Here is a 115,343-nt window from a genome sequence, read left to right as displayed (position 1 = left end):
TGTTGACAAGAAATAAAAATTACAGATTGAACAGTTCTTTAATGCCGAGGGCCAGCATTTGAACGCCGATTACAGCGAGGATCAGTCCCATCATTTTCGTTACTACCATCATGACGTTGGTACCGATAACGCGGACAATGCGCTCGCCGGCGATGAAGAGGAGATAGGTGATGTAACATATAATGGCGTATACGCCCATTACAATGGCAAGATGGGTCAGGTCTTTGGCAGCGGAATAGCTCATGGAAGTGGTAATGGCGCCCGGACCTGCCAGCAAAGGCATGGCAAGAGGGGTGATGGCCACGCTGATGCCCTGGTCGGCCTTAACAGGCTGGTCGCCCAGTTTCTGCGCCTGTGCTGTTTCTTCCTTGCTTCTGACCATCTCATATCCGATCACAAATACCAGTATACCGCCGGTAACCCGCAGTGCCGCCAGGGTAATCCCGAATACGTGGAAGATCAGTTTGCCGGCCACACTGAAAACAACGATGATGCAAAAAGCTATCAGCACCGATTTGGTGGCGATATTGCGTTTGGCTTTTTTATCCATGTAGGACGTCAGTTCCATGAAAACCGGTATAGCGGAAATCGGATTGACGATAGCCAGTAATCCCATGAAGACGGTAGTGGCAAATGCAAAGTAGTTATCGAACAGAGACATCATACCTCAATATAGGAAATTTATTAATTCGTAATTTCCCAAAGTTCAATTTCCCGGAAGAATATTTTTTTATTGCCGGATACGGGGTAGCTGCCAGTTGTAGCGCAGGCTCAACAGGCGTATGCCCACTATAACGGTAACGGATATACTCTGAATAACGCCACCGGGCAACGGGGTGAAAATACCGGCCAGCACAAAGAGGGAGCCGCCCGCAAGAGAAGCTACTGCATAGATTTCCCGGGTAAAGAGGATGGGTTGTTCGCCGGTGATCACATCGCGTAGCAGTCCGCCGAAAGCACCGGTGATAACCCCTAAGGCTACACACACAGGAATAGGCAGTCCCGCAGCAATACCTTTATTGATGCCGGTAATGGTAAACATACCGAGGCCGATGGCATCGAAGATGTTCAGCCAACGCTGAAGTATTTTCACGTAGGAGAAGAAGAGGGCCGCGATAACAGCCGCCAGAATGATGGCGGTGTTGCTGAGTTCATCGGTCATCCAGGCTACCGGCGTAGCACCAATCAGCAGATCACGGATGGTACCACCGCCGATAGCGGTGATAAAAGCCAGGGCCAGCAGCCCGATAACGTCGTAGGATTTATTGATGGCGGCCGTTGCACCCGAAACGGCAAAAGCAAAAGTGCCGGATAACTCCAGCCCCTGTATGTAGGTGAGTGGCATTCCCCTGTCTGATTTTCGCGCTAAGATAATCAGTATAGCGGAATATCCGCACTACCGGCGGAATATCAATAATCGTAATCGTATTCGCCACGCAGGGTACGCTCTATCTGGTTACGCAGGTCGTTGCTGAAGCCTTCCACTTCAATTTTGGGTTGGTGATCGAGATTGATACGGAAACGGCCTTTTTCAAGCGCCAGGAGGTCATATATGTCTTCCAGCAGGGCATACAGCAGTTTCCTGGTGTTCTCTGCTATCTGAGCCAGAAAAGTGTCTTCAAACTGAAAGAATTCGCGGTCTTTATAAGATAAGGTAACTTGTATCATAATCAAATGGTTTTTCCAGGATTTAAGATCGTTTTAACAGTGTTGATCAGTTGACTAACGAACTGATAATCATTAATTAATTATTAATATTTGCATAAAAATAGAAAAAAAGAAATAATTTTTTTCCTACGTGTTTGGTTTTTTATCCACATTTGGCAAAAAATGTTAAAAAAGGTTATATCTTCAAAAGTTGACCTTCCGACGCGCTTCCTGCTCCGCTGGCCATAATCTTGCTTTTTACTTTTAAAAATTTGGTTACCATTGTGTTTTATATATCCACAATGAAGAAAATAACACTATTGGTCGCCTTGTTGGTGGTGAGTTCTTTCACCATATTCGCACAACCAGGCAAAGGAATCAGATGGTCACGCGATGGTCGGGCCACTTTAAAGGCCGAACCGCAGGGCATTGTTGCTACGCCGTTATCAGGCGCCGAACCTACGGTCATGGTACCGGCCGGAAAGTACACCCCCGCAGGCGCGGCTAAAGCATTACCGGTCCGGGACTTCTCTTTTTCAGCAGATGAGAAAAAATTGCTGATCTACACCAATTCAAAAAAAGTATGGCGTTATGAAACCCGCGGTGACTACTGGTTGCTGGACCTGACCACCGGCAAACTTCAGCAGTTAGGCAAAGGTCATGCCGCATCTTCCCTCATGTTCGCCAAGCTGTCGCCGGACGGTACGAAGGCCGCCTATGTGAGTGAACATAACCTCTACGTGGAAGACCTGGCCACCGGCGCCATCAAAGCCCTCACCACCAACGGTACCCGCCGTTTCATCAACGGTACGTTCGACTGGGCCTATGAAGAAGAATTCGGTTGCCGCGACGGCTTCCGCTGGAGCCCCGACAGCAAAAGCATCGCGTACTGGCAGATTGATGCCACCAAAATCCGCGACTTCCTCATGATCAACAATACCGACTCTATCTATTCCTTTAACGTACCGGTAGAATATCCTGTGGCTGGCCAAAGCCCTTCTGCCTGCCGCGTAGGGGTAGTGGACATCGCTACCGCAGATACCCGCTGGATGAACGTTCCCGGTGATCAGCAACAACATTATATCCCCCGGATGGAATGGGTGCCCGGTAAAAAACAACTGATCATTCAACAGCTCAACCGCAAGCAGAACGAAAGCAAAATCATGCTCTGCGACGCTACTAACGGTAAAGTACATACGTTGTATGAGGAAAAAGACAGCGCCTGGATCGACGTGAAATCCCGCTGGGATGACGACAACATTGCCGGATGGGATTTTATCCGCCATGGCAAAGACTTCATCTGGGTAAGTGAACAGGACGGATGGCGCCACCTGTACAGCATCTCCACTGAAAGCGGCAAAGCTACGCTGCTCACACCCGGCAACTACGATGTGATCACCATCTCCAAAATAGATGAAGCCGGCAGCCAGATCTGGTTTACCGCGTCACCGGACAACGCGGTGCAGGAATACCTCTATCGCATACCACTGAGCGGTGGCAAAGCGGACCGTATCACGCCCGCCGACCAGCCGGGCTCACATGAATACAACATTTCACCTTACAGCAGCTGGGCGGTGCATTCCTTCAGCAACGCCTGCATGTATCCTGTCAGTGAAAACGTGGAGCTGCCGGCACATAAAAGCAGCGCGGAAGTGGGCCAGGCACTGAAACAGGCCGCTGCTGCCGGTAAATGCGTGGAATATTTCGAAGTGCAGACAGCTGATGGCATCAACATCGGCGGCTGGATGCGTAAGCCTAAAAACTTCGATCCTTCCAAAAAATACCCGATCGTATTTTATGTATATGGTGAGCCTGCCGGCGCTACCACCCGCGATGTAGCCGGTGCAGGCCGTAACTTCCTCTATGATGGCGATATGGCGGCCGATGGTTATATCTACGCTTCCATGGACAACAGAGGCACGCCGCTGCCTAAAGGCCGCTACTGGCGTAAAAGCATCTACCGTAAGGTGGGTGTGCTCAATGCGCGCGACCAGGCACAGGCTGCCCAGGCGCTTATGAAAAAATATGCGTACATCGACCCGGCCCGCACGGCCGTATGGGGCTGGAGCGGCGGCGGTTCCATGACGCTCAACCTCATGTTCCAGTATCCGGAGATCTACAAAACAGGTATCGCTATCGCCGCTGTCGGTAATCAGCTGACCTATGATAATATCTATCAGGAACGTTATATGGGCTTACCGGAAGAGAACCGGGAAGATTTTGTAAAAGGCTCGCCCATCTCTTACGCTAAGAACCTGCAGGGCAACCTGCTGTACATCCACGGCACCGGAGATGATAACGTGCACTATCAGAATGCGGAAATGCTGCTCAATGAACTGATCAAATACAACAAACAAATTCAGTTCATGGCCTATCCTAACCGCACACACAGTATTTCAGAAGGAGAGGGCACTTTCACGCATTTATCTACCCTGTATACGAACTACCTGCGCGCACATTGCGAACCAGGAGCAAAATAATTAGTCATTTGGCTATTTGATTATTTTCTTATTGGAGATCCGATGAACAAATCATTTGATCAAATAACCAAATAACAAAATCATCAAATAGCCAAATGTTATAACTTGCGCTTCTTAATAAATTGAATGACATGTCTAAGACTTCTGTTATCGGAATTATTGCTGCGGTGGTAGTGATTATTTGTGCATTTTTCCCGTGGGCCGCGATTGAAAGCCGGCATCTGGTATTTACGGGACTTAATACCGCAGGCTCCAGCTATGGAGAACCGGGAAAACTGAATATTTTCCTGGCCGTACTGGCAGTGATTATTTTTCTGGTGAAGAATGAGTGGGTGATGCGTATGAACCTTTTTGTGGCTGGTTTTCTGCTGGCATGGTCTTTCCGTAACATGCTGCTGTTTTCCCGCTGTGAGGCAGGGGTATGCCCACAGGCAGGTATCGCGCTCTATATTTCGGTGGCGGCGGCTGCGGTGGCATTTGTTTGTGTGTTGCTCACCCCAACGCCCAAAAGATCAACTAAATCCTGATTTCTCCCGGGGTTAAAAAATCCTGTGCAACAGCCAGGCCCCGCACCATACTCCGGCGCCCATCAGCCAATATCGGATGACAATGGGTAATGGGCGCTGGCTAGTTACTTTCGCTTTTATAAAACTGAATATGGTCAGCCCCAGAAAAACCAGCATCATACTGGTTTGCGAAGCCGCCGGAAAGTTCTCATTCGATAAATAAGGCCCTACAGACAATATTCCACCCAACAAAAAGAAGATAGCGGTAAACACAGCGCTCATGACGGCACGGGAACGGCTAAACGTGGTTTCCACTACCTGTTCCTGTTGCAGGGTTGTTTCCCACTGCACGGCATCTTTCTGCATTTCATCGGCAATTTGTGCGATGGTATGGTCATTGATGTCAAGGTGTTCCAGTTTGCGCCGCTCGTCATCGGAGAGGAGGGCACTGTCGTGCTGGGCATCGCCCTTATTGGCCTGGTAGGCGCTGTACATCACCAGCAGGCTGCCTGCTGCCAGAATACAGAGCTGGATATTGTAGAAGGTCTGTACTTCCAGTGGGAAGGTTTGCACAACCTGTGTGGCAAAAAATAGCAGGAACAAACCATCCGGAAAGCCGATCAGAAAGTCGGTTTTCCATCCGGAACTGCGGATAGCCTTGTGTGATGCTGTCATACGTTGCGGTTAGCTGAACGCTTTTTCAATGCTTTGCTGAATGATCTGCACGCATTCGGAAACCTGCGTGGCAGTCATGATCAGTGGTGGAGCAAATCGGATTTTGTCGCCATGGGTGGGTTTGGCAAGCAACCCGTTTTCTTTTAAAGTCAGGCAGAGGTCCCAGGCTGCTTCCGGATCAGTATGATTGATCACGATGGCATTGAGCAGCCCTTTGCCGCGCACGGTTTTTATGTAAGGAGATTGCAGGTCCTGCAGTCCTTTGCGCAACAGCTGTCCCATCGCAGCTGCATTTTCCGTCATTTTCTCGTCTTTCAGCACCTGCAGCGCAGTGATGGCCACTTTACAGGCCAGCGGATTGCCGCCATAGGTAGAACCGTGTTCTCCCGGTTTGATGGTCAGCATGATCTCATCATCGGCGAGTACGGCGCTTACGGGCAGCACACCTCCGGAGAGGGCCTTTCCCAGTATCAGAATATCCGGACGTACATTTTCATGGTCACAGGCCAGCATACGGCCGGTACGGGCCAGGCCGGTCTGGATTTCATCTGCAATAAACAACACGTTGGCATCCTGGCAATAGGCACGGGCTTTAGACAGGTAACCGTCGTCTGGCACCACCACACCGGCTTCACCCTGAATAGGCTCTACCAGGAAACCGGCTACGGTCTTGTCTTGCAGTGCCTGCTCCAGTGCTGCGAGGTTATTGTAAGGGATTACCTCATAACCGGTCATAAAGGGTCCGAAATTATTACGGGCCACCGGGTCGGTGCTGAAGGAAATCACGTTGAGGGTACGGCCGTGGAAATTATTGGAGCAGACCAAAATCTTAGCCTTGTTTTCCGGAATGCCTTTCACCATGTAAGCCCAGTGCCGACAGAGTTTCAGCGCTGTTTCCACCGCTTCCACACCGGTATTCATGGGCAGTACTTTATCATAACCGAAATAATCGGTGATATATTGTGCGTATTCTCCCAGCAGGTCACTGTGAAATGCCCGGGAAGTCAGTGTCAGCTTCTGCGCCTGTTCTATCAGTGACGCAATGATCCGGGGATGGCAGTGTCCCTGGTTAACAGCGGAATAGCCGGAGAGAAAATCGTAATAACGTTTACCATCCACATCCCATAAAAAAACACCTTCGCCACGCTCCAACACCACCGGCAACGGGTGATAGTTGTGTGCGCCATATTGCTCTTCCAATCCAAGAAAATGCTGCGTCCTTTCGCTTATCGTAAATGCTGGTATCATATCCCAAAAATACGGAATTATCTCGCAAAGAGTTCACGCAAAGGCGCAAAGGCGCAAAGCAGCAAAGATTTTTTAAGAAAAACAAAGAGAGCAAAGAGCGGAGACCAGATTTGGCTCCCCTGTCTTTGCTCTCTTTATTTTTCAGCTATATTTTTCTTTGTGTCTTTGCTGCTTTGCGCCTTTGCGTGATTACAACTGATCGTAGTACAGATAATATGCAACCTGATTGCAGCCGCCAATTACGCCTAATCCGCCATAGGCATTGCTGCGTATCTGAATGGCCTGTATCAGGCTGTTCAGGCCCGGATTGCGCCTGACTTTTTCATAGGTGAGCAGAAAATCATAATACTCCGGCGTCACTGATTTTACGTTCACCAGTACGCGGCCAATGGGTATTTCCCCGCCGGGCGTGGTGGCCGTCAGCGCGGTGGCATTGAGGTACAGCCGGGTATCAAGGGCTTTGACGCGTTGTGTGAAAAGGATACTGTTGTAGTTTTCATTGAGCCCGCCTACCTGATTGTTGTCTGCATTCTCATCTTGTGTGTAAACGGGAATACGCAGGTAGCTGTTGAGATACAAGGTATCCTTGAAGGAAACCAGGCCCGGTTCATTTTTTACCTGCTCATATAAAGCGCGTTTGTCCCGCACACGATAACGCGTATTTCGGTAGATGAAGATAGTATCCAGCTGTATCAGCTGTTTCAGCGCTTCCATGACAATAAACTGCCGTCCGTTGGCAGGCGGCGCCTGTACATTGAAATGGAACCGCAATACGGAACGGCCGTTCAGCGTCGTCCGCAGGGTATCCAGCAACTCCACCTTGATAGGTGGGGGAATACTTGTTTTCGCGACTACGTCTTTGGTATCAGGCACTTTTACCTGTACGATATAGCTTTTGTTGGCATCTATACGGGTATTGCCTCTGTAAAAAGCCATGTTACTGGACGTGTCTTTTACATAATGCAACTGTTCCAGCAACTGGCTGTCGGCGCTCAACAGCTGGGCTACCGCGTTTGTCACCGGCGCAAAATCGTTGTTGATGTCAGGTCCAACCGGTTTGCTTTTGCCTACCCGCATTTCGGCTTTTTTGCCTGCCACCAGCTCACTGTAAACAACGGCTCTTGGCTTGACACTGGAAGGAGGCACGGGCAATTCATGTATACATCCTGTCAATGCAGCAACGCTGAAAATGCACCATATTTGAAACAAATACTTCATCACTAAAATTTAAGCGTATAACTGATATAAGGTAAGGTCCTGAATAGGCTGTACTGGTATAGCTGCAACGGATAAATCTCCGAGTCGAGCGAGGTAACAAACTGGTCATAGCTGACAATAAAGGGATTGCTGCGCGAATACACGTTATAAACGCCGGCAGTCAGTGTATGACGGATAGACCGGGTGCTACCCAGATAGATGGTAGTGCCCAGGTCGAGGTGGTGTACCGGATTAAGGCGGAAATTATTCAGCCTGGTAATAAAAGGAAGATAGTTGAGCTGGGTATAGGCAAAAGGAGAGGCACGCCCGTCCAGTTTACCGTTGATATTACGACCCCAGTCGTAGTCCGGGAAAATTTGTGCCGGCAGGGTGAATGGCGCGCCACTGGAGAATTTCCAGGAGGCGGAGATGCTCCAGCCTGGTTTCATGCGGTATTTGAGGGCCAGCGACAGGTTGTGCCGGCGGTCTTCTTTAAAGGGATACATTTTCCCGGCATTGAACGAACGGAACTCCCGCCATGCCCAGGAAAGGGTGTAACCAAAGATGCCGGTAAGCCGGCCCATATTTTTTTCCAGCAGCAGCTCACTGCCATAGTTATATCCATTGCCACTGATAACCTTTTTCTCCCAGAGGTCGGAGTTATCGAAAATATTGAGTACCGTATTGGTGGTCACGATATCTTTCAGCAGCTTATAATACAGGTTGACATTAAACCGCCAGCTGGTGCCCCATTGTTTTTGATAAGATAAGCTATAAGAGAAGGCGTTTTCCGGTTTGATGTTTTCCGTGCTGGGCACCCACAAATCGGTGGGGAGATTGATCACCGGGGTGGTCAGCTGGTGTATGAACTGTGTCATGTGGGCGAAGGAAGCCTGCACGTACTGTTGTTTGGGGAAATCCCAGCGTATCATCAGCCTGGGTTGCAGACTGCTATAGAAAGAGCCGCTCTGGGCAAGGGCGCCGAAATGCAGGCCGGGACGAAGGGTCAGCCGGTCGTCGAACAGGCGCAGCTCATCTTCTCCATAGAGGGAGAACTCAGACATATAGTATTTAGGCGCGGGGCGTTGAATGGCATCGCCGCCGTCCAGGTTGCTGCTGTAGGCGGTAGGGGCGAAGTTGTGATAGGTGTAGCCTCCACCGAAAGACAGCTTTTGTATGTTGCTGATAGTGTATTCCGTTTCATTATGCAGGGCGACGTCCCGAACGCGGGACACCCCTTTGCCATTGATGGCGGGCTGGCCACTCAATGGTCCGAAATCGGAACGTTGTGAAAAGAGGTTATAGAACCGGCTATAGGTGGCCGTAGTATTCGTAAACACTTTAGGGGAGATCACGCGGGTCCACTTCAGCGCGGCGGTAATATTACTCCAGGCAAATTTGTAATCATCCAGCAGCGGGAAAACTGAGTTGTCTCTCGGGATGGTCATATTGTCCTGACCCTTGTAGAAGCTGAGATAGATCCTGTTTTTATTATCGATCAGCTGGTTGAGCTTAAAGTTAAGGTCATACAGCGCGTACTTGCCGTATTGATGGGTCACCTGTCCGCCGTAGGCATCCACCAGCGACCGCCGGAAAGAGAGGAACATGGCGCTTTTGTCTTTCACCAGCGGGCCTTCCAGCTCCGTGCTGAGTGACACGGGGCTGAGGGTGGCCTTGCCGTGCCATTCCTTCATGTTACCATCGCGGGTGCGGATGTCCACCACGGAGGAGAGGCGGCCGCCGTAGCGGGAAGGGAAGGCATCTTTGTACAGGGACACGTCTTTTACTGCGTCTCCGTTGAACACGGAGAAGAGGCCGAAGAGGTGACCGGTATGATAGAGGGGCACGCCATCCAACAGGTAAAGGTTCTGATCAGCGTTGCCGCCGCGTACCAGCAGGTTACTGCTGCTTTCGAGGGAGCTGCTGGCGCCGGGATAGAGTTGCAGGGATTTAAGCACGTCCTTTTCTCCCAGCAGGGCGGGGAAGTTGGACACGTACCCAATCGGCATCCTGATGAAGCCTGCCTGTAGGGTGACAGAGTCTTGTTCACCGTTGACCACCACCGTTTGCAGCGGGTTGCGTGGCTGCATGTAAACTTCCATCTGGCGGTATTCCGACAGGGGCAGCTGCAACATGTAGGTTTCATAACCCACATGGGAAAAGATAATGCTGGTGCAGCTGTCAGGGACCTGTACACTGAAGAAGCCGTAGGCGTTGCTGACGGCGCCGCGGCGTGTCACCGGGTCATAGACGGACGCACCGATGATCACTTCCTTACTGTTTTCTTCCTTGATAAATCCGCTGATCGTATAATACTGGGTCTGGGAGGATTCCCGCAGCAGGAATATTTTCCCGTTGATGGCAGCCGCTTGTATGCCGGTGCCCTGCAGGATGGTGTTGAGCACCTGTCCGGTGTTATGTTCACTGCCTGTCAGCTGCACCTTTTTGTTGAGATGCAGGAAACTGGAGCTATAGGAAATGCTGATACCGGTTTGGCGTTGGATATCCTGTATAAAGAAGAGGATAGAGCCTTCCCGGGCGGGGGGCGTGTAAGATTGTTGCAGGATAGGCGCTTCTTTGGATTGCGCACGCAACACTGCCGCGGGTGCCAGCACCAGCAAGCAGTTAAATATCCAGGTAATAAAGTAGTTTATCCGTCTACTTGCCGATGACGATCGTATCGCCTTCCTGTTTGTAGTTGAAACCAAGCAAAAGTTGTAATTCATGCAAAACCTCGTCGCAAGACTGGTCCTGGAAGCTAATCGTAGCTTTTTGCTGTGCCGCAGTAGCCTGATAGCCATCCTCAATCCTGATGACTTTGCCGTAAAAATCGGCTAATTGTGGCAATATTTCAACAAGTGATTGATCATTAAATTGCAAAATTCCGGTTTTCCATGCCATAAAGTTGGGGTTATCGTTGTTGACGGCACTCAGCTGGCCGTCTCCCCATGTGCCTTTTTGGCCACTGGTAAGGATTACAGAAGAAGTATCGTTTTCCATGCCCAATTTTACCTTACCGGTGGAAACGATCACGGTGGTATGGGCGTCGGCAGTTTTTACGGTAAAGGAGGTGCCCAGCACTTCTACCACGGACTGGTTGGGGGTTTTAACGAGGAAGGGGCGGTGTGGGTCGGTAGCTACTTCAAAGAAAGCCTCACCTTCCAGGGTGATTACCCGTTCGCTGCCTTCTGAATATTTGATCTTCGCACCGGGGCGCAGGGTGATCACAGATTTGTCAGCCAGTTGGAGGCTACGGATTTTACCGTCATTGGCGGCCAGTTCCTGTACTTTCAGGGAAGGCCGGCTGGCCATCCACCAGGCGCCTACACTAAGGGATATGAGCAGTACCGCGGCGGCGGCCAGCTTCACTACAGACATCCGAATGGTTTTTGCGGGAGCGGCGGGCCTCTGCAGGACCTGGTCTACCTTACTCCAGGCAGCAGCGGCATCGAACTGTTTGGGCCGGGAAATACCCATGCTGCGGGGAGCGTCTTGCCATATCTGGACAGTTTTTGCGTAAGCTGCCTCATTTTCAGGGGAGGCCTCCCGCCATTCCTGAAGAATAGCGTCCTCCTCAGATGTGGAAATGGATGACAGCTGTTTTGCAATTATTTCATATATGTAGGTATCCATGTTATACAGTGTGTGCTCTTACATTAAAACGTAGGAAGTGGCTCACACCCCCTAGTATTTGTTAATAAATTTTAACAAGAAAAAAATAAATACCGGTAACCCATACTGTCCCAGGTACTTACGTAATATTTTTAGTGCGCGCCCCATGTAGTTTTCCACGGTTTTGGCTGACAACCCCAGCTTGTCGGCCGTCTGTTGATGGGTCATGCCCTGGATGCGGCAACAGGTAAACACCTCCCGGCACTGTGGCGGGAGATTGGCAATGGCTTCGTAGATCAACTGCTCGTAGAACGGTTTGGCCTCCGATACCTCGCGCGCATCGGGGTCTTCACTGACATCGGCTACCCATTCAAAGCCCTTGTTGCCCGCCTCTTCAGCGGTACGCTTGCGCAATACGGAAATAGAATTATTACGTACTGCCCGATACAGATAGGCCTTGATATTCGGTATCCCGATCAGCTCCCGGTGCTTCTGCCACAACCGGATAAAGGTTTCCTGTACTACATCCTCAGCTGCCGCATCATCATTCAGAAAACTGTTCGCGTAATTACACAGTTCACTGTAAAGAGAATGGAAAAGCTCATTATATGCTTGATAAGAAGGTGATGTTATCATTTAACCTTCATAGAGTTTTAGTAATGAATTGATCCCCGCTAATGTAGGCAATTTTTTATTTTCTCCCGATAGAGGGATCTTTTAAAATCCGCGTTATAGCTTATATAACGCCTAAGCCTATATGCTGTATCGTCCATTAACTTATATGCTGTAATGTCCTTTCAGTTTTTAGTTTGTGTTTTTTTAGTTACCACCGGTTGCATATTCGTTATGCAACCGTTTTTTTTGCCTTCTCCATAATCTTACCCAATACTGGTGCAATTTTCGGCATTATTTGCAATCCGCCCGGGCGGCCTTTAACTTAGGCCCGGCCTATGAAGGGCGTATCGAATATGCAGAAACAGATCAGTTATTTTTCCGTAGCGGCCCTCGTCATGGCCCTGTTGGGCGGGCAGGCCAGCGGCCAGCAATCGCCTATTTACCGGCAGGGTTGGATAGACTTTAACAAAAATGGGAAGAAAGACGTCTTTGAAGATCCCACCCAACCGGTGGACAGCCGGGTGGCGGACCTGTTGTCACAGATGACACTCGATGAAAAAACATGCCAGATGGCCACGCTCTATGGCTACGGACGCGTGCTCAAAGATGAAATGCCCACCCCCGAATGGAAAAATAAAGTGTGGAAAGACGGTATCGCCAATATCGACGAAGAACTGAACAGCCTTCCTTTTAATAAAAAAGCGCAGACGCAGTGGTCATTCCCCTACAGCAAACACACCGGGGCCATCAACATGGTGCAGCGCTGGTTTATCGAGGAAACGCGCCTCGGCATACCGGTCGACTTTACCAACGAGGCTATCCACGGCCTTTGTCATGACAGGGCTACCCCGTTTTGTGCCCCGATAGGCATCGGCAGCACCTGGAACAAAGCATTGGTGGCGCGTGCCGGGCATATCGCCGGCCGCGAAGCCCGCCTGCTGGGATATACCAATATCTACGTGCCCATCCTGGACCCCGCCCGCGATCCCCGCTGGGGCCGCGTGGTAGAGTGCTACGGCGAAGATCCGTTCCTGATCGCCGAACTGGGCAAACAGATGGTCCTCGGCGTGCAAAGTGAAGGGGTGGCGGCCACCTTGAAACATTACGCGGTATACAGCGTCCCCAAAGGAGGCCGCGACGGCGACGCCCGCACAGATCCCCATGTGGCGCCCCGCGAAATGCATCAGCTATTCCTATATCCTTTCCGTCGCGTTATTCAGGAAGCTAAGCCCATGGGAGTGATGAGCAGTTACAATGACTGGGATGGTGAGCCGGTAACCGGCAGCTATTATTTCCTGACGGAACTACTGCGACAGCAATTTGGTTTCGATGGGTATGTGGTGTCCGACAGCGAGGCAGTAGAATACCTTTTTAGTAAACACCATGTGGCCACAGACTATAAAGATGCCGTACGACAGGCGGTGGAAGCCGGCCTGAATGTGCGTACCAATTTTACGCCACCGGAAGATTATATCCTGCCGGTGCGGGAGCTGGTGAAGGAAGGGCGCCTTTCCATGAAAACGATCGACAGCCGCGTGGCCGACGTGCTACGGGTGAAGTTCAGACTCGGGCTGTTTGATAAGCCCTATCCCGATCCCAAACTGGCAGATAAGGGCGTACATACCGCAGCAGACGAAGCTTTTGCCCTGCAGCTGAACCGCGAATCCCTGGTATTGCTCAAAAATGACAGGGAGACATTGCCGCTCGACAAACGCCAGCTCAGGAATATACTCGTGACAGGTCCACTGGCAGCGGCATCTACACATGCTATCAGCCGTTATGGCCCCTCCAACAATCCGGTGACTACCGTGCTGGATGGTATCCGTCAACAGGCAGGCAAAGCTGTCAACGTGCAGTACGCCAAAGGTTGCGATATCGTCAATCCGGGATGGCCCGGTACGGAGATCGTTCCCACACCGCTGGACAGCGCCGAGCAGGCCGGCATTGCGGAAGCAGTGGCACTGGCCCGCCAGTCGGACGTAGTTATTGCGGTAGTAGGCGAAGACGAAAAAAGAGTGGGAGAGAGCCTTTCCCGTACGGACCTTTCCCTGCCCGGTCGCCAGCTGCAACTGCTGCAGGCACTTCATGCCACCGGCAAACCGGTCATCGCAGTGCTGATCAACGGCCAGCCGCTGACCATCAACTGGGAGCAACAAAACCTGCCAGCCATCCTGGAGGCCTGGTTCCCGGGCCCACAGGGAGGTACAGCCATCGCGGAAACACTCTTCGGGGATTATAACCCCGGCGGACGTCTGTCTGTGACATTCCCTAAATCACTGGGACAGATAGAGCTGAACTTTCCCTACAAACCCGGATCGCATGCCGGCCAGCCTTCTTCCGGTAATAACGGTTTCGGACGTACGAGCGTAAACGGTCCGCTATATCCTTTTGGTTATGGCCTCAGTTATACGTCTTTTGCCTACAACAATCTGCAGGTATCTCCCGAAAAACAATCCCCGCAGGGCGATATCGTGGTGCGCATGGAGGTAACCAATACGGGCAAACGAAAAGGCGACGAAGTGGTGCAGCTGTATGTGAAAGATAAAGTGAGCAGCGTGACCACCTACGTAATGCAGCTGCGTGGCTTTGAAAGAGTGACGCTGGAGCCGGGAGAAAAGAAAATGGTGGAGTTTACCCTGCATCCCGATCACCTGGCGCTGCTGGACAAACATATGCAGTATACCGTAGAGCCGGGAGAATTTGAGGTGCTGATAGGCAGTTCCTCAGAAGATGTCCGGCTGCGCAGGAGCTTTACCATTACCCCCTGATAAATATCTTACCCTGAACGGGACTGCCACAGGCGGATTTCGTTCAGGGTTTCCTGTTAGATGATATTCCCTGGTTCCACTTAGGTCGATATATCACATAATTTATTATCTTGCCACCCCAAAAAAACTCCCTATGAGAAGATTAGCGAGTCTGTTAATCCTGTTGCCAGCAATGGCATTCTTTTCATGTAATAATAGCGGTGCCGCCAAAGAACCTGTTGCCGACAGTGTTAAAACCGTTGCTTTTGATTTTAAAGGATGGCTGAAACAGTTAAAACCTGTGGAGATGCCGTTATATAGCTATGGGCTGGAAAGCATCGATAGTACCCTTGGTCCTTTTGCGCAAAGTGGCTTCTACCATGTTTCTGCGGGTATTTTGTCCCGGCAGAAAAACTATATCGCCATTGCAGCGCAATGTATGTACAAGAAAGACGACCAGGCCTCCATCATGCTACTACTGATTTATAGCCCGGACGGCAAAGAAATTGCCCGACAGGAGATAGGCATGGAGAAGGAAGAAACCAAAAACGGAGAAAGCAACGCTGTTCATAAGTGGCCGGAGTTTATCAACGATAGCACCTTCTGGGTGAAGGAAACCTGGTATACCCGGAAAAAGGACGCCACTGATGGAGAAAGCAAAGCCCGTATAAAGCAGTTCCGTATTACGGCCCAGGGACAGGTGGAAGCAGTACCCCAGGAGACAATTCCCTTTGAAACTTATGCCAGCCGCTTTAAGTCACTGACAACACCTTTTACCGTTCAATGGAACATGGTTGGCTTGCAGCCGGTGTCTTTGCTCACCCCTTACTACGATTTCAGTGAGTTGATTTACTTCGAGAAAATTAAACTGTACCATTACGGCAGGATCAATCTCCCCAACAAAGGTGTTTATCTGCTGTATACCGCCGGACCACTGGAAAGCGGAGAGTCTGTGATGGACTCTACGGTGCAATTGGTATATTATACGCCGGATGGCAAGGAAAGCAGCAGTGTGCGACTGAATGGTTATACCGGTTCCGAAGGATACTATGAGTCATACGGTCATGCATCTATTGCTGCAGACGGTACCATCAGTGTAACGGAAGAAACCAACGATGAAGGCGTGGGTGGTGATCTGTTCTTTACTTATCGATTGGAGGACGACATGAAGTATACACCGGATGCAGGCGCAAAATTCAAGCGCCAGATGGTGGGCCGGAATTTTGTCGCTGATGATTTTACACCGGCGGGCCTGAAGGAGTTGCTGGCGGAAAGGCGGAAGAACTACGAAGGAACAGTGGACGTGGATACTGAATTTGATCAGTCTTTGTTTACCATTCATCGGGATGAAACCACTTATGTGCGGCTGCATGTGTATGATAATGGTACGGACCAGCTGGTGGAAATTTACACCGTAGGTACCGACCTGAAGGTACTCGACCGTTATGTGGCTTACAACAACCTGAAGAAAATACCTTACGAGAAAGCGTCAGCGCGTGATAATGTGTCTGTTGAAGGTGAGATAGAAAAAGATGATGTGGCGGTAAAACAAACAAAACTGGATGGTACGGCTATGATGTCACTGAAAGACAAATTAATAGTAATTACACCGGAAGGGAAGTTTGAGGTACGTAATTAACCAATAACAGCATGAAATACTATTTGTCTTTGTTAACCTTCTTGTTCCTGTTTGCCTGTGGTGCTGCTGAAAACGCGCAACAGCAAACAGGAACTGACAGCAGTGGCGCCAACACTGCTGAAATTAAATCATGGCTGGAGAAATTGCCGGTCATAAAATCTGAGAATGGCTCTCTGTATTTAGTCCGGGAGACAGCTCCCGGCCCGTTCAATGACCGGAAGTTTAAAAAGTTCTCAGCCGGAAAACTAGCTGGTAGCCGGAAGTTTATTCCTGTTTTGGTGGAGTATGAATTTGATGCTGAAGCTCAGCTACTATCTTCGCAATTGCTGGTCACGTTTACGCCTGATGGAAAAGAAATTGCCCGGCAGGAAGTGGGAGGGCTCCGTTTGACTGCTGCAGGCGGATCGGAGGATCTGCGCAGCTGGCCTGTAATGTTTAATGATACCACTATTGAGGTCAGGGAAGCGCGTTCACAGGGTAAATCTCAGGTGCGGCATTATGTGCTGACGGCTGGAGGGGACATCCGGGCCGTGCCTCCGGAGAAGGGAACATTTGAAGAATATACTACCCGTTTCCCTGCTTTGCAGCTGCCGTTTGCCGTAGGTAGCCCTGTCTTCACAAAGCTCCGGGAGGTGTCACACCTTTCTCCCTGGTTTTCCTATGAGGAAGTAATAGGATACGACAAGCTGAATGTCTATCATTATGGTAGCGTGGCAGCGACCGGAAAACCACGCTTACTACTATACGCTTATGGCCCTGCGAATGATGACGGAGCCGACCTCGACACCGCTGTGCAGGTGGTGGCCTGCAAACCTGATGGCAGCGTTACCGATCTGAAGACCCTGTATGGAAGACTTTCAGGTGAAGGAATTGAGCGACGCTGGAGAAATGCCGAAATTCAGCAGGATGGAAGTATTACTGTAGAAGAATCGAATGTGGATGATGCGGAGATGGCCTCCTGGGAATTAACCAGCACGGAAACACGACTCCTTACTTATCGTCTGGATGCCGCAGGAATGTTTCAGCCGGAAATCCGCGGTATTACTTTTGCGGTCCCGGCATATTCCCTTCCAGCGCTGAAAGCAATATTTGAGCACAACAAAGAACAACTCGCCCAAAAGGAAGGAGAACATATTACCGAGATATTATTTGGCATACAGGACCGCATGCCCTTTGGTATTGCTGTATGGGTACATTTTTACCAACATGGTCAGCAACAACTGGCGGAACTGTTTACAACAGACGACACCAGGACGGTCCTTGACCGGTACGTATTGTACAACTATCCTGAAGCTGCGGCTTATCAGGCGGTGAAGATACCGTTGGAAGCAGGAGAAGACAAGGCGCATCCCGTCACCAATTTAACAGGGCCGGTCACTATTCAGCTGGGAGCTACCAGCTTGCAGGTGACGCCGGAAGGCAAGTTCGTCAAGCTGTAAAACATATTACATATCAATTTGGCAGCGGGCCAAAGCGGGAATGATACTTGCATCGTTCCTGCTTTGGCCTGCAATTCGTATTTTCACATAAAACCATGTAGTATGTCCGGAACTTTCACAAAACTGAAGAACGCCTATCATCTGCTGAAGAGCATCGATTTTAAAATGCTCGCTAAGCTGTCGGAGAAAGTAGACCTGTCGCAGGTGATGGCCTCTGTCGCTAAAATGGATGATAACCAGCTGAATGGCCTGATGAAAATGTTGACCAGCAGAGGTAGCAAGAAAAAGCTGCCGCCGGTGGATGGTGATTTTTATGATATCAGCAGCCGGCTGAATGCGGAGGACCGGGCGCTGCAGTTGAAGGTGCGTGCCTTCATGGAGAAAGAGATTCAGCCTATCGTGAATGAATATTGGCTTAAAGCTGAATTTCCATTTGAGATTATTCCCAAGTTCAGGGAGCTCAATATTTGTGGCGTAACGTACGACGGTTATGGTTGCCCTAATCGCAGTTACCTCATGGAAGGCATCATTGCCATGGAGATGGCACGGGTGGATGCTTCTATCGCCACCTTTTTTGGTGTACAGAGCGGCCTGGCCATGGGCGCTATCTATATGCTCGGTTCGGAGTCACAGAAAGATGAATGGCTGCCGGGCATGCAGCAGCTCAATACCATCGGGGCTTTCGGGCTTACCGAACCGGAAGTGGGTTCCGGTGCGGCGGGCGGTCTCACTACCACGGCTAAACGGGAAGGGGACACCTGGATACTGAATGGCCAGAAAAAATGGATTGGCAACGCCACTTTCGCAGACGTGATCGTGATCTGGGCGCGCGATGTGGACGATAATCAGGTGAAAGGTTTCCTGCTCAGGAAAGGCACGCCGGGATTGTCGGTCGAGAAGATGCATGATAAAATGGCTTTGCGTATTGTACAGAACGGATTGGTGACGATGAAAGACTGTCGTGTGGCCGAATCCGACCGTTTACAACGGGCCAATAACTTCAGAGATACCAGCCGTGTGCTTCGCATGACACGTGCCAGCGTAGCCTGGGAAGCCGTAGGGTGCGCCCGTGGCGCTTATGAGAACGCGCTGGCGTATACCCGTACCCGTGAGCAGTTCGGAAAACCCATCGCCTCTTTTCAACTGATACAGGGCCACCTGGTGGAGATGTTGTCTAACCTTACTGCCATGCAGACCATGGTGTACCGGCTGTCGGAGATACAGGATGATGGCGGTTTGAAAGATGAGCATGCCTCTCTGGCCAAGGTGTTTTGTACGCTGCGTACCCGCGATGTGGTGCGGGGCGCCCGGGAAGTGATGGGGGGCAACGGTATCCTGCTGGAATACAACGTTGCCCGGTTTGTGGCAGACGCAGAGGCCATCTATTCTTACGAAGGCACCAAAGAAATCAATTCGCTTATTGTGGGCAGGGCCATTACCGGTTACAGCGCCTTTGTATAAAAAATCAGAATCTTTTTATAGATTTAAGGGCTTCCTTCGTATACCCGGGAAGCCCTTCACTATTTTAAAAATCCGTTATGAATTCATCGAACCGTCGAAATTTTCTGAAAAACGTATCCATGGGAAGCCTGGCTGCTATCAGTATTCCCCATATCGTGTCTGCTGCGGTGTCTGCTGACAAAAGCAAAAAAGTGACACTGAAGAAAGAAGGCGTAATCCTCTTCCAGGGCGATTCCATCACCGACGTGGGACGTAAGCGCGATGCCATGGACGCCAATAACGGCGCGGCGCTGGGTGGCGGTTATCCGCATCTCGCCGCGGCCCATCTGCTGTTGAAACGGCCGGGCGACAACCTCAAATTCTACAATAAAGGGATCAGCGGCAACAAGGTATTCCAGCTGGCCGACCGCTGGGAGGCAGACTGCCTGCAACTGAAGCCGGACGTGCTCAGCATCCTGGTGGGGGTGAATGATTTCTGGCATACCCTGAACGGTAATTACAACGGCACTTCCAAAGTGTACCGCGATGATTACGATAAGCTGTTGAACCGCACTAAACAGGCTTTGCCGGATGTGCAGCTCATCATTGGGGAGCCTTATGCAGTAAAAGGGGTGAAAGCTGTAGACGACAAATGGTATCCTACCTTTAATGAATACCGCACAGCTGCCAGGGAGCTGGCAGATAAGTACAAAGCTGTTTTTATTCCATACCAGGCCATCTATGACAAAGCTATTCAGGCGGCGCCAGCGGCCTACTGGACACCGGACGGTGTACATCCCAGCGTGGCCGGTGCTCAGCTTATGGCGGAAGCCTGGCTGCAATGCGTTAAATAAGACCTCATTCGCAGGCGGAGCAGCTCCCGTTCCGCCTGCATAAACTCCCTGTTTTTTCAATTAAGTGTTTCTACTGAAACCCCGGCAGGCCCACTATTGTAGGTTTGCATCATCATAAATAAACACTTAGTCATGAAAAAATGGTTCCCCAAAACAGGGATGGTACTCTGTACCATGGCAGGTATGCTGTTGTTTACCCAATGCAAAAAAGACAAACAGGACAACCCCAAAGATCCTTCCTTTAAAGAATTCCTCATCGGCAAAAAATGGCAAATGTCCGCCTATACCGCTAATCCGGGTATGGACGATGGTGAAGGCCATGTCATCACAGATGTCTACGCGATGCTGCCCACTTGTATCACAGACGATTTCACGGAGTATTTTGCCAACGGCACCGGCGCTGAAGATGAAGGTCCCACCAAATGTTCTGGTGGCAACCCGCAGCGGCGGACGTTTAATTGGAGCTTCAAAGATGACGGTACCCTGGAAGGCAGGGGAGATGATGATTTTATGGGCACCTACCGCGCGGAAAAAATCAGCAACACCAGTTATAAGGTAACCGGCACCGGACATTTTAAGGATGATCCGACCCAGCGCACCATCGTACTGACGTTCAAAGCGATTTAAGCTGAGAGGATAAAAAATATTTCAGTGGTGATTAGATGGCGGGATAGTCTTCTTTAGAAGGCTATCCCTTTTATTTGCGAAGAAGGTTTATTACATTTGTCTACACCCGAAATTCCCGTTATGAAACCGTTTATTATCTTCATGCTCATGCTTGCACCATCTGCCATGACACAGGCCCAACACAAAGAAACAATTCATTTATGGCCCGGCGCGGTACCTGGCGAAACAGCCGCACGCCATGCTGCTGTGCCTACTTCCGACACCAGTCGCGGCGTTGTTCGCCTGACCGATGTGACTGATCCCACATTGGAAGTATATCCTGCCAATCCTGCCCATGCTAAAAATATAGGCGTGATAATATGCCCGGGCGGCGGTTACAACATTCTGGCGATCAATCTGGAGGGATATGAGATTGCTGCATGGCTCAATCAGCTGGGCTATACCGCCTTTGTGTTACAATACCGGGTACCCAAAAAAGAGGCGGGGGCGCTGCAGGATGCCCAACGTGCTATGCGCATAGTACGCAGTCGCGCGAAAGAGTGGAAACTGGACCCTGAAAAAATAGGGATGATGGGCTTTTCAGCCGGTGCCAGTCTGACGGCCAGAACATCTACGCAGTATAACGTTAAAACCTATACGCCGGTAGATAAAGCAGATTCGCTTTCTGCCCGGCCTGCCTTTGGCATGCTGATCTATCCCGCTTATCTCGACCACGGAGAAGGGCGTAAACTGACACCGGAGCTGACGATTGATAAACGAACACCTCCCATGTTTCTTTTTGCTACTGCCGATGATACCTATGGCAACAGTGCGCTCGTGATGGCGGGGGCGCTGCGGGATGCCGGTGTTCCGGCGGAACTGCATTTTTATGCCAAAGGCGGCCATGGTTACGGTCTCCGCCCGGGCAACAGCGCCGCGGAAGTATGGCCCGCGCTGGCAGCCAAATGGATGCAGCACGTTAGTATCCCATAATCCTGTAAATCTCTTCCCGGATTATATAAAACTTCCCGCGATATAATCGGCAATTTTACAACAATTAAAACACACAGTTGTAATACTTAAAACCGGATATCGCTATGGAAAAGCACCAACACATGCATATGCACATGGACCACGATCATCATGATCGGGAGCCGGAGGCCAATGCCCACGCCGGCCACGTCCATGAACATACGGACCATCACCACGACCATTCCCGACATACACAAGATACCGGTCATGCTAATCATGCCGGCCACGGCGGGCACGCCGGGCATGATCATCATGCGATGATCCGCGATTTCCGTCAACGGTTTTATGTGGTATTGGTACTCACCATACCCGTCATGTTGTTGTCAAAAATGATCCAGCACTGGATGGGACTGAATATCAGTTTCCCCGGTGATAACTATATCTTATGTGGCCTGTCTGCCGTGATTTTCTTTTATGGCGGATGGCCTTTTCTCTCCGGCTGGTGGTCGGAGATGCGGATGCGTAACCCTGGCATGATGACGCTCATCGGCTTTGCTATCACGGTAGCTTTTGTATATAGCGTAGCGACGTTGTTTGGTTTGCAGGGCATGGATTTTTTCTGGGAGCTGGCCACCCTGATCCTGATCATGTTACTGGGACACTGGATTGAAATGAAATCTGTTGCCGGCGCTTCGCGCGAACTGGAGCTGCTGGTGCAACTCATGCCGGCGGAGGCGCACCTGGTAGAAGGCGGTAATATCCGGGAGGTGAAGACTGATAGCCTGCAACCAGGCGATATCGTGCTGATAAAACCCGGCGAAAAAGTAGCTGCTGACGGCACCGTAACAGAAGGCAACAGTTACCTGAACGAATCTATGTTGACCGGTGAATCCAAACCGGTGAAAAAAAGTACAGGCGACAGGGTTATAGCCGGATCTATCAATGGTAATCAGGCATTGCATGTGAAAGTATCCCATAACGCAGCGTCTTCCTATCTGTCGCAGGTGATCAAACTGGTCAACGACGCGCAACAGGCCAAATCCAATACGCAGCTGCTGGCGGACAAGGCTGCCCGCTGGCTGACCATCATCGCTATCGTGGCAGGTATCGCCACCTTTGCCTACTGGCGTATTGATGGACAATCCATCTCTTTTGCGATGGAACGTATGGTGACGGTAATTGTTATCTGCTGTCCCCATGCGCTGGGTCTGGCCGTACCGTTAGTGGTGGCCCGTTCTACCACCGTGGCGGCTAAAAACGGACTGCTGATCAAAAACAGAACGGCCTTCGAAAACGCCCGGAAAATTACTACGCTGGTATTCGATAAAACAGGAACACTCACCGTGGGTAAATTCCAGGTAGTGCAGCTGGAAACACTGGATAACCGCTTCAGTAAACAGGAGATACTGACACTGGCGGCCGCTGTGGAGCAACAGTCGGAGCATCCTATTGCCACCGGCATCGTAGACAAGGCACGTGCGGAAGGATTGCAGATACCTGCTGCCAGCGATATGCAGGCGATGGCGGGGAAAGGTATCAGCGCAACCGTTAATGGAAAAAAAGTGCAGGTGGTAAGCCCGGCGTATGCGAAGGAACAGTTTCCGCAGCAGGCAGCAGTGGAGCAATCTGATACCGGCACGTTGTCTTTCGTTATCGTCGATGGTCAGCCGGCAGGCTACATCGTACTGGCAGACGAAATCAGACCGGAATCATTGCCCGCTATTCAGGCCCTGAAAAAAGAACATATTGCCAGCGTGCTGCTCACCGGCGACAATAAAAAAGTAGCTGCCGCTGTAGCGCAGCAGCTCCAGCTGGATAACTATATCGCGGAAGTGCTGCCGCATCAGAAACTGGAAGCGATCAAAAAGTTGCAGGAAAGTGGCCAGTATGTGGCCATGACTGGTGACGGCATCAACGATGCACCGGCGCTGGCGCAGGCGGATATCGGCATCGCGATCGGCTCCGGTTCTGATATCGCCGCGGAAACCGCGGGCATCGTGCTGGTCAACAGCAACCCGCAGGACATCGTCAGCCTGGTCCGTTTTGGTAAAGCTACCTATCGTAAAATGATCCAGAACCTGGCCTGGGCTACCGGCTATAACGTGATCACCATGCCGCTGGCTGCGGGAGTGCTCTATCATTGGGGCATACTATTAAGCCCCGCTGCCGGTGCGGCACTGATGACAGTGAGTACCGTCATAGTAGCTATCAACGCCAGATTGCTGAAATTATAACGTTTCATTATTAGCATTTCCAGTAAATAATTCTATAAATTTGGCGGAGATGTTTCTAAAAACCTGTTAACATGGGAATATTTGATAAACTCCGGAATGAATTTATTGACATTATTGAGTGGACCGACCCGTCCGCTGACACCATTGTATGGAAGTTTCCCCGCTACCAGAATGAAATAAAAATGAACGCCAAACTGACGGTGAGAGAATCGCAGGTGGCTGTTTTTATGAACGAAGGTAAAATAGCGGATGTTTTTCAGCCCGGCATGTATACACTGACAACACAGAACATGCCTATTCTGACCACATTACAGGGATGGAAGTACGGGTTTAACAGCCCCTTTAAGGCAGATGTGTTTTTCATCAGCATGCGGCAGTTCACCAACCAGAAATGGGGTACCAAAAACCCGGTGATGCTGCGCGATGCCGAGTTTGGCCCGCTGCGCCTGCGCGCCTTTGGCAGCTATGCTTTCCGCGTGAAAGATGCAGCGCAGTTCCTGAAAGAGATCGCGGCCACCAATCCTGAATATACGGTTGACGGCATCAACGAGCAACTGCGCAACCTCGCCGTTTCCCGCGGTATGGACGCTATTGCGGAAGCTAAAATCCCGGTGCTCGACCTGGCGGCGAAATATGATGAAGTATCGCAGCTGATCACCGACAAAATACGGCCGGAGTTCAATGAACTGGGCCTCGAACTCACGAAGTTCCTGATTGAAAATATCTCTCTGCCACCTGAAGTGGAAGAAGCGCTGGACAAACGCAGCAGTATGGGTATAGTGGGCAACCTCGGCGCCTATGCACAGTTCCAGGCAGCCAACGCCATGGAAAAAGCAGCAGAAAATCCGTCTGGCGGCGGACTGGCAGCAGCTGGTCTGGGTGCCGGTATGGGCGCTGCCATGATGGGCCAGGTGGGAAATGTGTTCCAGAACAACCAGGTGAATCAACAGCCTGCGGCAGGCGGTCCGGGCGTACCTCCGCCATTGCCGGGAACAGAACCTTTCTTTGTCGCTGTTGATGGTAAACAGGCCGGTCCCTACAATATGGACCAGCTGCGTCAGCTGGCAGCTTCCGGCGGACTGCAACACCAGACGCTCGTATGGAAAACAGGAATGGCTGCCTGGGCAGCTGCATCTGCCGTACCTGAACTGGCGCCTGTATTAGCCACCATCCCGCCACCATTACCCTAAATCAATTATTAAATTACGAATGACGAATGACGAATGGTGCGCTGTTTTATGAAACGGTTATTAAGTAGCCTCTCTATAATGAAGCCCTCCATTCGTCATTCGTCATTCGTAATTCGCAATTTGTATTCCTATGTCTTTTGAGGAAAAAACCAAAGAAACGGTATCCTCGCTGAAATGCCAGAACTGCGGTGCTATACTGCATTACGCCCCCGGCACCAACAGCCTGAAATGTGAGTATTGTGGTACCGTTAATACCATTGAAGAAGAAGCGACACCACAGGGCATCCATGCCTTTGATTACGATGCTTTCATCACAGACCTGCAACGTCATACGGAAGACACCGAGCAGGCGGTCGTTGTGAAATGTACCAGTTGTGGTGCCTCTACCACCATGTTGCCCAACGTGACGGCGGATTCGTGTCCCTTCTGCGCATCACCGCTGGTAGTGCAGCAGGGAGCCACCACCGCTATTCTCCAGCCGCATTATGTATTGCCTTTTGTCGTGGACGACAAACAAGCGGGTAAGTTTTTCCAGCAATGGATGGGCAAGCTCTGGTTTGCGCCCTCGGACCTGGTGAAGAAAGTAAAAGATACTTCCTATCATCAACTGAAAGGCATCTATATACCCCACTGGAGTTATGATACAGACACCGTGACTTCGTATAGGGGGCAGCGTGGTGAATACTACTATACCACAGAAACCTATACAGAAGAAGTCAACGGCAGAACTGAAACCCGTACCCGTCAGGTACGGCATACAGCCTGGTATAATACTTCAGGAGTGGTAGACAACTCCTTCCGTGATGTACTGGTATCGGCGAGCCCTTCGCTGCCCCGTAAAATGGCGGAAATACTGGAGCCCTGGCACCTGGACCAGCTCAAAGCCTATGACGGCCGCTATCTGAGCGGCTTCCGGGCGGAGCTGTATCAGACCGATGCTGAACAGGGCCTCGCTATTGCCAAAAAGAGAATGGACCCCGTTATCCGGGATGAAATATGCGGCGATATCGGTGGGGATGAACAAATGATCGACAGCTATAACGTCAACTATAACCAACTCGGATTAAAGTACATCCTGCTGCCGGTTTGGTTGAGCGCTTACCGTTATAACAACAAGCTGTATCATTTTGTCGTCAACGCCAGTACAGGCGAAGTCACAGGAGACAGGCCTTACAGTTGGACGAAGATCGTCGGATTGATCGTTCTTATCATCGCTGTGATATATGTGCTGTATGTGTGCTTCGCACAGGCTCAATAAAAATTGTTGACTGCCGGAAAAAACTTCCGGCAGTTTTGTTTTACATACTGGGGAAAAGCCTCTACAATAAGGCGTGCCCGGCCGTTTGCCCCTAAAGATCTCCTCCTTTTTAGCTGGCTGCTATGCTACTTCTTCACTGATGTGTTTGCCTGAAATTTTTTGTCAACCCTTTTGTGGCTATACCGTTTTACACCCAATAAATGTCTATGGCTATGAAAAAGATTACATTTTTTGCTGCAGCATGGCTGGGCATCGGGATGTTGTCATTTTGCGGTAATAATACAAAGAATGGTCCCCAACATACAACGCCGGCAGATTCCGCGGAAGCCATCAATAAAACAGATAAAACAGTCGACTCCCTGTCTGCCAGTTTCGCGGTAAACGTTATGGATGATGGTATGATGGAAGTGGCACTGGGCAAACTGGCATTGGAAAAAGCGACAGACCCGCGAGTGAAAGCGTTTGCCACCATGTCGGTGAATGACAGGACCAGAATCAATGATGAGCTGAAAGCCATTGCGGAGAAGCGGAAGATTGCACTCCCGTCTGATATATCTGCAGCGGCAAAGAAATTTATTGACAAATTGAGCAGGAAAAGCGGGAAGTTTTTTGAAAAGGAATACATCGCTGAAATGGAGGACAACCACGAACGGGACGTGAAGGATTTTGACAATGCTGCCAATAACCTGGAGAGTATTAGTTTGCGGGAATGGGCCAGAAAAACGCTGCCAACAGTGATGACGCACCTGGATTCTGCCAGAGCAATTAAGGACGCGCAATAATTCGCGCAGTGGATACTATGAAGGCCTTGTACTTCAGGTGTCTTTTCATACATACGTTCACGTATAGAAAAGACACCTGTTGCCACTTTTTACATACTGGGGAAAAGCCTCTACGGCAAAGCATTCGCGGCCGCCCGACCCTGTAGGTGGTCTCTTCCGTGTAAGTCGGCGACCCTGCTGTATGAATGATACCATGCGTTTGCATGGTATTTTTTTTGACAACAAATGCTATGAAACCCATTATAAACCCAATAAAATTCTGAGATTATGAAAAAGATAAGCTTATTGGCTACGGCCGTGCTGGGAGCGTGGATGTTGTCATCGTGCAACAACAATCCCAATCCCCAAAGCGAGAAGCCGGTAGATTCTGCGCAGGATATCAATGAAACGGCAAAACCGGTAGACAATAATTCTTCTGAGTTTGCCGTAAAAGCAGCCAACGGCGGTATGATGGAGGTACAAATGGGTAAACTGGCACAGGAGAAAGCCATGAACCCAAGAGTGAAAGCTTTTGCCACCATGATGGTCAATGATCACTCCAAAGCGAATGACGAACTGAAAGAACTGGCCGGTAAAAAGAACATAGCCTTGCCTGCTGAACTTTCTACTGAAACCAAAGATCATATCGATAAACTCAGTAAGAAAAGCGGAAAGGACTTTGATAAAGATTACATGGACATGATGGTAGATGACCATGATAAAGACGTGAAAGAATTTGATCACGCTGCCAACAACCTACAGGACGCTGAATTGAAGTCATGGGCCAGCAAAACATTGCCCACACTGAGAACGCACCAGGATTCAGCGAAAGCGATTAAATCCTCCCTTAAATAAATCACTGATAACGAGAACGAATTTGAGTACCCATGGTGGCGCTCAAATTCGTTATTTGTCATGTCAGAGCAGATCGTTGTATTCCGGGTGCCGTTTCATATAGGCATGTACGTAAGGGCAGAGGGGCTTTACCTTTAAATGATTCTCCCTGGCATAATCCAGTACATACTTGGCCATTTGAGAAGCAATGCCTTTGCCTTCCAGCTCTGGCGGCACTTCCGTATGGATGTAAGCGATGCCGCCGGGAAACAGTTTGTATACAATAAAAGCGGTATGTCCGTCTACCGTTGTTTCAAACTGGTGTTTTTCGGTGTTTTGTTGAATGGTAAGTTCCATAGTTATTGATTGTCTTTGTATCCGATGGTGATGTGGGTGCCGTCGCAGTACGGCATATTGGAGGAGCTGCCACAGCGGCACATAGCTGTTACCATGTGAAAAGGCGTTTCTTCTCCGGCGGCGTTTTTTACCACGACGTTGCCGTAAATCAGCCGTGGACCGTTGGGCACTATTTCGGCCAGGCTGGTCGCGGAGATTTCTGCCGCCTCCTCTGCTTTATCATTCAGATAAAAGGTCAGTGCGCCGGAAGGACATTTTTTCACCTGCTGCACAATCCTGTCGGTAGTGCTGCCATCGGCGTTGATCCACGGTTTGGCTTGTGGGTCGAATACTTCGGGGAGGCCATGGAAGCATATTTCAGAGTGTTTGCACACTTCCGGTTTCCAGACGATGGTGACTTCGCCGTTGCTGTATTTTTTGGTAATGTCTTTCATATCAATCTTCTTTAGTATTGATAATAACGGGGTTGGTAAGCAATTTATGAATGGGGCAGGCATGGGCTATTTCCATGAGCCTTTTTCTTTGTGCTTCGTCCAGATTACCGGTGATGCGTACCAGGCATTCGATCACAGTGGTGGTCGGGTTGGGCTTGGCCGCACTGTCGAACCGGAGGTCGATATCTATTTTCTCTACGGGCCATTTTTTTCTCGCCGCGTACATCGTCAGTGTAATGGCGGTGCAGGAACCAAGGCTGCTCAGCAGCAGTTCACCGGGATTAGGTCCGGTGTCTCCACCGTTGATATCTGTTGGCTCATCTGCCAGCCAGCGGTGATCGCGGGCTGAAATAGAGACCTGATACGGTATTCCTTCGATACTTACTTTTACTTCTTCATCCATGATGTGGTACTTACGAGAAATTTTCTTTCACCCAGCCGGCGGCCAGGTCAATATCCTGTTGTGTTAAATTATGTCCTGTGTTGATATCATAGCTGCTTACGCGGAAGCCGTTGGCGGTTAGCAGCGTAGCATAGGCGGCTGTGGCCGCCGGGTCTACGGTGCCATCCGTTTTGCCGGAACTCATGAAAACGGGCTGTTGCCGGGTGGTTTCAAACGGGTCTTCGATGCCATGCAGCGGCTGCATAGGCCTGAAGAGCACAGCGCCTGCCAGTAGCTCGGGATACAGCATCAGTACGGCGCCGGCGATATTGGCGCCGTTGGAGTAACCGGCGGCTACCAGCTTCTGCAGATCGAATCCTTCTTTGGCAGAGAGTTCTTTCAGGAAGTGCACCATTTCATGCGTCCTGAAATGTACGTCTGGTTCGTCGAACACGCCCATGCCCAGCCGGCGGAAGAACCGGGGCATGCCGTGCTCCTGTACATTGCCGCGCAGACTCAGTATATGAAAGTCTTTTACCAGCTCCGGGGCTAACGGCAACATATCCTGTTCGTCGCCACCAGTGCCGTGCAGCAACAACAACGTGTAAGCGTCTTTGTTAGCTGCCGGCTGGTATATATATTTCATGGGTTTAAAATCCATCTTAATCCAGTTTTATCAGTTTCTGTTCTATCTCTGCCCGCTGCGGTTCGTACTGTGGGGGCAACATCAGATGTGTGCCCAGCTGGTCCACCGGCTCGTCCACGGTAAAGCCGGGGGTGTCTGTGGCCAGTTCAAACAATACGCCTCCGGGTTCACGGAAATACACGGAACGGAAGTATTTGCGGTCCAGCTGCTGCGTGGCATGAAGGCCCCGTGCTTCTATTTTTTCACGGAAATGTTCCTGCATGGCATCATCTTTCATCCGGAAAGCGATGTGGTGTATGCTGCCGCCAGCCACGTGTCCGCGCTGTTCGCCCTTGGCTTCTACCAGATCAATATAATTGGCGGTATCACCGGCAGGGCTTTTAAAACGGTAACGGTTGGCGTGATTTTTTTCGAGCTGATAACCAAAAGCAGATACCAGCAGGTCAGCCGTAGGCTGAATATCGTCAAGGGTCAATGTTACATGGTGGAACCCCCGCAAGGCATTATCTGCACTGATATCGGTCGTCTCCCAGGGCTCACGGTCATCGGTCTTTTCGGGAACGGTCAACTCCACTTTTAAGCCATCAGGGTCCAGGAAGGTGAGGTAGATCTCACCGAACTTCGCGGAAGGTTTGTTATAGATAATATTGGCGGCGTCCAGTCGCTTTTGCCAGAAATCGAGACTGCCTTCAGGAACGGAATAGCCTATTTCGGTGGCCATATGCGTGCCTCTGCGGCCGGTCATGATATCCTGCCAGGGAAAGAAAGTCAGGATGGTACCGGGAGTACCGGTTTTATCGCCATAATAAAAATGGTAGGTATGCGGGTCGTCAAAATTCACGGTCTTTTTTACAAACCGCAATCCCATTGTCTTCGTATAAAAATCAAAGTTCTTCTTAGCATTACCGGCAATAGCGGTAATATGATGCAGTCCTGTTATTGCTTGGTCCATACCTTTTTCATTTTGTTATTTTGACATTTGGTTATTTAGATGTTCGAGGGGCTGTTTTACCACAGTGTTTATTTAGAGTTTTTGACTGTTATACAGTCAGACTAAATATCAAAATATCTAAATAACCAAATGCCAAAATGATTATTGTTGTTTCAACAGTTGTACTTCACACTGTATTTTCACTTCATCACTCACCATCACGCCACCAGCTTCGGTTGTAGCATTCCAGGTCAGGCCAAAGTCCTTACGGTTGATTTTACCATGGATGGTGAAACCGGCTTTGGTATTACCCCACGGATCTGCTACCACACCACCGAATTCAACGTCCAGTTTGATGTTTTTGGTAACGTCGCGGATGGTCAGATCGCCATACAGCGTATAGGAACCATCGTTATCTACGCTTTCCGTTTTAGTGGCCTTGAAGGTGATGTTACGGAATTTGTTCACGTCAAAGAAGTCCGGAGAGCGCAGGTGCTCATCGCGCTGTGTATTGGCAGTAGTGATAGAGTCTACGTCTACCGTGGCGGTGGCATGAGCGGCGAGGAAATTATCCCCGTCGGTTTCCGCTTCCACATGAAAGCTGTTGAACCGTCCGGTAACATTGGTGATCATCAGGTGTCTGATCTTAAAAGTAAGTTCGCTGTGTGCGGCGTCGGAGACCCATTTTTGTTTTGCCATAGAACAAGGTGTTTTATTTTTTGATGAATATGATGATGTTGTTTGTTAATACAAATGTCAGTTAATGCACTGTGGACAAAAATGGATTAAATAAATATAACGATGCACTTTTTTACTGAATTTCTTAAGATAGGACAATAAATCAGGTTTTATTCATGGTTAGTTTATGTGTGATTTTTTTTAAATACTATAAACATTATGCATGAAAAATTGTTTAAGTGCGTTGATACTCAGGAAAATCCGGATGAAATGATATCTTATGAGACATCTCCTGTTATTAACACTCTTCCTGCCTTCGATGTTTGCCCATAGTCAGGAGAAAGGACAACAGCTGACTTTAAAAGATTGTTATGAACTGGCCCGGCAGCGCAATGCGCTGGTAAAACAGGCCGAACGTTCCCTGCAGGCGAGGGAATATTCCCTGCAGGCCGAGAACCGTGCCTGGTTCCCTAAGGTAGACCTGCTGGCCGGTTACAACTATCTCGGGAAACCGCTTGAAATCAATCTGCAACAGGTAAAAGACGGCGTGGTGAACGGATCTGCAGCACAGAGCGTCAACACGGCCAACACGGTTTTTCAGCAGATCACCGGGCAACCTTTGCCCCAAAATGTGCAAGACGTCATCTCTAATGCTACAAAAGGACTGATCAACGCTTTTTATCCCAACTATAACCCGCAACTGGCGAAACAGTCCTATTTCGTGGCCGGTATCGGGGTGAGGCAACCGATCTATCTCGGCGGAAAGATATCCGCGGCGCAAGACCTCGCCCGGTCGCAGGTAACAGCCGGACAATTCAATAAACAGGTGGTCGAGAAAGGACTATATTTTCTGATCAGCGCCCAGTACCTGCGTATTATGTATCTCAATACCATCCTGGCCCATGAAGCGGTGATCGTAGATGCTTTCCGTAAAAACAAAGACTACGCCGTGTCGCTGAAAGATAATCAGATATTGCCGCCCTATCTGCTCAACTGGGCCAGCGTATCCTATACGCAGGCAGCGAACCGGTACAGCAACCTCGAACTGGAAAAAGAAAACGCCCTGCTGGAAATGAACCAGCTGTTGGGCCGCCCCATCGACACGCTCATCGTGATCAGCGATACCCTGCGGTACACACAGGCGGCGGTCAGCGCAGGAGAGGAGAACAGCTTTTGGCGCAACAATGCGTCTTACAGATTGCTGGAAAGTAAGACAGACCTGGCCAAAGTAGCGGTGAAGGCTACACGCTCCCTGTCGCTGCCTAATTTGTTCGCCATTGGCAACGTGTCGTTATATCAGAAAGACCTGCCGGTGACGGTGCCTCCCTGGCTGATAGGCGTGGAGCTGCAATGGACTTTGTTCGACGGCTTTCAGCGTAACAAACGCACCAAAGCCAGTAAACTACTGGTAGAAGAAGCGGCCATGGCGGCGGAAAACACAAAAACCTCCCTCGAACTGCAACTGCGTATAGCCTCCAATAAAGTAAAAGCGCTGCAACACGACGTGGCGTCGCTGGACAGTGCGCGGCAACAGGCACATCTGACCACCACGCTGGTGACCGACCGCATGGAGAATCAGCTGTCCTCTGTGAAAGATGTGAATGATGCTTTGTTATTGGAAGAAGAGATGCATAAAGTATACTACACCGCCGTGCTGGGATACTATCTCGCTTTGGCTGAATACTGGAATATAATAGGCACACCGGAGTATTTCGCAACATACGTTAACAACTAAACGGTTATATACATGAGAGCCGTATTCAAAAACTACTGGGCACTGCTGATACCCATCGTGGTACTGATCATTGCGCTGATTTTTTTTCTGAAGAAGCCGGCTGCTGCCGATAATACAGTCATCGGTATGGTGGACGCCGACTATGTGGACGTGGCGGCCGAATTCCCCGGCCGGCTGGACAGCCTGCTGGTACAACAGGGCGATACGGTCAAAAAAGGACAGCTGCTGGGCGTGTTGCGGTCTACAGAAATCAATGCTATCCGTAATCAGGCATTGGCGGCTATTGAAGCCGCGCAGAGCCAGTTGCAGCTGCTGGAAAAAGGCGCCCGCCCGGAAGCCATCAAGGCGGCTGACAATCTCTATAACATCACGCAGGAACAGTATAAGCTGATGCAGAAAACCTATCAGCGCATGGAAAACCTCTTCAACGATGAAGTGATATCCGGACAGGAAAAAGACCTTGTGTATTTTAAACTACAGGCGGCCAAAAAAGAAATGGAGACGGCCAAACTGAACATGGACATGCTGAAACAGGGCACCCGCCCCGAGATGTTGCAGGCGGCTTCGGCCATCCTCAAACAGGCACAGGAAGGTTACAATCTTACCAAAGCGTTATCTGATAATACTTATATCCATGCTCCGTCAGACGGCATCATCTCTTCCATGGTCATCGAAGAAGGAGAGATCGTCTCTATCGGGTACCCGTTGATCACCCTGCAAAAGCCCAATACGTACCATGTGCGGTTCAATATCCGGCAGGACGATATGAACAAACTGCCGGTTGGTACCAAAGCCAGACTGGACGTTCCCGGCTGCAGCCCGGAAAAGTTTGAAGCGGTGGTATATAAAGTAGCGCCATCGCTCACTTTCGCTAACTGGATACCGGTAAAGGAAAAAGGTAAGTTTGAACTGCGCACCTTTACCGTAGACCTTAAACCCGTTAACCCGTCCGACGTGCAGGGATTGCGCCCCGGCATGACGGCCTCGCTGAACATGCCATGATACGTTCCATACTAAAAGTCGCTCTGAGGGAATGGAAACGCATCCTGACGTTTCCGGTGTATTACATGGCCATGCTGGTGTTGCCACCGGTATTGTGTTTGTTGTATGCCGGTATTTATAATAAACATTTTGCGGAAGACCTGCCGGTGGCCATCTGGGATGAAGCCCATTCACCACTGTCACGGCAGTTTACTTTCATGCTGGAACAAACGGAAAGCATCCACATTACACAACAGGTGCAAAGCGAAGGAGAGCTACAGGCCATGCTGCACAAGGGCATCGTGATGGGCGCTATTCACTTCCCCCGCCGCATGGATGAACAGATCAAAAGCCGGCAGCCTGTTTATATTACGATCTATACCAATGTATCTTACCTGGTCCCCGCCAAACTGCTATACAAGGACGCTGCACAGGTGCTGTTGACCGCCGCCGCAGGGGTGCAATTACAAAAGCTCATGAAAACGGGCATGCCTGCGGGAAAGGCCATGGCACTGGTAATGCCGGTACAGCTACAGTCGTTTACGTTATATAATCCGCGGTACGACTACCAGCAGTACCTGGTCCCAGGCGTTATTGCGGTGGCCATGCAGATGATGATGATCATGGTGGTGGCGCTGGCCCTGAACTACGAACACAAGACCCACTCACTGGGAGAGCTATACGAAGTGAGTAATGGCTCTGCCTCCAATGCTATTGTGGGGAAATCACTGGCCTACCTCAGTGTAGCCTGGGTGGATTATATCATGATCACGCTGGTCATCTACCCGTTGTTTGCGTCAGGGGAGCAGCTGTTCAGCTGGGGACTGTTTACCATCTTCACCTTGTTGATGCTGGCATGCATCAGTGTGGGCATGATGGTGTCTGCTATCTTCAAAGACCTGTTACTGGCGTGCGACGTGGGCATCTTTTATACTTCGCCGGCTTTTGTGTTCAGCGGTTTTACCTTCCCACGGTGGGGCATGCCCTGGTATGATCAGTATTATGCGATGATCATGCCGCTGACGCCTTTTGTGGACGCTTTTTTTAAGGTGTATTTTATGGACCTGCCGCTGCGTTATGTGCGGCTGGAAATGGCGCATATGCTGTTGTTTGCCGTAATAGGCCTGCCGGTGGCCATTATCCTTTTTCAGCGTAGCCTGCAACCCTCAACTTTGCAACATGCCTGAGCGCATACATAACATAGCACAACTGTTTCTGCGGGAAATAAAGCTGGTGGCCGGCAATCATAGCCTGCTGCTCACGTTGCTGCTGGCGCCGTTGTTCTATGTTTTCTTTTACGGTACCATCTATAGTTATAAGGTAGAGGAAAAAGTAGTGCTGGCGGTAGCTGACGATGACCGGAGCGAGATGTCGCGCATGTTTGTGGAGCAAATGAACAATATGCAGGTAGTGGCCGTGATGCGGACCTTGTCTCTGGAAGAGGCACAGGAGCGGATGTACAGGGGAGAGGCGCAGGGCTATTTTTACATCCCCAAAGGTATGCAGGCCAAAGTGCTGTCCCTGCAACAGGCCGATGTGGTCCTTGCCGTGAATGGCGCGCGTTTTCTGCCTTCCAGTGAGCTGACCGGGGCTATTACACAACTGGGGCTGACCATCGGCGCCGGTGTGCGGTTGCAATACCAGGAAAAGATGGGGCTCAATTCCACCATGGCTTTGCAGGAGGCGATGCCGGTCAATATCGACTACCGGCCGCTGTATAATCCGCAGGCCAGCTATGGCGGTTTTCTGCTGCCGGTGCTGCTGGTACTTATCCTGCAACAGACATTGCTGCTGGGACTTTCCGGCAGCATCGCGCTGGAAAGGGAGAACCTAGAAGTTGGCCGGTTGGTGAAAATGGGCGGGGGACTATCGGGTATGCTGTATGGCAAGGCTGCCTTTTATCTGTTGCTGTATCTGGCTTATGCCGCATTTTTTATGACGGTCAACTATCAGGTGTTGCATCTGCCCTTCCGGGGCAGCTACAGGGACCTGGCGGTGCTGCTGTTCCTCTTTATTTTTACGCTGATACCGATGGCCGTATGGATAGGCACGCTGTTTAAGAGTCAGCTGCTCGCGGCACAGTTGATGGCGTTCTCTACATATCCGTTTTTTCTTATATGCGGCTATGCCTGGCCTTTTGAGTCGATGCCGCCGGCGTTGCAGGGTTTGTCGTCTCTGCTGCCGCTAACGCCCTTCGTAAAGGTATATACGTCGATCGTACAGACCGGCGGCACCCTCCGGGACCATGCCGGATCGGTGGTCCATCTCGTGCTGCTGTGGGTGTTTTATCTTTTGCTCGCATTATGGGGATTAAAACGATTGAACAAAAAGCAACAACCTTTATCTTTGTAAGGTGTACGCAATTGTCGATATAGAAACAACCGGTGGCCATGCCAGTGCCAACGGTATTACCGAGATAGCCATCTACCTGTTTGATGGCCGGGAGATCACACAGCATTACCAGACCCTGGTTAATCCTGGAGTGCCCATCCCTTATTACATAGAGTCCCTGACCGGTATCACCAACAGTATGGTGGCTGAAGCTCCTCCGTTTGAAGCGGTGGCGCCGATGATATATGAGCTGTTGCACGATAAAATCTTCGTGGCGCACAACGTTAATTTTGATTATTCGTTTGTGAAGCACCACCTGGCTGCCGCCGGGCTGGACCTCCAGTGTAAGAAGCTCTGTACCGTGAGGCTGGGACGGAAGATTTTTCCCGGACTGCCTTCCTATAGTCTCGGCAACCTCTGCCGGCATCTGGAGATCCCGATCCATGGCCGGCATCGGGCAGGCGGGGATGCAGAAGCCACCACGAAACTCTTCTCCCTGCTGCTACAGCATGATACAGACAAAGCTATTGCCGGTGCGCTTAAAGCGGGCTCCAAAGAGCAGTTCCTGCCACCGAACCTACAACCGGAGGTGGTGAAATTACTGCCGGAGGTGCCGGGGGTATATTATTTTCATGATGTAAAAGGGAAAGTGGTATATGTAGGCAAGGCCAAGGACCTGAAAAAGCGTGTCAACAGCCACTTTACCGGTCACAGTGCCAGCCGTCAGCGACAGAACTTTTTACGTACCGTATATAATATCACCTATCAGGAAACGGCCACCGATCTGATGGCCTGCATCCTGGAGTCGGTAGAGATCAAGCGGCTATGGCCAGCTTTTAACGCGGCCCAGAAGCGCGTGGAGTTCCGTTATGGGTTTTATCTTTTTGAAGACCAGGAAGGTTATCTGCGCCTGGCTATCGAGAAAAAGCGCAAGTTCAGCCATCCGGTGCACGCCTTTAACCTGTTGATTGACGGGCATCGCCTCCTCAGGGCGTTGATCCGGCAGTTTGAGCTGTGCCCCAAATTGTGTTTCCTGCAAAAGAGCGGGGGCACCTGTGCCGGCAAAACAGCAGCTACCTGTCACGGCGCCTGTGAGAAAGAAGAAGCGCCGGAAGTATACAACCAACGCGTAAAAGCGGCGATTGCCTTCCTGCAGGAACAGCAGCCCTCCGTCGTGATCATGGATAAAGGGCGTAACAGTGAAGAACAAAGCTGTATCCTCATGGAGAAGGGCCGTTTCTATGGAATGGGGTATGTGCCCGTTCATCTGCAAACAACGGATGCCGAACAATTAAGGCCGCATCTGACGCAGTATCCCGAGAATGAAATCATCATCAGTTTATTGAGGCCATATGCCGGTAACGGGCAACAGTTAGCCGCTTCCCCAAAATGATGATCGAAAAAAAATTGAAATCATGCGATTCGTGGTTTACTTTTGCACGCAAATCACCGATAATTCATTTTTAATTTCATAATTCATGTTAGAATCAAATTTCAAATTCCCGGGTCAGACCGCCTTCTACAAAGGGAAAGTACGTGATGTATACACCATCGGGGACAAGCTCATGGTAATGGCAGTAAGCGATCGTATCTCTGCGTTCGATGTGGTGTTGCCCCGCCCTATTCCTTACAAGGGACAGGTACTGAACCAGGTGGCTGCCATCATGCTGGAAGCTACCAAAGATATCGTGCCTAACTGGGTGAAATCTACCCCGCTGCCTAACGTAACCATAGGTTTGAAATGCGAAACGTTCCCGGTGGAAATGGTGGTGCGCGGTAACCTTACCGGCCACGCCTGGAGAACTTACAAAACTGGTCAGCGTGTACTCTGCGGCGTTACTATGCCGGAAGGGCTGAAAGAAAATGATTTCTTCCCACAGCCTATCATTACGCCTACTACCAAAGCACACGAAGGTCATGATGAAGATATTTCCCGCGAGGAAATCATCGCTCAGGGACTGGTGAGCAAAGAAGACTACGAACAACTGGAGAAATATACCCTCGCCCTGTTTGAGAGAGGTAAAGAAATGGCAGCAGAACGCGGCCTGATCCTCGTAGATACTAAATATGAATTCGGTAAAATCGGCGATACCATCTATGTGATCGACGAAATCCACACACCGGACTCTTCCCGTTATTTCTACGCAGAAGGTTACGAAGAAAACCAGAAAGCCGGCAAACAGCAGAAACAACTGAGCAAGGAGTTTGTGCGTGAGTGGCTGATGGAAAACGGCTTCCAGGGTAAAGACGGTCAACAGGTGCCTGAAATGACCGATGCTTTCATCAACAGCGTGAGCGAGCGTTATATCGAGCTGTTTGAAAACATCACCGGCCGCAAATTCGTAAAAGAAGATGTAGCACCGGAAGCAGCAGAAGCGAAAATCGTGGAAGCACTGAAACAACTGTAATCAATTACGGATTACGAATTAAGGGGTTTCTTGTAGCCCGGTTAATTAGTAGCCGCATTATAAATTAAGGGCTTTCTTATAGCACGGTTATTTAATAGCCGCTCTGTAAGGAAGCCCTTAATTCGTAATTCATAATCCGTAATTCGTAATTGAATGCTATTTTTGTATCAAAACTTTCCGATTGAAACATCTAGCTGCGCTTAATAAATATTTCATGGCCAACAAATGGCGCCTGATCCTTGGGCTGTTATTTACGGCTATATCGATTGTCTTCAGTGTTTTTCAGCCCATCATGGTCCGGCAGATCTTTGACCTGCTGTCACATAATCTGGACGAATACCGCCTGTTAAGTGATACCAGTCTGAAGAGCGCATTCCGGTCCGACTTCTCCCGTATCCTAGCCTTTTATGGTGTAAGCATTTTGATCTTTGCGTTGTTGAGCGGCTTTTTCCTTTTCCTTCAGCGGCAAACGCTCATCGTGATGAGCCGGCATATTGAATACGACCTGAAGAACGAGATTTACCAGCACTATCAGAAGCTGGACCTCAACTTCTTTAAGATGCACCGCACCGGTGACCTGATGAGCCGCATCACGGAAGACGTTTCCCGTGTACGCATGTACGTTGGTCCCGCCATCATGTATGCATCCCGCACGTTGTTCCTGATCGTCATCATCGTTTACCTGATGCTGGAGGTAAACCCCTTGCTGACGCTGTATACTTTGTCACCACTGCCTTTTCTGGCATTGACTATTTACTATGTCAATAAAATCATTCATCGTAAAAGTGAAAGGATACAGGCTGAGTTGTCTAACATTACGTCTATCGCGCAGGAGTCTTACTCCGGTATCAGGGTGATCAAATCCTACGTGCAGGAAGACGCCAGCGGACGGCATTTTGAAAATGCAAGTGAAGCATACAAACTCAGCTCTATCAGTCTGGCTAAAACCGACGCGTTGTTTCAGCCCATCATGGCGCTGATGATCGGGCTAAGTGTGATACTTACTATTTTCATTGGTGGTTATCAGGTAATAGAGGGAAATATCACGGTGGGTAACCTTGCGGAGTTTGTTATCTATGTGAACATGCTGATGTTCCCGTTCCTGTCCATCGGCCTGGTGGCAACGATGGTGCAGCGTGCGGCAGCCTCACAGCAACGGATAAACGAATTTTTGAAAATCCAACCTGAAATAAAAGACGAGCCCACTGCGCATACAGTGCAGCTGGAAGGAGGCGTACGATTTGATGGTGTAACATTTACTTATCCTCATACCGGTATTACAGCGCTGAAAGATATCAACCTGCACATCGCACCGGGCCAGAAGGTGGCCGTCATTGGCCGCACCGGTTCAGGCAAGAGTACGCTGGCGCAACTGCTGATACGCATGTACGACCCGCAGAAAGGCCGTGTGATGCTGGATACGCATGATGTCCGTCATATGCATCTGGAGCAGCTGCGTGGCCAGATCAGCTATGTGCCGCAGGATGTGTTCCTTTTCTCCGATTCCATCGCCAACAATATCCGCTTCGGTGATCCTGCGGCCAATTTGCAGGCGGTGCAGCAGGCCGCCCGGCAGGCTTCGGTGGAGAAAGACATCCTTGGGTTTAACGAAGGATTTGATACCGAAATAGGGGAGCGGGGCGTTACGCTCAGCGGTGGGCAGAAACAACGTATATCCATTGCCAGGGCGCTGATCAAGAACCCGGATATCATGATTTTTGATGATTGTCTCTCTGCCGTAGACGCCCGTACGGAAAAGGAAATCATTGGCAACCTGTACGCCTACCTGAAAAACAAAACAGCGATCATCATTACCCATAGGATCTTCTCCCTGTTTGCGTTTGACAAGATCATCGTGTTGGATGAAGGCGCCATTGTGGAAGAAGGGACACATGAGGAATTATTATCATTGAATGGTTACTATGCTGAACTGTACGCAAGACAGCAATCCGGCGACGAAGAAAGTGTAACTGAATAACAATCACGCTCTTGTATAGTCTCTGCCACGGCCTGTTACAGCGGAGTTTTATGATTTTTCAAAATCATTTAAAAATATTTTGATATTTGTAAAACAATAGTATATTTGTTCCTTATTGTAACAGGATTTGATTCGTTAACACTTAAATCTATCAACTGTGGCGTACGAAAACACCAATCAACAGGAAAGAAACAATGATAGCATCTTTTCTAAACGATTGAAAGCGGGCAAAAGAAGAACGTACTTCTTTGATGTAAAGACCACTCGGGGAAATGATTATTTTCTGACCATCACAGAAAGTAAGAAACGTTTTAATGACAACGGCTACGACAGGCACAAAGTATTCCTGTACAAGGAGGACTTCAACAAGTTCCTGAATGCGCTGACCGAAACCATCAACTATGTTAAGACTGAGTTGATGCCCGATTTTGATTTTGATGCCTACAATCACGATTATGTGCAGGAAGACCAGGAAGAAACAGACGGCGACACTGAGGTAACCCGTACCGCAGAAGTAGCTGCCACTGTTGCTCCGATTGCGGCGTCCGCCCCGGCTTCACATAGCGCTGACGAGGTAGACAAATGGTAAATGTGATTCCCCTGAAGATTAACCAACAACTAACGCAGGAATCACCGTCGTATTAAGTTATAAAAGAATCGCCCACTGAATATTCAGTGGGCGATTCTCTTTTATGGATAGCCTTGTTTTACTTTTTCCGCCATGCTTTGAAGGCATTGATCAATCCATTCGTACTGGCGTCATGGTTAGCGATATAATCATCGTTCTGCAGCTCAGGAAGGATCTTGCCGGCCAGTTGTTTACCCAGTTCCACGCCCCACTGATCGAAGCTGTAGATATTCCAGATAACACCCTGCACAAAAATTTTGTGTTCGTAGAAAGCAATCAGCATACCAAGAGAACGTGGTGTGATCTCTTTCAGCAGGAAGGAATTGGATGGACGGTTGCCGGTAAATACTTTATAAGGCAGCACGCGTTTGATCTCTTCTTCAGGTGTATTGGCTTTCTGTAGTTCCGCCAGTACTTCCGCTTCCGTTTTGCCGTTCATCAGCGCCTCCGTTTGGGCGAAGAAGTTAGACAGCAGTTTTACGTGATGGTCGCCGATAGGATTGTGGCTGATGGCCGGTGCGATAAAGTCGCATGGAATAAGCCTTGTACCCTGATGTATCAGCTGATAGAAAGCATGTTGGCCGTTGGTGCCGGGTTCGCCCCATACAATCGGGCCGGTTTCATACTGAACTGGCTGGCCGTTACGGTCTACATGTTTACCATTGCTTTCCATATTACCTTGCTGGAAATAGGCAGCGAAGCGGTGCATGTACTGGTCGTAAGGCAGGATGGCTTCTGTAGCGGCACCGAGGAAGTTGCCATTCCACAGGCCTACCAGTGCCATGATAGCCGGTATGTTACGGTCGAGCGGTGTTTGCGTGAAGTGATTATCCGCTGCATGCGCGCCGTTGAGCAGTTCGATGAAGTGCTCATAACCGATGGTCAATGCAATAGACAAACCGATGGCGGACCACAGGGAGTAACGGCCACCTACCCAGTCCCAGAATTCAAACATGTTGTTGGCATCGATGCCAAAGGCCGTCACGGCTTTTTCGTTGGTAGATAACGCCACGAAATGTTTGGCCACGAATTTTTCGTCTTTGGCATGTTCGAGGAACCAGTTACGCGCAGTATGTGCGTTGGTCATGGTTTCCTGCGTAGTGAATGTTTTGGACGCGATCAGGAAAAGCGTTTCTTCTGGTGTTACCTGTTTGAGTGTTTCCACGATATGGGTGCCATCCACGTTGGACACGAAGTGAGGTTGTATACCTGGCTTCCAGTAAGGTTTCAGTGCTTCGGTCACCATCACCGGGCCGAGGTCGGAGCCACCGATGCCGATGTTTACGATATAACGTATAGGCTTGCCCGTATATCCTTTCCATTCACCGGAATGTACCTGCCGGCAGATGTGGTCCATTTTGTTGAGCACGCCCAGTACGTCCGGCATTACATCACGGCCATCGAGCATCACAGGTTTGCCGGAGAAGTTGCGCAGCGCGGTATGCAGTACGGCGCGGTTTTCCGTGAAGTTGATCTTTTCCGCGCCAAACATGGCTTTGATAGCGGCATTTACACCACACTCATCTGCCAGCGAAAGCAGCAGGTTGCGGGTGTCTTCCGTGATCAGGTTTTTGGAATAGTCGAACAGGGTGTCTTCCAGTTGAAGCGAAAACGTTTTGAAACGTTCCTGGTCTTCCATAAACAAGGCACGCATTTGTACCTTTTTCATTTCGTCGGCATGTTTTAGCAATGCCTGCCACGCTTTGGTGGCCACTGGACTGGTAGATGGAAACATATAATAGCTTTAGTTAATTGCGGCTCAAAAATAATATTTTACTTTTTAAGATCGGGGTTTCCTGTACAAATGCCAGGAAATAGCGATAGCGATAATGCCGATGGCCATCACACAACAATGAATCACCGGTTGTTGTTCTGTAATACCGGCTTCTCTTCTTTTAATAAGAATACCATAGAAGGCCCACACCGCTACCAGCGCGTGCAAAATGTTGTTGCGCCGGAATACCATCAGTATACTGATCAACGTGCCCAGGGCAATCATACTGATGGTCCACCACACCTGAAAGGTAACGCTGCCGGTCCATCCCGCGTACACCAGCAGGGTAGTGATATTGGCAAGTGTGGCGATGCTGATCCATCCCAGGTAAATGCTGAAAGGGACATGGATGAACAGCCGCTCCGGTACGCTGGGTGTAGTGCGGCCGATACCGAAGTTGACATGAATGATAAAAAGCGCCGCCAGTAAAATCAGCATCAAGCCAACGGTAACCGGTATCAGTTCATAATGCCAGGCAAACAGCCAGGTGGCGTTCACCACACAGCTGATGAGGAACCATTCTTTCATCGCGCCCATCACGCGGGCAAGCGCTTCCGGGCGTTTGCCGGAGAAGGCCAGCCACAATTGATAGATCACAAAACAAAGCAGGGAGAAGTAGATAACGCTCCAGATGGAAAAGGTGAAACCGGGAGGCGTAAAGATGTGGCTGTATTCACCAGATATCTCCCTGATGGATTTGCCGTTGATGGGTAGCAGCCATGCGAGCGCATTGGTGGCTATCATGAGCAGAAAAGCGAGGGTGTTGAAGATCGATTTGTTTTTATAGTGAAGGGTTTCATGGGAGGCCATCATTGTAATAAGAACTTTTTTTAATATTATTTAAAAATATTACCGATGTGGATTCCCGCTCCAGCTGCAAAAATTATGCTAAAGCTATGTTAAAGGATGGCAGTAGTGATATATAGAATTGTGATGACATTAGCAGAATTGCACATTTTTACCTACATTTGCCCGCTATGACAGCAGAGCAACTTAAAGCTATGAGGGACCGTCTTTATGTCCTGGGAGGTTTTCTTTAACGTCCCTGACCGAATAGCTAAAATAGAAAATGACAAACAACTGAGCCTGGCCCCCGGTTTCTGGGATGATAACGCCAGAGCGACCTCTATCCTGAAGGAAATCAAGGTAAACAAATATTGGGTTGACCTCTACGACAATGTGCATACTGCGATAGAAGACAGCAGCGTGCTCAATGATTTCTTTAAAGAAGGAGAGGCCACAGAAGAAGAGGTGACGCAGGCATACAGCAGTGCGTTGTCTGCTTTGGAAGACCTTGAATTCAAATCCACCCTGAACCAGCCGGAAGATGAGATGCCGGCGGTATTGACCATTAACTCCGGCGCAGGTGGCACGGAAAGCCAGGACTGGGCTGAAATGCTGCTTCGCATGTACCGCATGTATGGTGAAAAACAGGGCTGGAAAGTATCAGAGATCGATACGCAGTATGGAGATGGTGCCGGCATCAAATCCGCTACCCTGGAGTTCGATGGCGATTTCGCCTACGGTCACCTGAAAGCGGAAAGCGGTGTACATCGACTGGTACGTATTTCTCCCTTCGATTCCAATGCCCGCAGGCATACTTCTTTTGCTTCCGTATATGTGTATCCGTTAGTGAACGACACGATCGAAATCGCTGTCAATCCTGCCGACCTGGAATGGGAATTCTACCGTTCCGGTGGTAAAGGCGGACAAAACGTAAACAAGGTGGAAACTGCCGTGCGCCTGAAACACATCCCTTCCGGCATTATCATCGAATGTCAGCAGGCACGTACACAGGGTGAGAACCGCGAAAAAGCGCTCACCATGTTGAAATCACGCCTGTACGAAGAAGAACTCAGGAAACGCGAAGAGCTGAAAAACGCCGCCAACGCTAATAAACGTAAGATCGAATGGGGCTCCCAGATACGGTCTTATGTGTTCCATCCTTACAAAATGATCAAGGACCATCGTACCGACTATGAAGTGGGTAACGTAGGACCGGTAATGGACGGTGAGCTGAACGGATTTATCAAGGCTTACCTGATGATGCAGAAGGAAGAGGACAATAATTGATAATGATAGGTAAATAATTAATAGGTTTCTGCTGCAAATTTGACCGTAAATTTGCAGCGGAAACTTTTTTTGTTAATAGATACACCAACAAAATCTGAGGAAATGAATACAGGATATTTTCAATACGCAGCACCTGCTAATGAGCCCGTGTTGAGTTATGCACCCGGTTCTCCGGAAAGAGCTGCGCTGAAGAAGCAATTGGCAGCATTCAAAGCTGAAGTGGCAGATATTCCGATGTATATCGGTGGCAAAGAAGTTCGTACCGGTAACACGGTAGATCTGCGCCCGCCGCATGAAATCAAACACAAGTTGGGTCATTTTCACCAGGGCGACGCTTCCCACGTAAAAGCAGCCATCGCTGCCGCACTGGAAGCACGCGAGAAATGGGCAAACATGGATTGGGAAACACGTGCCGGTATCTTCCTGCGCGCAGCCGACCTGCTGGCTACCAAATACCGTTTCCATATCAACGCGGCCACCATGCTGGGCCAGAGTAAAAATGCCTACCAGGCTGAGATCGACAGCGCCTGCGAACTGATCGACTTCCTCCGCTACAACGTACACTTCCTGAGCGAAATATACCGTCAACAACCTGTAAGCGCCCCGCTGACCCACAACCGCGTGGAATACCGTCCGCTCGAAGGTTTCGTACTGGCTGTTACGCCTTTCAACTTCAGCGCTATCGCCGGTAACCTGCCTACTTCCGCTGCCATGTGCGGTAACGTAGTGGTATGGAAACCAGCTAACACACAGGTGTTTGCGGCCAGCGTATTCATGAAAATCATGATCGAAGCCGGTCTGCCTGAAGGCGTTATCAACCTCGTTTACGCCGGCGGCCCGCTGATCGGCGATATCTGCTTCGCTGACCCTCACTTCGCCGGCATCCACTTCACCGGCTCCACCGGCGTATTCCAGACCATGTGGAAGACAATCGGTGAAAACATCCATAAATACAAAACCTATCCGCGTATCGTAGGTGAAACCGGTGGTAAAGACTTCGTCCTGATCCACAAATCAGCCGATGTGGATACCGCTGTTACCGCACTCGCCCGCGGCGCTTTCGAATACCAGGGCCAGAAATGCTCTGCAGCCTCCCGTGCATACATACCAAACAATCTTGCTGACCAGATAAAATCCAAACTGGTTGCTGACCTGAAAACCATGAAAATGGGTACCACAGAAGATTTCAGCAACTTCATCAACGCGGTGATCGATGAACGCTCTTTTGATAAGATCGCTCAATACATCGACAACGCGAAAAATGACCCTAAGGCTAAGATCATCGCCGGCGGCAACTACAGCAAAGCCGAAGGTTATTTCATCGAGCCTACCGTCATTGAAACCACCGATCCTAACTACGTGACCATGTGCGAAGAAATCTTCGGCCCCGTATTAACGATCCATGTGTATGACGGGGAGAAATTTGAAGATATCCTGCATACGGTAGATACCACCTCCGAATACGCCCTCACCGGCGCTATCATCGCGCAGGACCGTTACGCCGTAGAACTGGCTACCAGAAAACTGGTGAACAGCGCGGGTAACTTCTACATCAACGACAAACCTACCGGTGCGGTGGTGGGCCAGCAGCCTTTTGGCGGCGCCCGTGCTTCCGGTACCAACGACAAAGCCGGCTCCATGCTGAACCTGTACCGTTGGTTGAGCGCCAGAAGCATCAAAGAAACTTTCGTTCCGGCTACCGACTACCGGTATCCGTTCCTGAAAGAAGCGTAAGAACTTCAAATGTTCATGATAAACAAAAAGGCGATGAATATTTATTCATCGCCTTTTACTTATTTTGTAAATGAAACAAACGACAAGACATGGAGACAGGAAATGAAGCCGTAAGTAGTATCACGCAACAGTATTTTGCTGAACCACATAAACAGTGGCGGGTGGCGGATCTGGAACAACGCCTGATCGCCGGTGGCTGCGCTCCGCAAGATGCAGCACAGCAGGCCAGCCTGGCGTATGATGGTTATTTCGGTCAGCAGCTGAAAAAAAAAGGCACTAAAACGCTTATATTTCTTGGACTGGCAGCGCTTTTTCTGGTAAGAATATTACTGATGGCAGATAAATTGGGTAATGTGAGCCAACTGTCCGTGTTTCTGGCCCTCACCGCCTATACACTGGTGCAGGGGCTTATCTGGTGCATACAACTGTTTCAGCTGAAAGAAGAAATTTCTTCGTTCAGGGACCTGCGTAAGCTCTGATAACACTTCCTTTCTACCTATGAAGATTTCCCTCGCATTATCTGCCTGCCTGCTACTATGGGCAGGCTGCCGACAACAGTCCGTTGTACAAACTGTAACAGACAGCGTAAAGCCACCTTCCGGGGTTGCTACAGCAACAACGGTGTCACCAACCCCGCTTTCAGCCCTTACTGCATTCATCAATGGCGGATATGATCTGCCGCCGGATATGCTCCGCGCACATTTTGCGGTAGACAGCATGTATTTAACGCCAGGGGCTGCATTTAAGGGTATCACCATGTATCTGCCGGCGAACCGTCCATATGCCTGCGTGTTGTTGCATTATGACGATGGAATGGTTTGCTCCTCTGCATGGCTGTTTACGCTGGATACAGCTACGCTAAAGAGTATCGCAGCGCTGGAGGTAGAAAGCAATTGCGATGCAGATCTGAGCAGAGACAATTATTTTATGCACTATCGCAGGGATAATGACACGCTGCTGCATACGGTGACATTGCACCATGGACCGGGAGATGATCAGCCTTTGCTGGATAGCACCATAGATCGTTATACCCTCTTGCCGGATGGACGTATCGTGCAGCGGTAGTTACATCTTCTTCAATGCTTCCAGCGACTCTGTCACGTGTTTTTCGCCGTCGCGGAGGCTATTGAATTCGTGTACCACGATACCGTTTTTATCTACCACGTAAGTCACACGGCCGGGAATCACGAATGTTTTAGGCACACCAAACAGTTTGCGCACCTCATTTTTCGGATCGCTGAGTAAAGTGAAGGGGAGATTGTGATGGGTGGCAAAGCTTCTGTGGGAAGCCACATTATCGGAACTGATACCGATCACCAATGCTCCGTATTGTTGAAAATCCTTGTAGGAATCCCGGAAAGAACAAGCTTCTTTGGTGCATACACTGGTTTCATCTTTCGGATAGAAGTAGATGACAAGGGGCTGTTTGCCCAGCACGGTACTAATGTCGAAGGTTTTCCCGTTTTGGTCCTGCAGGCTGAAGACTGGTATCTTGTCTCCAACTTTGATCTGTCCCTGTGAAGATGTACCCCAGAATTGAAGTAAAGCGGCCATAGCAATGATTAACTTGAGTGTTTTCATACCAACGGTTTGGTGCAACTAAAGTACGACAGATAGTGGGAAATTAGTGCAACTAATTTCCCACTGTTTTTTTAGAAGTGAAAGTTGATACCAAATGACACATTATTAAGTCCAAAATTCTTAAACAATCCAACGTTTGTATCGGTGCCTTTGGAGCCGCTGCCTTCCACTTTGTCCGTTTTTCTGGTCGCGGAGAAAGCGCTGCCTAGGTTGGCGGTCAGCGAAAACGAAGGAGTCAGGTGAAACAACAGGCCCGGTATAACCGACAGTGAATAGGCGGAAGTTTTTCTTTCGTTGTAGTAGTTGCCGCCGGACATATAGCTGTCGGTTTTCGCAAAGGCTGCCATGAGAAGGCCATCGGTATACACCGACAGGTACTTGCCCCATATGGGTTGTTCATAGCGTACAAACGGCCCGACTCCCCAATTGCGGCCCTTCCTTTCAGGCTCGTCAGCTGGCTTGCTGCCTTGGTTGCCGTAAAAGCCCTGGATACCGACAGCCCAACGCTCCCTGAAATAATAGCCGTACGCGGGGGAGATGTCGAAATTAGTGCTGGAAGATTTACGGGTGTTGCCGTTGCCGCTTTCACTCTCATACTTTTGGTTGTAGACATTAAAACCGGCACTGATAAAATGTTTCTTTTGTTGGGCGAACAACTGGTTACAGCTTAGGAAGGCTGCGACTGCCAGTACAGTCATCGTAGTTTTTTTCATAAAATGGCGGATGTTAAATAAAGAATTGTTGCTATTTAATCGAAATATTCCGCCCCGAAAAATGAAAGATGAGGATATTTATCCAGCTGCTTTATGATATTCATCTTTTTATGTGTGCCATTAATCCGTATTTTTGGCACCTAAAAGCGTATTGTTTTGAAGACCATACTAAACGGTAAGCAGCTGGCTATTACGATAGACAGACTTTGCCATCAGCTGATCGAGAATCATTTACAGTTTGAAAACACGGTACTGATAGGGTTGCAGCCACGCGGCATCTATCTGGGCGACAGGATTTATGAAACATTGAAGAAACTGTTACCGGGTACCGCCATCCATTACGGCAAACTGGATATTACTTTTTACAGGGACGATTATAACAAGGGCAAAACTTTACATGTGCCCAGTGAAACCAACATTAATTTCTCCATAGAAAATAAAAAGGTGGTGCTGATAGACGACGTGTTGTATACGGGCCGGACCATCCGTTCGGCGCTGGATGCTATGCTCGACTTCGGCAGGCCGGCTTCGGTGGAACTATTGGCGTTAATAGACCGCCGGTTCAGCCGTCAGCTGCCCATTCAGCCCGATTATACCGGGCGCACCATCGATGCCCTTATTTCCCAGAAAGTACGGGTATTATGGGAGCAAAGAGATGGGAAAGATGAAGTTATTCTGGTTGATTAACGCAAACCGGATTTTTCAATTCAGATTTCACCCTTTATATTTGCACATTAATGTCACTTTCTGTAAAACACTTACTCGGAATTCGCGATCTGCAGCGCCAGGATATAGAACTTATTTTTCAAACCGCCGACCAGTTTAAGGAGGTTTTACAAAGGCCGATTAAAAAAGTTCCCACGCTGCGCGATACTACCATCGTTAATTTATTTTTTGAGAACTCAACCCGTACCCGCATTTCTTTTGAACTGGCGGAAAAGAGGCTGGGCGCAGATACCATCAATTTCTCTGCTTCCGGTTCTTCCGTGTCAAAAGGAGAGACGCTGATCGATACGGTCAACAACATCCTGTCCATGAAAGTGGATGTGGTGGTGATGCGCCACTCAGCCAGCGGAGCACCGCATTTTCTGTCGCGCCACATCCAGGTGCCTATCCTGAATGCGGGCGACGGTATCAACGAACATCCCACGCAGGCGTTGCTCGACGCTTTCTCTATCCGGGAAAAACTCGGCACGGTAGAAGGGAAAAAAGTAGCCATCTGTGGTGATATCATGCACTCGCGCGTGGCGCTCTCCAATATCTACTGCCTGAAAAAGCTGGGTGCTGAAGTAACGGTAGTAGGCCCGCCTACGCTCATACCCAAACACATGGCAGCTGCCCTCGGCGTCAATGTGAGTTACAATATCCGCGAAGCCCTGCAATGGTGCGATGTGGCCAACGTACTCCGTATTCAGCTGGAAAGACAGAATACGCCGCTGTTCTCTTCACTCCGTGAATATTCGCTGGCTTATGGTGTCAACCGCCAACTGCTGGACAGCCTCAATAAGGAAATCCTGATCATGCACCCCGGACCTATCAACCGTGGCGTGGAACTGGATTCCGATGTGGCAGATTCCGGTCAGTCCATCATCCTCGACCAGGTAGAAAATGGCGTGGCCGTTAGAATGGCCGCCCTGTATCTGCTGGCAGGTAAAAAACAGGAACTGGTATAGTCAATAACTATATAGACTGAAAAAAACCGGCCGTCTCTCTTGAAAGAGACGGCCGGTTTTTTTATGCGCAGGTAACAACTAAAAGTGTTCCTGGTAGATAATTACCACGAATCAGGGCTATCAGCAGTGTTCATGTCCATCATCGTTAAAAGGAAGCATTCAGCCCGATCGTATATGATCTGAAAAACGGATAGGCGTTACCGATATAGCCACCAGCCTGTTCCGGGTCATAATAGCGGATCTTCATCTTCGTGCTCTCCCAGAGGTCCTGGCCGGAGAAGTAAAGACGCAGATTTTTAACAGGCAGGCGTTTTAGCCAGACGGGAGGAAGGTTGTAGCCCAGCTGCAGATTTTTCAGACGGATGTAGGCGCCATTCATTACCCAGTGGCTGGAAGGAACGGTGTTCTGTTCGTCGTGCAGATAGAGGCGGGGGAACAGCGCATTAGGACGGTCCGGGGTCCAGTAGTCCTGGTTGATGTCCCAGGGCTGCTGCCAGCCGTTGGTGAAAGGAATATTATAGCGGGGATCAGGCATTACCTTGCGGTCGCTGACACCCTGGAAGAAAATGGAAAACTCCAGGCCCTTCCAGGAGAAGCCTGCATCAATACCGTAGGCCAGTTGCGGATCGGTACTGCCCAGGTACACCAGGTCACGGTTGTCAATCTGATGATCTCCGTTCACGTCGCGATATTTGATATCACCGGGAGCAGTGTTGGCGTGTTGGAACGCATGCTGCTGTACTTCTGCCTTTGTCTGGAAATAACCGTCGGCGATGTAGCCAAACAGCGAGGCGTAAGGATAACCGGCGATGCCCACGTTCCAGCCAGCCTGGGGCGTTACGCCGTCATTGCGCAGCACTTTCGTCTGATTGTTGAACAGGTTGGCGTTGAGGTACCAGGTGAAAGGCCCGTGGCTGCTTCGCCAGCCGGCATTCAGTTCCCAGCCCCATGATCTCATTTCTCCGGTATTGAAGCGCAATGGCCATGCACCGGCGGTAGACGGCAGCTGTACCGGTATGCGCATATCACGATTATGTTTCACAAAATAATCGGCGGAGAGTGTGAGCCTGCCACGGAAAAGCGTAGCATCCCACCCGTAGTTGTAAGTGGAAATATTTTCCCAGCCTGACGCCTGCGGGATGGGGTTTTTGTAGACAAACGGAGAGAACGGATTGTTATAGCCAAAGGTGAAAGTACTGAGTCGTTCATCATTGTCTATACTGTTCCAGCTGTTGACATTACCCAGCCTGCCCCAGGACCAGCGAAGTTTGAATTCGTTGAAAAAATGAAAGGCACGGTAAAACCATTCCTCATTGTTAAGTCGCCATCCGGCGGAAAAAGAAGGGAAGGCCTGCCATTGTTCCATCGCCGGAAAAGCGCTGCTACGTTGCGACAGGCGGCCGCCAATTAAATTAGCTTCCAGCAGATAGCGGTTGTCATAATTATAATTGATCTTACCAAACAATGACATGAGCGTGCCGTTGGTAAACTGGGTCATGGTATACTGTGGTGCCTCGTTGAAACGATAACTGTTGATATTGTCTGGTGAAAGGTCGTAAGAGGCCGCCGTGTTTTGGTCGGTGTTATACGTTTCCTGCGTATAGCCGCCAAGTATATGAATGTTGTGTTTATTGGCTTTAGTGTCATAATCCGCCAGCAGTTGGAGATTACCGCCTTTGCCCTGTAGTTTGCTGGTTTGCAGGAGACTGTGTTCCTGCACTGTTTCTACCGGAGCGAGTTTATTCCATAATTGGATGCTGTTACGACCCAGGTTATCACGCAGGGTGTGTTGCTGCGGACTGTAGACGAGTCGAAGAGAAAGGCCTTTGGCCAAAAGACTGTCGGCCCTCAATGTAAAGACGGCATCGATATAATTATTTTTTTCCTCCCGCACACCGCCGTCATGCAACAATGCATAGATGGGGGCGCCACCAAAGGCGTAATGTTGTGTGCCCGGCACAAAAACAGGCACGTTGCCGGGTCCTCTGTAAAGTCCTGCCAGCAAGCCTTGCGGGCCTTCCGTAGGCTGGGAGGGAGAGAACGTGTTGGTTTGTGCGTACGACAGTCGTGTTTCGAGACTGATATGTTTACTGAAACGATTGTTGATATTAAAGCGGGCATTTACCCGATTGGTCCTGTCAGGTCCTTCCACAAACAACCCTTGCCGGCCGAAGTAGCCGAAGGAGGCAGAGAACTGGTTGAGGGAATCCCCTCCTTTGACAGAGAGGTTGTAGTTCTGTACACTGGATTTTCTTTTAGAAAGCAGCGACAGCTGATCAAAATTATAATAGTAACGATAGTATCCCGGATTCGTATAGTCGTCTGCGTAATAGTTGCCTTTTTCCATCAGCGCTATTTCTCCCGGTTGCCATGGAGCAACGCCACCGGCGTTGACGGTGGCTTCATTTTCCATGCGTGCCTGTTGGGCGGAAGACAGCCGGTGCGGTATGCGGATGGGGGTTTCGAAACCTGCCAGTGTATTAAAGTCGATGGCCAGTTTGCCGGGTTTGCCGGTGCGGGTGGTGACCAGCACTACGCCGCCGGCGCCGCGGGCGCCATAGATGGAGGCGGCGGAAGCATCTTTAAGAATAGAAACGGATTCGATGTCGTCCGGATTGAGTACGGCGAGGGAGCCGGGCACGCCGTCTACGATAACAGGCGTGTTGTTGTTGCCGGAGTTGACGCCGCGCACCTGGATATTAAAGCCTTCCTTGCCGGGCTGTCCGTTGCTGCGCGTTACCACGAGGCCGGTGGCCGTGCCTTGGAGGGCGGCCATCACGTTGGGCACTGGTCTGCTTTTGAGCCGGGCGCCGTCTATCTGTGCAATAGCGCCGGTGATGTTAGCGCGTTTCTGCAGGCCGTATCCGAGAACCACCAGCTCGTTCAGTTTCTTCAGGTCGGGTTGGAGCGTGACGGAAATATTGTGTCGGTCGCGGACCGCAATTTCTTTGGTTTCGAAGCCTATCAGCGACACCGTGAGCACGGCCTGGCCGGAGGCGAGCTCCAGTTTGAAGGAGCCATTTTCACTGGTGGCGGTGCCATTGGAGGTGCCTTGTTCCCGCAGGGATACACCGCTGAGAGGTTCCAGTCCGTCCGTAACGGTACCGGTAACCTGCCATTTGTTGGGGTTAACGGGCCGGTTGCTGGTGTTGCCGGCAACATCGGTCGTCACTGCGTTTTGCGGGATGACGATGATCTGTCCGTCTCTGATCTCCACCTTATAGCGGGACACGGGAAAGAGTTGCCTGACTACGTCTGCAAGTGTTGCATGATGTACATGGATGCTGACACCTTTGCGGGTTTCCAGTTCATCCGTTGAAATAGCGAAAGTATAGCGGGTTTGTTTTTCGATGTCCCGGATAACGGTTTTCAGGCTAACGTTCACATATTGCAGGGAAATTCGTTTGGGTTGGGCATCAGGGGTTTGAGCGGCTGCCAGGGAGCCGGTAAAAACCAGGATAACAAAAAATAAAAAGAAAACAGGCACGCACCTGGACCTGGTATTAGAGCGCGGCGCCTGTAGCATAGCATGCTGCATAAGCAAAGAGGGTCGGGCGCCGGTTAGTAGATTTCTACCAGGTTGTTTTTATACGTGATGTTGATTTGAAGTGTTTTCCGCATGATGTCCAGTACTTCCTCCAGCGGCATATTGGGGAAGGTGGCCAGCAGTTTTTTGTCGTTCAGTTGCTGGTTGCTGATGTCTACCTGAACATTATAGAAATCGGACAAGGCTGCTGCTACTTCGGTGAGCGGTGCATCATCGAAGGTCAGGCATCTTGTTCTCCAGGCGAGGATATTATTGTTTTTCTTATAAAGACGGGTGTCGATGGCGTTACCATGGCGGGCAAGGGACGCTTCCTGGCCTGGGGTCAGGATGACTTTTTTCCCGGAGCCTTTGCTTTTATAGGCAGCGCTTACTTTCCCGGACTGAACAAAAACTTTCACGCCGGATTTCGCTGCTTTCACGTTGAAAGCGGTGCCCAGCACCTCTACTTCCACATCGGGGGCATCTACCGTGAAGGGGAGGGCATCGTTTTTCACCACATCAAAGAACGCTTCTCCTTTGTCTATTTTGATATGACGGTTGTCTTTACCAAAAGCGCGGGAATAACGGATAGTGCTGTGTGCATTGATATATACCATAGAGCCGTCCGGCAAGTGGAGGCTGTCGAGGTTTTGAGCGGTGGTAATGGTTTTGTAGCTACCGGGGCCCAGCCAGGTCCAGGTGAGGCCGATCGCGAGCACGGCGGCAGCGGCCCACCAATAGCGGGCTTTCATCTGAAACACGCGGGTATTTCGGGAAGCAGTAGTGATGGGTGTGCTGGTGGTGGCGGACGGAAGGGTTTCCAGGGTTGCATTGAGTTGTAGCCACTGGCCCTGGGTGTCGAAGGCAGATGCTGCCGGGAGCGGATCTCCCTGCCACATCGCTTTCATATCCAGAAAAATATCCAGATTAGCGGTGTCCTGTTGAATCCAGTCATTGAGCTGCTGTTTATGCTGCTCGTTGTCCGGATCTTCCAGATAACGGATCACTATATCTATGTCGGTTTTCTTGTTCATGGCTACTTATTAACTATACAATCGGAAAATGGTTTACCATTAGTGGTAAAGAAAAAAATTCTGGTTGTTTTATTCTTTATTGATCAGTACCACCCGCAATTTTTTTAATGCGGTTGTCAGGTGTGCATATACAGTATTAATGGAGATGTTCAGTTGTTCCGCTATTTCTGCCGGAGAGAGTCCTTTTAGGCGGCTCATCTCAAACACGCGGCGACATTGTTCCGGCAGCTTGTCGAGGGCCGACCGGTACTGGGCTTCCAGCTCTTTATGCTCCAGTTTCGAGTGGGATGTTTCAGCAGGAGAGGCTGTCAGTAACTGTTCCTTTGCATATACTTCTTTCCGTTGTTCTTTTTTGATGCGGTTCAGACAGGTGTTGACGGTGGCGCGGGCCAGGTAATGATTGATGGGGGCCCTTTCATCCAGGTTTTCCGCACCTTTCCACAAATTGAGGAATACATCCTGCACCATATCGTTGGCATCATCTTCATCTTTTACATAGCGAAAGGCAATATTATACATAGAAGGAGCGAACTGTTTGAAGACAACTTCAAACACCGCTTTATTCCTGCTTCTGATGCCCTTTACTATTTCGTCGTTACTTAATTGCAACATGCTTTGATCTTTTGTTTCCGCCAGTGCGAAGATAAATTTTAATCACTTCGCATTCAGTATTTATTGAATTTTTTGTCTTTAACATTTCTTTCACTAATGGTAAGTGCATTGTCGAATGTATTGTTAGTATACAGCCGGTTAATGAATTTGTGCATTAGTGCAAAAATCATGCACAATCAACTGGTTACACGGTTGTCATCATAATTTTAACCATACAAAAAATTGAATGCCATGAAAAAAACAATCACAGGAATGCTCGCTTTAGCTGCAATGGTAGTAGGGATGTCTTCGTTTAAAAGTGCTGATGCAACGACTGTTAGGTCTTTGGATAGTGCTTCAGTTAAAATGGACTCACTGATGTCTGTTGACTCAGTAGCGCGTTTTGATTCCCTGTCTGTCGGCATAGATTCGCTGATGGGACTGGACTCCATTGCCAGCATTGATTCTATTGCCGGTATTGATTCAATCGCCCGCATCGATTCATTTACCCGTGTAGATTCTTTCTCCCGTGTTGATTCTGTGTCCAGAATGGACTCACTCTTCCGTAACAATTCACTGCGTATGGATTCCGTAAAAGGTATGGATTCTCTCCGTACGGTAGAAGGCGGTTCCATCAGCGGTAAAGTTACACCTGCCGACGGTGCTGCTGAAGTAGAAGCGGACAACGGTAGTGAAAAACTGAAAGGTGCCGTTTCACAAGGCGCTTTCGCTATTCCGGCTGCCAAAGCTGGTACTTATACCATCACCATTGTTGGTAAAGCGCCTTATAAAAGCGCCATTATCAAGGATGTAAAAGTAGAAGATGGTAAAGCTACCGATCTCGGCGAAATCAAGCTGGAACAATAAAATCGTATAGCATCCAACAATTCAATAGCATCCTAAAATGGAAACCCATTTTGGTTTGATCTCAGGGGAGCTTTTTCGGCCCCCCTTTTTTTATGCCTGTAAGTGAAGGGTTAAAAATGCCTTATTATTGGGTTATATGTGTACTATTTTACGATATTTGATGGTTTTTGAAAGAAAAAATTATTTATAAATCAATAAATATTTTTGCAGTTTGAAAAACTTTCCTACATTTGATCCTGTATTTGTATTTGAGTGAATTTTTTATTTTATCCATGTCCGTTTGTTAAAGCCCCAGAAAAAGAGCCGGAAACGGCTCTTTCTTCAAAACTTCGGGTTTTGCCGGATTGAAAAAGTTGCGTTTTAAGTTATTTTTTATATTGTCACCATATCAACCATTATCTGACATCGTTAAACCCAACTGATCTACGTGAATTACGAAATTATTGAATTGCAACAGTTCTCCGGGAAGCGGGCTGGTATCTATTCTGTAATGATAGCTGACGACGATCTGACTTTGTTCGATCATTTCGTCAAAGAGCATGTGAGAGAACATGCGGTGGAAATAAAAAGCATTACCCAGTATCTTTCTTATATTGGTAATCGCTATGGGGTGCAGAACAGGTTTTTTAAAATGAAACGGGGCCGGTCTGCCGACGGGGTTTGTGCCTTGTTTGATCATCCGGAGAAAAAGCTCCGCTTGTATTGTTACCGGGTAGGCGCTGCGGCGCTGATCATCGGTGGCGGCATGCCCAGGCCCGGAAGGAGGAATGGGATAGTAGTGCCCGAAAAGCTGCTGGCGCGGATTTCCCGCGACATCAGTCATAAAATCCGGACAGGGGACATTTATTGGTCGGCGCAGGATGCCCGACTATGGGGTAACTTAATATTTACAACAGATGGAAAATAAACACCAGGGCGCCAGGAAATACAGCAGTAAAATTATCGCCGATGTGATGGCCAGCATCACACCGCTGGAAAGTCTGCAGGTGGAAACCCGGTTTGTGCTCGCCGGTCGCATTGCGGCTATCGTCGACGGCAAACGGATGACCAACAGGGAGCTGGCCGCCCGAATGGGTAAGAATCCCTCTGAAATTTCCCGTTGGTTAAGCGGTACACATAATTTTACTATTGATACGCTGTCTGAAATAGCCATCGCACTGGAAGTACCGGTCATGACTTTCTTTACACCCGCTCAACCGCGGCTGGTCAGGGAAGTCAGGTTAACAGTCAGCTCCGGAAACAATCAAGAAAACCATGCTTCATTTTCGCCGGCGGCAAACGTGCGCTGAGAAGCCCTGTTGTTGCCGATACCGGATTTGCAGCCGCGCAGTCCTTCGTTGACGGAACGACTCCCTGATGGGACCACCACCTGACGGGGCCTCCCGGCCTGGGAATCACAGCTTGGTGGGACTATCACCTGATGTAACCACCCGGATTGGGAAATCACTACCTGAAGGAAACCACCACCTGGCGGGGCCTCTCAGCCTGGGAATCACGGCTTGATGGGACTATCACCTGATGTAACCATCCGGATTGGGGAATCACGGCTTGATGGGACCACCACCTGGCGGGACCTCTCAGCCTGGGAATCACAGCTTGATGGTACTATCGCCTGATGTAACCATCCGGATTGGGGAATCACGGGCTTGATGGGACCACCACCTGACCGGCCTCTCAGCCTGGGAATCACGGCTTGAGGGGACTATCACCTGATGTACCCATCCGGATTGGGGAATCATTATCTGAAGGAAACCACCACCTGGCGGGACCTCCCGGCCTGGGAATAACGGCTTGATGGAACTATCAACTAACGTAACCACCCAGCCTGGGAATCACAACTTGAGGGAGCTGCCAGCCTGATTGCCTGAAAGGGGCACCGGCCATGGAGGAACTGTTTTATCCGAATCCGATTTTATTGCCAATTTACGCTCATGACTAAACGATCATCACCGGCAAAAACAGGACCGCAACACCTCGTCCTGCTGGCCATCGACCTGCTGGACAGCTCCCTGCATTATCCGGGGGACCATCCGCCATTTGAAAGCTTTCATTTTGATATTCATATCACCAGCAAAGCAGACGATGAGAAAAGCCAGGTACTGGTAACCGTGAAAATCGGTGTACACAACGAAAACATTACCCGGCAACTGGGGAGTCTGACCATCAACTGTACCTTTACCATGAGTAACTTCGCGGACGTGGTACGGCTCAATGCCGCTGGTCAGCCGGATATGCCGGACGATCTCATTGAAACCCTTCACAGCACAGCGCTTTCAACGGCGAGAGGCGTGATGTTTGCCACCTTCAGCGGCACTTTTTTGCACCATGCCATTCTACCGTTAATTGCACCGGGTTCCGTTACTGAAGAAAAAAGACTATAATTGCGAATTTATGCGCACAGTCATCCTGCTACTCATTTCCAATACCTTTATGACATTCGCCTGGTACGGGCATCTCAAACATCAGGACACCGCCATGTGGAAGGTGATCCTGATCAGCTGGGGTATCGCTTTTTTTGAATACTGTTTTATGGTGCCGGCCAACCGGTATGGCGCACAGGAAGGCTTTAGCGGGTTTCAGCTCAAAACGATACAGGAAGTGATCACGCTCACTGTCTTCAGTGTTTTTGCGGTGTTCTTTCTGAAAGAACCGCTTCGCTGGAACTATCTGATCTCCTTTGCCTTTTTGATCGGTGCCGTGTACTTTATGTTCAAAAAATAGTAGAATTTTCGCAATTCCTGATTATCTTTAGCCATTGCATCTCAATCAACCTGAAAATAACCGGCCATCCAATTGAGGGAGGAAGCGAATATACAACTGCTGGTGGAGCGCGTAGCGTCGCTCGGCGACGAACAGGCCTATAAGGCCTTGTTTCGTTTATTCTATAAACCTCTCAGCCAGTTTGCCTTCTCTATCGTTAAATCGTGGGAGTCAGCCGAAGAAGTAGCCTCCGATGTATTCCTGAATATCTGGAGGAACCGGGAAAGGCTGCTGCAGGTGCAGAATATTAAAGTGTACCTGTACGTCTCCGCCAAAAATATTGCGCTGAATTACCTTAACCGTGCTTCCAGAACACAACATTTCAGTCTCGATGAACTGGAAGTGGACATCAGTGGGGGATATGCCACACCGGAACAAATATTTATATCCGGGGAGATGATCAAAAAGATTGAATCAGCCATTAATCAGCTGCCGCCCAAAAGGAAAATGATCTTTAAACTGATCAGGGAAGACGGGTTGAAGTACAAGGAAGTGGCGCAAATACTGGATATTTCAGTGAACACCATCGATGTGCACATGGCCCAGGCACTCAAAAAAATCAGCGAAGTTATCCACCTTCATTTCTCCCGCTAAAAAAAAATAAAAAAAAGTTGGTGAGGGAGTAGTAGATTTTTGAAATCTGCATGTCCTTCTATTACAATCATGCTTTTTGCAACAACGACATGGAACAGGAAAGAATTTGGTTATTGCTGGGAAGAAAGGTATCGGGCGAGGCCACTATGGCTGAATTGCGCGAGCTGGAGGAGCTGTTGGTGCAATATCCGGAACTGAGATATCAGGTTTCCGTGCTTGGTAACCTACCTGCACCGGTTGTTACGCCCGTATGGATGGAGAAGACAGAACAGGCACTGGAAAAACACATGGTCCGGCTTGGAAACGACCTGGTCACTGCTGATTTCCAGGACGAACATCCCGCGGAGCATGTGGCGCGTCACCGTAAAAGCAGGGCAGGCGTATTGGTTGCCTTGTCAACACTGGTCGTATTGCTGGCAGGGTATTGTGTATTCCTGCTCAGCAGCAAAACCACGCAAAAAGTAGCAGCAGAAATAGCCGAAATTCAGACCCGTAACGGCTCCCGGTCCCGGGCAACTTTACCGGACGGTACTGAAGTATGGCTCAATGGTGGCAGCCGCATCACCTACCAGCGTGACATGAACACGCAGCAGAAGCGGGAAGTGTTCCTCTCCGGAGAAGCCTTCTTTAAAGTGGCAAAAGATGCAGATAACCCGTTCGTCGTAAAGACCCGCCGCATGGCAGTTAATGTATTGGGCACCGCTTTTAATATCAAGGCGTATCCCAACGAGGAACAATCGGAAACCTCCCTGATCTCCGGGTCTGTGGAAGTAGTGCCGGCAGATGACCAGCAACACAGGGTACAGCTGCAGCCCAATCAGAAATTTATTATCAGACATACACAGGACGGCAATGCGAGGCCCTCATTGGGTTATAGCATGGAACAGGTGAAAATGAACGGGCAGGACGACCTGATCAATGAAACAGCATGGTGTGATAATGTCCTCGTTTTCGACAACGAAAACTTCGGCGCGATCGCATTGAAAATGGAACGCTGGTTTGGTGTGAAAGTTTATCTGACAGATAAAAAGCTGAAGGCGTATCGTTTTACCGGTACTTTCAAAAATGAATCACTGCCTCAGATTTTGGAGGCGCTGAAGGTTACATCATCTTTCCGTTGCGAGATAAAAGGCAACGAGGTATTTATCAACCAGTAGCACATTTATGTCTTACAAAAGAGAAAAGATACCATTGGCATAAAAAAAGGGCAAATGCTGCAAACATTTACCCTTTTGTTTAGATCAAACGGCAGTTAGCTTCACTTGGCAATGTAGTACTGTCGTCGTTTTATTGACCTTTAACAACCTAAATGTATGCAAAAAAAACATACATTTTGTCATCCTTTTGCACATACATAAGGAAAATGTTGTACTGCTAATGAAACTGGTGTCCTTTATTATTCTGATTACCTCTTTACATATAACAGGCCACGCGTTCGGGCAAAGTGAGCGAATATCGGTGAAAGCAGACCAGATGCCACTGACACGCCTGTTGAAATTGATAGAGAAAAAAAGTAGTTATCGTTTCGTATATCGCAACGATCTGATACCCGCGCACGTCCGGGTTACAATTGACTTGAAAGAGGAACCAGCAGAGGAAGCCCTCCGGCATATATTGCAGGGTACAGGGCTCACTTACAAACCGCTGACCGATGGCCTTATTGCCATCGTACCCGGTGCACAGGCAGCTATCCCGGATATCGTCGTCAGTGGTCAGGTGACCGACATTAGCGGTCATCCGCTGCCAGGGGTAAGCATCCGGATTGCCGGCGTCAATAAAGGCGCAACCACCGGCACTGACGGGCAGTTCCGGATGATGGCCCCTCCGACGGGCACGCTGGTTTGTTCGTTTATCGGATATGAAGAACAGAAAATTGCGATCAGTAACAGATCGACATGGAATATCGTCCTGAAGGACGACGCCAGAGGACTGAATGAAGTAGTGGTAGTGGCTTATGGCGTTCAAACAAGAGGTTCTTTGACAGGTTCAGCTGTTATGGTCAACTCGGCTTTGTATGACAAGGCCCCCCGTAGCAGCTTCCAGGAAAGTTTACAAGGAAATGTCCCGGGACTACAATCTATGAATGGTTCCGGCCAACCCGGATCGGTGCCCAGCATCCGTATCCGTGGTATAGGCTCTATCACTGCCGGCAGCACTCCGCTTTATGTGGTGGATGGTGTGCCGGTAGTGACAGATGACCTCACCGACTTTAATGTGAATTCATTAGCCGGTATCAACAGCGCTGATATCGCATCCATCTCCGTGCTCAAAGACGCTGCGGCCGCCTCTATCTACGGCTCCCGCGCAGCGAACGGGGTGATTCTGATCACCACCAAAACCGGCAGGCCCGGACGTACACGGATCAGTGTCAGCGCACAACAGGGCGTCAATACCCTCACCATCCCCAAAGGCAACTATCCGCTTAATACCCGTGAGATGATAGAGCTGTTACGCGAAGGATGGTACAACAGAAACGACGGCACCGGAGAAGCCGGATTTATACGGGAACTGCAAGCCCGCGGCATCGACACCACCGTCAATACCAACTGGATGAAATTATTGACACGCTCCGGCGGATACACACAAGCCAACTTATCTGCCGCTGGCGGTACGGAGAAAACACGTTTTTATGTGTCCGGTGGTTATTATGATTCCAGGTCTGCACTTCGCGGTGTAGACTACCAACGGATGACCGGAAAACTAAATCTCAGCAATCAGGCTACAGAACGCCTCTCTTTTAACGTCAACCTGTCGCTGGCCTATCAGAAAGCCAATGCAGTAGGCGACGTGGGACTACTGGCCAACCCGGTACGGTCACTCGCCCGTATACAGCCCTGGCTAAAGGTTTACAACCCTGACGGCTCTTATGACTTTAGTTACAACACCAGCTTCAACCCGGTAGCGGTACTCAACGAAGTAACCAGAACAGGCGCCATCTATGGGCTGCTAGCCGGCGCAGGCGCCAAATACAAGATCATTGACGGCCTGTCGCTCGAATCTAAAATAAGCCTCGATCTTAATTATGCCCGCAGCAACTCTTTCTATCCATCCAACTTCGGTGATGGCAGGAATACCAATGGCAGGGCTTATGTCAACAATAATCTGTGGAACAACTGGGTGTCTACCAGTATTCTGCGATACCAGCACCGCTGGGGCCAGCATGGCCTTAATACCTTTGCAGGATTTGAGGCGCAGCGTACCAGTAACACCGGTAACGCTGCTTCTGCCACCAATTTCCTGCCCGGCAAAAGCGAACTCGCGGATGCCTCCAGGCCCGAATTTATCAGTTCGGTCAACGCTGCCAATTCTCTGACAGGCGTATTCCTGAATGCAGGATACGACTATCAGCAAAAATATTATCTCTCCGGCTCCATCAGAAGGGATGCATCTTCCCGGTTTGGCGCGCAGAAACGCGGCGCCAATTTCTGGTCAGTCGGCGTGGCCTGGAATATCTACAAAGAAAGCTTCATGCATGATATTCCCGGCATCAACGAATTAAAATTACGTGCTAGCTACGGCAGCAATGGAAACCAGGCGATTGATAACTATGCCTCTTTGTCGCTGTACAATCCGGCTAATGACTATGATGGGAAACCGGGGTATGTTCTCGGACAATACCCCAATCCCTATCTTACATGGGAACAGAACAAACCCTTCAATGCCGGTATCGATTTCTCGGTCCTGAAAAATCGTATATCCGGTACCGTTGAATATTACAATCGGGTTACTTCCCGCCTGCTGCTGAATGTGCCGGTATCGTCCACCAACGGGATCACTACGGTGTTCCGCAATAACGGCGAGATGCGCAACAGTGGTATAGAAGTGGCGCTCAGCACCCGAAATATATTGCCCGCGAGCCCCGAATCATTTTCATGGCGCACGGACTTTAACTTCTCTACCTTAAAGAACACGATCACAAGACTGGACAACCCGATGACCAGCATCTACAAAAGGGACATCGGCGTGGACTTCTACCAGTTTTACCTCGTGGGATATGCCGGCGTAGATCCACAAACAGGGGAGGCGCTCTGGTATACCAACGCAGACAAAACAACAACGACCAAAGTATACGGCGAAGCACAGCGATTTAATCAGGGGAGTGCCCTCCCTAAATTTTATGGAGGCATCACCAATCACTTCAGCTATAAAGGTTTTGAACTCAGCTTTCAGGTCTTCTATAACTGGGGCAACAAAGTGTACGACAACTGGGGCTCCTTCACCGAATCGGACGGCAGCGGCGGTTTTGGCGCTTCCTCCAAACTCTCCCGGCGGATTTACGAAAACCGCTGGCAGCAACCAGGAGACATCACCAGTATTCCTAAAGTGGTATTCGGCGGTACGCAGACAGGCCTCAGTAACCAGGCTTCTTCCCGCTTCCTGTACGACGGCAGCTTCATCCGCCTGAGAGACCTGCTGCTGGCTTATAACCTGCCTAAGCTGTGGCTGTCCAAAGCCGGACTGACCGAAGCAAGGGTATACTTTAGAGGCAATAATCTCTGGATGTATGTAAAAGACCGGCAACTAACGATGGACCCGGAAGTACCGGTGACCGGCGATTATGATCAACGGCCCCCGATTTTCAAAACCTTTCTTGTTGGAGTAGACGTTAACTTTTAACCACGCATGTTGCAACGATATAAACATATTGCCTGGGTCTTGATGATTGCACTGGTTACCGGTTGCAGTAAGGACTTCCTCAACCAGGACCCCAAGGCAGCAACGGAAACACGCCATGCTATTAAAGATCTGGCAGGCCTTCGGGCCGCTATTAACGGGGTGTATTCACTGATGCAAAATGAAAACTATTACGGACGTGCCATGTTACTGTTGCCCGATCTAAGGGGAGACAATGAATACATCAGTGTTCTCAACAGTAACAGGTACCGTAATCTGGACCAGTTTATCGTGACGGCCAACGACCAATACATCACAGATAGCTGGAACCAGTTGTACGCCGTGGTCGCCAATGCCAACATGATCATACAGAAAGGCCCTGCGGTGATACTGGCGCCGTCTGTTGCAGACAGCACAGAAGCAGTGGAGATTGTGGCCGAAGCCTATGCCGTACGCGGACTGGTGTTCTTTGATATCGCCCGGTTGTATGCCCAGGCATACAACTACACGCCGGATGCATCGCATATGGGGATTCCGCTGGCCACCACTACCGATGTGGACGTGGTACAGTCACCGTCCCGCAGCAGCATAAAAGACACCTACGCCCAGATCATCCGCGATCTGAACGAGTCGATCCGGCTTTTTAATGATAGTAAAAGCACTGCTTTCAATTCCGGTCGGATCAACCTGTACAGCGCACGGGCATTATTGGCCAGGGTGTTGCTCTACAAAGGAGATTGGGAAGGAGCGGAAGTTGCTGCCAGTCAGGTGATCAGCAGTAATAAATACAGTCTGCTGGCTACGGACAAGGTGGTGAGCGATTTTAATCAGACCGGCAACAGCGAAACGATCTTTGAAATCATCAACACGCCGGTAGACAACCGCAGTACGGACGCACTGAGTTTTATGTTCAGTCAGACCGGCTATGGAGATGTGCTGGCCACCGATGATATACGGGGAATATATAATGATAAGGATGTCCGGCTCGGATTTCTGAAGAGAGATAAACGGGCAGGCAATGGGGGAGAGAACCCCGCCAATATCATTACGAAATATAAAGACGTCACCACTTTCGCAGAAAGTATTAAAGTGATGCGTCTGGCAGAGTTGTACCTGATACGCGCAGAAGCCCTTGCCCGTCTTGGCAGGGAGGAAGATGCACGGCAGGCGCTCAATAATATTGTATTGCGGGCCAATCCGGGAACCGCGCCGGTAACAGCAGGCGGAAAAGCGCTGCTGGATACCATCGCGCTGGAAAGACGCAAGGAGCTTGCCTTTGAAGGGCACCGGCTTTTTGACCTTGCCCGCACCGGGACACCCTTTGTAAAATACCTGGCTAGTAACAGAACCATCACCGTGGCACTGCCCGGTCCAAAAATAATCTTACCCATCCCCCAGAGGGAGCTGGATGCCAATCCGAATATACGCCACCAGCAAAACGAAGGATACAACTAATCTAAACCGCCTTTGTTGACAATTGGTTTTTGCAAGCTGGTTGGTTTTTGCTTGTAGGGTCCCGGTTACAAACCGGGACCTTTTTTATTTATTCGCCGTTCAACCAATAATCCCTTCCTTCGCATGAATTTATTCCTATTTTTGGCGACCTGTAAATCACGTTTTACTACATGTTTCTAAGAATCCACACTGCACTGGCTTTACTGATAGCGATGATAGCCGGCGTCCCTGCACTGGCGCAGCCGTCGCCTGTCTGGAATGCTGCCGATATCAAGCTGCAACTTAAAAAGCTGGACACGCTGGGTAGCGTGTTGTATCTGGCAGCTCATCCTGATGATGAAAACACCCGTTTGCTGGCTTATCTGGCCAAAGAAAAACTGTACCGTACCGGTTACCTGTCCCTCACCCGCGGTGATGGTGGTCAGAACCTGGTAGGCAACGAGCAGTCCGAGCTGCTGGGCCTTATCCGCACACAAGAGCTGCTGGCTGCCCGTCGCACCGATGGGGCGGAACAGTTCTTCACCCGGGCCCAGGATTTCGGCTTCTCCAAAAATCCCGCTGAAACCTTTACCATCTGGGACAAGAAAAAAATCCTGGGCGACGTGGTATGGATGATCCGCAAATTCCAGCCGGATGTGATTATCTGCCGCTTTCCGGCCGATAGCCGCGCGGGCCATGGGCATCATACCGCTTCCGCCATGCTGGCGGCAGAAGCCTTCACCGCCGCCGCAGATCCCAAACAATATCCTGAACAACTGAAATACGTAAAACCCTGGAAAACGACACGGCTGTTGTGGAACACCTTTAACTTCGGTTCCGCTAACACCATTTCGGAAGACCAGTTCAAAGTAGACGTAGGCGCCTATAACTACCTGTTGGGTAAAGGTTATGGCGAGATAGCCGCGGAAAGCCGTTCCCAGCATAAAAGCCAGGGCTTCGGCGTACCCGCCGGCAGAGGCTCCAGCATGGAGTATTTCATGACGATTAAAGGCGATGCGCCCCGGCAACAGCTGCTGGATGGCGTTAATACCTCCTGGGCACGCATCCCCGGCGGAGCAGCCATCGGCGCGATGGTCGACAAGGCCATCCATGAGTATAACATGGAAGACCCTGCCGCCTCCGTCCCGGCACTGCTCAATATCCGCAAGGCTGTTCAGGCACTGCCCGATGGCTACTGGCGTAACCAGAAACTGAAAGAGACCGAACAGCTGATATATGCCTGCGCCGGACTGTGGGCGGAAGCCTACAGCACCACGCCCACAGTGGTGCCCGGATACAATATGGAAGCCACCGTACAGCTGATCAACCGCGGTCAGTTCCCCATTCAGCTGCGTAAAGTAGACCTCCCCGGTAAACCGGATGCCACCGGCGCCCGCGAACTGACGTACAATAAATTCAACAGCATCTCCCAGTCACTGACTGTCCCCGCCGATACTAAAATCTCCCAACCATACTGGCTGGCAGAAACGCATCCGCTGGGTACTTACGCCATCCCTGACCCGCTGCAGGTGGGTAATCCGGAGAATACACCGCCATTGGTGGCCCGTATCCATCTGGAAATAGGTGGACAGGAATTCCTGATCGAACGCCCGCTGCAATACAAATATACAGACCCGGTAAAAGGGGAACTGTATGAGCCGCTGGTGATTGCACCACCGGTAGTGGCCAACCTGAACAACCAGGTGTATATCTTCACCAACAATCAACCGCAGACAGTACCTGTGAAACTCGCGGCTTCTGCCGACGGCGTAACGGGTAACGTACACCTGCGGCTGCCTGCCGGCTTCGCTGTAAAGGAAAACAGCCTGCCTTTCCAAATGGAGAAAAAAGGAGATGAACAGGAACTGCGTTTCACCATTCATCCGGTAGCTGCTGCTACTGCCAATCACGTTGATACGTTCACGGTAGTGGTCAGCTGTAACGGTAAAGAATACACGCAGAGCATCCAGCATATCCGCTATGACCATATTCCGCTGATCACCTTGTTCCCGGAAGCTTCCGCCAGACTGGTAGCAGTAGACCTGAAACATAATGGCAACAAACTGGGTTATATTGCCGGTGCCGGCGATCTGGTAGCGGCTTCCCTGCGACAAGTGGGCTATGATGTAACGGAACTGGGCGAAAAAGAAATCATGGGCAACCAGTTGTCACAATATGATGCCATCATCATAGGGGTGAGAGCCTATAACACAAACCCCCGTATGAAATACTGGCAAAGCCAGTTGATGAACTATGTCAACAACGGCGGTACCATGGTGGTACAGTATAATGTGAATAGTCCACTGGTGACCACCAACCTCGGACCGTTTCCGTTTAGCCTTTCCCGTGACCGTGTAACGGATGAAAATGCGGCAGTGACCTTCCTGCAGCCGGACGATGCCGTGATGCATTATCCCAATGAGATCACCAGCGCCGATTTCAGCGGCTGGGTACAGGAGAGAGGATTGTACTTCCCCTCAAACATTGATAAAGCATACAAGAAATTATTTACGATGAACGACAAAGGCGAATCGCCACTGGACGGCTCCACCATTATGGCGCAATATGGCAAGGGCAGGTATGTATATACCGGGCTGGCATTTTTCCGTGAACTGCCTGCCGGCGTACCGGGGGCTTATCGTTTATTCGTGAACCTGATTTCTGCGAAACAACATTAAACAAAAATGGCTGGTAAACACGCACAGAACCGCCCGAGACTAAGAATAGCAGCTATCCTGTGTATTCTGCTCGGGCTGTTCATCGGATTTGAGATAAAGAGGGTCCACATCGGACTTCTGATTGGTATCGGCCTTGGATTGCTGACAGGAAGCATGTGGACCAAAAGCTCCGACGATTGAATCAATTTCGAAATTTTCAAATTTTAAAATTTTTCAGATGTCTATAGGTCCGGAAGAAGAGAAACCACCACTGTTCCCCACCTGGCGTTACTGGTATGCACTGGTGATTGGCTGGTTGGTTTTACTGATCGTACTCTTCTATCTATTCACCAAAACATATTCATGAGTTCATTAGACTGGGTGGTATTGATTGCCACTCTCGCCATTATTATATTATACGGGATCTGGAAGAGCCGGGGAGAGCAGAGTATGGAAAGCTACTTTCTCGGTAATCAGTCTATGCCCTGGTATATTGTGCTGCTGTCTATTATCGGCACACAGGCCAGCGCGATCACTTTTATTTCAGCACCCGGACAGGCTTATACCGACGGGATGCGTTTTGTTCAGTATTATTTCGGGCTGCCATTGGCCATGGTGGTGCTGTGTATCACTTTTGTCCCGATCTTCCATAAGCTGAAAGTATATACTGCATATGAATTTCTGGAGAAGCGGTTTGACCTGAAAACCCGGACATTGACCGCCTCGCTGTTTCTGATACAAAGGGGACTGTCTACCGGTATCAGTATCTGCGCGCCTTCTATCATTCTTTCCTCATTATTGGGCTGGAACCTTTACTGGACCAATATGATTATGGGTGGACTGTTGATCATCTACACCGTTGCGGGCGGTACCCGTGCGGTGGCTTACACCCAGACACTGCAGCTGGTCATCATTTTCGGAGGTATGTTCCTGGCCGGCTGGATGGTCGTACATCTGCTGCCGGCGGATATAGGCTTCAAACAAGCATTGCAGGTATCCGGTAAGATGGAGAAGCTGAATGTGATTGTAACCAGGTTCGACTGGAACGATAAATACAATATCTGGAGCGGCCTGATAGGAGGCTTTTTCCTTGCTTTGTCTTATTTCGGGACAGATCAGTCGCAGGTAGGACGTTATCTCACGGCCAAGTCAGTGAAGGAAAGCCGTATGGGCCTGTTGATGAACGGTCTGGTGAAAGTGCCTATGCAGTTCCTCATCCTGTTGATTGGCGCTATGGTGTTTGTGTTCTATCTCTATTTCCGGGCGCCGATTTTCTTTAATGAAGCGCAGCTGGCAAGGGTACGCAACACCGAACAGGGACCGGCTTTGGCGCAACTGGAAAGTCAATACAGCCAATTGGCCACGCAGAAACAGCAGCAGGTGAAACAACTGGCGACGGCGCTGGAGCAGGAGGATGCCGCAGGTGCAGCCTCCGCCAAAAAGGTACTGAAACAAACCGATGAACAAGCGCAGGCCGTAAGAGCAGAGGCGTTGACATTAATGAAGAAGGCCGATCCTGCTGCCGATACGAATGATACCAATTATATCTTTCTGCATTTCGTGGTGAATAATCTGCCTAAAGGGCTGGTGGGCTTGCTGATCGCGATTATATTCCTGGCAGCATGGGGGAGTATTGCGGCTGCCCTCAATTCATTGGCATCTACCACGGTGATCGACATCTATCAACGGCTGTATAACGGTAACGCCTCTCCGGAGCACTACCTGCGCGTCTCCAGGTTATGGTCACTGATATGGGGCGTGTTTTGTATTGTGGTAGCGCAGTTTGCCAGCGGTCTGGGGAGTCTGATCGAAGTGGTGAATGTACTGGGTTCGTGGTTTTATGGCGTGACGCTGGGCATCTTTATGGTGGCGTTTTACCTGAAACGGGTAGGTGGCACGGCTACCTTCTGGGCCGCTATCGCAGCGGAAGCGGTGGTACTGGCGATGTATGGAACAGAACAGGTGTCGTTCCTCTGGCTCAATGCGATCGGATGTATACTGGTGGTGGTATTTGCCCTGATGATACAACCGTTCGTCAAACCACGTACCATGTAGAGATTTTTTGATTTACGGATTTTTTGATTTCGTTTGATAATAAACAGGAAGAACGAAGCAGGTGATTACCCGCTTCGTTCTTCCTGTTTATTCGCTCTGCTGATTCACGAAATCAAAAAATCCGTAAATCAAAAAATCCCTGGATTATTTCAGTGTGGCCAGCAGTTTGGTATTCAGTGCTACGTAGTCGTCGTTCTTTGCAGCTTTAGCCAGCTCGATGGATTTCAGCGCAGCTTCTTTAGCGGCAGCCTTATCTTTTGCTTTAGCATAGATTTTTGCTTTCTGATGCCAAACCCAGAATGCTTCAGGGCTTTGTGCTGCGGCAGCGTCTATCCATGTTTTAGCTTTGTTGATGTCGAGGTTGTGCTCGAGGTAATAAACGGCAGACTGGAAGTAAGGCTTTTTATCACCGGGAGCTGCCATGGCAGCATCGATCTGGCCCAGCACTTTATTTTGGATATCGGCAGTGATAGCAACGGGTACTTTTACTTTGTCCCAGCTGATCACCAGGTTCATAGATGATTCTTTCACATCTTCAAAACCGATGGTAAAGCTTTCCTGTGCGGCCTGTGCTACTGGTTTTACCTGTACGCGGGCTACATCGTTTTCCTGTTTGTACAAAGACGGGCTGTTCACGTCCAGGCTGCTGGTGAGTATAACGGTCCATTGTTGTGCACCCGGAATGGTGAGCAGACCATATTTGCCGGCTTTTACCGGTTTACCGCCGAAGCTCACGTCTTCTCCGAAAGTGATAACGGTAGGGGAGTTAGCGCCGGTTCTCCATACTTTGTTGTAGGGAACGATATCGCCCATGATTACCCTGCCTTTTTTTACCGGGCGGGAATAGTTCAGTTCCACGCTGGAAAGGGCGAAGTCTTGTTTTACAGTCTGGCCGGGGCTTGGCGCCGGCATCTTGATACCTTGTGCTACAGAAGCACCAGCATACAACAGCAGCATGGCTGCGGCGGACGCTGTGAAGTTCCTGACAGTTTTCATATATAGTGTATAATTGGTGGCAATAGAAAAGGGATGGTGTTATTCAATCAGTCCGTTACGGAAGGCGTATAATACCAGGCCTACGCTGTTTTTGACGTTCAGTTTCTCCAGCAGCTTTTGACGGATGCCTTCCACGGTACGCGGACTAAGGAATATCTGTTCGGAGATTTCCTGCGTGGTCAATTCCTGGCAGATGAGCTTCAGTACCTCCTGTTCGCGGTCGTTGAGCTGTACTTCGTTTTTGAGTGTAGGTTTGAATTGTTGTTTATTCTTGTGTAGAACTTTCTTTAATAAAGCCAGATTTACGTTTTCATTAAAGTAGAAGCCTTTCTCATAAGTGGTGCAGATGGCTTCATAGATTTCTTCAGGATCTGCATTCTTCAGCAGATAGGCGTTGGCGCCATTTTCCACGAGGTGAACGATGAAGTTGTCATCTTCATACATGGTGAGAATGATCACTTTCACGTCAGGATACTTCTCTTTTACTTTGATGGTGGCCTCAATGCCGTCCATGTTGGGCATTTTCAGGTCCATCAAAATTACGTCCGGTTGTTGCTGTTCCATATGCTGCAGTAAATGCAGGCCATCATCCGCTTCAAATACAAAGCGGATGTTGTCATATGGTACCAGCGTGTTGATCACTCCACTGCGGAAGATCTTATGATCGTCAGCAATAGCCACTTTTATGTGTGCCATAGTGAACAGTTTATAGAGAAATAAATTATTTTTTCGTTAATAAATTACTGTAAGTCATGTTGTTACATATGGGTACAACAAAACCGGATGGCAATTTAGTAATAAAACAACATATCCATTCACTATTCTGTACCTAAACCTGATAATTTTCTACGGTAATGGTAGCGCGTGTGCCAATTGGATCGCCCGCGGCGAAGGTAATATTTCCGCCGATTATATTGAGGCGGCTCTCGATGTTTTTGAGTCCAAGGCTTCCGGTTTTCTTTTTGTTGGCTTCCAGTGACGGCAACAATTGTCCGTTACCGTTGTCTGTTACAGTAATAGTTAGCAGGGAAGGGGTAGTCTGATAGGTGATGGTCACCTCCGTTGCAGCTGCATGTTTGAGGATGTTGTTAATCAGCTCCTGTACCACACGGTATACGTTCAGGGCTTTTTCTTTATCCACCGGTTGGGGGTTGTCGGTGACCCGGAAATGGATTTTTACTGCTTTATTTTTGTTCATCAGGCTGCAGAATGAATCCAGTGCGTGGGCCAGGCCGAGGTTTTCCAGTGCCTGGGGGTGCAGGCTTTGGGAGATGAACCGCAGTTGTTGAATGATAATGTCGGTAAAGTCTTTGGTTTCTTTCAATCGTTCCGCTTCTCCGTTGCCGGTTTTCAGTAACGGCATCAGTCCGCCGATACTGAGTTTCAGCACGGATAACTGCGCACCCACTTCATCGTGCAGATCTTCGGCGATGCGTTTGCGTTCCTGTTCCTGACCCTGTAACACCGCCACCAGTCGCTCCCGTTGCAGTTGCAGATCTTTGTCTCTGATCAGCAGCTTGTGTTGTATAACCTGTTTTTGTTGGAACATCACGAGCAAAATCACGATCACTCCAAGGATTAACATTACTGTAGTACCAATTACAATAATATCAATTGTCTGCATACCCTAACCGTTTAGTTTTTGTGAGGCCAATATACAGCAGAAACATGGTAATTATAGCAACAATATAGCTAATGCTGATGACCGTAGATACTTTTGACCATCGTGTAGCTTCTGGTTCCAGTGCCTGTATGAGGTTAAAGCTGATAGAAAACAAAAAAGAACTACAGAAATAAATGAAGATGCCGGAGTTATACCAGAATACCGGTAGGGTATTAATATAGATGGCGTTTTCAACCAATTCTTTATCGGTTAGCAGTTGAAGGAAGAAAATGACTCCATAAGCAATAATAATAGCGGATTTAAGTCCGGCACTGATGGAATTATAATGTTGGATGCCTTCAAATTTGAGGAAGTCGGCAATACAAAGCATCAATACCAGCACAGGAAGATAAGTAATGATCATTTTGGCGGTGGGATGCTTGATAACAGTCCAGTAGAAGCACGACAGAATGCCAAACTGGAGGAAGTTCATCAGGCTGAAGAGCCACATGTTATTGATACCCATGTTGGCGGTAATCGCCGATCCCGAAGCAAAAACCACGCTGCTGATGATGTAGTAGCACATCCACTTGCTGGCAGCGTCCAGCGTTCTGAATTTTAACAGGAAGGGGATCAAAATCAAAGCTTCGATCCCCATCATAGTGTAAAATATACCAAGAAATATATTCAGATTCACGATGTTCCTTTATAAGGTGGGTGGTTTAGTACCTCCGCCGGAGCAGTACGTCGGGCAGGGGAGGCCTTGGTCAAGAATGCGGGCGGTAGTCATGCTCTTGGCAACAGCACCGGTGGCAGGGTCGCCTCCGGGAGGAAGGATATCGTTACCATCGCTGTCAACAGCTACCAGCACCATTTTCTTTTCTTTGATGCCATCACCATCGGTGTCTATTTTCAGACCATAGTAAATTCTCAGTGCGGTGCAATCTGGGTGGTTCAGGAGCTCCATCACTTTGTCTTTACCAAAACACATGGCTTTTACGTGCGTGCCCATGGATTTCTGCTGGGCATGCTCGTCGTCATGGTTCTTACATAATATTTCCATTTCCTCTCTGGAAATGAAACCTCCTGCATCAGCAGGAATTGGTCTTTGTGTAGAATCGCTCATAATTGTGGGTAGTTTAAGGTTTTGGGGTAAAATTATCACAATATTACAGGTTTGCAAGATCGGTTGTACGGGAGGGTGTTTTCCCCGTAAAACCGGTCTGTGACCGGAAATATAGCAGGGAAGAGGATCAGCACGGAAAAGAGGTTAACAGCGAACACTGAAATAGCGTAACACCCACTTAAAAATGCGTATTTATACGCATTTATTTTTTTCAGGTTTACAACGCTTGATTAGCATCCTGATGTTGTTAATCTTTGTAGCAGCAACCGGATCGAACAAACTGTTACACATATTGGATCAGTTAGCACTAAGGCCTTTCTACCATGTTTGTTTTTAAGTTTAGTATGCAGCGGGTTCCTGTCATTGCCCCCTTTAAAATTAAAAACCATGAGTTACCTGTTAATTGGAAACATCTCTGCACTTATCTGTGACGACTGCATTGAGCCCCTCTCACATGCACGGATACGTGTTTACCTGCCGGACACCCGTTATCCGGCCGCCAACTCCAAAGGAATATTCAGTGATCTGCAACCATTGTCTGCCAAAGAAGTATTGATGAAAGCGGACCGCCTGCTGGCGGAAGCTACGCTGGATGAACAAGGAAATTTCACCCTGTCGTGGAGACAGGAACATCTTTTTACAGAACCCCTTGAACTGGACCTCTGCCTGGATACACTCCCCGGCAAAACAGGTATCCGGCAACCCCGCAATTTTCATCTGTGTACCGCCGTGCTACACTGGAAACGCAGTATTAACGGTTATATCGGGGCCTATGCCTACGTTGTTCCTTCCGCCATCTGGAACTCCATCCAGGGTGATGCCGGCGCCTGGGTGATTACCGGTACCGTCAAACAACGCCGGGAAACAGGAAATGATCAGCCGCCACTACGGGTGGAGGCCTTCAACGCCCTGTCCGGCAAAAGAATCGGTACCACTTTTACAAATGAATATGGCCGTTATACGCTGCGTTTTTCCCGGAAAGACCTTTACCATGGTAACCTGCAACCTATCAGACAAGGGCGCAGGCACATGGGGCCCGACGTGTATTTCCGTATATATAATAATGAGAAGCTGGTGCTGTCGGAAAATGAATCACATGCTGCATCACCGGAAAGACAAGACCTTCCGCCGTGTAGTTGCGTCAACCTGGTGTACCGCCCGTCTGTGGTAAAATGGGCATCCGGACATATACAGGGATGGATTCATGAGATGAAAGTCCTCTCTGGTAAAAGCAGAAAAAAACGGGAACAGCTACATCTGAGCAATGCCCTGTTTTAATGCTTCCCCAAAAAGTATTTTGTTTGACCCCTTTTTTTATCGTGTACCAGCCGCCTTCGGGCGGCTGTTTGTTTTAAAACCGGGGATGATAACGGGATAACGTGTCGCGAAGATATTCTCTGTCGAGATGGGTATATATTTCTGTGGTGGAAATGCTTTCATGCCCGAGCATCTGTTGCACGGCCCGCAGATCTGCCCCGCCTTCCACCAGATGGGTGGCGAAGGAATGCCGGAACGTATGCGGCGATACATTTTTTTCGATGCCCGCCAGTTTGGTCAGCTCCTTGATCACCAAAAAAATCATCACGCGGCTGAGCGGTCCGCCACGGCGGTTAAGGAACAGGGTATCTTCTTCGCCGTGTTTAACGGGCAGGTGTATACGTACATTGCGCCGGTACACATCTATATGCCGCATGGCATCACGACCGATAGGCACCATCCTTTCTTTATTGCCCTTGCCCACTACCCGCACAAACCCCACGTCCATATGCAACTGCGTAATCTGCAGGTTGGTGACTTCGCTGACACGGAGGCCGCAGCTGTACATTGTTTCCAGAATGGCTTTGTTGCGGTGCCCTTCAGCCGTGCTGAGATCTACCTGTGCGATGATTTTTTCTATCTCATCAAAGCTCAGCACATCCGGCAGCTTACGCTGCAATTTGGGGGCTTCCAGCAATTGTGTGGGGTCGTCCTGCGTCATGTCTTCCAGCAGCAGGAACTTATAAAAAGCCTTGATGCCGGAGATGGTACGTGCCTGAGAGGCGGGCGTCATACCGAGTTTGGACACCCATTGTATACAGCCCTGTAAGTCGGACAGGGTCACATCCTGCGGCCGCAGTTTCTCCCCGCCATGTGCCTGAAGATATTGCTCCAGTTTCTCTACGTCGCGCAGATAGGCCTCCACGGAATTATCCGACAGCGACCGCTCCAGCTTCATATATCCTTTAAATAGTTTCCGGAATGATTCCCACATAATTGAAGGCAAGTTAAAAGTTTTATCCTATTTTTAATGATACCAGTCTTTATATAACCCTTCATTTATGTCTGCCCCCGTTTTCAGAAAAATAAACAAACTCCTGGTGGCCAACCGTGGCGAAATCGCTGTACGGGTGCTGAGGGCTGCCGCTGAATTACGTATCCGGACAATTGCCGTGTTTACGTATGAAGACCGCTATTCGCTGCATCGCTATAAAGCGGACGAGGCCTATCAGATCGGCCGCGATGACGAACCGCTGAAACCGTATCTGGATATTGAAGCGATCATCAATCTGGCAAAGACGCAGCAGGTAGACGCGATCCATCCGGGCTATGGCTTCCTCAGTGAAAATGTACAGTTTGCCCGCCGCTGCAGGGAAGAAGGGATCATATTCGTGGGCCCCTCACCGGAAATCATGGCGCAGCTGGGCGATAAGGTAGCCGCGAAAGTGATCGCACGGGAGGCGGAGGTGCCGCTAATAGCCGACAGTCAGGTACGGCTGACAGACGTGAACACCGTTGTGCAGGAGGCAAAACGTATAGGCTTCCCGGTGATGCTCAAAGCTGCTGCCGGCGGTGGTGGCCGCGGGATGCGTATGGTGACGGAAGAAGCCGCACTGGAAAGAGCTTTTCTGGAAGCGCGCAGCGAAGCCGCTAAAGCCTTTGGCGACGATACCATCTTCATCGAAAAATTCATCGAAGACCCCAAACATATTGAGGTGCAGCTCATGGGCGATCAGCACGGCAATATCGTACACCTTTACGAAAGGGATTGCTCCGTGCAGCGGCGGTTTCAAAAAGTGGTGGAGATTGCTCCGTCGCCCAATCTCCCGCAACACACCCGCGACAAACTGTATGAGTATGCTTTACGCCTCGCTCATAAGGTGGGCTTCAACAACGTAGGCACCGTAGAGTTCCTGGTAGACAGGGCACACCATATTTATTTCATCGAAGTCAATCCGCGCATCCAGGTGGAGCATACCGTTACCGAAGAGGTGACTGGTATCGATATCGTGCGCTCCCAGATATTGATCGCCGAAGGGCACCGGTTATCCGACCCGGAGATCTTTCTCAAAGGTCAGGAAGATGTACGGCTCAATGGTTATGCTATCCAGTGCCGTATTACCACAGAAGACCCGGAAAACAATTTCAAACCAGACTATGGCACCGTGATCGCTTACCGTAACGCCGGTGGTTTCGGGATACGGTTGGACGAAGGCAGTACTTACTCCGGGGTAAAGATCTCGCCGTTCTTCGATTCCATGTTGGTAAAGGTGACCGCCTGGGGCCGCACGCTGTCGGGTGCTTCCAGCCGTCTGCATCGTACGTTGCGGGAGTTTCGCATCAGGGGGGTGAAAACCAATATCCGTTTTCTTGAAAACGTGATCACCAATGATGTCTTCAGAAAAGGTAACTGTACCGTCGCCTTTATTGACCAACACCCGGAGCTGTTTAAACTGGCCCAGATACGGGACCGGGGCACCAAAACGCTGATGTACCTCGCCGATGTGACAGTGAATGGACACCCTGACGTAAAAGGCAAAGTGGAAAACAAGGTATTCCGTACGCCGGAGGTGCCGGAGTATGCTTCCCTGCAACCCTATCCTGCCGGCATGAAAGACCGCCTGCAGCAAATGGGACGGGAAGGGTTTGTACACTGGCTGCGGGAAGAAAAGCCGGTCTATTATACAGATACCACCTTCCGGGATGCGCACCAGAGTTTGCTGGCCACCCGGGTGCGTACCAAAGATATGTTGGCCGTGGCCGAAGGATATGCCAAAAGCAATCCGGAAATATTTTCCATGGAGGTATGGGGAGGGGCCACCTTTGATGTGGCCATGCGGTTCTTGCATGAGTGTCCGTGGCGGCGGCTACAGCTGTTGCGCAAAGCAATGCCTAACATGTTGCTACAGATGCTGTTCCGCGGAGCTAACGCTGTCGGCTACTCGGCATACCCCGAAAACCTCATTGCTGCGTTTATTGAAAAGGCCGCAGAAAATGGGGTTGACGTGTTCCGTATTTTCGATTCGCTCAACTGGGTGGAGGCCATGGCGCCGAGTATCCGTTTTGTACGGGAACGCACCAACGCTATTGCGCAGGCAGCCATTAGTTATACCGGCGATGTGCTGCGGAAAGACAATAATAAATATACCCTGCAATATTATACAGACCTGGCCCGTCGCCTCGAAGATGCCGGGGCGCACATGCTGGCCGTGAAAGACATGGCGGGATTGCTGAAGCCGGAGGCGGCGTCAGTGCTGATAGGAGCGCTCCGGCAGGCGGTGAAACTGCCTATTGTGTTGCATACGCACGATACGGCCGGTATACAGGCAGCCACCTACCTGAAGGCCATAGAGGCCGGCGTGAATGTGGTGGACACGGCGATCGCATCGCTCAGCGGGCTCACCTCACAACCCAATCTTAACTCGCTGGTAGCCATTATGGACGGGCACCCGCGTGGCCGGAAAATGAACCTGGCTTCCCTGAACGAGCATAGCAACTACTGGGAGGATGTGCGGGAGTACTATTATCCGTTTGAGTCGGATATGAAGGCCGGTACCGCGCAGATATACGAAAATGAAATTCCCGGCGGGCAGTACTCCAACCTGCGGCAGCAGGCAGAGTCTCTCGGACTGGGCGATAAACTGGAACAGATCAAGCGGAACTATGCGGTGGTCAACCAGCTCTTTGGTGATATTGTGAAGGTGACACCGAGTTCCAAGGTGGTGGGCGATATGGCTTTGTTTATGACCAGCAATCAGTTAACCGCCGCCGACGTGCTGGATGGTTCGCGTAACCTGGCTTTCCCGGCTTCCGTGAAAGGCTTTTTCCGGGGTGAGCTGGGCGTGCCTTTTGGTGGCTTTCCCGCTGAGCTGCAAAGGATTGTGCTGAAAGGAGAAAAGCCGATAGAAGGCAGTCCGAATGCGCAGTTGCCGCCGGTGGATTTTGAGGCCGACTTCGCCGGCTTCCAGACGAAGTACCCACATGCAGAGTTTCTGGACTACCTGAGTTACCAGATGTTCCCCAAGGTGTTCGATGAATACTATCAACATGCGATGATCTTTGGCAACGTAGAGGCTATTCCCACGCCTGCGTTTTTCTATGGCCTGAAGCAGGGGGAAGAGATATTGATCAACCTGAGCAAGGGCAAGACCATCATTGTGAAGCTGCTGTATGTGTTGCCGGCGGATGAGCACGGGATGCGGACGGTGGTATTTGAGCTGAACGGGTATGCCCGTCGTGTGCAGGTGAGGGACCATGCGGTGAAAAGTGTGGCCGTAGTGAACCGCAAGGTAGCAGATCCGGGAGTGGAAATTGGCGCTCCTTTGCCGGGCCGGTTGTCCCGGGTGTTAGTGGAAGCCGGGGCGATGGTGACACCTAATATGCCGCTGTTTATTATCGAGGCCATGAAGATGGAAACAACGGTAACGGCTACCCGAAACGGAAAGGTGAAGGCTGTGTTGTTGGGGGAGGGGAATATGGTGCAGCAGGACGATTTGGTGGTAGAGATGGAAAAATGAACCTTTGTTGAAGGTGTGACTTTAGATAAAATTGTTTAAATAGTTGTAAATCAGTTTTTTGAGAGATGTGATTTTTGTATGAAAAAGCCACTTTGAGAGAGAGAAATACCTCATTTTGGGGCTTGAAAATCAACGTTTTTTTCTCTTTTGGCGACTAAGATGCGTCAAATGTCTGGTTGTTGAAACAGTTGCTTTAACAAATGCCGGTTAATTAAATTAAAATCAATTGATTAGATGATAATACCATTTGTTTTTCAGGCAAAAAAATAACCTGGCCTAAGCCAGGTTATTTTTTTGCTTTCCGTGTAAACGGAGATTAGAATTTTTCGAGGCCGCTGAAGAAGAAATCACCTTCGATAACAGCGTTCTCATCAGAGTCAGAACCGTGAACAGCGTTACGGCCGATAGACTCAGCGTATTTTTTACGGATGGTACCTTCTTCTGCGTTAGCAGGGTTGGTAGCGCCGATCAGTTTACGGAAGTCTTCTACTGCGTTGTCTTTTTCCAGGATAGCTGCTACAATGTGGCCGCTGCTCATGAATTCTACCAGTTCGCCGTAGAAAGGTCTTTCTTTATGCACTGCATAAAATTCACCCGCTTTGGCTGCAGACAGCTGCGTCATTTTCATGGCTACGATGCGGAAACCTGCGGCATTGATCATGTTCAGGATGCCACCAATATGCCCGTTTGCTACCGCATCAGGCTTGATCATTGTAAATGTTCTGTTGTTCATATTTGTTTTATTCCGAATTACAGATTAGGCCGCAAAAGTAATTACATTTTCTTTAGTGGTAAAAAATTTTGAAATTCTGGCTCAAATAAAGATCTTCGCACTTCATTTTCTGTTACAATTTATTGGTTGTGACCAGAAATTAGTCTTAACATTACAGTTTTTGAATGAAGCCGATCGAGGAAATTAAACCATTACTGGAAGCGCCTAAGAAAGTGGTCATTACGATGCATCAGAAACCAGATGCAGATGCGATGGGATCTTCACTGGCATTATACCATTATCTGATTCAGAAGGGACACCTGGTAACGGTCATTTCTCCTACTAATTTCCCGGACTTTTTAAAATGGATGCCAGGAGCGGAGGGTGTGATTGATTTTGAATCTTCTACAGACAAAGCGCTGGAGGCGCTGAAGGGCATTGAACTGCTTTTCTGCCTCGATTTCAACGCCTTGTACCGTACCAAGAACCTGGCGCCGCATCTGGAAGCTGCTACGTGTACTAAAATACTGATCGATCACCACCTGGAACCGCAGCCGGATTTTGAGTATGGCGTCAGCGATACTTCTGCCAGCTCTACAGCGCAACTGGTGTATGAAACGATTTATAAGCTGGGTGATGAAAAGCTCATCAATCTGGACATCGCGCAGTGTATATATGCCGGCACGGTCACAGATACGGGCTCATTCCGTTTTGCGTCCACTACCGCCCGGGTACACCGGATGGTAGCCGACCTGATGGACAGGGGACTGCGTCATGAGGTCATCCACCAGGAGATCTATGACAATTTCCTGGAAAACCGTCTCCGTTTCCTCGGACATAGCCTGTTGAACCGCATGGAGGTATTCTACGAGTACAACACCGCCATGCTCGCTATTCCTTACTCTGATCTGAAGCGTTTCGACCTCCAGACCGGCGATACGGAAGGACTGGTCAACTTCCTGCTGTCTATCCAGGGGATTAAGATGGCCGCCCTGATCATCGACCGTAACTCAGAGGTGAAGCTGTCGTTCCGCTCCAAAGGCAATTTTGACGTGAACACTTTCGCTCGCAGGTATTTCGACGGAGGAGGCCATTTCAACGCCTCCGGAGGCAGAAGTACCGACTCACTCGAGAGGACCGTGAACCGGTTCATCAAAGCTGTTGAAGAAAATGAAACCCTTTTACAATAGTTTAACTGTTACAAGTATATCAACTACTAATACAATCAAATGAAAAGAAACAATCAGTTATTAGTTGCAGCGTTCGGCTTACTGATAGCCAGCTGCGGAACGGGTGGCGGCGTTAAAAAGACACCAGGCGGTATTGAATATATCGTTCACAAATCCGGCAGCGGAGCACAACTGAAGCTGGGAGATACTGCCCTATTGAATGTGACGCAGCGTATCAACGACTCCATTCTGGGTGAGTCCCGCAAAATCGTTGGTGCTGCTCTTCCTGTTCAGATTACCAAACCTCAGAACAAGTTCGATCTGATGGAAGGACTGGCGCTGCTGCACGAAGGTGACAGTGCTACTTTTGTAATTCCCTGGGATTCATTGCCAGTTAACGAACGTCCTCCCTTTGGTAAAAAAGGTGATAAGCTGAAAATCACTTTCGCGGTAGAAAACAAATTCTCTGCTGCTACCCAGAAAGACAAAGACGAGAAAGCTATCAAGGAATACATGGAGAAAAACAAAATCAACGCTACCAAAAATCCTGATGGCATCTACATCGCTATCCATCAGGAAGGTACCGGTGCCACGCCTAATACCGGTGATACCGTGGTAGTACACTACACTGGTAAACTGACTTCCGGTAAAGTGTTTGATTCCAGCCAGGACTCTACCCTGCGTCCGGGTATGCCTTTAGAGCCTATCAAATTCCCGATCGGCCAGGGCTTCGTTATCAAAGGATGGGATTCCGGTCTGAAAGGCCTGAAAAAAGGTACTAAAGCTACCCTGCTGATCCCTTCCACACTGGCTTACGGTTTACAGGGCAGCCCTCCGGCCATTCCTGCTAACGCTATCCTGGTTTTTGATGTACAGATGGTAGACATTAAAGCGGGTGCTCCGGCTCCAGCTGCTCCTGCGGCTGCTCCAACTCCCGGTAAAAAATAATCCTGTTTCGGCAGTGAATATAAAAAGGCCTCCCACGCAGGGAGGCTTTTTTTATGGGAATAACTTGCGAAGTTTTATTGTTGATGTGCCGACATCTCCTGACTGCTACTGCACATTTTATTGCAGGAAGCGGCTCCTGATCTCCGGCGTTGGAATCATACAGCTGTCTGTCCTGCCAAACCAACGGTAACGGTTACGCGCAATGATATGATATACACCATCCCGTATAAAACGAGGAAGGATGATACCGCCATATAACAGTTTCCAGGGGAAGGGCAGTTGCCGGGCCACCCGGAGGGCAGCCGTGCTTTTCGTATAAGCTTTACCGTTTTGTACCAGTATAAAAGACTGCAGCACAGTAGTATCTATTTGATGGGCCGCTCCCAGTGAAGCTGCCACGTCGGATTGCAGCGGCGCAAACCGGAAATGTCCCTGCCGGTCATGCCGTATCACAAAATTGATACTGGCATTGCAGAAGTTACAGACCCCATCAAATAATATAATGTCCATCGTCTAAATCGTTGTGCCGTTTACGTTAACTCCCTCACGCATAACCATCGATCAACACCTCGTATAATTTCACTTTAAGGTCTTCCAAAGACACATCGGTCACCAGATTACCGTCTTGCGCATAGGAGATCGTGCCTCTTTCTTCTGAAACGATGATAGCCAGGTTATCACTGTGCTCCGTGATGCCTACGGCAGATCGGTGACGCAGTCCTACCCGGGTAGGCAGGTTCGGGTTCTCAGACACCGGCAGAATCACTTTGGCCGCCAGGATCTTATTCCCCACGATGATCAGAGCGCCGTCATGCAGCGGACTGTGTTTGTCAAAGATGCTCTCTATCAGCTTGGCGCTGACATTACCTTCGATCGTGATGCTGGAAGCGGTATCGAACTTCAAACGGTAGGTGGTGGCAATCACAATCAGCGCACCGGTAAAGGTGGCCTGCATGTGGCTCACGGCTACAATCACTTCATTGATAATGTTTTCTTCGTCCTTATAGCTTTTGAATTTGTCAGGCAGGAACAGCTTGGTCAGAAAGCTGTCTTTGCTCAGAGGGGTTTTTTTACCCAGCACCAGCAGGAACTTCCTGATCTCGGGCTGGAATATAATAATGATGGCAATGATGCCGACATTAATAAAGTTTTGCAGGATGCTGGTAAGGATGGGCATTTGCAGCGCACGTACCAGGAAGTAGGCAGCGTATACCATCAACAGGCCGACAAAAATATTGAAAGCCAGGCTGCCTTTCAGCAGACGGTATAGCTGTATAATCAGAAAAACTACGATCAGCAGGTCCAAAACATTCAGCCAGCGAAACTCATATCCATAAAATTGTATTACTTCCTTCATAGTTGTAAAAATACTAAGATTTAATTGCCTTTCATTTTCTCTGTGATCCTGACTGCTTCTACAGCTGCTTTTACGTCATGTACCCGCAGGAGGTGGGTGCCGTGCAGCAGCGCGATAGTATTGAGTACGGTGGTGCCATTGAGCGCCTCCGCAGGGGTGATGTTCAAGAGTTTGTAAATCATTGATTTGCGGGAGATGCCCGTCAGCACTGGTACGCCCAGTATCTCACGGAAAAGTGACAAGTCCTTCATCAGCGCGTAGTTGTGCTCCGGTGTTTTCCCGAAACCAAATCCCGGATCGGCGATGAAGTCACGGATACCGGCAGCCCGGCATTCGGCCAGCTTATGTACCATGTAGTCCAGCACCTCGCGCACCACATCTTCATACTGCGGTTTATGTTGCATGGTGGCCGGTTTCCCCTGCATGTGCATCGCAATGTAAGGTACCTGCAGGCGCCCTGCCACAGGGATCATGTCTTTATCCAGATCACCGGCGCTGATATCATTGATGATGGAAGCACCTGCATGAATGGTCTTTTCTGCCACAGCGGCATACCAGGTGTCAATCGAAATAATAGCTTGCGGGTAGTGGTTCAGAATAGCATGGATAGCGGGCAGTAGCCGGTTCAGTTCTTCTTCCGGTCCCAGCATGGTGGCGCCCGGACGGGTGCTCTGTGCGCCCAGGTCCAGGATAGCGGCGCCCTCCTGCAGGTGTTGCCCGGCTTTCTCCACCACCTGGTGCAGCCCGTGCATCCGGCTGCCTTCATAAAAGGAATCGTCGGTTACGTTGATGATGCCCATCACTACCGGCGTGGCCAGCGATAACAGCTGCCCCCGGCAATTAATGGACGGTTCCCCTAAGGTATTGATATGGTGTGGTCTCATTTAATGGTTTTTATTCTTTATTTTGCCCTCTGAATCGCTGTTCACAAATTTAAGTAATGCAAAATAAAGGAATTACACATGCAAAGCAGCAAAATGATTAAAGATCACCGACTTTGATTTGTACGTTTTGTTTACGATCTTTATCAGATTGCGCCTTCGGGTGTAATGAACTGTTACGTTAAGGACCATGAATACATTAGCACAATACGATGCCGCGGTAGCGGGCTGTAAAGACATTTTTATCAAAAAAACCAAAGATTACGGTACTTCCTGGAGGGTGTTACGTCCCATTTCAGTGGTAGACCAGATCTTTATCAAAGCGCAGCGTATCCGCAACCTGCAGGAAATAGGTGTACAGAAAGTAGAGGACAACATTGAAGGCGAATTCAAAGGGATCGTCAATTACGGTGTGATCGGGCTTATTCAGATGGAACAAAACGGCAACCCCTATACGGACTTACCGGTAGAGGAAGTGGAACAGCTCTATCGCAAATACATTCAACAGGTGAAAGCGGTGATGGAGGATAAAAACCACGACTATGGCGAGGCCTGGAGGGATATGAGCCAGGAGTCTTTCGTAGACCTCATTCTGACCAAACTATTACGTATCAAACAAATTCTCCGTAACCAGGGCAAAACCCTGATCTCGGAAGGGATTGATGCCAACTATACAGATATTATCAACTATGCATTGTTTGCGCTGATCAAGATTGGCGAAAGTAGCCCAGGACTTTAGCCCTGGGTGGTCGAATTCATTAACCATTAAACTATTTTATGAAAGTTGTCCTGAACCTATTGCGGATTATTGTTGGAGTATTGTTTATTTTTTCGGGCCTGATCAAAGCCAACGATCCATTAGGCCTTAGTTATAAGATGGAGGAGTTCTTTGAGGTGCTGCACCTTACTTTTCTGTCGCCTTATTCTCTTGCCTTCTCCGTGATCATGAACGCTTTCGAGATCATTGCCGGCGTAGCGGTGCTGATAGGGTTCCGCATGCGTATTTTCTCTGTGCTGTTGTTGTTGCTGATCCTTTTCTTCACCTTCCTCACCGGCTACGCGCTCTTCAGTGGTACTATCCGTGAATGCGGCTGTTTCGGTGATTGTATTAAACTGACCGCTGAGCAAACCTTCTGGAAAGATGTGGCCCTGTTGGTGATGATACTGGTGATCTATTTCTACCGTAAAAGCGTGCAACCGTTGTTCAAAGGAGCGGGACTGGTACTGTTGGTATCGGCGATCGCTTCATTTGGCGTGCAGTGGTATACGCTTCGCCATCTGCCGTTTATCGACTGTCTGCCCTACAAAGTAGGTAATAATATACCGGAGAAAATGAAGCTGCCTCCCGGCGCTACGCCGGACGTGTTTGAGATGATCTTTATCTATGAGAGGAATGGAGAGAAGAAAGAATTTACGGCCGACAACTATCCCTGGTCTGACAGCACCTGGAAGTTTGTGGACCGTAAAGATAAACTGATCAAAAAAGGAAACGCGGAACCCGCCATCAAAGACTTCATTCTCACTGATGCGGATGGCGCCAATCAAACCCAGGCTATCCTGAGCGAAGACAAAACGGTATTTCTGTTCCTCGTGCAGAACGTGGAGAAAGCCGGGGAGGGCTGGGATAATAAAATGAAGGCCCTGCAACAGAAATGGAAAAATCAGGAAATATTGATCTATGGCGTTTCTGCATCTACCAAAGAACAGATTGCGGCATTTAAAGCGCAGCATGGATTGGAGTTTCCTTTCGTACAGATGGATGGCGTGGCTATTAAAACAGCCGGCAGAAGCAATCCATGCCTGATCGAACTGAAGAAAGGGACCATCGTAGGTAAATGGCATTATAACGATATTCCGTAAGACACTATGTTACGCTTTCTGCTCCGGAAAACAGGATATGGCTTGCTGGTACTGCTGGGTGTGGTAGTGGTGGTATTCTTTCTGTTCAATGTACTACCCGGCGACCCGGCCCGGCTGACGCTCGGTCAGCGGGCAGACGTGTCTTCCCTTGAAAACGTTCGTAAAGAACTGCACCTCGACCAGCCGGTGGGGGTGCAGTTCCTGCTTTATCTCAACGACCTGTCGCCCGTTGGCGTGCATCCGCTTGCCGAAGCGCGGGAGAATTTACACTATGTAACGCTGGCACAGCTCTCCGGAGAAAAGATACTGGTGCTTAAAACGCCCTATCTGCGTCGTTCCTATCAGGGCAAAAAGCCGGTATGGGAAATACTGACCGAAGCCCTGCCCGGCACGCTGCTGTTGGCCACCGCGGCCATGCTTTTTGCTACGGTGGCCGGTATTGGGCTGGGAGTGTTGTCTGCCGTTAAACAAAATACCTGGATGGACACCAGTGCGGTGTTTGCCAGCGTGATCGGTATTTCGGCGCCATCTTTTTTTGCCGGTATCGTACTGGCTTACCTGTTTGGATTTGTATTCAGTAGTTATACCGGACTGCATATGACTGGCAGTCTGTTCGACATTGATCCTTTCCGTGGCAGGGTGCTAAACCTCCGTAATCTGATATTACCGGCGCTTACCTTGGGCATACGTCCGCTGGCTATTATCGTGCAGCTTACCCGTAGCGCTATGCTCGATGTGTTGCATCAGGATTATATCCGCACCGCCTACGCCAAAGGACTGTCCCGCCGGGTGGTGATCTGGCATCATGGGCTGCGCAATGCGCTCAACCCGGTGATCACAGCTATTACGGGCTGGTTTGCCGAGCTATTGGCGGGTGCTTTTTTTGTGGAATACATCTTTGGCTGGAAAGGAATCGGCAAGGTGACGGTAGATGCGCTCGATAAATTTGACTTCCCTGTTGTAATGGGCGCCATTCTGTTTACCGCCGGGATCTTTGTGCTGGTCAATATTCTGGCTGATATGCTATATTCCGCAGTAGACCCGAGAATCAAATTGTAAGCTGTTTATAACCAATCATCTGTAATAATATTATTGCCCAGGCCTTCAGGCCTGGGAATTTTTTTTTAGAAATGTTGTAACATCGTCTTTAGTGAGTCGTCTTCTCATTATAAAACGCAATATCCCGCATGTCATTGGATTTATTTCTTAACCAGGTCGTTCCCGTCAGGCAAAAGCTTTTCCGCTTTGCATACCGTCTGCTGGGCAACGAAGAAGACGCGCAGGATATTACGCAGGACGCTCTGATGAAAGTATGGAGCCAGCAGGAGAAGATGCCGGAGTTGCAGAATATGGAAGCGTGGTGTATGCGGATTACGCGCAACCTGGCGCTGGACAAAATCAAGTCCAGGAAATACCGTCTTGCAGATGAACTGGACAGGGCAGGGGAAGTGCCGTCCGCGCAGCACAGTCCGCACACCATGGCCGAAAAAAATGACGTCATGGTAAAAGTAAGGCGGATCATTCACGAGCTACCGGAGAAATACCGGACCATCATTCAGTTAAGAGATATGGACGGCTATTCCTATCAGGAGATTGCCGACATCCTGGAACTGGACATGAACGACGTAAAAGTCAACCTGCACCGGGCACGTAAAGCGGTGCGGGAGAAACTTCAAAACATACAGGTATATGGATTATAATCACATCATCGCGTTACTGGACCGGTACTGGGAAGGGGAAACCACCCTGGAGGAAGAGGCGTTGTTACGCCGGTTTTTCAGTGAGCCTCATGCTGATATGCCGGAGCCGTTGCAGGAAGCAGCGCCTTTGTTTGGCTTCTTCCGCGAAGAAATAGAGCAGGAGCAAGCACTGGAAGAACGCCTGCCGGAACCCAGGCTACCAGCCGAAGCCAGTCCCGCCAGGGTGGTGCCGCTGTCACCTTTCCGCCACTGGATGAAGTATGCAGCAGTATTGCTGATGGCCGTCGGCATGGGCTATGCCATGAAACAGCATCAGCGGCAGGAAACAAAGGTCCATATCGCAGAAATACGGCAGCAGAAAGAGGAAGAGGAGACAAGAATGGCTTACCTGGAAACGAAGAAAGCGTTGCAACTGCTGGCCAAAAACCTGAACAAGGGAACAGAAAAGATGCAGAAGCTGGCCTACTTCAATGAAGCGACCGGCCTCATTACCGGCACCAATTAAAAAACCAAGCCCATTTTAAAACCTGATATAAAATCCAGAAGAAGATGAAACGTTCACTTTTATTGCTGGTAGCGGTCTTTGCCAGTATGCACCTCTTTGCACAGAGCAGCATCGACCGCTTTTTCCAGAAGTACGAAAACGACCGGAATTTTACCCTGGTCAGTATCACACCCAAGATGTTCTCCATGTTTTCCAAACTGGACATGAACGATCCTGATGCCAAAAACCTGATGAGGGTAGTACAGAAGCTGAAAGGATTACGCATCCTGGCCAAAGACAACACAAAAGACGGACAGCGGTTGTACAAGGAAGCTGCGGTGTTGCTGACCGGAGACTTTGAAGAGCTGATGACCGTAAGGGACAAAGACAGCGACCTGAAGTTCATGGTAAAAGAAAACAGCCGGGGAAACATCAACGAGCTGATTATGCTGGTAGGTGGTGCCAATGACTTTATGGCCATGAGCCTGGTGGGGGACATTGATCTGAATGAAATATCACAGATCGCCAATTCAGTCAACATCCAGGGAATGGACAAACTAAAGAATCTTAAAAAGAAATAACACTGCAATCTACGCCCATGAAAAAATTATTGTTAGGTGGTTGTTTACTGCTGGCCAGTGTTTCCACCGTACTCGCACAAGACAAATCACTGCGTGAATTCCGGAATAAATACCGGGGAAAGGCAGATGTGGTCAGCGTTAAAATTGGCAGCTTTCCGTTGCGGCTGGCAGGTTTTGTGATGTCGTTCTCCTCCGGTGATGAAGAGGTGAAGAAGCTCCGGCCTATCTTAAAAGATATTCGTAAAATTAAGGTGCATACCATTGAAAATCCGCATGGAGCCAATGTCAGCAACGAAGATGTAGCAACGCTGATGCAACAGCTGCAAACAAAAGATCATTTGGAAACTTTGATGGAAGTACGTGACAAAGGTACGCTGGTGCACATACTGAATAAAGGAAAAGATGATGAATTGGGTAACGTGGTAATGCTGGTACAGGAAGATAATGAATTTCTGATAGTCAACCTGCAAACGAAACTCAAAATCGCTGATATCAACCGCCTGATCAATCAGTTTGCCTCCAACTGATCACTGTCCCTACCGGATCATCACTTCCTTTACCACATTTTCCCCCAGCATTTCATTCACCAGTTTGATGATCTTGTCTTTGGAGTAAGTTAATTCCTGTTTTAAGGGTGCCACCGAAGTTGTTATGATGAGCTTTTGCTCAATCAGCTGGACATCTTGTGTATAGCGCGCAATGGTTTTGCCCATGATCTTCTCCCAGTTCTCCTGAATACGAACTTCAGTAAGACGGGGTTTGAGGCGGCTTTTGTTCATAAATTCCCGGAGGGCATCTCCGATACTGGTTGTTCCGTGGCGCATGGCGTCAAAGCTACGAATATTTTGTTATTTGGTTATTTTGAAATTTGGTTATTTACCGGGTTCCTTATCTAAAGGCTTTGACCTGAATTTAAATTACTCATCTCAATACCCGCCATTAAAAAAGCAGCCATCGCCGTTAGAGAATTCAGTAAATAGCGAAATTTCAAAATAAACCAATAACTAAATGCTAAGGAGCTGTATGATTTGACCTGTTCCTTCAAAGCTCTGTTGCAGGCGTGCTGCATGAGTGTCAGTAATAAAGACCTGACCATAGGAAGGGCCGGCCACCAGCGAGATAAGACGGGTGACGCGTTCCTGGTCCAGCTTTTCAAACACATCGTCGAGCAGGAGCAGGGGCGCAAATTGTTTGAACTGTCTGATCACTTCAAACTGTGCGAGTTTCAGGGCAAAGAGAAAACTCTTGCGCTGTCCCTGTGAGGCACTGCTTTTCATGGGATGTTCGTTGAGCAGAAACTGAAGATCGTCGCGGTGAATACCGGTGGAGGTCCGCTGCAACTGGAGGTCTTTAAAACGGGCAGCCTGCAGTTGAGAGGCATAATTTTCCTCCTGCAGGGTGCATTGGTAGCGAATGCTCACCACTTCGTGCGTACCAGAGATGTAGTCGTATAATTGTTGTACCTGCGGAATGAAATCAGTGAGAAACGTTCTCCGTTGCTCGAAGACGGGGATACCGTGGCGGACCAGTTGCTCGTCAAACACATCCAGGAGGCTGTGTTCTTCGTTGGCTCCGGTCATATTTTTCAGGAGTGTGTTGCGTTGCAGCAGTATTTTCTGGTAGGTGATGAGGTGCTCGAGATAGTCGGGGTAGAGCTGCGACAGGAGGGTATCGAGCCATTTGCGGCGTTCTTCGCTGCCGCCCAGGATGATCTCCGCGTCGTCTGGTGCGATGATAACGGCGGGGAACTGTCCGATGTGGCGGGAGAAGCGGTCATATTTTTCATCGTTGAGCGATACTTCCTTTTTACCGTCTTTTACGGTACAGACAATTTTTGCCGGCTGGCCCTGTTTGTCAAAGTCGCCTTCCAGGCGGAAGCCGTTGGTCTGGTATTGGGTGTTCTGGCTTTCGTTGCTGGTAAAATAGCTGCGGGTGAAGCAGAGGTAATAGATGGCATCGAGCAGGTTGGTTTTGCCGGAGCCGTTTCTGCCGGTGATGCCCACCACCCGTTGGTCGAACCGGAAGTCCTGCCGGGTGTAATTTTTAAACTGTACGAGTGATATTTTCCGGATATGTAGCAAAGAAATTATTTATGTGTATAAAAAAATATGCAAATTCTACAATATTTATAACTGATAAAAATCCGTGTCTGTGGGCCTTTATCTCTCAATAAACTGCAATTAAATGCAAAACTGTTTGAAATTGATGAATTTGCATAATTTAATAGTAATTGGATTTGATATTTACATTTTAGGATTTTCCTGTTATATTTGCCAACAAATTTAGAAAGAGTGCAAACTAAAACAGACGTGAAGACGAAATTCACCAAAGAGACATATCTGTACTGGTATGAATTGATGCTTTTGCTGCGCCGCTTTGAAGAAAAGACAGGCCAATTGTACGGAATGCAAAAAATCCGTGGCTTTTGTCACCTGTACATCGGTCAGGAGGCAATTGCTGCTGGTGCAATGACTGCGACGAAACCGGAAGATAAATTCATCACCGCGTACCGTGACCACGCTTTGGCAATTGCCAAGGGTATTTCTGCCAAGGCTTGTATGGCTGAGATGTATGGTAAAGCAACCGGATGTTCAAAAGGTAAGGGAGGTAGTATGCACTTCTTCTCCAAAGAGCACAACTTCTTTGGCGGCCATGGTATCGTAGGTGCCCAGATTGGTACCGGTGCGGGCCTGGCGCTGGCGGAGCAGTACCAGGGTACTGACAACGTGGTGCTGTGTTTCTTCGGTGATGGTGCCGCCCGTCAGGGTATGCTCCATGAAACCTTTAACATGGCGATGACCTGGAAACTGCCGGTGATCTTTATTTGTGAAAACAACATGTACGCGATGGGTACTTCTGTAGAACGTACTTCTAACGTACTGGATATCTATAAGCTCGCTGATGCGTACGAAATGCCGGCTGATTCTATCGACGGTATGAGCTGTGAAGCGGTACACGAAGGCGTGGAAAGAGCGGTAAAACGTGCCCGCGAAAATGGTGGTCCAACCCTGTTGGAAATCAAAACCTACCGCTACCGTGGCCACTCCATGAGCGACCCTGCTAAATACCGCACAAAAGAGGAACTGGAAGAGTACAAACAGAAAGATCCGATTAACCAGGTGTTGAGCGTTATTGAGAAAAACAAATGGGCTACCGAAGCCGAAATTGAAGCGATCAACGACCGTGTGAAAGCGGAAGTGGAAGAATGCGTTCAGTTCGCTGAAGAATCCCCCTGGCCGTCTGACGATGAGCTGCTGAAAGACGTTTATGTGCAGCAGGATTATCCTTTCATCGTTGACTAAAGCTTAATAGTACGCAGCAGTTAGCTTTTTACCTTTTCTAAAAGAGGCAGAAAGCTAACTGTTGTTCATTGATACCTATTAAATAACCAAGCAATCACAATTACCTTTTAAAATGGCAGAAACTAAAGATAAAGCCACCACGCCGCAACCTGCAACAAATTTTGACCTGGAACAGTCCATGCACAAAGCGGAAGACTTCTTCGTTAAAAATAAAAATGTCATTACTATTGCTGTGCTGGCAGTAGTAGTAGGGGTAGGCGGTTTCTTCGCCTATAACCGTTTCGTTAAACAACCCAACGAAAACAAAGCCCAGGAAATGATCTTCCATGCACAGAACTACTTTGCAGTGGATTCCTTCAAACTGGCGCTGAATGGCGATGGTAACAACTACGGTTTCTTACAGGTAGTCAACAAATACGGCGGCACCAAAGCCGGTAATCTCGCGAAATACAGTGCTGGCGTATGCTACATCCGTATGGGCGAATATCAGAAAGGTATCGACATGCTGAAATCCTTTAGCTCAGACGATCTGCTCCTGCAACCAACTGCACTGGGCCTGATCGGTGATGCTTACATGGAGCTCAATAAAAGCGCTGAAGGTATCGAAGCTTATAAAAAAGCTGGTCACTACAACGATAACGAGCTGACTGCTCCTGTTTACCTGTTCCGCGCTGGTATGGCCCTGGAAAAAGCAGGCAAAGCACAGGAAGCCATCTCCATCTATAAAGAAATTAAAGAGAAATTCCCCCTCACCAACGAAGGCCGTGAAATGGACAAGTACCTGGCGAGACTGGGAGATGTGAAGAATTAATCAATTGCGAATGACGAATGACGAATTAATGGATTTTCTACAGCGCGTTCCTTAATTAACCGCTTCACAAAAGGACCCTCAATTCGTCATTCGTCATTCGTTATTCCAAATTGAATGTATGTCTGATTACAATAAAAGCTTGTTAAATGATACTGGCATTCTCAACCTGGAGGATGCCAGTGTTGTTATGGTATATACCGAATGGAATGATACCATCGTCAACGAACTGGTAGCCGGTTGCGAAAGATCACTGCAACAATACAAAGTGTCCAAAACCAATAAAATCGTTGTGCCGGGAGCGTTTGAACTGCCTTATGCCTGCAAACAATATTGGGAAAACACGAAAGGCACCGGTCAGCAACCTGGCGCTATTATTGCTTTCGGTTGCGTGATCCGCGGCGAAACCCCGCATTTTGACTATGTGTGCAAAGCTGTCACAGAAGGTATCCTGCAATTGAACCTTCAACTGCCCGTTCCCGTTATATTCGGTATATTGACGGTAGATAATGAGCAACAGGCGCTCGACAGACTGGGCGGCGCACACGGCCACAAAGGCGAGGAAGCAGCTATCACCGCATTGAAGATGATCGCGTTACAAAGAGACCTGGCGAGAGGAGTTTAGCACCATACCAATGGTTGTCGGCCTTTGCTCATAGCCCCGGCGTAACCGGCCCTCTGCACAACCAATGGTCCACCGCTAAAAGATTTTATGATGAATGTACAGTTATTTATACCATGTTTCGTAGACCAGCTGTTTCCGGAAACCGCTTTCAATATGGTGAAGGTACTGGAGAAGCTCGGATGTAACGTGATGTATAACCCGGAGCAGACCTGCTGTGGCCAGCCTGCCTACAATGCCGGGTACCAGGATGAATGCAGAACAGTAGCCACCAAATTTGTTAAAGACTTCAAGACTTTCGATTATATCGTGGCCCCCAGCGGCTCCTGTACCGGGTTTGTCCGCAATTACTACAGTAAACTGTTTGATAATTCCGCTGCGCATAACGACGTGAAACTGTTACGCAAAAACCTCTACGAATTCACCGAATTCCTCACAGACGTATTGCATGTAACAGATCTCGGCGCCACGCTCAACGGAGTGGGTACCTATCACGATGCCTGCGGCGCACTGCGCGAATGTGGCATCAAGGAAGGCCCCCGCAAACTCCTGGAAAAAGTAAAAGGCCTGGAACTGAAAGAAATGAATGATTGTGAAGTATGCTGCGGATTTGGCGGTACTTTCTCCGTGAAGTTTGAACCTATCTCCGTAGGAATGGGCGAACAAAAAGTACACAACGCTGTCAACAGCGGAGCCGATTACCTCATCTCCACCGACCTTTCCTGTCTGATGCACCTCGATGGCTATATCCGTAAGCACGGTACTCCTATTAAAGTGATGCACATCGCCGACGTACTGGCGAGTGGATGGTAAACCAAAAACCTTACACATGAACTATTGGCTTGTCAAATCGGAACCTTTCAAGTATTCATGGGACCAGTTTGTAAAAGATAAAAAGACCTTCTGGGACGGTGTCCGCAACTATCAGGCCCGTAACAACCTGAAGGCGATGAAAAAAGGAGACCAGGTACTGTTCTACCACAGCAACGAAGGCCTCGCTGTAGTGGGGATCGCTGAAGTGGCCAAAGAACACTATCAGGACCCTACCACGCCAGACCCAAACTGGGTGGTGGTAGACCTGAAGCCGGTAAAAAAGCTGAAGGTACCCGTTACCCTCGCAGAGATGAAGGCAGAAAAAAGACTCGCCGACCTCTCGCTGATCCGCCAGGGCCGCCTGTCGGTATGCGATGTGACCAAAGATCAGTTCGACGTGATCATGGAAATGGGAGGCATGAAATAGCGATTTATTTGGTTATTTTTTTATTTGGTTATTTAAGCATGGAGAGAACCCCATAAATGGACAAATAACCAAATAAAAAAATAACCAAATGATTATGGAGTTTCCGGATTGTTTGCATCATATCGGAAATTCCATCACGATGAAGTACTTAACCCTTATCTCCGCTTGTTGGCTATTGGCAGCCTGCGGCCACAAACCCCAACCGACGGCCACCGTTGAATATGAAGTCCCGGCTATTGCTAAAGATGAAGCAGCAGCACCCGCCGGACTCATGGACGCCAAGCAGGCCGAAACCACCGCACCAGATGCCGCCGCTCCTGCTACTCCCGGTCAGCCTGTTCCCGAACAGAAGATCATCAAAACAGCCCGCATCATTTATTCCGTGGAAGATTTCGCGGCTGCTAAAAATCGTGTAGCCGGTATCGTTAGTAAATCCGGTGGGTACATTTTAGCTGAAACACAACATGGTGATGGCACGGAAAAACGTAACCAGCTCGACATTAAAGTGCCGGCAGCGGCATTTGACAGTTGCGTGGAGAAGCTTACCAGCGGCATATCCCGGCTGGATGAAAAAAGCATCAACTCCCAGGACGTAACAGCGGAATATGTAGACCTGGACGCCCGCATGAAAACAAGGGTGGCTACAGAACAACGTTATCTCGACATCCTGAAACAGGCACGTACCGTGAAAGAAGTGCTGGAAGTGGAAGCACAGCTGAAATCGATCCGCGAGGAGATTGAAGCGGCCAAAGGACGGCTGCAGTACATGGACCGCCAGGCCAGCTATAGTACCATCCATCTTGAATATTATCAGGTACTGGCCCTGTCAGCGCCCGAAACGGCAGGATTCCTTCCACGGGTAGGACTGGCGCTCCGCAACGGCTGGAACAATGTACTGGGCCTGGTGATAGACGTGGCGGGCTGGTGGCCTTTGATGCTGGTTGCCGTTTTTCTTTTTATATTTATCAGAAGGCGTTGGAGAAACAACAAAAAATCGCTCGCAACAGCCTGATTCACTTAAACGACACAAAACATATGAAACCAAGATTAGTGGTGCTGACCGGAGCCGGCATCAGTGCAGAAAGCGGACTCCGGACCTTCCGCGACAGCGATGGCCTGTGGGAAGGTTATGATGTATACGAAGTGGCCTCCCCCAAAGGCTGGCAAAACAATCCGGCGCTGGTACTGGATTTCTATAACAGCCGTCGCCGCGATGTGAGAAATGCGCAACCCAATACAGCCCATACCGGACTGGCGCAACTGGAAGCGAAGTACGATGTACGGGTGATCACACAGAATATCGATGACCTGCATGAGCGGGGAGGGTCTTCCCGTGTGCTGCACCTGCATGGAGAGATATTCAAAATGCGCAGCGTGAAAAATGAAGAGATCATCTTGGATGTGCAGGAAGATATCCGCCTGGGCGACCTCGCGGAAGATGGTGGCCAGTTGCGCCCGCACATCGTTTGGTTTGGCGAAGCGGTGCCCATGATTGAGCAGGCCGTGCGGGAGGTGATGTGGGCTGATATTTTTGTGGTGATCGGCACCTCTTTACAGGTGTATCCCGCAGCCAGCCTGCTGAACTATATCCGGCCGGAAGCTACCGTTTACCTGATTGATAAAAAGCTGCCTTCCGTAGAAGGGTATGATAATATCATCAGCATTGAAAAGCCGGCTACGGCCGGTGTGGCAGAGTTGCTCACGCTGTTGTAAAAAATAAAAGCTCCCCGTTTTTCGGGGAGCTCTCACGAGTCCTTTCTTCTCCGTTAGTGTTTATCACAGGATAACCATATCGTCTACTCAAAACTCTCTTCAAAACGGATATCAAATTCTTCCAGCTCTTTTAAAACCGGGTTATATACTTCCGGCATCACCGGGATGCGCAGGCCGGTGAGGGTTATTTTCTCCTGTAGCAGCAGTTTGGCGAGAATACCCAGCGGCAGGCCTACTGTTTTGGCCATGGCCGTACGGACATTGTCTTCGCCCTGTGTGATCATATAGCTGTGCATGCGGGTGGCCATGTTACGGCGTTCGAATTCTATTTCATGCATCATCACGATCATGTCTTTATCAGATGCTTCCATCTTCAGTTTATCTTCCACCAGGTGTTGTAGCACCTCCGCATCTGTTTTTTCACCGAGATTAATCAGGTCGCCGTTGAGGAGACCGAGATATTTCAGCTGACGGATCACCTTTGATTTACTGCTGACGCTGAGGAACTTTGCCATCACTTCTTCGTGACCGGTTTGTTTATCGGCGCCTTCGATATGCCGCGTGGCCCAGTCGAAGCAGGTGAGGTTGTCGGTCTGTATTTTCCCGTTTTCACCGGTGAGGCCCAGTTTGATCAGGGCGTTCCAGCCTTCACAGAAATCCGGGAAGCGCAGCGTGGCGCGCATGAAGGTGGCGATATTTTCCAGTCGGTAGGATTCCATGTATCCGAGGGAATCGCGGTTGGGATAGTAGGCGAGTTTCCCCAGTCCTGGTACCTGGATGGTTTTATTATGATCAAAGAGTTGTTCGTATGCTACTTCCCGGGTTTTGCCCTTTTCGCGGTAGATAGCGCCGGAAGCGCCGGCCATTACTATGTTACGGGCGTTCCAGGAGATCTTGTACTGCCATGGGTTGTCCAGGCTTTCGGGGGAGATAAGGCCGCCGCAATAGGATTTAAATGAAAATATCTGTCCGCCTTTTTTCTCAATAGAATGAATGAGTTTCATGGCTGACATATGGTCGATGCCGGGATCGAGGCCCATTTCGTACATGAACAGGAGGCCGGCTTTTTCAATGTCTTTTTCGAGTTTACGTACTTCAGGGTCGATATAGGAGGCGGTGAGGAGGTTTTTATGGAATTGCAGGCAGTCTTTTGCCACGGTTATATGCAGGTGGGGAGGGAGCAGGGAGATGACAAGATCCGTTTCCTGTATCAGCTGCTGCCGGGCGGCCTGGTCTTTTATGTCGATGGCCGCCGGTGTGGCATAATATGATTTGCCGGTTTTGGATTTGATCAGCATCAGGTCATGGTCCGCCACCGTGATATGCCATTTTTGTCTAGGTGCATTGGCCAGCAGATAGTCGATCAGACTGGTCGCCGATTTTCCGGCCCCAAACAACAGAATATTCTTCATAGTTTCTTTAAGAAAAGGTTAAGAATCAGGGGAATAACAGCATTTTTGATGTTAATGTTTGAACTGACAGTAAATTTCGGTGCATATCCCGCCCAAAAGCTAACTCTGGGTGATTCGATCTATTGATTATCAGTCTATTAAAAACAAATACTTTGCCAATATTTAATTTTCGATATATTTCCCTATTTATACATATTTTAGATAAAGTAAAATTAAACCATTACACATACTAACGCAGAAAAGCAAAAAATGGTTGTTGGTTATGGGAAAAATCAGTCATATATCGATTGCGCTATATAATTGATTAACACAATGATGTTTTTATTCACATTTCTTCGATTTTAGGCCATAATAAGGGCCGAAATGGCTATATTTGCCCTTATCTGTTTTCAGCAGAAAAAACTGTAAATCAACACACAAAATGACAGAGCACACGGAAAATCCGCAGGAAGGGAGAATTGTCCAGATTAATATCGAGGAACAAATGAAGACGGCCTACATCGATTACTCGATGTCTGTAATCGTGGGTCGTGCCTTGCCAGATGTGAGAGATGGTTTAAAGCCTGTACACCGCCGCGTTTTATTTGGAATGAACGAGTTGGGCAACCACAGCAACAAGCCCTACAAGAAGTCAGCGCGTGTGGTGGGTGAGGTAATGGGTAAGTATCACCCGCACGGTGACGCCTCTATCTACGACACCATTGTACGTTTGGCCCAGCCCTGGAGCATGCGCTACCCCATGGTGGACGGTCAGGGTAACTTCGGTTCCGTAGACGGTGACATGCCCGCTGCGATGCGTTACACCGAGATCCGTCTTCAACGCATTGCGGAAGCTATGCTGGAAGACATCGAAAAAGAAACGGTAGATTTTACCAACAACTTCGACGACACCCTGGAAGAACCTACGGTGTTGCCTACCCGCATCCCGAACCTGCTGGTCAACGGCGCTTCCGGTATCGCGGTAGGGATGGCCACCAACATCATGCCCCATAACCTCGCAGAGGTGGTGGACGGCGCGATAGCCTATATCGACAACCGGGAAATCACCATCGAAGAACTGATTAAACACGTGAAGGCCCCTGACTTCCCGACAGGTGGCACCATATATGGTTTTGAAGGCGTTAAACAGGGCTTCGAGACCGGAAGGGGCAGAGTAGTGGTAAGAGGTAAAATCACCGCGGAAACGGCTAAAAACGGCCGCGAAAGACTGGTGATCTATGAACTGCCTTACCAGATCAACAAAGCCATCCTGCACCAGAAAATCGCCCAGCTGGTAAACGATAAGATCATTGAAGGCATCACCGACGTACGTGACGAGAGTGACCGCGAAGGTATGCGCCTGGTGATCGACCTGAAGAAAGAGGCGATCTCCAATGTGATCATCAACCAGCTCTATAAATACTCAGAGCTCCAGACTTCCTACGGTATCAACAACGTAGCCCTGGTGAAAGGCCGTCCGCGTATCCTCAACCTGAAGGAGATGCTGGCCGAATTCATCGATTTCCGCCACGAAGTGGTGGTAAGAAGGACCCGCTTCGACCTCCGCAAAGCAGAGGAAAAAGCACACATCCTCGCCGGCTACCTGATCGCACTGGACCATCTGGACGAAGTGATCGCCCTGATCCGTGCCTCCAATACACCGGATGTGGCCAGAGACGGGCTGATGAGCCAGTTCGGTCTCTCCGAAATACAGTCCAAAGCCATCCTGGAACTGCGTCTGCAACGTCTGACCGGCATGGAACGCGATAAGATCCGCGCTGAATACGACGAGGTGATGAAACTCATCGCCTGGCTGAAAGACGTGCTTAGCGACGAAGCGCTCCGGATGAAGATCATCAAGGACGAACTGGAAGAAGTGAAAAAGAAATTCGGCGACGAACGTAAAACCGAAATCCAGTACCTCGCCAGCGAAATGAGAATTGAAGATATCATCGCGGAAGAAGACGTGGTGATCACCATTTCCCACCTGGGTTATATCAAACGTACTTCTGCCTACGACTACCGTCAGCAGAAACGCGGCGGCCGTGGCGCTATTGGCGGCAGGACCCGCGACGAAGACTACATCGAGCACCTGTTCGTGGCCTCCACGCACCATACCATGCTGTTCTTTACAGAAAAAGGACGCTGCTACTGGCTGAAGGTGTACGAAATCCCTGAAGGCGAGAAAAGCGGTAAAGGACGTGCTATCCAGAACATGATCCAGCTGCCGGGCGATGATAAGATCCGCGCCATCATCGATATCAAAGACCTGGGCGACAAAGATTATATCAACAATCACTATATCGTTCTCTGTACCAAAAAAGGTATCATCAAAAAAACACTGCTGGAAGAATTCTCCCGTCCGCGTCAGAATGGTGTGAACGCTATCACCATCAACGAAGGGGACCAGCTGCTGGAAGCCAAACTGACCACCGGCGACAGCCAGATCATGATGGCTATCCAGAGCGGCCGCGCTATCCGCTTCCCGGAAAATACCGTGCGTGACACCGGTCGCGGTGCCATCGGCGTAAGAGGTATTGAAGTAGACAGCGAGAAAGATGAGGTAGTTGGTATGATTTGTGTTAACAAAGACGACGACTCAAGGACAGTACTCGTTGTTTCTGAACAAGGTTTCGGTAAACGGACGAATATCGAAGAATACCGTATCACCAACAGAGGTGGTAAAGGGGTGAAAACCATCAATATCACTGAAAAAACCGGTAACCTGATCGCGATCCTCGACGTGACAGAGAAACATGACCTGATGATCACCTGTAAGTCCGGCATCACCATTCGCATGGCGGTGGCCGATATCCGCGAAGCAGGTCGTGCCACACAAGGTGTGCGCCTGATCCGTCTGGACGACGCTGATGAAATTGCAGCAGTGGCCCGTCTCGACGAACAGGAGGAAGAAACAGAAGAAGTACTGGAAGGGGAAGAAAGCACTGTAGCCAACGACAGCACTTCCACCAGCGAAGATACTGACACTGAACAGGATACTGTAGCGGAAGAACCTGAAACTCCGCAGGAATAGTATTCACCGCAAACGGAAAAAATTAACCCGCTTATGGCAGGAGATGCCCCCTCAAAAGGTGTCTCCTGCCTAAACTGATAAAAAAATACAGCCGGCTTTAGTGGTAACGATGGGTCCGATTGTATTGGATTATTGGGAGCACCATACTCTTATTGTAATCAGCAACTAAAAACTAGAGACATGAAAAAATTATTGGTATCTCTTCTCTTTTGTACGGCCGGCGTATCGGTGATGGCCCAAAGAGCAAAAGTAAGCAGCGCAGATGAGAACCTGAAGAAACAAGATCTGGAGAAAGCCAAGGCAGATATCGATGCAGCGTTACAGAACGACAAGACTAAAAACGATGCAAAGACATGGCTGGTAAACGGCAAAATCCTCGAAGCCATGGGCACCAAACAAAAAAATGCCGGACTTGCCCTGGAAGCCTATAACTCTTTCAAAAAAGCGTTGGAAATTGATCCTAAAATGAAAGAAGCTATCCTGGAGATGAGCGGACCAATGTTCAATGTTTATGCCACAGTAGCTAACGCAGGTTATGGTTTCCTGAACGATCAGAAATGGGATTCTTCTCTGGTGGATTTCAAACATGCCTTCGAAATCGCTGAATACTATAACAGCAAAAACCTGGGCACCACTATCCCTACCGATACTGCACTGACTTTCTACACCGGTTACGCTGCTAACCAGGCTAATAAGAAAGATGATGCTTTCACCTTCCTGAAAAAAGCCGCTGACCTGCAATTCAAAGGCGAACCTGCACTGTACGTAGTACTGGGCCAGCTGTACGAAGAAAAAGGCGACCAGGCTAACTGGCTCAAAACCATCGAACAAGGTAAAGCTTTATTCCCTAAGGATAAACGCTTCAACGATATGGAAATGGCTTTCTACAGCAAAACCGGTAAAACCAACGAATTACTGTCTATGCTGGAAAAGAAAATGGCCGACAACCCTAAAGACGAAGCCGCTGTACTGGACTACGCTATCCGTGTTGACAACCTCGCTAATCCCCGCGATGAAAAAGGTAACGACGCACCCAAACCAGCTAACTACGAAGAGCTGATCGGTAAAGCGGAAGCCGCCTATAAAAAAGTACTGGAACTGAACGCCAGCGACGCTACTGCTAACTTCCAGCTGGGCGCACTGTACTTTAACAAAGCGGTGGTATACAACAAACAGCTCAATGAACTGGACAGCAAACAACAGACTTCTCCTAAAGCAAAAGAACTGCAAGGTAAAGTAGAAGGCCTCATGAATCAGGCATTGCCTTATTTTGAGAAAGCTGACGCCTCTTTCACGGCGAAAGCCAGCAGCCTGGATGCCGGCGACAAACAGACTTACGAAAGCTGCCTGTATGCGCTGCAGAAAATCTACGCTATCAAAAACCAGAACGCGAAAGTAGAAGAAGTGAGAAAGAAACTGGACGCACTGAAATAGTAAATAGCATATACATTATAATTGAGAAAAAGTCCGCCGGCAACGGCGGATTTTTTTTTTGTCCCAGGGCTGAAGCCCTGGGCGACATGGTGATTCAGGTGTCTTTATTCATGTAGACCAGGCGTAGCCGATGCATGCTCTTCAGGAAACAATCTTTAAAGTAATCCTATCATCGTTTAGGCTTTAATACAGGGCAGTAACGTGGATGCATTACCTGTAAAATACAAAGTGCTTAATCAGCAGGAAATTGAATCACATGGTAGCCCCGGGTGAATGGATATCAGGATCCATATATAAAAAGAATAGCTCCGGGGCTACCCGGAGCTATTCTTTAACTCAAACGCTGTATAATGGTGAATTAAGCAGCTTTTTTTGCAGCAGGCTTAGCTTCAGCTTTTTTGTGTTCGTGATGAGCTTTCTTAGTTGTGTCAGCAGCTGGTTTAGCTTCTGCTTTAGCTTCAGTTTTAGCTTTTTCTTTTTTAGCAGGTTTAGCAGCAGGAGCCTGTGCGAAAGAAGCAGCAGAAATGCCCAGTACCAGTGCAGCAGCGATAACTTTTTTCATGATGATTGTCTTTTTAAATGATTAAAGATGTTTTGTTCAGTATTGTGATGTAAAAATAATGCCGGTAACGACGCGGAAAGGGGAGGTTTCGGTGAACTGGTTATTACTGTCGTTGAAAAAGGAAAAATGAACGGTCGTATCGGGGGATGACCGGGTCAGATCGTGATATCAATGGCTTCCTGAATAGCCTGTAAACACAGCTGTTTCAGGGTATAGAACAGTTCGTTGGCCGTATCTGCGTTGTAGTTATTTTCATCGGTTTGTTCAAACTGTTCCAGGATAGGATAGAGGTGCGTTTCCAGCCCGGTAAAAGACACGGTTGTTTTGAGGTTATGCGCCGTGGCCCGTATGCTCACCGGATCATTGATAGAGATCGCATTTTTGAGCATGGCAAGGTCTTCGGGCAACTGTGTCACAAACTGCTGCAGCATGTTTTTTTCGAAGCCTTTATCGCCTTTGGAAAGGTCCCGCAGGTATTGCATATTCAGCAGATGGGCGTGCCCGTTTTCCGGTACATGGGTGGCTGATGGCAGCATCTCCCGGGAAGTGAACTTACCGGTATACACCTGGATCATACGGTACAACGTATTTTCATCTATCGGTTTGGAGATATAGTCGCTCATGCCCATCTGTAGGCATTTTTCCCGTTCACCTTCCATCGCGTGGGCTGTCATGGCAATGACGGGGATATTGGAATGCATGTCCTTACGGATTTTGGCAACGGCGGAATAGCCGTCCATTTCCGGCATTTGTATGTCCATGAGCACGAGGTCGAACACTTGTTTTTCCAGTGCCTGCAGCGCTTCTTTACCGTTGTTCACCACGCGGTATTGCAGCTGCCAGCTGCTGAGGAGATGGCGCAGCAGGTTTTGGTTCATGCGGTTGTCTTCCGCCACCAGTAGCCAGATATTGGGATGAATAGGAAGCTGGTCCTTTTCTGTGTATAACGCTTCTGTGTTTTCCGGCATCAATTCTCCCAGGGTGTAGGGCAGTTCTACTTTAAACGTAGTGCCTTTGCCGGGAGTGCTTTCCACAGAGATGAAACCATTCTGCAGCTCGATCAGTTGTTTGACGATGGTGAGACCAAGGCCTGTGCCGCCGTATTTGCGCGTGGTAGAGGCTTCTGCCTGATTAAACCGGTCGAAGATACTGTCCAGCTGAGCACCCTCAATACCGATACCGGTGTCACTAACGGTAAAGAGTAAACGAACATTTTTATCCTCGGCCCATGTCCTCGTTACGTGTATACGCACTTCCCCTTCAGGCGTGAATTTAATCGCGTTGCTGGTGAGGTTGACCAGCACCTGTGTGAGGCGCATGACATCGCCGTAGAGGATGTCCGGTACTTCTTCGTGTATGGTGATGCTCAGGTGCAGGTGTTTTTCCTCTGCCTTGGCATGGAAGAGCGTATCGATGGAATGCAGTACGCCGCGCAGGCTGAAAGAGGTAGCCTCAATGCGCATCATACCGGATTCTATTTTGGAGAGATCGAGGATATCATTGATGATCTCCAGGAGGTTATGTCCTGCGCCGGAGATGGCGTTAACATATTCTTTAGATTTTTCATTCAGCGGCTGGGCCTGTAGCAGGTGTGTGAAGCCGAGCACAGCGTTCATGGGCGTACGTATCTCATGGCTCATGTTGGCCAGGAACTGGTCTTTCACGGCAGCCAGATTTTTCTCCTGGCGCTGCGATTCATCCAGCGCCTCAATGAGCTGTTCCTGTCGGTGGATACGGCTGGTGATATACAGGAAGGCCAGCAGGCTGGTTAAACAGGCAAAGAGCACCAGTACGGTGCCCCAGCTCTGCGCTTTTTGTCCGCTGGTATCGATGAGACGGGTGGTGCGGTTTACTTCTGTTTGCCGCGTGGTGTCCAGCTGATGCAGAATGCCGGTGATCGCTTCTCCCAGCCTTTTACCCCGCTGGTTGTTGATCATTTTTTCAGCAGCGCTTTTACCACTGCTGTAGAAAGTGTCGAGGATCAGCAGGTTAAAATTGTTTTTCTCATCCACCAGATAATTGAGTTGGGTGAGCAGCTTTTCGGTGCTGTCGTTTTTAACAATTTTATTGATTTCCTTCAGATCGGATTTGATGATGGCTATCTCTATTTCAATACCGGTAACATGGGTGGTATCTTGGGAGATGACCGCGCCCCGTACCTTGCTGTCGGTTTTTGCGAGAGAGGTCTGCAGCTTCTGGATCTCGTTCTTCACGTTCAGTTCCTGCAGCAGCTGTTCATTGCCCGATATGAGTTTACGGATATTCTTGGCTGAATTGAACTGTAGCACTACGAATAAAATCATCCCTGTGATAAACAGGCCTAACAGGTAATATTTTATTCTTTTCGGCTGCATGACTTTATTAACGCTGATGAAGGAAAGGCGGTTCAAAATACGATAATAAAGGTCCGCACATATAAATTATTGTTCAACGGGCAATAGGTATCGGTCAAAACGGAGAAATGGTCGTTAAACTGTTAAAGAAAGTTTAATTTATTGTTGAGGGCTGCTTTATAGGTATCGGCGACCGGAATGGCGTTCTTTTGAATGATGATATTGCCATCTTCGATACTTTCTATTTTGTCCAGCGCCACCATATAGGAGCGGTGTACGCGCATGAACTTGTTGGCAGGCAGTTTTTCCTCCAGAGCTTTGAGGGTAGTATGAATGGCGTGAAACTTCTGTGCGGTGTAGAGTTTCACATAATCGCCCATGGCTTCCAGGAAGAGGATATCTTCTGTCCGGATTTTTTTGAGGATGCCATTGTCGCGGATGAAGACGAACTCTGTGTCAGACACCTGAATTTCGCGATGGTCGCTGTCGATGATCTCCCTGGCTTTTTCGATGGCCTGGATAAAGCGGGCGGGGCTCACGGGTTTGATGAGGTAATCGGCTACATTCAGCTCAAAAGCCTCTACCGCATAGTCTTTGTTGACCGTGGTAAAAATAATAACGGGTCGTTTTTTGCCCAGATTACGGGTCAGTTCAAGGCCGCTCATGCCCGGCATTTCGATGTCGAGCAGCAGCAGGTCTATTTTTTCCTTCTGGATAAGATTGTAGGCCTCCATGGCGCTGCTGCATTCGCCGGTCACATGCAGTTGTTCCACATGGCTGGCCAGCTGTTTCATGGCCGTGCGTGCGAGCTTATTATCGTCTACTATCAGGCAATTCATGTGGCTAATTTAGGAACAAATCATAATATAAAATCATCTGGCCCGCAACAGAGATGCAGTTTTTCCTATCACATTTTTCTTTTTAAGTTCTACATTTGCAGATATGAAATGGTTGATATACATGTTGAGCCTTTATATCCTGGTGTTGTCCTGCATTCCGTGCAATGACGCTCAGGCGGCCGCGGTATACCCTTCCACCGAAATAGCCACCGCCGACACCCATCATCATGAGGCAGCAGCCGATTTCTGCTCCCCGCTGTGTGTCTGCAGCTGCTGTAATGTACAGGTCACTCCCACGGCAGCTATTCATTTACCATATACCCATCGTCAGGTGCAGATCATATTCCCGGTATTACCGGAAGCACCGCTGCCATTGTTATACGCCTCTATCTGGCAACCTCCCCGGTTGTAATCTCCGTCCTTATTGTATCTGATGATGTGCTGATGTGATGCCGCCATGGCATGACCACAGCCACCATACCCTCTTTTTATTACATACCAACCTATTTATGCTGGATAAGATCATTCGTTTCTCTATCAGAAACAAGCTTATTGTAGGGATACTCACGCTTGCACTGGTCGTGTGGGGTATCTTCTCACTGACACGGCTACCCGTAGATGCGGTGCCTGATATTACGAATAACCAGGTGCAGGTCATCACCCTGTCGCCCTCACTGGCGGCGCAGGAAGTAGAACGCCTGATCACCTTCCCGATTGAACAGACCATGGCGGTGATACCGGAGCTGAAAGAAGTACGTTCCATTTCCCGTTTCGGCCTGTCGGTAGTCACCATCGTGTTTCATGATGATGTGGATATTTACTGGGCCCGCCAACAGGTGAACGAGAAGCTGGGCGAAGCTAAATCCAATATCCCGCCGGGTATCGGCATGCCGGAGATGTCGCCGATATCTTCCGGTTTGGGTGAAATCTATCAATATGTTGTCCACCCCGCGAAAGGCTACGAGAAAAAGTATGATGCCCGTGAACTGCGCACTATACAGGACTGGTACGTGCGGCGGCAGTTGCTTGGTACGCCGGGCATTGCAGAGGTGAACAGCTTCGGCGGTCTGCTAAAACAATATGAGGTAGCGCTCAACCCCGATAAATTGCGCAGCTATAATCTCAGTATCAGCGACGTGTTCACGGCATTGCAAAAAAACAACGAAAACACCGGTGGCGCCTACATCGATAAAAAACCCAATGCCTACTTTATCCGCAGCGAAGGACTGATAGGCAGTACTGCGGACATAGAGCGCATCGTGGTGAAGAACATTCCCAACGGGCTGCCCATTCTGATGCGGGACATCGGTACGGTGCAGATCGGAAGTGCTAACCGCTACGGCGCCCTCACCCGTAATGCCGACGGAGAGGCCGTTGGCGGCATCGTGATGATGCTGAAAGGCAAGAACTCCAATGAGGTAGTGAAGGCCGTGAAAGAACGGGTGGAGCAGATCCGAAAGACACTGCCGGAGGGAGTGGTCATAGAGCCGTTCCTTGACCGCAGCGACTTCGTAGGCCGTGCCATTGGCACCGTGGAAAAGAACCTGATAGAAGGCGCGCTCATCGTGATATTTGTGCTGGTGCTCTTTTTGGGCAACCTGCGCGCAGGCCTGATCGTGGCATCGGTGATACCGCTGGCGATGTTGTTTGCCATTGCCATGATGCAGCTATTCGGCGTATCGGGCAATCTGATGAGCCTCGGGGCTATTGACTTCGGCCTTATTGTGGACGGTGCGGTGATCATCGTGGAGGCCACGCTGCACCACCTGGTGAGCCGTGTGAAGGGGCGGGGCCCGGTGAAACTCACCCGTGAGGAGATGGATGAGGAAGTATATACCTCTGCTATCCGTATCCGTAGCTCGGCAGCTTTCGGGGAGATCATCATTCTTATTGTATATCTGCCTATCCTGGCGCTGGTAGGCATAGAAGGCAAGATGTTCCGGCCGATGGCGCAAACGGTGTCTTTCGCCATTCTGGGCGCCTTCATTTTGTCGCTCACCTACGTGCCGATGATGTCGGCCCTGTTCCTCAACCGCCGTATTTCGGACAAGCCTACTATCGCCGACAGGATCATGTCTTTCTTTCATCGTATATACGATCCCGTTATCCGCAGGGCGCTTACCCGTAAGGGCATCGTGACCAGCATCGCAGTAGCGTTGTTTGGCGTGGCGCTGGTACTGTTTGGCCGTATGGGCGGCGAGTTCATCCCCACCCTGGAAGAAGGTGATTTTGCGGTGGAAACCAGGCTGCTTACCGGTAGCTCTCTCTCTGAAACCATCGATAAGGTGGGCAAAGCATCAGATATCCTGATGAAAAAATTCCCGGAGGTAAAAGAAGTCATCGGTAAAATAGGCGCGGCGGAAATACCCACCGATCCCATGCCCATGGAAGCGTGTGACCTGACCATTCTGCTAAAGCCCAAGAAAGAATGGACCAGTGCCTCCAGCCGCGAAGAACTGGCTAACAAAATGCAGGAAGCGCTGGAAGCCATACCTGGCGTGAGCTTCGGCTTCTCTCAGCCGATACAGCTTCGCTTCAATGAACTGATCTCCGGCGTGCGGCAGGACGTAGGCATCAAAATATTTGGGGAAGACCTGCCAACCCTGGCATCGCTCGCACAAAAAATTGGTGGTATTGTGAGCCGCACGGAGGGCGCGCGTGACCTGTACGTGGAACAGATCGGCGGGCTGCAACAGATCGTAGTATCGATCAACAGAGACCGGATCGCTCAGTACGGACTGGATATCGCTACTGTGAACGAAGCTATCAACACGGCTTTTGCAGGGCAGAGCGCCGGACTGGTATATGAAGGCGAAAAACGGTTCGACCTCGTGGTGAGGCTGGACCAGCAAAGTCGCCGTGATATCCGGGATGTACAGGGACTGTATATTACGACCGCTTCCGGTAATCAGGTGCCGCTGCAACAGCTGGCCACCGTGGAAATGGCCACCGGTCCGAACCAGGTACAGCGTGAAGATGCCAAACGCCGTATCATCGTGGGCTTCAACGTTAGAGGGCGAGACATTGCCAGTGTGGTAAAAGATATAGAGGCCGCCATTGGTAAGGAGGTGAAGCTGCCGACCGGCTACTTTATCCGTTATGGCGGTCAGTTTGAGAACCTGCGGGAGGCCAATGCGCGTTTAGCCATTGCCGTGCCGATCGCCCTGTTGCTCATCTTCGCGCTGCTGTATTTCACTTTTAGCTCGGTGAAACAGTCGCTGCTCATTTTTACCGCTATCCCTATGGCCGCCATCGGTGGTGTGTTCGCCCTGCTGCTGCGGGGTATGCCGTTCAGCATCTCTGCCGGCGTGGGCTTCATTGCCCTGTTTGGTGTGGCCGTGCTTAACGGGATTGTGCTGATAGGGGAGTTTAACCGGCTAAAAAAAGACGGGCTTACTGACCTGCAGGAAATAGTACTGCAAGGCACCGCCACGCGTTTGCGGCCGGTACTGATGACCGCCATGGTGGCGTCTTTGGGCTTCCTGCCGATGGCGCTGGCCACCAGCGCGGGCGCAGAAGTGCAGCGACCGCTGGCTACCGTAGTGATCGGAGGGTTGATCACTTCCACGTTGCTCACCCTGCTGGTATTGCCCTGCCTGTATATCTATTCTGAAAAATTATTCCAAAAGCGTAACTCATGAATTTCCGTATAATCATATGCCTGCTATTTCCGATAGCGGCATTTTCCCAATCACAGCCACTCACGATGGAGCAGGCGGTACAACTGGCATTGGCCCAGAACAAAGGACTGCAGTCAGCCTCCGCCAATGTGGCCTATTACAAAGACCTGACCCGCGCCGCCGGGGAAGTGCCTAAGACAGACCTATCCCTGCAATATGGGCAATATAACAGCTATGTGCGCAATGACAACAATATCAGCGTATCGCAGAGCATTCCGTTCCCAACGCTGTTTGGGGCCAGAAAAGCACTGGGCCAGGCACAAACCGAAAAAGCCGTGTGGCAGAAAGCTGCCACACAAAATGATCTGGTGTTCCAGGTAAAACAGGTGTATGTGCAGCTGTTGTTCCTGCGCGAACAGCGCGCGCTGCTTCACAGCCAGGACAGCCTGTTTACCAGCTTTTCGCGTAGTGCCGACCTGCGTTATAAAACCGGCGAAAGCAGACTGATAGAAAAAACAGCTGCAGAAGTACGTGTGCAGGAAATACGCAACCTGCTGCGGCAGAACGAAGCCGATGAAACCATTTTTATGGCGAGACTACAGGCTTTGTTGGGCAGCGCTACACCGGTGACAATTGCCGGTGCCGCCATTCCCGCGGCTAACGTAAGCATGCAGGAAGACGCTCAGGCCATTGCCGACAATCCACAATTGCAGTTTGCCAAACAGGATATTGCCATTGCAGAGAAGCAGAAGAATGTCATCAGTAACAGTATCCTGCCGGACCTTACCGTTGGATATTTTAACCAGTCGCTGATCGGTACCGGCCTGAATGCTTCCGGTACGCCGCTGGCCACTGGCAGCAACCGTTTCCAGGGCTTTCAGGTAGGACTGGCATTGCCGCTATGGCTCGGCCCTATGAAGGCGCGTGTGCGGGCAGAAGAAAAACAACAGCAGGCTGCCGGGCTGTTTTATGACAACAGCGTGATGCAGATGAAAAGCCAATACAGGCAGGCCGTTCAGGAGTTTGTGAAGCTGCGCAACAGCCTCGAATATTATACCGGCAATGCCTTGCCTAATGCCGACCAGTTACAGCAGCAGACCGTGAAATCCTTTACGCTCGGAGATATTGGCTATGCCGAGTATTTCCTGAACCTGGAAAAAGTAATGGCAGTAAGACAAGGTTATCTGCAAACACGACATGACATCAAACAATCTGAATTATATATCGCTTACCTCAGTGGGCATCAACTTTAAAACCAACCTCGTATGAAAAAACGTTCATCTCATATATACGTAGCCGTTATCCTGTTGTTGGCCGGCGTGGCCCTGGCGTCCTGCGGCAGTAAAAAAGCACCTGCGGAAAAACAAACCGAAGAACATGATCATGAAGAAGCGGAGAATACTGTGACCCTCACCGGCGAACAGTTCAAAACAGCCGGTATTACATTCGGGCTTCCGGAAAAAAGGGACATCAGCAGCGCAATTAAAGTGAACGGGCTGCTGGACGTGCCACCCCAACAGGCTGTAAGCGTGTCTGTACCTATGGGCGGCTTTATCCGTCAGACGACCATGTTGCAGGGTATGCCGGTGAAAAAAGGACAGGTGCTTGCCGTGCTGGAGAATATGGACTACATCCAGTTGCAGCAGGACTATCTGGATGCCCGCAGCCAGCTGGAATACGCATCTACAGAATATACGCGTCAACAGGAACTGTCCAGGGAGAATGTGAATGCGTTGAAGACCGTGCAGCAGGCTAAAGCCACCTATGAGTCGTTACAGGCCAGGGTAAAGGGTTTGCGCGAAAAACTCACGCTGATCAACATAAACCTGGCTGCGCTGGAAAAGGGCACTATCCAGCGCAGCATCAGTGTATATGCGCCTATTAGCGGATATGTGACACAGGTGAATGTGAACCTCGGGCAGTTTGTGAATCCGGCGGACGTGCTTTTCCGCATCGTGAACACGGAGCATCTGCACGCTGAGCTGACTGTTTTTGAAAAAGACATTCCCCGGTTGAAGATCGGACAGCCGGTGCGTTTTACGCTCGCCAATGAAACGAGGCAGCGTACCGCCACCGTGCACCTGATCGGACGGGAAATAAGCCAGGAGCGGACGGTGAGGGTACATTGCCATCTGGAAGAAGAAGATACGCAGTTATTGCCCGGTACTTATCTGCAGGCTATGATAGAAGCCGGCGCCGCCAACGTACAGGCGTTGCCGGAAGCAGCAGTGGTGAACTTCGAAAATAAAGCCTATGTGTTTGTGAAAGACTCCACCGGCACCGACAGCACTTTTCATTTCAAAATGCTGGAAGTGCAGCAGGGGAGCAGTGAGCAGGGATATACTGAAGTCACCTTTCCTGATGGTGCACCAGCCAAAGAGATTGTGGTTAAAGGAGCATATGACCTCCTGGCCAAAATGAAGAACAGCGGGGAAGAACACGGACACTAAGGTTACTTTACATGATACGACAAAAGCCCGGACATCCGGGCTTTTGTCGTATATTCCGGAAACAAATGCTCCCTGATACGATGAAACAATTTCTTTTATCCGGTTGGCTGATTTTACTGCTATCTACCGTGAAAGCACAAACGCCGACAGCTGCTGATTTCCCAAAGCTCCATTGGCTGGAAGGCACCTGAACCAAAAAAATGTCCAGGCCCGATAGGTCCGGATTGGAACGTTGGGAGCGGTTGTCGCCCTCTTCTCTGAAGGGCATTGGTGTGACGATGAAAGGGAAGGATACCCTTTTTGTTGAAGGACTGCAATTGCAGACAAAAGAAAACGCCCTGTACTATGTGGCCGATGTGGCGGAAAACAAAGGCCTCGTCTGGTTTAAGATAACCGCCATCGACGCAGAAGGCTTCACCTGTGAAGACCCGGAGCATGATTTCCCGAAGAAGATCGTATATGCCAGAACAGGAGATCAATTGAAGGTGACTATTTCCGGTGATGGTAAATCGATCGATTTTTTCTTTGAGAAGAAAATGTAATTATTTCCAGTAGGTCGTGGCCAGATGTCTCAAAAGTCCGGTGAACAGCTTTACTTGTCCGGGTTGCGTATAGGCATGGAACTGGTCATGCGTAGTATGAAATCCCATATAAAATAGCCACCATCCCACAGCGAGATAAGGTAATACTTCCAACTCCCTGCTGTCTAATGAACGATGTTGCCGATAGGCATTCAGCAGGATATCGAACTGCTCATCCGCCACTTGCTGGGTCATTCTTTTGGTATAGACTTCCAGCGCAAGATACTGCCAGAAGGATGCCAGGTCATTCGCCAGCCAGCCATATCCCATAAAATCGAAATCGAAAAGCGTGACGGTACTCTCCCCGAAGTGCATGTTTTTCGGAAGAAAATCGAAGTGACAATATCCCATCGACAAGCCGTTCACCAGGGATAGTTTTTTTACAGCTTCTCCGACAGCCTGCTGCAGCCAGGTGTAGTCTTCCGGACTGCCGGCAAAAGCAGGCTTCAGCATTTCCAGCGGGCGAACAAACATGGTATCACTATTAAATGTCCATCTGTCTTTTCCCAGGTCTATCGCGGATGATACGTTATGAAAACGCGCCATTTCGTTTCCTAAAAGACGCAGTTGGTCTTCATTGGGAAGCCTTACCGCCTGCCCCTGCGCATAGCTGAATAATACAGCACATCTTTCTCCTTCCACTGCGTCCAATAGCTGAATATTTTCTCCCGAAACATCTGGAATGGGCCAGGATACTGATACTGCAGCGGCTTTCAGCGCCAGTAGCAATGTTACTTCCTCTTTTATTTGTGACAGGCTGCGGTGGGAGGAACGATAAACCCGGAGTATAAAACGGTTGTCCGCTGTTTCGGCCAGATAGGTATCGCCAACGCCGCGGACCAGTAGTTTGCATTGGACATGTCCGAGCGCGTATTTTTCGGAGAGGAAAGAGGATAAGGCGTCAGGGCAGAGGGTCGAATAAGTGGCAGGGAAAACTGTTTTCATCTCATGAAGATAACTGTTTTTCGTTTTTTTGCCCTGGCGATACATGTGATAAATAGATAATTATATATAATTACATATATTTGAAATATATAATTAATAAGATGATGTCCTATATCAGATCAGTTGTTTGGTTATGCTTATTGTTTATCCCTGCC

At 49.4% G+C, this 115,343-nt stretch carries 106 protein-coding genes (1 of these 106 running past the window's edge); 67 read left to right on the top strand and 39 right to left on the bottom strand.

Annotated features, from left to right (window positions below):
* Positions 1–19: 19 nt before the first annotated feature.
* From ICL55_RS07375 to ICL55_RS07365, 3 genes are all read right to left on the bottom strand, one after another.
* Positions 20–664 (bottom strand): MarC family protein, encoded by a 645-nt coding sequence (locus ICL55_RS07375; RefSeq protein ID WP_223151349.1) that lies wholly within the window; start codon positions 662–664, stop codon positions 20–22.
* A 66-nt stretch (positions 665–730) separates the two neighbouring features.
* On the bottom strand, positions 731–1,345 hold the full coding sequence (locus ICL55_RS07370) for a trimeric intracellular cation channel family protein (RefSeq protein ID WP_188095456.1): 615 nt from the start codon (positions 1,343–1,345) through the stop codon (positions 731–733).
* Between the two features lie 65 nt (positions 1,346–1,410).
* The gene (locus tag ICL55_RS07365) at positions 1,411–1,668 is read right to left on the bottom strand and encodes a hypothetical protein (protein ID WP_188095454.1); all 258 of its coding nucleotides are present in this window, start codon (positions 1,666–1,668) and stop codon (positions 1,411–1,413) included.
* 281 nt (positions 1,669–1,949) lie between these two features.
* Between ICL55_RS07365 and ICL55_RS07360 the strand changes: the two genes are divergently transcribed.
* Positions 1,950–4,127 (top strand): S9 family peptidase, encoded by a 2,178-nt coding sequence (locus tag ICL55_RS07360; protein ID WP_188095452.1) that lies wholly within the window; start codon positions 1,950–1,952, stop codon positions 4,125–4,127.
* A gap of 131 nt (positions 4,128–4,258) precedes the next feature.
* Positions 4,259–4,654 (top strand): hypothetical protein, encoded by a 396-nt coding sequence (locus tag ICL55_RS07355; RefSeq protein ID WP_188095450.1) that lies wholly within the window; start codon positions 4,259–4,261, stop codon positions 4,652–4,654.
* 12 nt (positions 4,655–4,666) lie between these two features.
* On the opposite strand, the gene ICL55_RS07350 is transcribed toward ICL55_RS07355, so the two are convergent.
* The 6 genes from ICL55_RS07350 to ICL55_RS07325 all read right to left on the bottom strand — a co-directional run bounded on the left by ICL55_RS07350 (position 4,667) and on the right by ICL55_RS07325 (position 12,001).
* Positions 4,667–5,308, bottom strand: coding sequence for a VIT1/CCC1 transporter family protein (locus ICL55_RS07350; RefSeq protein WP_188095447.1), 642 nt, complete (start codon positions 5,306–5,308; stop codon positions 4,667–4,669).
* Between the two features lie 9 nt (positions 5,309–5,317).
* Entirely contained in the window at positions 5,318–6,556 is a 1,239-nt protein-coding gene (rocD, locus tag ICL55_RS07345) for an ornithine--oxo-acid transaminase (RefSeq protein ID WP_188095445.1), read from the bottom strand.
* Positions 6,557–6,745: 189 nt separating this feature from the next.
* Complete coding sequence (locus ICL55_RS07340) at positions 6,746–7,774, bottom strand: DUF4249 family protein (RefSeq protein WP_188095443.1); 1,029 nt, start codon at positions 7,772–7,774, stop codon at positions 6,746–6,748.
* Positions 7,775–7,776: 2 nt separating this feature from the next.
* On the bottom strand, positions 7,777–10,368 hold the full coding sequence (locus ICL55_RS07335) for a carboxypeptidase-like regulatory domain-containing protein (RefSeq protein ID WP_188095441.1): 2,592 nt from the start codon (positions 10,366–10,368) through the stop codon (positions 7,777–7,779).
* A 43-nt stretch (positions 10,369–10,411) separates the two neighbouring features.
* Complete coding sequence (locus tag ICL55_RS07330; RefSeq protein ID WP_188095439.1) at positions 10,412–11,386, bottom strand: FecR family protein; 975 nt, start codon at positions 11,384–11,386, stop codon at positions 10,412–10,414.
* Between the two features lie 51 nt (positions 11,387–11,437).
* Positions 11,438–12,001: an RNA polymerase sigma-70 factor gene (locus tag ICL55_RS07325; protein WP_188095437.1), complete on the bottom strand. Its 564-nt coding sequence runs from the start codon at positions 11,999–12,001 to the stop codon at positions 11,438–11,440.
* 314 nt (positions 12,002–12,315) lie between these two features.
* On the opposite strand from ICL55_RS07325, the gene ICL55_RS07320 reads away from it, so the two are divergent.
* The 12 genes from ICL55_RS07320 to ICL55_RS07265 all read left to right on the top strand — a co-directional run bounded on the left by ICL55_RS07320 (position 12,316) and on the right by ICL55_RS07265 (position 27,975).
* Positions 12,316–14,748: a glycoside hydrolase family 3 C-terminal domain-containing protein gene (locus tag ICL55_RS07320; RefSeq protein ID WP_246496167.1), complete on the top strand. Its 2,433-nt coding sequence runs from the start codon at positions 12,316–12,318 to the stop codon at positions 14,746–14,748.
* A 133-nt stretch (positions 14,749–14,881) separates the two neighbouring features.
* The gene (locus ICL55_RS07315; RefSeq protein WP_188095435.1) at positions 14,882–16,366 is read left to right on the top strand and encodes a hypothetical protein; all 1,485 of its coding nucleotides are present in this window, start codon (positions 14,882–14,884) and stop codon (positions 16,364–16,366) included.
* A gap of 11 nt (positions 16,367–16,377) precedes the next feature.
* On the top strand, positions 16,378–17,805 hold the full coding sequence (locus ICL55_RS07310) for a hypothetical protein (RefSeq protein WP_188095433.1): 1,428 nt from the start codon (positions 16,378–16,380) through the stop codon (positions 17,803–17,805).
* Positions 17,806–17,907: 102 nt separating this feature from the next.
* Positions 17,908–19,266: an acyl-CoA dehydrogenase family protein gene (locus tag ICL55_RS07305; protein ID WP_188095430.1), complete on the top strand. Its 1,359-nt coding sequence runs from the start codon at positions 17,908–17,910 to the stop codon at positions 19,264–19,266.
* Positions 19,267–19,343: 77 nt separating this feature from the next.
* Positions 19,344–20,099 carry an SGNH/GDSL hydrolase family protein gene (locus ICL55_RS07300; protein ID WP_188095428.1) on the top strand — a complete coding sequence of 252 codons (756 nt, stop codon included), beginning with the start codon at positions 19,344–19,346 and terminating at the stop codon, positions 20,097–20,099.
* Between the two features lie 132 nt (positions 20,100–20,231).
* Positions 20,232–20,726: a hypothetical protein gene (locus ICL55_RS07295; protein WP_188095426.1), complete on the top strand. Its 495-nt coding sequence runs from the start codon at positions 20,232–20,234 to the stop codon at positions 20,724–20,726.
* 120 nt (positions 20,727–20,846) lie between these two features.
* Positions 20,847–21,698, top strand: a complete 852-nt coding sequence (locus ICL55_RS07290; RefSeq protein WP_188095424.1) for an alpha/beta hydrolase — start codon at positions 20,847–20,849, stop codon at positions 21,696–21,698.
* Between the two features lie 104 nt (positions 21,699–21,802).
* A complete protein-coding gene (locus ICL55_RS07285; protein WP_188095421.1) occupies positions 21,803–23,911 on the top strand; it encodes a copper-translocating P-type ATPase in 2,109 nt (702 codons plus the stop codon).
* 71 nt (positions 23,912–23,982) lie between these two features.
* Positions 23,983–25,101 (top strand): SPFH domain-containing protein, encoded by a 1,119-nt coding sequence (locus ICL55_RS07280; RefSeq protein WP_188095420.1) that lies wholly within the window; start codon positions 23,983–23,985, stop codon positions 25,099–25,101.
* A 130-nt stretch (positions 25,102–25,231) separates the two neighbouring features.
* The gene (locus ICL55_RS07275) at positions 25,232–26,359 is read left to right on the top strand and encodes a TFIIB-type zinc ribbon-containing protein (RefSeq protein ID WP_188095417.1); all 1,128 of its coding nucleotides are present in this window, start codon (positions 25,232–25,234) and stop codon (positions 26,357–26,359) included.
* A gap of 212 nt (positions 26,360–26,571) precedes the next feature.
* Complete coding sequence (locus tag ICL55_RS07270) at positions 26,572–27,141, top strand: DUF4142 domain-containing protein (protein ID WP_188095415.1); 570 nt, start codon at positions 26,572–26,574, stop codon at positions 27,139–27,141.
* 267 nt (positions 27,142–27,408) lie between these two features.
* Positions 27,409–27,975 carry a DUF4142 domain-containing protein gene (locus ICL55_RS07265; protein ID WP_188095413.1) on the top strand — a complete coding sequence of 189 codons (567 nt, stop codon included), beginning with the start codon at positions 27,409–27,411 and terminating at the stop codon, positions 27,973–27,975.
* A 63-nt stretch (positions 27,976–28,038) separates the two neighbouring features.
* On the opposite strand, the gene ICL55_RS07260 is transcribed toward ICL55_RS07265, so the two are convergent.
* The 6 genes from ICL55_RS07260 to ICL55_RS07235 all read right to left on the bottom strand — a co-directional run bounded on the left by ICL55_RS07260 (position 28,039) and on the right by ICL55_RS07235 (position 31,403).
* A complete protein-coding gene (locus tag ICL55_RS07260; protein WP_169226347.1) occupies positions 28,039–28,311 on the bottom strand; it encodes a GNAT family N-acetyltransferase in 273 nt (90 codons plus the stop codon).
* Between the two features lie 2 nt (positions 28,312–28,313).
* Positions 28,314–28,745, bottom strand: coding sequence for a (4Fe-4S)-binding protein (locus ICL55_RS07255; protein ID WP_188095411.1), 432 nt, complete (start codon positions 28,743–28,745; stop codon positions 28,314–28,316).
* Between the two features lies 1 nt (position 28,746).
* Positions 28,747–29,148 (bottom strand): OsmC family protein, encoded by a 402-nt coding sequence (locus tag ICL55_RS07250; protein WP_188095409.1) that lies wholly within the window; start codon positions 29,146–29,148, stop codon positions 28,747–28,749.
* A 10-nt stretch (positions 29,149–29,158) separates the two neighbouring features.
* The gene (locus tag ICL55_RS07245; protein ID WP_188095407.1) at positions 29,159–29,773 is read right to left on the bottom strand and encodes an alpha/beta hydrolase; all 615 of its coding nucleotides are present in this window, start codon (positions 29,771–29,773) and stop codon (positions 29,159–29,161) included.
* 16 nt (positions 29,774–29,789) lie between these two features.
* Positions 29,790–30,725, bottom strand: a complete 936-nt coding sequence (locus ICL55_RS07240; RefSeq protein ID WP_188095405.1) for a ring-cleaving dioxygenase — start codon at positions 30,723–30,725, stop codon at positions 29,790–29,792.
* Between the two features lie 141 nt (positions 30,726–30,866).
* The gene (locus ICL55_RS07235; protein ID WP_188095402.1) at positions 30,867–31,403 is read right to left on the bottom strand and encodes a YceI family protein; all 537 of its coding nucleotides are present in this window, start codon (positions 31,401–31,403) and stop codon (positions 30,867–30,869) included.
* Positions 31,404–31,662: 259 nt separating this feature from the next.
* Here ICL55_RS07235 and ICL55_RS07230 point away from each other — a divergent pair, with 259 nt between their 5' ends.
* The 8 genes from ICL55_RS07230 to ICL55_RS07195 all read left to right on the top strand — a co-directional run bounded on the left by ICL55_RS07230 (position 31,663) and on the right by ICL55_RS07195 (position 41,404).
* Entirely contained in the window at positions 31,663–33,117 is a 1,455-nt protein-coding gene (locus ICL55_RS07230; protein WP_223151347.1) for a TolC family protein, read from the top strand.
* Between the two features lie 12 nt (positions 33,118–33,129).
* Positions 33,130–34,119: an HlyD family secretion protein gene (locus tag ICL55_RS07225; RefSeq protein WP_188095400.1), complete on the top strand. Its 990-nt coding sequence runs from the start codon at positions 33,130–33,132 to the stop codon at positions 34,117–34,119.
* Positions 34,116–35,285, top strand: coding sequence for an ABC transporter permease (locus ICL55_RS07220; RefSeq protein ID WP_188095398.1), 1,170 nt, complete (start codon positions 34,116–34,118; stop codon positions 35,283–35,285). The genes ICL55_RS07225 and ICL55_RS07220 overlap by 4 nt, the downstream gene beginning before the upstream one ends.
* Positions 35,278–36,450 carry an ABC transporter permease gene (locus tag ICL55_RS07215; protein WP_188095396.1) on the top strand — a complete coding sequence of 391 codons (1,173 nt, stop codon included), beginning with the start codon at positions 35,278–35,280 and terminating at the stop codon, positions 36,448–36,450. The genes ICL55_RS07220 and ICL55_RS07215 overlap by 8 nt, the downstream gene beginning before the upstream one ends.
* 1 nt (position 36,451) lies before the next feature.
* Positions 36,452–37,822 (top strand): exonuclease domain-containing protein, encoded by a 1,371-nt coding sequence (locus ICL55_RS07210; RefSeq protein ID WP_188095394.1) that lies wholly within the window; start codon positions 36,452–36,454, stop codon positions 37,820–37,822.
* An 85-nt stretch (positions 37,823–37,907) separates the two neighbouring features.
* Entirely contained in the window at positions 37,908–38,837 is a 930-nt protein-coding gene (locus tag ICL55_RS07205; RefSeq protein WP_188095392.1) for a phosphoribosylaminoimidazolesuccinocarboxamide synthase, read from the top strand.
* Positions 38,838–39,018: 181 nt separating this feature from the next.
* Positions 39,019–40,815, top strand: a complete 1,797-nt coding sequence (locus ICL55_RS07200) for an ABC transporter ATP-binding protein (RefSeq protein WP_188095390.1) — start codon at positions 39,019–39,021, stop codon at positions 40,813–40,815.
* Positions 40,816–40,972: 157 nt separating this feature from the next.
* Positions 40,973–41,404, top strand: a complete 432-nt coding sequence (locus tag ICL55_RS07195; RefSeq protein WP_168874295.1) for a DUF3276 family protein — start codon at positions 40,973–40,975, stop codon at positions 41,402–41,404.
* A gap of 118 nt (positions 41,405–41,522) precedes the next feature.
* Here ICL55_RS07195 and pgi read toward each other — a convergent pair whose 3' ends face one another.
* On the bottom strand, positions 41,523–43,178 hold the full coding sequence (gene pgi, locus ICL55_RS07190; protein ID WP_188095388.1) for a glucose-6-phosphate isomerase: 1,656 nt from the start codon (positions 43,176–43,178) through the stop codon (positions 41,523–41,525).
* 45 nt (positions 43,179–43,223) lie between these two features.
* On the bottom strand, positions 43,224–44,030 hold the full coding sequence (locus ICL55_RS07185) for a tryptophan-rich sensory protein (protein ID WP_188095386.1): 807 nt from the start codon (positions 44,028–44,030) through the stop codon (positions 43,224–43,226).
* A 164-nt stretch (positions 44,031–44,194) separates the two neighbouring features.
* Here ICL55_RS07185 and prfB point away from each other — a divergent pair.
* The 4 genes from prfB to ICL55_RS07165 all read left to right on the top strand — a co-directional run bounded on the left by prfB (position 44,195) and on the right by ICL55_RS07165 (position 48,089).
* Positions 44,195–45,290, top strand: a protein-coding gene (prfB, locus tag ICL55_RS07180; RefSeq protein ID WP_188095384.1) for a peptide chain release factor 2 whose coding sequence is annotated in 2 segments (ribosomal slippage) — positions 44,195–44,254 and positions 44,256–45,290 — 1,095 coding nt in all. Because the reading frame shifts where the segments join, the coding sequence is not laid out codon by codon here.
* A 102-nt stretch (positions 45,291–45,392) separates the two neighbouring features.
* Positions 45,393–47,024 carry an L-glutamate gamma-semialdehyde dehydrogenase gene (pruA, locus tag ICL55_RS07175; RefSeq protein WP_188095381.1) on the top strand — a complete coding sequence of 544 codons (1,632 nt, stop codon included), beginning with the start codon at positions 45,393–45,395 and terminating at the stop codon, positions 47,022–47,024.
* Between the two features lie 89 nt (positions 47,025–47,113).
* Positions 47,114–47,503, top strand: a complete 390-nt coding sequence (locus ICL55_RS07170) for a hypothetical protein (protein WP_188095379.1) — start codon at positions 47,114–47,116, stop codon at positions 47,501–47,503.
* Positions 47,504–47,522: 19 nt separating this feature from the next.
* Complete coding sequence (locus ICL55_RS07165) at positions 47,523–48,089, top strand: hypothetical protein (protein WP_188095377.1); 567 nt, start codon at positions 47,523–47,525, stop codon at positions 48,087–48,089.
* Here the strand turns inward: ICL55_RS07165 and ICL55_RS07160 are convergent, their stop codons facing one another.
* Both ICL55_RS07160 and ICL55_RS07155 read right to left on the bottom strand, forming a co-directional pair.
* Entirely contained in the window at positions 48,090–48,605 is a 516-nt protein-coding gene (locus tag ICL55_RS07160) for a peroxiredoxin (protein WP_246496166.1), read from the bottom strand.
* Between the two features lie 71 nt (positions 48,606–48,676).
* The gene (locus ICL55_RS07155) at positions 48,677–49,318 is read right to left on the bottom strand and encodes a hypothetical protein (RefSeq protein ID WP_188095375.1); all 642 of its coding nucleotides are present in this window, start codon (positions 49,316–49,318) and stop codon (positions 48,677–48,679) included.
* Positions 49,319–49,474: 156 nt separating this feature from the next.
* Between ICL55_RS07155 and pyrR the strand changes: the two genes are divergently transcribed.
* Together pyrR and ICL55_RS07145 are read left to right on the top strand one after the other, a co-directional pair.
* On the top strand, positions 49,475–50,005 hold the full coding sequence (pyrR, locus tag ICL55_RS07150; protein WP_078672462.1) for a bifunctional pyr operon transcriptional regulator/uracil phosphoribosyltransferase PyrR: 531 nt from the start codon (positions 49,475–49,477) through the stop codon (positions 50,003–50,005).
* A gap of 50 nt (positions 50,006–50,055) precedes the next feature.
* On the top strand, positions 50,056–50,991 hold the full coding sequence (locus tag ICL55_RS07145) for an aspartate carbamoyltransferase catalytic subunit (protein WP_168874288.1): 936 nt from the start codon (positions 50,056–50,058) through the stop codon (positions 50,989–50,991).
* 145 nt (positions 50,992–51,136) lie between these two features.
* Here ICL55_RS07145 and ICL55_RS07140 read toward each other — a convergent pair whose 3' ends face one another.
* From ICL55_RS07140 to ICL55_RS07130, 3 genes are all read right to left on the bottom strand, one after another.
* Positions 51,137–54,529, bottom strand: a complete 3,393-nt coding sequence (locus ICL55_RS07140; protein ID WP_188095373.1) for a TonB-dependent receptor — start codon at positions 54,527–54,529, stop codon at positions 51,137–51,139.
* Between the two features lie 23 nt (positions 54,530–54,552).
* Complete coding sequence (locus tag ICL55_RS07135) at positions 54,553–55,551, bottom strand: FecR family protein (protein ID WP_188095372.1); 999 nt, start codon at positions 55,549–55,551, stop codon at positions 54,553–54,555.
* 69 nt (positions 55,552–55,620) lie between these two features.
* Positions 55,621–56,163, bottom strand: coding sequence for an RNA polymerase sigma-70 factor (locus ICL55_RS07130; protein ID WP_188095369.1), 543 nt, complete (start codon positions 56,161–56,163; stop codon positions 55,621–55,623).
* 357 nt (positions 56,164–56,520) lie between these two features.
* Between ICL55_RS07130 and ICL55_RS07125 the strand changes: the two genes are divergently transcribed.
* The 13 genes from ICL55_RS07125 (at position 56,521) to ICL55_RS07070 (ending at position 71,123) form a co-directional block, all read left to right on the top strand.
* Positions 56,521–57,009 (top strand): carboxypeptidase-like regulatory domain-containing protein, encoded by a 489-nt coding sequence (locus ICL55_RS07125; protein ID WP_246496165.1) that lies wholly within the window; start codon positions 56,521–56,523, stop codon positions 57,007–57,009.
* A 427-nt stretch (positions 57,010–57,436) separates the two neighbouring features.
* Positions 57,437–57,916, top strand: coding sequence for a hypothetical protein (locus tag ICL55_RS07120; protein ID WP_188095368.1), 480 nt, complete (start codon positions 57,437–57,439; stop codon positions 57,914–57,916).
* The gene (locus ICL55_RS07115; RefSeq protein WP_223151345.1) at positions 57,906–58,298 is read left to right on the top strand and encodes a helix-turn-helix domain-containing protein; all 393 of its coding nucleotides are present in this window, start codon (positions 57,906–57,908) and stop codon (positions 58,296–58,298) included. The genes ICL55_RS07120 and ICL55_RS07115 overlap by 11 nt, the downstream gene beginning before the upstream one ends.
* 642 nt (positions 58,299–58,940) lie before the next feature.
* Entirely contained in the window at positions 58,941–59,390 is a 450-nt protein-coding gene (locus ICL55_RS07110) for a hypothetical protein (RefSeq protein WP_188095366.1), read from the top strand.
* A gap of 10 nt (positions 59,391–59,400) precedes the next feature.
* Positions 59,401–59,730 (top strand): DMT family protein, encoded by a 330-nt coding sequence (locus ICL55_RS07105; protein ID WP_188095364.1) that lies wholly within the window; start codon positions 59,401–59,403, stop codon positions 59,728–59,730.
* Positions 59,731–59,802: 72 nt separating this feature from the next.
* Positions 59,803–60,363 (top strand): RNA polymerase sigma-70 factor, encoded by a 561-nt coding sequence (locus tag ICL55_RS07100; RefSeq protein ID WP_206156091.1) that lies wholly within the window; start codon positions 59,803–59,805, stop codon positions 60,361–60,363.
* An 89-nt stretch (positions 60,364–60,452) separates the two neighbouring features.
* Entirely contained in the window at positions 60,453–61,520 is a 1,068-nt protein-coding gene (locus ICL55_RS07095) for a FecR family protein (RefSeq protein WP_188095361.1), read from the top strand.
* Positions 61,521–61,740: 220 nt separating this feature from the next.
* Positions 61,741–64,980: a SusC/RagA family TonB-linked outer membrane protein gene (locus ICL55_RS07090; protein ID WP_188095359.1), complete on the top strand. Its 3,240-nt coding sequence runs from the start codon at positions 61,741–61,743 to the stop codon at positions 64,978–64,980.
* 42 nt (positions 64,981–65,022) lie between these two features.
* Positions 65,023–66,432 (top strand): RagB/SusD family nutrient uptake outer membrane protein, encoded by a 1,410-nt coding sequence (locus ICL55_RS07085; RefSeq protein ID WP_246496192.1) that lies wholly within the window; start codon positions 65,023–65,025, stop codon positions 66,430–66,432.
* Between the two features lie 170 nt (positions 66,433–66,602).
* Positions 66,603–69,089, top strand: a complete 2,487-nt coding sequence (locus ICL55_RS07080) for a PIG-L family deacetylase (protein ID WP_188095355.1) — start codon at positions 66,603–66,605, stop codon at positions 69,087–69,089.
* Positions 69,090–69,095: 6 nt separating this feature from the next.
* A complete protein-coding gene (locus ICL55_RS07075; RefSeq protein WP_169226378.1) occupies positions 69,096–69,269 on the top strand; it encodes a hypothetical protein in 174 nt (57 codons plus the stop codon).
* A gap of 37 nt (positions 69,270–69,306) precedes the next feature.
* Entirely contained in the window at positions 69,307–69,435 is a 129-nt protein-coding gene (locus ICL55_RS35390) for a hypothetical protein (RefSeq protein ID WP_281392461.1), read from the top strand.
* The gene (locus ICL55_RS07070) at positions 69,432–71,123 is read left to right on the top strand and encodes a sodium:solute symporter family protein (protein ID WP_188095353.1); all 1,692 of its coding nucleotides are present in this window, start codon (positions 69,432–69,434) and stop codon (positions 71,121–71,123) included. The genes ICL55_RS35390 and ICL55_RS07070 overlap by 4 nt, the downstream gene beginning before the upstream one ends.
* Before the next feature lie 144 nt (positions 71,124–71,267).
* Here ICL55_RS07070 and ICL55_RS07065 read toward each other — a convergent pair whose 3' ends face one another.
* From ICL55_RS07065 to ICL55_RS07045, 5 genes are all read right to left on the bottom strand, one after another.
* Positions 71,268–72,119 (bottom strand): DUF2911 domain-containing protein, encoded by an 852-nt coding sequence (locus ICL55_RS07065; protein ID WP_188095351.1) that lies wholly within the window; start codon positions 72,117–72,119, stop codon positions 71,268–71,270.
* A gap of 39 nt (positions 72,120–72,158) precedes the next feature.
* Entirely contained in the window at positions 72,159–72,815 is a 657-nt protein-coding gene (locus ICL55_RS07060) for a response regulator transcription factor (RefSeq protein ID WP_188095350.1), read from the bottom strand.
* A 133-nt stretch (positions 72,816–72,948) separates the two neighbouring features.
* Complete coding sequence (locus ICL55_RS07055; RefSeq protein WP_188095348.1) at positions 72,949–73,743, bottom strand: sensor histidine kinase; 795 nt, start codon at positions 73,741–73,743, stop codon at positions 72,949–72,951.
* Complete coding sequence (locus tag ICL55_RS07050) at positions 73,730–74,383, bottom strand: hypothetical protein (protein ID WP_188095346.1); 654 nt, start codon at positions 74,381–74,383, stop codon at positions 73,730–73,732. The genes ICL55_RS07055 and ICL55_RS07050 overlap by 14 nt, the downstream gene beginning before the upstream one ends.
* Positions 74,384–74,428: 45 nt before the next feature.
* On the bottom strand, positions 74,429–74,848 hold the full coding sequence (locus tag ICL55_RS07045; protein ID WP_188095344.1) for a hypothetical protein: 420 nt from the start codon (positions 74,846–74,848) through the stop codon (positions 74,429–74,431).
* Positions 74,849–75,235: 387 nt separating this feature from the next.
* On the opposite strand from ICL55_RS07045, the gene ICL55_RS07040 reads away from it, so the two are divergent.
* Entirely contained in the window at positions 75,236–76,126 is an 891-nt protein-coding gene (locus ICL55_RS07040; RefSeq protein WP_188095341.1) for a hypothetical protein, read from the top strand.
* 73 nt (positions 76,127–76,199) lie between these two features.
* Here the strand turns inward: ICL55_RS07040 and xerD are convergent, their stop codons facing one another.
* Positions 76,200–77,111 (bottom strand): site-specific tyrosine recombinase XerD, encoded by a 912-nt coding sequence (gene xerD, locus ICL55_RS07035; protein WP_246496164.1) that lies wholly within the window; start codon positions 77,109–77,111, stop codon positions 76,200–76,202.
* Between the two features lie 55 nt (positions 77,112–77,166).
* Between xerD and ICL55_RS07030 the strand changes: the two genes are divergently transcribed.
* Positions 77,167–80,622 carry a pyruvate carboxylase gene (locus tag ICL55_RS07030; protein ID WP_188095339.1) on the top strand — a complete coding sequence of 1,152 codons (3,456 nt, stop codon included), beginning with the start codon at positions 77,167–77,169 and terminating at the stop codon, positions 80,620–80,622.
* A gap of 316 nt (positions 80,623–80,938) precedes the next feature.
* On the opposite strand, the gene ICL55_RS07025 is transcribed toward ICL55_RS07030, so the two are convergent.
* Entirely contained in the window at positions 80,939–81,355 is a 417-nt protein-coding gene (locus tag ICL55_RS07025; RefSeq protein ID WP_188095337.1) for a nucleoside-diphosphate kinase, read from the bottom strand.
* A gap of 164 nt (positions 81,356–81,519) precedes the next feature.
* Between ICL55_RS07025 and ICL55_RS07020 the strand changes: the two genes are divergently transcribed.
* Positions 81,520–82,524, top strand: a complete 1,005-nt coding sequence (locus ICL55_RS07020; protein WP_188095335.1) for a DHH family phosphoesterase — start codon at positions 81,520–81,522, stop codon at positions 82,522–82,524.
* Positions 82,525–82,563: 39 nt separating this feature from the next.
* Complete coding sequence (locus ICL55_RS07015) at positions 82,564–83,451, top strand: FKBP-type peptidyl-prolyl cis-trans isomerase (protein WP_188095333.1); 888 nt, start codon at positions 82,564–82,566, stop codon at positions 83,449–83,451.
* 117 nt (positions 83,452–83,568) lie between these two features.
* Here the strand turns inward: ICL55_RS07015 and ICL55_RS07010 are convergent, their stop codons facing one another.
* From ICL55_RS07010 to folP, 3 genes are read right to left on the bottom strand one after another with little or no spacing between them, the layout of a single operon-like run.
* Entirely contained in the window at positions 83,569–83,961 is a 393-nt protein-coding gene (locus ICL55_RS07010; RefSeq protein ID WP_188095331.1) for a thiol-disulfide oxidoreductase DCC family protein, read from the bottom strand.
* A 34-nt stretch (positions 83,962–83,995) separates the two neighbouring features.
* Positions 83,996–84,808 (bottom strand): diadenylate cyclase, encoded by an 813-nt coding sequence (locus tag ICL55_RS07005; RefSeq protein ID WP_188095328.1) that lies wholly within the window; start codon positions 84,806–84,808, stop codon positions 83,996–83,998.
* 20 nt (positions 84,809–84,828) lie between these two features.
* Positions 84,829–85,692 carry a dihydropteroate synthase gene (gene folP / locus ICL55_RS07000; protein ID WP_188095326.1) on the bottom strand — a complete coding sequence of 288 codons (864 nt, stop codon included), beginning with the start codon at positions 85,690–85,692 and terminating at the stop codon, positions 84,829–84,831.
* A 187-nt stretch (positions 85,693–85,879) separates the two neighbouring features.
* Here folP and ICL55_RS06995 point away from each other — a divergent pair, with 187 nt between their 5' ends.
* The 7 genes from ICL55_RS06995 (at position 85,880) to ICL55_RS06965 (ending at position 90,841) form a co-directional block, all read left to right on the top strand.
* Complete coding sequence (locus tag ICL55_RS06995; protein ID WP_188095324.1) at positions 85,880–86,428, top strand: DUF1599 domain-containing protein; 549 nt, start codon at positions 85,880–85,882, stop codon at positions 86,426–86,428.
* A 38-nt stretch (positions 86,429–86,466) separates the two neighbouring features.
* Complete coding sequence (locus ICL55_RS06990; protein WP_188095322.1) at positions 86,467–87,549, top strand: BT_3928 family protein; 1,083 nt, start codon at positions 86,467–86,469, stop codon at positions 87,547–87,549.
* 6 nt (positions 87,550–87,555) lie between these two features.
* A complete protein-coding gene (locus tag ICL55_RS06985) occupies positions 87,556–88,608 on the top strand; it encodes an ABC transporter permease (RefSeq protein WP_188095320.1) in 1,053 nt (350 codons plus the stop codon).
* Positions 88,609–88,736: 128 nt separating this feature from the next.
* A complete protein-coding gene (locus ICL55_RS06980; protein WP_169226394.1) occupies positions 88,737–89,249 on the top strand; it encodes an RNA polymerase sigma factor in 513 nt (170 codons plus the stop codon).
* The gene (locus ICL55_RS06975) at positions 89,239–89,754 is read left to right on the top strand and encodes a hypothetical protein (protein WP_188095318.1); all 516 of its coding nucleotides are present in this window, start codon (positions 89,239–89,241) and stop codon (positions 89,752–89,754) included. Before ICL55_RS06980 ends, ICL55_RS06975 begins: the two co-directional genes overlap by 11 nt.
* 44 nt (positions 89,755–89,798) lie before the next feature.
* Positions 89,799–90,314: a DUF4252 domain-containing protein gene (locus ICL55_RS06970; protein WP_188095316.1), complete on the top strand. Its 516-nt coding sequence runs from the start codon at positions 89,799–89,801 to the stop codon at positions 90,312–90,314.
* A gap of 17 nt (positions 90,315–90,331) precedes the next feature.
* The gene (locus ICL55_RS06965) at positions 90,332–90,841 is read left to right on the top strand and encodes a DUF4252 domain-containing protein (protein WP_188095314.1); all 510 of its coding nucleotides are present in this window, start codon (positions 90,332–90,334) and stop codon (positions 90,839–90,841) included.
* Positions 90,842–90,850: 9 nt separating this feature from the next.
* On the opposite strand, the gene ICL55_RS06960 is transcribed toward ICL55_RS06965, so the two are convergent.
* Positions 90,851–91,138: a DciA family protein gene (locus ICL55_RS06960; protein WP_169226398.1), complete on the bottom strand. Its 288-nt coding sequence runs from the start codon at positions 91,136–91,138 to the stop codon at positions 90,851–90,853.
* Between the two features lie 180 nt (positions 91,139–91,318).
* The gene (recF, locus tag ICL55_RS06955) at positions 91,319–92,395 is read right to left on the bottom strand and encodes a DNA replication/repair protein RecF (protein ID WP_188095312.1); all 1,077 of its coding nucleotides are present in this window, start codon (positions 92,393–92,395) and stop codon (positions 91,319–91,321) included.
* Positions 92,396–92,623: 228 nt separating this feature from the next.
* Between recF and pdhA the strand changes: the two genes are divergently transcribed.
* The 7 genes from pdhA (at position 92,624) to ICL55_RS06920 (ending at position 97,999) form a co-directional block, all read left to right on the top strand.
* A complete protein-coding gene (gene pdhA, locus ICL55_RS06950) occupies positions 92,624–93,616 on the top strand; it encodes a pyruvate dehydrogenase (acetyl-transferring) E1 component subunit alpha (RefSeq protein ID WP_168874432.1) in 993 nt (330 codons plus the stop codon).
* Positions 93,617–93,728: 112 nt separating this feature from the next.
* Positions 93,729–94,427 carry a tetratricopeptide repeat protein gene (locus ICL55_RS06945; RefSeq protein ID WP_188095310.1) on the top strand — a complete coding sequence of 233 codons (699 nt, stop codon included), beginning with the start codon at positions 93,729–93,731 and terminating at the stop codon, positions 94,425–94,427.
* Between the two features lie 118 nt (positions 94,428–94,545).
* The gene (gene ribH, locus ICL55_RS06940; protein WP_168874251.1) at positions 94,546–95,049 is read left to right on the top strand and encodes a 6,7-dimethyl-8-ribityllumazine synthase; all 504 of its coding nucleotides are present in this window, start codon (positions 94,546–94,548) and stop codon (positions 95,047–95,049) included.
* A gap of 90 nt (positions 95,050–95,139) precedes the next feature.
* Entirely contained in the window at positions 95,140–95,859 is a 720-nt protein-coding gene (locus ICL55_RS06935; protein ID WP_188095308.1) for a (Fe-S)-binding protein, read from the top strand.
* Positions 95,860–95,875: 16 nt separating this feature from the next.
* Complete coding sequence (locus ICL55_RS06930) at positions 95,876–96,286, top strand: EVE domain-containing protein (RefSeq protein ID WP_169226402.1); 411 nt, start codon at positions 95,876–95,878, stop codon at positions 96,284–96,286.
* A gap of 139 nt (positions 96,287–96,425) precedes the next feature.
* Complete coding sequence (locus ICL55_RS06925) at positions 96,426–97,298, top strand: DUF4349 domain-containing protein (RefSeq protein WP_188095306.1); 873 nt, start codon at positions 96,426–96,428, stop codon at positions 97,296–97,298.
* Positions 97,299–97,321: 23 nt separating this feature from the next.
* Positions 97,322–97,999, top strand: a complete 678-nt coding sequence (locus ICL55_RS06920; protein ID WP_188095303.1) for an SIR2 family NAD-dependent protein deacylase — start codon at positions 97,322–97,324, stop codon at positions 97,997–97,999.
* Between the two features lie 83 nt (positions 98,000–98,082).
* On the opposite strand, the gene ICL55_RS06915 is transcribed toward ICL55_RS06920, so the two are convergent.
* Positions 98,083–99,411 (bottom strand): saccharopine dehydrogenase C-terminal domain-containing protein, encoded by a 1,329-nt coding sequence (locus ICL55_RS06915; RefSeq protein ID WP_188095301.1) that lies wholly within the window; start codon positions 99,409–99,411, stop codon positions 98,083–98,085.
* 421 nt (positions 99,412–99,832) lie between these two features.
* Here ICL55_RS06915 and gyrA point away from each other — a divergent pair, with 421 nt between their 5' ends.
* Together gyrA and ICL55_RS06905 are read left to right on the top strand one after the other, a co-directional pair.
* Complete coding sequence (gene gyrA / locus ICL55_RS06910; RefSeq protein WP_188095299.1) at positions 99,833–102,424, top strand: DNA gyrase subunit A; 2,592 nt, start codon at positions 99,833–99,835, stop codon at positions 102,422–102,424.
* 180 nt (positions 102,425–102,604) lie between these two features.
* Complete coding sequence (locus ICL55_RS06905) at positions 102,605–103,858, top strand: tetratricopeptide repeat protein (RefSeq protein ID WP_188095297.1); 1,254 nt, start codon at positions 102,605–102,607, stop codon at positions 103,856–103,858.
* Positions 103,859–104,216: 358 nt separating this feature from the next.
* On the opposite strand, the gene ICL55_RS06900 is transcribed toward ICL55_RS06905, so the two are convergent.
* The 3 genes from ICL55_RS06900 to ICL55_RS06890 form a co-directional block, all read right to left on the bottom strand.
* Positions 104,217–104,420, bottom strand: a complete 204-nt coding sequence (locus ICL55_RS06900; protein WP_188095295.1) for an acid-shock protein — start codon at positions 104,418–104,420, stop codon at positions 104,217–104,219.
* A 155-nt stretch (positions 104,421–104,575) separates the two neighbouring features.
* Positions 104,576–106,810 carry an ATP-binding protein gene (locus tag ICL55_RS06895; protein ID WP_188095292.1) on the bottom strand — a complete coding sequence of 745 codons (2,235 nt, stop codon included), beginning with the start codon at positions 106,808–106,810 and terminating at the stop codon, positions 104,576–104,578.
* A gap of 86 nt (positions 106,811–106,896) precedes the next feature.
* On the bottom strand, positions 106,897–107,592 hold the full coding sequence (locus tag ICL55_RS06890) for a LytR/AlgR family response regulator transcription factor (protein ID WP_188095290.1): 696 nt from the start codon (positions 107,590–107,592) through the stop codon (positions 106,897–106,899).
* Between the two features lie 103 nt (positions 107,593–107,695).
* Between ICL55_RS06890 and ICL55_RS06885 the strand changes: the two genes are divergently transcribed.
* The 5 genes from ICL55_RS06885 (at position 107,696) to ICL55_RS06870 (ending at position 114,204) form a co-directional block, all read left to right on the top strand.
* Positions 107,696–108,004 carry a DUF6660 family protein gene (locus ICL55_RS06885; protein ID WP_188095288.1) on the top strand — a complete coding sequence of 103 codons (309 nt, stop codon included), beginning with the start codon at positions 107,696–107,698 and terminating at the stop codon, positions 108,002–108,004.
* 97 nt (positions 108,005–108,101) lie between these two features.
* On the top strand, positions 108,102–111,233 hold the full coding sequence (locus tag ICL55_RS06880) for an efflux RND transporter permease subunit (RefSeq protein ID WP_246496163.1): 3,132 nt from the start codon (positions 108,102–108,104) through the stop codon (positions 111,231–111,233).
* Positions 111,230–112,465, top strand: coding sequence for a TolC family protein (locus ICL55_RS35180; protein WP_246496162.1), 1,236 nt, complete (start codon positions 111,230–111,232; stop codon positions 112,463–112,465). Before ICL55_RS06880 ends, ICL55_RS35180 begins: the two co-directional genes overlap by 4 nt.
* Before the next feature lie 12 nt (positions 112,466–112,477).
* Positions 112,478–113,662: an efflux RND transporter periplasmic adaptor subunit gene (locus ICL55_RS06875; RefSeq protein WP_188095286.1), complete on the top strand. Its 1,185-nt coding sequence runs from the start codon at positions 112,478–112,480 to the stop codon at positions 113,660–113,662.
* Between the two features lie 200 nt (positions 113,663–113,862).
* A complete protein-coding gene (locus ICL55_RS06870) occupies positions 113,863–114,204 on the top strand; it encodes a DUF6265 family protein (RefSeq protein ID WP_188095284.1) in 342 nt (113 codons plus the stop codon).
* On the opposite strand, the gene ICL55_RS06865 is transcribed toward ICL55_RS06870, so the two are convergent.
* Entirely contained in the window at positions 114,205–115,188 is a 984-nt protein-coding gene (locus ICL55_RS06865; protein ID WP_188095283.1) for a phosphotransferase enzyme family protein, read from the bottom strand. It abuts the gene before it with no gap.
* A gap of 101 nt (positions 115,189–115,289) precedes the next feature.
* Here ICL55_RS06865 and ICL55_RS06860 point away from each other — a divergent pair, with 101 nt between their 5' ends.
* Positions 115,290–115,343, top strand: the 5' end (the start) of a protein-coding gene (locus tag ICL55_RS06860; RefSeq protein ID WP_188095277.1) for a hypothetical protein. It continues 1,575 nt past the right edge of the window; only the first 54 of its 1,629 coding nucleotides appear in the window; it begins with the start codon at positions 115,290–115,292; its stop codon lies off the right edge, out of view.

Origin of the sequence: Chitinophaga varians, from assembly GCF_014529945.1 — a bacterium.
Lineage (GTDB): Bacteria > Bacteroidota > Bacteroidia > Chitinophagales > Chitinophagaceae > Chitinophaga > Chitinophaga varians.
Note: the sequence above shows the minus strand (reverse complement) of the source record. Positions and strands in the feature narration are given on the sequence as shown.

Excerpts from the sequence above, each read along its gene's own strand:
- ICL55_RS07375 (WP_223151349.1), bottom strand. The coding sequence starts at position 664 with ATGATGTCTCTGTTCGATAACTACTTTGCATTTGCCACTACCGTCTTC.
- ICL55_RS07370 (WP_188095456.1), bottom strand. The coding sequence starts at position 1,345 with ATGCCACTCACCTACATACAGGGGCTGGAGTTATCCGGCACTTTTGCT.
- ICL55_RS07365 (WP_188095454.1), bottom strand. The coding sequence starts at position 1,668 with ATGATACAAGTTACCTTATCTTATAAAGACCGCGAATTCTTTCAGTTT.
- ICL55_RS07360 (WP_188095452.1), top strand. The coding sequence starts at position 1,950 with ATGAAGAAAATAACACTATTGGTCGCCTTGTTGGTGGTGAGTTCTTTC.
- ICL55_RS07355 (WP_188095450.1), top strand. The coding sequence starts at position 4,259 with ATGTCTAAGACTTCTGTTATCGGAATTATTGCTGCGGTGGTAGTGATT.
- ICL55_RS07350 (WP_188095447.1), bottom strand. The coding sequence starts at position 5,308 with ATGACAGCATCACACAAGGCTATCCGCAGTTCCGGATGGAAAACCGAC.
- rocD (WP_188095445.1), bottom strand. The coding sequence starts at position 6,556 with ATGATACCAGCATTTACGATAAGCGAAAGGACGCAGCATTTTCTTGGA.
- ICL55_RS07340 (WP_188095443.1), bottom strand. The coding sequence starts at position 7,774 with ATGAAGTATTTGTTTCAAATATGGTGCATTTTCAGCGTTGCTGCATTG.
- ICL55_RS07330 (WP_188095439.1), bottom strand. The coding sequence starts at position 11,386 with ATGGATACCTACATATATGAAATAATTGCAAAACAGCTGTCATCCATT.
- ICL55_RS07325 (WP_188095437.1), bottom strand. The coding sequence starts at position 12,001 with ATGATAACATCACCTTCTTATCAAGCATATAATGAGCTTTTCCATTCT.
- ICL55_RS07320 (WP_246496167.1), top strand. The coding sequence starts at position 12,316 with ATGAAGGGCGTATCGAATATGCAGAAACAGATCAGTTATTTTTCCGTA.
- ICL55_RS07315 (WP_188095435.1), top strand. The coding sequence starts at position 14,882 with ATGAGAAGATTAGCGAGTCTGTTAATCCTGTTGCCAGCAATGGCATTC.
- ICL55_RS07310 (WP_188095433.1), top strand. The coding sequence starts at position 16,378 with ATGAAATACTATTTGTCTTTGTTAACCTTCTTGTTCCTGTTTGCCTGT.
- ICL55_RS07305 (WP_188095430.1), top strand. The coding sequence starts at position 17,908 with ATGTCCGGAACTTTCACAAAACTGAAGAACGCCTATCATCTGCTGAAG.
- ICL55_RS07300 (WP_188095428.1), top strand. The coding sequence starts at position 19,344 with ATGAATTCATCGAACCGTCGAAATTTTCTGAAAAACGTATCCATGGGA.
- ICL55_RS07295 (WP_188095426.1), top strand. The coding sequence starts at position 20,232 with ATGAAAAAATGGTTCCCCAAAACAGGGATGGTACTCTGTACCATGGCA.
- ICL55_RS07290 (WP_188095424.1), top strand. The coding sequence starts at position 20,847 with ATGAAACCGTTTATTATCTTCATGCTCATGCTTGCACCATCTGCCATG.
- ICL55_RS07285 (WP_188095421.1), top strand. The coding sequence starts at position 21,803 with ATGGAAAAGCACCAACACATGCATATGCACATGGACCACGATCATCAT.
- ICL55_RS07280 (WP_188095420.1), top strand. The coding sequence starts at position 23,983 with ATGGGAATATTTGATAAACTCCGGAATGAATTTATTGACATTATTGAG.
- ICL55_RS07275 (WP_188095417.1), top strand. The coding sequence starts at position 25,232 with ATGTCTTTTGAGGAAAAAACCAAAGAAACGGTATCCTCGCTGAAATGC.
- ICL55_RS07270 (WP_188095415.1), top strand. The coding sequence starts at position 26,572 with ATGAAAAAGATTACATTTTTTGCTGCAGCATGGCTGGGCATCGGGATG.
- ICL55_RS07265 (WP_188095413.1), top strand. The coding sequence starts at position 27,409 with ATGAAAAAGATAAGCTTATTGGCTACGGCCGTGCTGGGAGCGTGGATG.
- ICL55_RS07260 (WP_169226347.1), bottom strand. The coding sequence starts at position 28,311 with ATGGAACTTACCATTCAACAAAACACCGAAAAACACCAGTTTGAAACA.
- ICL55_RS07255 (WP_188095411.1), bottom strand. The coding sequence starts at position 28,745 with ATGAAAGACATTACCAAAAAATACAGCAACGGCGAAGTCACCATCGTC.
- ICL55_RS07250 (WP_188095409.1), bottom strand. The coding sequence starts at position 29,148 with ATGGATGAAGAAGTAAAAGTAAGTATCGAAGGAATACCGTATCAGGTC.
- ICL55_RS07245 (WP_188095407.1), bottom strand. The coding sequence starts at position 29,773 with ATGAAATATATATACCAGCCGGCAGCTAACAAAGACGCTTACACGTTG.
- ICL55_RS07240 (WP_188095405.1), bottom strand. The coding sequence starts at position 30,725 with ATGGACCAAGCAATAACAGGACTGCATCATATTACCGCTATTGCCGGT.
- ICL55_RS07235 (WP_188095402.1), bottom strand. The coding sequence starts at position 31,403 with ATGGCAAAACAAAAATGGGTCTCCGACGCCGCACACAGCGAACTTACT.
- ICL55_RS07230 (WP_223151347.1), top strand. The coding sequence starts at position 31,663 with ATGAGACATCTCCTGTTATTAACACTCTTCCTGCCTTCGATGTTTGCC.
- ICL55_RS07225 (WP_188095400.1), top strand. The coding sequence starts at position 33,130 with ATGAGAGCCGTATTCAAAAACTACTGGGCACTGCTGATACCCATCGTG.
- ICL55_RS07220 (WP_188095398.1), top strand. The coding sequence starts at position 34,116 with ATGATACGTTCCATACTAAAAGTCGCTCTGAGGGAATGGAAACGCATC.
- ICL55_RS07215 (WP_188095396.1), top strand. The coding sequence starts at position 35,278 with ATGCCTGAGCGCATACATAACATAGCACAACTGTTTCTGCGGGAAATA.
- ICL55_RS07205 (WP_188095392.1), top strand. The coding sequence starts at position 37,908 with ATGTTAGAATCAAATTTCAAATTCCCGGGTCAGACCGCCTTCTACAAA.
- pgi (WP_188095388.1), bottom strand. The coding sequence starts at position 43,178 with ATGTTTCCATCTACCAGTCCAGTGGCCACCAAAGCGTGGCAGGCATTG.
- ICL55_RS07185 (WP_188095386.1), bottom strand. The coding sequence starts at position 44,030 with ATGATGGCCTCCCATGAAACCCTTCACTATAAAAACAAATCGATCTTC.
- pruA (WP_188095381.1), top strand. The coding sequence starts at position 45,393 with ATGAATACAGGATATTTTCAATACGCAGCACCTGCTAATGAGCCCGTG.
- ICL55_RS07170 (WP_188095379.1), top strand. The coding sequence starts at position 47,114 with ATGGAGACAGGAAATGAAGCCGTAAGTAGTATCACGCAACAGTATTTT.
- ICL55_RS07165 (WP_188095377.1), top strand. The coding sequence starts at position 47,523 with ATGAAGATTTCCCTCGCATTATCTGCCTGCCTGCTACTATGGGCAGGC.
- ICL55_RS07160 (WP_246496166.1), bottom strand. The coding sequence starts at position 48,605 with ATGAAAACACTCAAGTTAATCATTGCTATGGCCGCTTTACTTCAATTC.
- ICL55_RS07155 (WP_188095375.1), bottom strand. The coding sequence starts at position 49,318 with ATGAAAAAAACTACGATGACTGTACTGGCAGTCGCAGCCTTCCTAAGC.
- ICL55_RS07145 (WP_168874288.1), top strand. The coding sequence starts at position 50,056 with ATGTCACTTTCTGTAAAACACTTACTCGGAATTCGCGATCTGCAGCGC.
- ICL55_RS07140 (WP_188095373.1), bottom strand. The coding sequence starts at position 54,529 with ATGCAGCATGCTATGCTACAGGCGCCGCGCTCTAATACCAGGTCCAGG.
- ICL55_RS07135 (WP_188095372.1), bottom strand. The coding sequence starts at position 55,551 with ATGAACAAGAAAACCGACATAGATATAGTGATCCGTTATCTGGAAGAT.
- ICL55_RS07130 (WP_188095369.1), bottom strand. The coding sequence starts at position 56,163 with ATGTTGCAATTAAGTAACGACGAAATAGTAAAGGGCATCAGAAGCAGG.
- ICL55_RS07125 (WP_246496165.1), top strand. The coding sequence starts at position 56,521 with ATGTCTGTTGACTCAGTAGCGCGTTTTGATTCCCTGTCTGTCGGCATA.
- ICL55_RS07115 (WP_223151345.1), top strand. The coding sequence starts at position 57,906 with ATGGAAAATAAACACCAGGGCGCCAGGAAATACAGCAGTAAAATTATC.
- ICL55_RS07110 (WP_188095366.1), top strand. The coding sequence starts at position 58,941 with ATGACTAAACGATCATCACCGGCAAAAACAGGACCGCAACACCTCGTC.
- ICL55_RS07105 (WP_188095364.1), top strand. The coding sequence starts at position 59,401 with ATGCGCACAGTCATCCTGCTACTCATTTCCAATACCTTTATGACATTC.
- ICL55_RS07095 (WP_188095361.1), top strand. The coding sequence starts at position 60,453 with ATGGAACAGGAAAGAATTTGGTTATTGCTGGGAAGAAAGGTATCGGGC.
- ICL55_RS07090 (WP_188095359.1), top strand. The coding sequence starts at position 61,741 with ATGAAACTGGTGTCCTTTATTATTCTGATTACCTCTTTACATATAACA.
- ICL55_RS07085 (WP_246496192.1), top strand. The coding sequence starts at position 65,023 with ATGATTGCACTGGTTACCGGTTGCAGTAAGGACTTCCTCAACCAGGAC.
- ICL55_RS07080 (WP_188095355.1), top strand. The coding sequence starts at position 66,603 with ATGTTTCTAAGAATCCACACTGCACTGGCTTTACTGATAGCGATGATA.
- ICL55_RS07075 (WP_169226378.1), top strand. The coding sequence starts at position 69,096 with ATGGCTGGTAAACACGCACAGAACCGCCCGAGACTAAGAATAGCAGCT.
- ICL55_RS35390 (WP_281392461.1), top strand. The coding sequence starts at position 69,307 with ATGTCTATAGGTCCGGAAGAAGAGAAACCACCACTGTTCCCCACCTGG.
- ICL55_RS07070 (WP_188095353.1), top strand. The coding sequence starts at position 69,432 with ATGAGTTCATTAGACTGGGTGGTATTGATTGCCACTCTCGCCATTATT.
- ICL55_RS07065 (WP_188095351.1), bottom strand. The coding sequence starts at position 72,119 with ATGAAAACTGTCAGGAACTTCACAGCGTCCGCCGCAGCCATGCTGCTG.
- ICL55_RS07060 (WP_188095350.1), bottom strand. The coding sequence starts at position 72,815 with ATGGCACACATAAAAGTGGCTATTGCTGACGATCATAAGATCTTCCGC.
- ICL55_RS07055 (WP_188095348.1), bottom strand. The coding sequence starts at position 73,743 with ATGCAGACAATTGATATTATTGTAATTGGTACTACAGTAATGTTAATC.
- ICL55_RS07050 (WP_188095346.1), bottom strand. The coding sequence starts at position 74,383 with ATGATGGGGATCGAAGCTTTGATTTTGATCCCCTTCCTGTTAAAATTC.
- ICL55_RS07045 (WP_188095344.1), bottom strand. The coding sequence starts at position 74,848 with ATGAGCGATTCTACACAAAGACCAATTCCTGCTGATGCAGGAGGTTTC.
- ICL55_RS07040 (WP_188095341.1), top strand. The coding sequence starts at position 75,236 with ATGAGTTACCTGTTAATTGGAAACATCTCTGCACTTATCTGTGACGAC.
- ICL55_RS07030 (WP_188095339.1), top strand. The coding sequence starts at position 77,167 with ATGTCTGCCCCCGTTTTCAGAAAAATAAACAAACTCCTGGTGGCCAAC.
- ICL55_RS07025 (WP_188095337.1), bottom strand. The coding sequence starts at position 81,355 with ATGAACAACAGAACATTTACAATGATCAAGCCTGATGCGGTAGCAAAC.
- ICL55_RS07020 (WP_188095335.1), top strand. The coding sequence starts at position 81,520 with ATGAAGCCGATCGAGGAAATTAAACCATTACTGGAAGCGCCTAAGAAA.
- ICL55_RS07015 (WP_188095333.1), top strand. The coding sequence starts at position 82,564 with ATGAAAAGAAACAATCAGTTATTAGTTGCAGCGTTCGGCTTACTGATA.
- ICL55_RS07010 (WP_188095331.1), bottom strand. The coding sequence starts at position 83,961 with ATGGACATTATATTATTTGATGGGGTCTGTAACTTCTGCAATGCCAGT.
- ICL55_RS07005 (WP_188095328.1), bottom strand. The coding sequence starts at position 84,808 with ATGAAGGAAGTAATACAATTTTATGGATATGAGTTTCGCTGGCTGAAT.
- folP (WP_188095326.1), bottom strand. The coding sequence starts at position 85,692 with ATGAGACCACACCATATCAATACCTTAGGGGAACCGTCCATTAATTGC.
- ICL55_RS06995 (WP_188095324.1), top strand. The coding sequence starts at position 85,880 with ATGAATACATTAGCACAATACGATGCCGCGGTAGCGGGCTGTAAAGAC.
- ICL55_RS06990 (WP_188095322.1), top strand. The coding sequence starts at position 86,467 with ATGAAAGTTGTCCTGAACCTATTGCGGATTATTGTTGGAGTATTGTTT.
- ICL55_RS06985 (WP_188095320.1), top strand. The coding sequence starts at position 87,556 with ATGTTACGCTTTCTGCTCCGGAAAACAGGATATGGCTTGCTGGTACTG.
- ICL55_RS06980 (WP_169226394.1), top strand. The coding sequence starts at position 88,737 with ATGTCATTGGATTTATTTCTTAACCAGGTCGTTCCCGTCAGGCAAAAG.
- ICL55_RS06975 (WP_188095318.1), top strand. The coding sequence starts at position 89,239 with ATGGATTATAATCACATCATCGCGTTACTGGACCGGTACTGGGAAGGG.
- ICL55_RS06970 (WP_188095316.1), top strand. The coding sequence starts at position 89,799 with ATGAAACGTTCACTTTTATTGCTGGTAGCGGTCTTTGCCAGTATGCAC.
- ICL55_RS06965 (WP_188095314.1), top strand. The coding sequence starts at position 90,332 with ATGAAAAAATTATTGTTAGGTGGTTGTTTACTGCTGGCCAGTGTTTCC.
- ICL55_RS06960 (WP_169226398.1), bottom strand. The coding sequence starts at position 91,138 with ATGCGCCACGGAACAACCAGTATCGGAGATGCCCTCCGGGAATTTATG.
- ICL55_RS06945 (WP_188095310.1), top strand. The coding sequence starts at position 93,729 with ATGGCAGAAACTAAAGATAAAGCCACCACGCCGCAACCTGCAACAAAT.
- ribH (WP_168874251.1), top strand. The coding sequence starts at position 94,546 with ATGTCTGATTACAATAAAAGCTTGTTAAATGATACTGGCATTCTCAAC.
- ICL55_RS06935 (WP_188095308.1), top strand. The coding sequence starts at position 95,140 with ATGAATGTACAGTTATTTATACCATGTTTCGTAGACCAGCTGTTTCCG.
- ICL55_RS06930 (WP_169226402.1), top strand. The coding sequence starts at position 95,876 with ATGAACTATTGGCTTGTCAAATCGGAACCTTTCAAGTATTCATGGGAC.
- ICL55_RS06925 (WP_188095306.1), top strand. The coding sequence starts at position 96,426 with ATGAAGTACTTAACCCTTATCTCCGCTTGTTGGCTATTGGCAGCCTGC.
- ICL55_RS06920 (WP_188095303.1), top strand. The coding sequence starts at position 97,322 with ATGAAACCAAGATTAGTGGTGCTGACCGGAGCCGGCATCAGTGCAGAA.
- ICL55_RS06915 (WP_188095301.1), bottom strand. The coding sequence starts at position 99,411 with ATGAAGAATATTCTGTTGTTTGGGGCCGGAAAATCGGCGACCAGTCTG.
- gyrA (WP_188095299.1), top strand. The coding sequence starts at position 99,833 with ATGACAGAGCACACGGAAAATCCGCAGGAAGGGAGAATTGTCCAGATT.
- ICL55_RS06905 (WP_188095297.1), top strand. The coding sequence starts at position 102,605 with ATGAAAAAATTATTGGTATCTCTTCTCTTTTGTACGGCCGGCGTATCG.
- ICL55_RS06900 (WP_188095295.1), bottom strand. The coding sequence starts at position 104,420 with ATGAAAAAAGTTATCGCTGCTGCACTGGTACTGGGCATTTCTGCTGCT.
- ICL55_RS06890 (WP_188095290.1), bottom strand. The coding sequence starts at position 107,592 with ATGAATTGCCTGATAGTAGACGATAATAAGCTCGCACGCACGGCCATG.
- ICL55_RS06885 (WP_188095288.1), top strand. The coding sequence starts at position 107,696 with ATGAAATGGTTGATATACATGTTGAGCCTTTATATCCTGGTGTTGTCC.
- ICL55_RS06880 (WP_246496163.1), top strand. The coding sequence starts at position 108,102 with ATGCTGGATAAGATCATTCGTTTCTCTATCAGAAACAAGCTTATTGTA.
- ICL55_RS35180 (WP_246496162.1), top strand. The coding sequence starts at position 111,230 with ATGAATTTCCGTATAATCATATGCCTGCTATTTCCGATAGCGGCATTT.
- ICL55_RS06875 (WP_188095286.1), top strand. The coding sequence starts at position 112,478 with ATGAAAAAACGTTCATCTCATATATACGTAGCCGTTATCCTGTTGTTG.
- ICL55_RS06870 (WP_188095284.1), top strand. The coding sequence starts at position 113,863 with ATGTCCAGGCCCGATAGGTCCGGATTGGAACGTTGGGAGCGGTTGTCG.
- ICL55_RS06865 (WP_188095283.1), bottom strand. The coding sequence starts at position 115,188 with ATGAAAACAGTTTTCCCTGCCACTTATTCGACCCTCTGCCCTGACGCC.